Annotated in this window: 114 protein-coding genes, 3 tRNA genes and 1 pseudogene (1 of these 118 cut by a window edge); 57 read left to right on the forward strand and 61 right to left on the reverse strand. The window is 53.4% G+C overall.

The genetic code is table 11. From position 1 onward, the window contains the following. Positions 1 to 2 precede the first annotated feature (2 nt). The 3 genes from BLP79_RS08900 to BLP79_RS08910 all read right to left on the reverse strand — a co-directional run bounded on the left by BLP79_RS08900 (position 3) and on the right by BLP79_RS08910 (position 1,367). Positions 3 to 79: transfer RNA gene (locus tag BLP79_RS08900), tRNA-Asp, on the reverse strand. 554 nt (positions 80 to 633) lie between these two features. Beyond that, positions 634 to 709, reverse strand: a tRNA-Val gene (locus tag BLP79_RS08905). Positions 710 to 791: 82 nt separating this feature from the next. Continuing rightward, positions 792 to 1,367 (reverse strand): histidine phosphatase family protein, encoded by a 576-nt coding sequence (locus BLP79_RS08910; protein WP_090218270.1) that lies wholly within the window; start codon positions 1,365 to 1,367, stop codon positions 792 to 794. A gap of 388 nt (positions 1,368 to 1,755) precedes the next feature. On the opposite strand from BLP79_RS08910, the gene BLP79_RS20260 reads away from it, so the two are divergent. Continuing rightward, a complete protein-coding gene (locus tag BLP79_RS20260) occupies positions 1,756 to 2,037 on the forward strand; it encodes an integrase core domain-containing protein (protein ID WP_408607915.1) in 282 nt (93 codons plus the stop codon). A 155-nt stretch (positions 2,038 to 2,192) separates the two neighbouring features. On the opposite strand, the gene BLP79_RS08920 is transcribed toward BLP79_RS20260, so the two are convergent. Then, entirely contained in the window at positions 2,193 to 3,047 is an 855-nt protein-coding gene (locus BLP79_RS08920; RefSeq protein ID WP_090218272.1) for a MurR/RpiR family transcriptional regulator, read from the reverse strand. Positions 3,048 to 3,159: 112 nt separating this feature from the next. On the opposite strand from BLP79_RS08920, the gene BLP79_RS08925 reads away from it, so the two are divergent. The 7 genes from BLP79_RS08925 to BLP79_RS08955 are packed head-to-tail and all read left to right on the forward strand — an operon-like array spanning position 3,160 to position 10,839. Then, positions 3,160 to 3,933, forward strand: coding sequence for an N-formylglutamate amidohydrolase (locus tag BLP79_RS08925; RefSeq protein WP_090218274.1), 774 nt, complete (start codon positions 3,160 to 3,162; stop codon positions 3,931 to 3,933). Continuing rightward, positions 3,930 to 4,511 carry a TRAP transporter small permease subunit gene (locus BLP79_RS08930; protein WP_090218275.1) on the forward strand — a complete coding sequence of 194 codons (582 nt, stop codon included), beginning with the start codon at positions 3,930 to 3,932 and terminating at the stop codon, positions 4,509 to 4,511. Before BLP79_RS08925 ends, BLP79_RS08930 begins: the two co-directional genes overlap by 4 nt. Beyond that, on the forward strand, positions 4,508 to 5,827 hold the full coding sequence (locus BLP79_RS08935; RefSeq protein WP_090218277.1) for a TRAP transporter large permease: 1,320 nt from the start codon (positions 4,508 to 4,510) through the stop codon (positions 5,825 to 5,827). Before BLP79_RS08930 ends, BLP79_RS08935 begins: the two co-directional genes overlap by 4 nt. A 50-nt stretch (positions 5,828 to 5,877) precedes the next feature. Next, entirely contained in the window at positions 5,878 to 6,912 is a 1,035-nt protein-coding gene (locus BLP79_RS08940) for a TRAP transporter substrate-binding protein (RefSeq protein WP_090218278.1), read from the forward strand. A 59-nt stretch (positions 6,913 to 6,971) separates the two neighbouring features. Then, a complete protein-coding gene (locus tag BLP79_RS08945) occupies positions 6,972 to 8,321 on the forward strand; it encodes a glutamine synthetase family protein (protein ID WP_090218280.1) in 1,350 nt (449 codons plus the stop codon). Further along, the gene (locus BLP79_RS08950) at positions 8,318 to 9,694 is read left to right on the forward strand and encodes an aldehyde dehydrogenase family protein (RefSeq protein WP_090218282.1); all 1,377 of its coding nucleotides are present in this window, start codon (positions 8,318 to 8,320) and stop codon (positions 9,692 to 9,694) included. Before BLP79_RS08945 ends, BLP79_RS08950 begins: the two co-directional genes overlap by 4 nt. Beyond that, a complete protein-coding gene (locus BLP79_RS08955; RefSeq protein ID WP_090218284.1) occupies positions 9,694 to 10,839 on the forward strand; it encodes an iron-containing alcohol dehydrogenase in 1,146 nt (381 codons plus the stop codon). The genes BLP79_RS08950 and BLP79_RS08955 overlap by 1 nt, the downstream gene beginning before the upstream one ends. Before the next feature lie 493 nt (positions 10,840 to 11,332). Here the strand turns inward: BLP79_RS08955 and BLP79_RS08965 are convergent, their stop codons facing one another. Beyond that, positions 11,333 to 11,557: a hypothetical protein gene (locus tag BLP79_RS08965; RefSeq protein ID WP_090218287.1), complete on the reverse strand. Its 225-nt coding sequence runs from the start codon at positions 11,555 to 11,557 to the stop codon at positions 11,333 to 11,335. Positions 11,558 to 11,967: 410 nt separating this feature from the next. Here BLP79_RS08965 and BLP79_RS08970 point away from each other — a divergent pair, with 410 nt between their 5' ends. Beyond that, positions 11,968 to 14,004 carry an ATP-dependent nuclease gene (locus tag BLP79_RS08970; protein ID WP_090218288.1) on the forward strand — a complete coding sequence of 679 codons (2,037 nt, stop codon included), beginning with the start codon at positions 11,968 to 11,970 and terminating at the stop codon, positions 14,002 to 14,004. Further along, positions 13,986 to 16,058 carry a UvrD-helicase domain-containing protein gene (locus BLP79_RS08975; RefSeq protein ID WP_090218290.1) on the forward strand — a complete coding sequence of 691 codons (2,073 nt, stop codon included), beginning with the start codon at positions 13,986 to 13,988 and terminating at the stop codon, positions 16,056 to 16,058. The genes BLP79_RS08970 and BLP79_RS08975 overlap by 19 nt, the downstream gene beginning before the upstream one ends. Positions 16,059 to 16,270: 212 nt before the next feature. Here BLP79_RS08975 and BLP79_RS19675 read toward each other — a convergent pair whose 3' ends face one another. Beyond that, complete coding sequence (locus tag BLP79_RS19675) at positions 16,271 to 16,423, reverse strand: hypothetical protein (RefSeq protein WP_157843938.1); 153 nt, start codon at positions 16,421 to 16,423, stop codon at positions 16,271 to 16,273. A gap of 39 nt (positions 16,424 to 16,462) precedes the next feature. Between BLP79_RS19675 and BLP79_RS20160 the strand changes: the two are divergent. Next, a pseudogene (locus BLP79_RS20160) lies at positions 16,463 to 16,816 on the forward strand (recombinase family protein); the annotation flags it as partial. Between the two features lie 69 nt (positions 16,817 to 16,885). Next, positions 16,886 to 17,887, forward strand: a complete 1,002-nt coding sequence (locus tag BLP79_RS08980; RefSeq protein ID WP_269799301.1) for a recombinase family protein — start codon at positions 16,886 to 16,888, stop codon at positions 17,885 to 17,887. Here BLP79_RS08980 and BLP79_RS08985 read toward each other — a convergent pair. Beyond that, positions 17,875 to 17,950 (reverse strand) — tRNA-Val (locus BLP79_RS08985). The two genes, BLP79_RS08980 and BLP79_RS08985, sit on opposite strands and share 13 nt — an antisense overlap. 146 nt (positions 17,951 to 18,096) lie before the next feature. Continuing rightward, a complete protein-coding gene (locus BLP79_RS08990; RefSeq protein WP_090218742.1) occupies positions 18,097 to 18,552 on the reverse strand; it encodes an Lrp/AsnC family transcriptional regulator in 456 nt (151 codons plus the stop codon). A gap of 127 nt (positions 18,553 to 18,679) precedes the next feature. Here BLP79_RS08990 and BLP79_RS08995 point away from each other — a divergent pair, with 127 nt between their 5' ends. Beyond that, positions 18,680 to 19,729 carry a Glu/Leu/Phe/Val family dehydrogenase gene (locus tag BLP79_RS08995; RefSeq protein ID WP_090218293.1) on the forward strand — a complete coding sequence of 350 codons (1,050 nt, stop codon included), beginning with the start codon at positions 18,680 to 18,682 and terminating at the stop codon, positions 19,727 to 19,729. 150 nt (positions 19,730 to 19,879) lie between these two features. On the opposite strand, the gene lon is transcribed toward BLP79_RS08995, so the two are convergent. The 3 genes from lon to tgt form a co-directional block, all read right to left on the reverse strand. Beyond that, complete coding sequence (gene lon / locus BLP79_RS09000; protein WP_090218294.1) at positions 19,880 to 22,291, reverse strand: endopeptidase La; 2,412 nt, start codon at positions 22,289 to 22,291, stop codon at positions 19,880 to 19,882. Positions 22,292 to 22,514: 223 nt separating this feature from the next. Next, entirely contained in the window at positions 22,515 to 23,639 is a 1,125-nt protein-coding gene (locus BLP79_RS09005; protein WP_157843937.1) for a Hint domain-containing protein, read from the reverse strand. Between the two features lie 123 nt (positions 23,640 to 23,762). Beyond that, positions 23,763 to 24,893 (reverse strand): tRNA guanosine(34) transglycosylase Tgt, encoded by a 1,131-nt coding sequence (gene tgt / locus BLP79_RS09010; protein ID WP_090218744.1) that lies wholly within the window; start codon positions 24,891 to 24,893, stop codon positions 23,763 to 23,765. Between the two features lie 176 nt (positions 24,894 to 25,069). Between tgt and BLP79_RS09015 the strand changes: the two genes are divergently transcribed. The 5 genes from BLP79_RS09015 to tpiA all read left to right on the forward strand — a co-directional run bounded on the left by BLP79_RS09015 (position 25,070) and on the right by tpiA (position 27,932). Continuing rightward, positions 25,070 to 25,957 (forward strand): SPFH domain-containing protein, encoded by an 888-nt coding sequence (locus tag BLP79_RS09015; protein WP_090218298.1) that lies wholly within the window; start codon positions 25,070 to 25,072, stop codon positions 25,955 to 25,957. Beyond that, entirely contained in the window at positions 25,957 to 26,232 is a 276-nt protein-coding gene (locus BLP79_RS09020; RefSeq protein WP_090218299.1) for a hypothetical protein, read from the forward strand. Before BLP79_RS09015 ends, BLP79_RS09020 begins: the two co-directional genes overlap by 1 nt. A 62-nt stretch (positions 26,233 to 26,294) precedes the next feature. After that, positions 26,295 to 26,657, forward strand: a complete 363-nt coding sequence (locus tag BLP79_RS09025; protein ID WP_090218300.1) for an SUF system Fe-S cluster assembly protein — start codon at positions 26,295 to 26,297, stop codon at positions 26,655 to 26,657. Positions 26,658 to 26,729: 72 nt separating this feature from the next. After that, complete coding sequence (locus tag BLP79_RS09030) at positions 26,730 to 27,122, forward strand: HesB/IscA family protein (protein WP_090218301.1); 393 nt, start codon at positions 26,730 to 26,732, stop codon at positions 27,120 to 27,122. 60 nt (positions 27,123 to 27,182) lie between these two features. Further along, on the forward strand, positions 27,183 to 27,932 hold the full coding sequence (tpiA, locus tag BLP79_RS09035) for a triose-phosphate isomerase (RefSeq protein ID WP_090218303.1): 750 nt from the start codon (positions 27,183 to 27,185) through the stop codon (positions 27,930 to 27,932). 56 nt (positions 27,933 to 27,988) lie between these two features. Here tpiA and BLP79_RS09040 read toward each other — a convergent pair whose 3' ends face one another. The 5 genes from BLP79_RS09040 to BLP79_RS09060 all read right to left on the reverse strand — a co-directional run bounded on the left by BLP79_RS09040 (position 27,989) and on the right by BLP79_RS09060 (position 34,306). Further along, a complete protein-coding gene (locus tag BLP79_RS09040; protein WP_090218304.1) occupies positions 27,989 to 29,365 on the reverse strand; it encodes a TRAP transporter large permease in 1,377 nt (458 codons plus the stop codon). Then, positions 29,365 to 30,051, reverse strand: coding sequence for a TRAP transporter small permease (locus BLP79_RS09045; protein WP_090218306.1), 687 nt, complete (start codon positions 30,049 to 30,051; stop codon positions 29,365 to 29,367). The genes BLP79_RS09040 and BLP79_RS09045 overlap by 1 nt, the downstream gene beginning before the upstream one ends. Positions 30,052 to 30,159: 108 nt before the next feature. After that, positions 30,160 to 31,161, reverse strand: a complete 1,002-nt coding sequence (locus BLP79_RS09050; protein ID WP_090218745.1) for a DctP family TRAP transporter solute-binding subunit — start codon at positions 31,159 to 31,161, stop codon at positions 30,160 to 30,162. 227 nt (positions 31,162 to 31,388) lie between these two features. Beyond that, positions 31,389 to 32,615 carry a sigma-54-dependent transcriptional regulator gene (locus BLP79_RS09055; protein ID WP_090218308.1) on the reverse strand — a complete coding sequence of 409 codons (1,227 nt, stop codon included), beginning with the start codon at positions 32,613 to 32,615 and terminating at the stop codon, positions 31,389 to 31,391. A gap of 5 nt (positions 32,616 to 32,620) precedes the next feature. Beyond that, positions 32,621 to 34,306 (reverse strand): sensor histidine kinase, encoded by a 1,686-nt coding sequence (locus BLP79_RS09060; protein ID WP_090218309.1) that lies wholly within the window; start codon positions 34,304 to 34,306, stop codon positions 32,621 to 32,623. 58 nt (positions 34,307 to 34,364) lie between these two features. Here BLP79_RS09060 and BLP79_RS09065 point away from each other — a divergent pair, with 58 nt between their 5' ends. Then, positions 34,365 to 35,546, forward strand: coding sequence for a cytochrome P450 (locus BLP79_RS09065; RefSeq protein ID WP_090218311.1), 1,182 nt, complete (start codon positions 34,365 to 34,367; stop codon positions 35,544 to 35,546). Positions 35,547 to 35,575: 29 nt separating this feature from the next. Here the strand turns inward: BLP79_RS09065 and BLP79_RS09070 are convergent, their stop codons facing one another. Then, positions 35,576 to 36,037, reverse strand: a complete 462-nt coding sequence (locus BLP79_RS09070) for an Lrp/AsnC family transcriptional regulator (RefSeq protein ID WP_090218312.1) — start codon at positions 36,035 to 36,037, stop codon at positions 35,576 to 35,578. A 195-nt stretch (positions 36,038 to 36,232) separates the two neighbouring features. Here BLP79_RS09070 and cobA point away from each other — a divergent pair, with 195 nt between their 5' ends. The 6 genes from cobA (at position 36,233) to BLP79_RS09100 (ending at position 41,124) form a co-directional block, all read left to right on the forward strand. Then, positions 36,233 to 37,000: a uroporphyrinogen-III C-methyltransferase gene (gene cobA / locus BLP79_RS09075; protein ID WP_232716230.1), complete on the forward strand. Its 768-nt coding sequence runs from the start codon at positions 36,233 to 36,235 to the stop codon at positions 36,998 to 37,000. After that, the gene (locus BLP79_RS09080) at positions 37,000 to 37,308 is read left to right on the forward strand and encodes a DUF2849 domain-containing protein (RefSeq protein WP_090218316.1); all 309 of its coding nucleotides are present in this window, start codon (positions 37,000 to 37,002) and stop codon (positions 37,306 to 37,308) included. The genes cobA and BLP79_RS09080 overlap by 1 nt, the downstream gene beginning before the upstream one ends. Beyond that, positions 37,301 to 38,965, forward strand: a complete 1,665-nt coding sequence (locus BLP79_RS09085; protein WP_090218318.1) for a nitrite/sulfite reductase — start codon at positions 37,301 to 37,303, stop codon at positions 38,963 to 38,965. Before BLP79_RS09080 ends, BLP79_RS09085 begins: the two co-directional genes overlap by 8 nt. A 5-nt stretch (positions 38,966 to 38,970) precedes the next feature. After that, on the forward strand, positions 38,971 to 39,729 hold the full coding sequence (locus BLP79_RS09090; protein ID WP_090218320.1) for a phosphoadenylyl-sulfate reductase: 759 nt from the start codon (positions 38,971 to 38,973) through the stop codon (positions 39,727 to 39,729). A gap of 4 nt (positions 39,730 to 39,733) precedes the next feature. Continuing rightward, positions 39,734 to 40,129, forward strand: a complete 396-nt coding sequence (locus BLP79_RS09095) for a DUF934 domain-containing protein (RefSeq protein ID WP_090218321.1) — start codon at positions 39,734 to 39,736, stop codon at positions 40,127 to 40,129. A gap of 146 nt (positions 40,130 to 40,275) precedes the next feature. Then, positions 40,276 to 41,124, forward strand: coding sequence for a ferredoxin--NADP reductase (locus BLP79_RS09100; RefSeq protein ID WP_090218747.1), 849 nt, complete (start codon positions 40,276 to 40,278; stop codon positions 41,122 to 41,124). Positions 41,125 to 41,208: 84 nt separating this feature from the next. Here the strand turns inward: BLP79_RS09100 and BLP79_RS09105 are convergent, their stop codons facing one another. Beyond that, positions 41,209 to 41,841 carry a hypothetical protein gene (locus tag BLP79_RS09105; protein WP_090218323.1) on the reverse strand — a complete coding sequence of 211 codons (633 nt, stop codon included), beginning with the start codon at positions 41,839 to 41,841 and terminating at the stop codon, positions 41,209 to 41,211. Positions 41,842 to 42,174: 333 nt separating this feature from the next. Here BLP79_RS09105 and infC point away from each other — a divergent pair, with 333 nt between their 5' ends. The 18 genes from infC to BLP79_RS09195 all read left to right on the forward strand — a co-directional run bounded on the left by infC (position 42,175) and on the right by BLP79_RS09195 (position 59,808). Continuing rightward, on the forward strand, positions 42,175 to 42,747 hold the full coding sequence (infC, locus tag BLP79_RS09110; protein ID WP_232716178.1) for a translation initiation factor IF-3: 573 nt from the start codon (positions 42,175 to 42,177) through the stop codon (positions 42,745 to 42,747). Positions 42,748 to 42,875: 128 nt separating this feature from the next. Beyond that, positions 42,876 to 43,505: a methyl-accepting chemotaxis protein gene (locus tag BLP79_RS20165; RefSeq protein ID WP_090218325.1), complete on the forward strand. Its 630-nt coding sequence runs from the start codon at positions 42,876 to 42,878 to the stop codon at positions 43,503 to 43,505. Positions 43,506 to 43,662: 157 nt separating this feature from the next. Then, entirely contained in the window at positions 43,663 to 44,694 is a 1,032-nt protein-coding gene (locus BLP79_RS09120; protein ID WP_090218326.1) for a glycosyltransferase family 2 protein, read from the forward strand. After that, the gene (locus tag BLP79_RS09125) at positions 44,691 to 45,317 is read left to right on the forward strand and encodes a sulfotransferase (protein ID WP_090218328.1); all 627 of its coding nucleotides are present in this window, start codon (positions 44,691 to 44,693) and stop codon (positions 45,315 to 45,317) included. The genes BLP79_RS09120 and BLP79_RS09125 overlap by 4 nt, the downstream gene beginning before the upstream one ends. Next, entirely contained in the window at positions 45,317 to 47,611 is a 2,295-nt protein-coding gene (locus BLP79_RS09130) for a glycosyltransferase family 2 protein (protein ID WP_090218330.1), read from the forward strand. The genes BLP79_RS09125 and BLP79_RS09130 overlap by 1 nt, the downstream gene beginning before the upstream one ends. Before the next feature lie 44 nt (positions 47,612 to 47,655). Next, a complete protein-coding gene (locus BLP79_RS09135; RefSeq protein ID WP_090218331.1) occupies positions 47,656 to 48,723 on the forward strand; it encodes a glycosyltransferase family 2 protein in 1,068 nt (355 codons plus the stop codon). A 135-nt stretch (positions 48,724 to 48,858) separates the two neighbouring features. Then, entirely contained in the window at positions 48,859 to 49,839 is a 981-nt protein-coding gene (locus tag BLP79_RS09140) for a phosphoadenosine phosphosulfate reductase (protein ID WP_090218333.1), read from the forward strand. Positions 49,840 to 49,946: 107 nt separating this feature from the next. After that, positions 49,947 to 51,311, forward strand: a complete 1,365-nt coding sequence (radA, locus tag BLP79_RS09145; RefSeq protein ID WP_090218334.1) for a DNA repair protein RadA — start codon at positions 49,947 to 49,949, stop codon at positions 51,309 to 51,311. Positions 51,312 to 51,350: 39 nt separating this feature from the next. After that, complete coding sequence (locus BLP79_RS09150; RefSeq protein WP_090218336.1) at positions 51,351 to 51,905, forward strand: CvpA family protein; 555 nt, start codon at positions 51,351 to 51,353, stop codon at positions 51,903 to 51,905. Positions 51,906 to 52,269: 364 nt separating this feature from the next. Continuing rightward, positions 52,270 to 52,950: a Hint domain-containing protein gene (locus tag BLP79_RS09155; protein ID WP_090218338.1), complete on the forward strand. Its 681-nt coding sequence runs from the start codon at positions 52,270 to 52,272 to the stop codon at positions 52,948 to 52,950. 91 nt (positions 52,951 to 53,041) lie between these two features. Then, positions 53,042 to 53,221 carry a hypothetical protein gene (locus BLP79_RS09160; protein WP_139163188.1) on the forward strand — a complete coding sequence of 60 codons (180 nt, stop codon included), beginning with the start codon at positions 53,042 to 53,044 and terminating at the stop codon, positions 53,219 to 53,221. 169 nt (positions 53,222 to 53,390) lie between these two features. Next, positions 53,391 to 54,905, forward strand: coding sequence for an amidophosphoribosyltransferase (purF, locus tag BLP79_RS09165; protein ID WP_090218342.1), 1,515 nt, complete (start codon positions 53,391 to 53,393; stop codon positions 54,903 to 54,905). 118 nt (positions 54,906 to 55,023) lie between these two features. After that, positions 55,024 to 55,587: a DUF2199 domain-containing protein gene (locus BLP79_RS09170; protein WP_232716176.1), complete on the forward strand. Its 564-nt coding sequence runs from the start codon at positions 55,024 to 55,026 to the stop codon at positions 55,585 to 55,587. An 84-nt stretch (positions 55,588 to 55,671) separates the two neighbouring features. Continuing rightward, on the forward strand, positions 55,672 to 56,319 hold the full coding sequence (locus BLP79_RS09175) for an SDR family NAD(P)-dependent oxidoreductase (protein WP_090218343.1): 648 nt from the start codon (positions 55,672 to 55,674) through the stop codon (positions 56,317 to 56,319). Between the two features lie 166 nt (positions 56,320 to 56,485). Then, on the forward strand, positions 56,486 to 57,268 hold the full coding sequence (gene surE / locus BLP79_RS09180; RefSeq protein WP_090218345.1) for a 5'/3'-nucleotidase SurE: 783 nt from the start codon (positions 56,486 to 56,488) through the stop codon (positions 57,266 to 57,268). Beyond that, complete coding sequence (locus tag BLP79_RS09185; protein WP_090218347.1) at positions 57,265 to 57,912, forward strand: protein-L-isoaspartate(D-aspartate) O-methyltransferase; 648 nt, start codon at positions 57,265 to 57,267, stop codon at positions 57,910 to 57,912. Before surE ends, BLP79_RS09185 begins: the two co-directional genes overlap by 4 nt. Before the next feature lie 103 nt (positions 57,913 to 58,015). Further along, on the forward strand, positions 58,016 to 59,305 hold the full coding sequence (locus BLP79_RS09190; protein ID WP_090218349.1) for a M23 family metallopeptidase: 1,290 nt from the start codon (positions 58,016 to 58,018) through the stop codon (positions 59,303 to 59,305). 32 nt (positions 59,306 to 59,337) lie between these two features. After that, positions 59,338 to 59,808 (forward strand): NUDIX hydrolase, encoded by a 471-nt coding sequence (locus tag BLP79_RS09195; RefSeq protein WP_090218350.1) that lies wholly within the window; start codon positions 59,338 to 59,340, stop codon positions 59,806 to 59,808. Here the strand turns inward: BLP79_RS09195 and BLP79_RS09200 are convergent. From BLP79_RS09200 to BLP79_RS09215, 4 genes are all read right to left on the reverse strand, one after another. Further along, positions 59,790 to 60,629 carry an ATP-binding protein gene (locus tag BLP79_RS09200; protein WP_090218352.1) on the reverse strand — a complete coding sequence of 280 codons (840 nt, stop codon included), beginning with the start codon at positions 60,627 to 60,629 and terminating at the stop codon, positions 59,790 to 59,792. The two genes, BLP79_RS09195 and BLP79_RS09200, sit on opposite strands and share 19 nt — an antisense overlap. A 123-nt stretch (positions 60,630 to 60,752) precedes the next feature. After that, positions 60,753 to 61,610 carry a twin-arginine translocase subunit TatC gene (gene tatC, locus BLP79_RS09205; RefSeq protein WP_090218353.1) on the reverse strand — a complete coding sequence of 286 codons (858 nt, stop codon included), beginning with the start codon at positions 61,608 to 61,610 and terminating at the stop codon, positions 60,753 to 60,755. Beyond that, positions 61,607 to 62,023 carry a Sec-independent protein translocase protein TatB gene (gene tatB, locus BLP79_RS09210; protein ID WP_090218355.1) on the reverse strand — a complete coding sequence of 139 codons (417 nt, stop codon included), beginning with the start codon at positions 62,021 to 62,023 and terminating at the stop codon, positions 61,607 to 61,609. The genes tatC and tatB overlap by 4 nt, the downstream gene beginning before the upstream one ends. A gap of 6 nt (positions 62,024 to 62,029) precedes the next feature. Continuing rightward, a complete protein-coding gene (locus tag BLP79_RS09215; RefSeq protein ID WP_090218751.1) occupies positions 62,030 to 62,245 on the reverse strand; it encodes a twin-arginine translocase TatA/TatE family subunit in 216 nt (71 codons plus the stop codon). A 217-nt stretch (positions 62,246 to 62,462) separates the two neighbouring features. Here BLP79_RS09215 and BLP79_RS09220 point away from each other — a divergent pair, with 217 nt between their 5' ends. Together BLP79_RS09220 and BLP79_RS09225 are read left to right on the forward strand one after the other, a co-directional pair. Next, positions 62,463 to 62,771 (forward strand): hypothetical protein, encoded by a 309-nt coding sequence (locus tag BLP79_RS09220; RefSeq protein WP_090218753.1) that lies wholly within the window; start codon positions 62,463 to 62,465, stop codon positions 62,769 to 62,771. 33 nt (positions 62,772 to 62,804) lie between these two features. Continuing rightward, positions 62,805 to 63,479 (forward strand): helix-turn-helix transcriptional regulator, encoded by a 675-nt coding sequence (locus BLP79_RS09225; RefSeq protein ID WP_090218357.1) that lies wholly within the window; start codon positions 62,805 to 62,807, stop codon positions 63,477 to 63,479. 22 nt (positions 63,480 to 63,501) lie between these two features. On the opposite strand, the gene BLP79_RS09230 is transcribed toward BLP79_RS09225, so the two are convergent. The 3 genes from BLP79_RS09230 to BLP79_RS09240 form a co-directional block, all read right to left on the reverse strand. Continuing rightward, positions 63,502 to 64,599 (reverse strand): ABC transporter ATP-binding protein, encoded by a 1,098-nt coding sequence (locus BLP79_RS09230; RefSeq protein WP_090218358.1) that lies wholly within the window; start codon positions 64,597 to 64,599, stop codon positions 63,502 to 63,504. A gap of 88 nt (positions 64,600 to 64,687) precedes the next feature. Beyond that, on the reverse strand, positions 64,688 to 65,812 hold the full coding sequence (locus tag BLP79_RS09235; RefSeq protein WP_090218360.1) for a hypothetical protein: 1,125 nt from the start codon (positions 65,810 to 65,812) through the stop codon (positions 64,688 to 64,690). 2 nt (positions 65,813 to 65,814) lie between these two features. Next, positions 65,815 to 66,594, reverse strand: coding sequence for an SDR family oxidoreductase (locus BLP79_RS09240; RefSeq protein WP_090218361.1), 780 nt, complete (start codon positions 66,592 to 66,594; stop codon positions 65,815 to 65,817). Positions 66,595 to 66,756: 162 nt separating this feature from the next. Here BLP79_RS09240 and BLP79_RS09245 point away from each other — a divergent pair, with 162 nt between their 5' ends. Further along, positions 66,757 to 67,779: a Hint domain-containing protein gene (locus BLP79_RS09245; RefSeq protein WP_090218363.1), complete on the forward strand. Its 1,023-nt coding sequence runs from the start codon at positions 66,757 to 66,759 to the stop codon at positions 67,777 to 67,779. 12 nt (positions 67,780 to 67,791) lie between these two features. Here the strand turns inward: BLP79_RS09245 and BLP79_RS09250 are convergent, their stop codons facing one another. Beyond that, the gene (locus tag BLP79_RS09250) at positions 67,792 to 68,154 is read right to left on the reverse strand and encodes a SnoaL-like domain-containing protein (protein ID WP_090218365.1); all 363 of its coding nucleotides are present in this window, start codon (positions 68,152 to 68,154) and stop codon (positions 67,792 to 67,794) included. A 139-nt stretch (positions 68,155 to 68,293) separates the two neighbouring features. On the opposite strand from BLP79_RS09250, the gene BLP79_RS09255 reads away from it, so the two are divergent. Next, on the forward strand, positions 68,294 to 69,769 hold the full coding sequence (locus BLP79_RS09255) for a pentapeptide repeat-containing protein (protein WP_090218366.1): 1,476 nt from the start codon (positions 68,294 to 68,296) through the stop codon (positions 69,767 to 69,769). Positions 69,770 to 69,781: 12 nt separating this feature from the next. Here the strand turns inward: BLP79_RS09255 and BLP79_RS09260 are convergent, their stop codons facing one another. Next, entirely contained in the window at positions 69,782 to 70,150 is a 369-nt protein-coding gene (locus BLP79_RS09260) for a BrnA antitoxin family protein (RefSeq protein WP_157843936.1), read from the reverse strand. Between the two features lie 178 nt (positions 70,151 to 70,328). Here BLP79_RS09260 and BLP79_RS09265 point away from each other — a divergent pair, with 178 nt between their 5' ends. From BLP79_RS09265 to BLP79_RS19680, 3 genes are all read left to right on the forward strand, one after another. Beyond that, a complete protein-coding gene (locus BLP79_RS09265; protein WP_090218754.1) occupies positions 70,329 to 71,936 on the forward strand; it encodes a peptide chain release factor 3 in 1,608 nt (535 codons plus the stop codon). Between the two features lie 210 nt (positions 71,937 to 72,146). Then, entirely contained in the window at positions 72,147 to 73,529 is a 1,383-nt protein-coding gene (locus BLP79_RS09270) for a DEAD/DEAH box helicase (protein ID WP_170830476.1), read from the forward strand. A 203-nt stretch (positions 73,530 to 73,732) separates the two neighbouring features. Then, positions 73,733 to 73,897, forward strand: coding sequence for an RSP_7527 family protein (locus BLP79_RS19680; RefSeq protein WP_157843935.1), 165 nt, complete (start codon positions 73,733 to 73,735; stop codon positions 73,895 to 73,897). A gap of 85 nt (positions 73,898 to 73,982) precedes the next feature. Here the strand turns inward: BLP79_RS19680 and BLP79_RS09275 are convergent, their stop codons facing one another. From BLP79_RS09275 to BLP79_RS09415, 30 genes are all read right to left on the reverse strand, one after another. Further along, on the reverse strand, positions 73,983 to 75,650 hold the full coding sequence (locus tag BLP79_RS09275; protein WP_090218370.1) for a ribonuclease J: 1,668 nt from the start codon (positions 75,648 to 75,650) through the stop codon (positions 73,983 to 73,985). Next, entirely contained in the window at positions 75,647 to 76,429 is a 783-nt protein-coding gene (locus BLP79_RS09280) for a type III pantothenate kinase (protein ID WP_090218372.1), read from the reverse strand. The genes BLP79_RS09275 and BLP79_RS09280 overlap by 4 nt, the downstream gene beginning before the upstream one ends. A gap of 12 nt (positions 76,430 to 76,441) precedes the next feature. Beyond that, positions 76,442 to 77,191, reverse strand: coding sequence for a biotin--[acetyl-CoA-carboxylase] ligase (locus tag BLP79_RS09285; RefSeq protein WP_170830477.1), 750 nt, complete (start codon positions 77,189 to 77,191; stop codon positions 76,442 to 76,444). 66 nt (positions 77,192 to 77,257) lie between these two features. Further along, on the reverse strand, positions 77,258 to 78,697 hold the full coding sequence (gene nuoN, locus BLP79_RS09290) for an NADH-quinone oxidoreductase subunit NuoN (protein WP_090218374.1): 1,440 nt from the start codon (positions 78,695 to 78,697) through the stop codon (positions 77,258 to 77,260). A 15-nt stretch (positions 78,698 to 78,712) separates the two neighbouring features. Next, positions 78,713 to 80,263, reverse strand: coding sequence for an NADH-quinone oxidoreductase subunit M (locus BLP79_RS09295; RefSeq protein WP_090218375.1), 1,551 nt, complete (start codon positions 80,261 to 80,263; stop codon positions 78,713 to 78,715). Then, positions 80,263 to 82,419, reverse strand: coding sequence for an NADH-quinone oxidoreductase subunit L (gene nuoL, locus BLP79_RS09300; RefSeq protein WP_090218377.1), 2,157 nt, complete (start codon positions 82,417 to 82,419; stop codon positions 80,263 to 80,265). The genes BLP79_RS09295 and nuoL overlap by 1 nt, the downstream gene beginning before the upstream one ends. A 6-nt stretch (positions 82,420 to 82,425) precedes the next feature. Next, a complete protein-coding gene (gene nuoK / locus BLP79_RS09305) occupies positions 82,426 to 82,731 on the reverse strand; it encodes an NADH-quinone oxidoreductase subunit NuoK (RefSeq protein WP_005624625.1) in 306 nt (101 codons plus the stop codon). 58 nt (positions 82,732 to 82,789) lie between these two features. Then, positions 82,790 to 83,290 carry a hypothetical protein gene (locus tag BLP79_RS09310; protein WP_090218378.1) on the reverse strand — a complete coding sequence of 167 codons (501 nt, stop codon included), beginning with the start codon at positions 83,288 to 83,290 and terminating at the stop codon, positions 82,790 to 82,792. Beyond that, entirely contained in the window at positions 83,287 to 83,889 is a 603-nt protein-coding gene (locus tag BLP79_RS09315) for an NADH-quinone oxidoreductase subunit J (protein WP_090218380.1), read from the reverse strand. The genes BLP79_RS09310 and BLP79_RS09315 overlap by 4 nt, the downstream gene beginning before the upstream one ends. Continuing rightward, complete coding sequence (locus tag BLP79_RS09320) at positions 83,886 to 84,293, reverse strand: carboxymuconolactone decarboxylase family protein (protein ID WP_090218381.1); 408 nt, start codon at positions 84,291 to 84,293, stop codon at positions 83,886 to 83,888. The genes BLP79_RS09315 and BLP79_RS09320 overlap by 4 nt, the downstream gene beginning before the upstream one ends. Continuing rightward, positions 84,290 to 84,784 carry an NADH-quinone oxidoreductase subunit NuoI gene (gene nuoI / locus BLP79_RS09325; RefSeq protein ID WP_090218382.1) on the reverse strand — a complete coding sequence of 165 codons (495 nt, stop codon included), beginning with the start codon at positions 84,782 to 84,784 and terminating at the stop codon, positions 84,290 to 84,292. Before nuoI ends, BLP79_RS09320 begins: the two co-directional genes overlap by 4 nt. 2 nt (positions 84,785 to 84,786) lie before the next feature. Beyond that, the gene (gene nuoH, locus BLP79_RS09330) at positions 84,787 to 85,824 is read right to left on the reverse strand and encodes an NADH-quinone oxidoreductase subunit NuoH (RefSeq protein WP_090218383.1); all 1,038 of its coding nucleotides are present in this window, start codon (positions 85,822 to 85,824) and stop codon (positions 84,787 to 84,789) included. Between the two features lie 6 nt (positions 85,825 to 85,830). After that, on the reverse strand, positions 85,831 to 86,196 hold the full coding sequence (locus BLP79_RS09335; protein ID WP_090218759.1) for a hypothetical protein: 366 nt from the start codon (positions 86,194 to 86,196) through the stop codon (positions 85,831 to 85,833). 29 nt (positions 86,197 to 86,225) lie between these two features. Next, positions 86,226 to 88,247: an NADH-quinone oxidoreductase subunit NuoG gene (gene nuoG, locus BLP79_RS09340; RefSeq protein ID WP_090218385.1), complete on the reverse strand. Its 2,022-nt coding sequence runs from the start codon at positions 88,245 to 88,247 to the stop codon at positions 86,226 to 86,228. 3 nt (positions 88,248 to 88,250) lie between these two features. Beyond that, a complete protein-coding gene (locus BLP79_RS09345; RefSeq protein WP_090218386.1) occupies positions 88,251 to 88,658 on the reverse strand; it encodes a DUF5333 domain-containing protein in 408 nt (135 codons plus the stop codon). A 99-nt stretch (positions 88,659 to 88,757) separates the two neighbouring features. Next, positions 88,758 to 89,108 (reverse strand): hypothetical protein, encoded by a 351-nt coding sequence (locus BLP79_RS09350; RefSeq protein WP_090218387.1) that lies wholly within the window; start codon positions 89,106 to 89,108, stop codon positions 88,758 to 88,760. A gap of 11 nt (positions 89,109 to 89,119) precedes the next feature. Beyond that, a complete protein-coding gene (gene nuoF, locus BLP79_RS09355) occupies positions 89,120 to 90,418 on the reverse strand; it encodes an NADH-quinone oxidoreductase subunit NuoF (RefSeq protein WP_090218389.1) in 1,299 nt (432 codons plus the stop codon). Between the two features lie 6 nt (positions 90,419 to 90,424). After that, entirely contained in the window at positions 90,425 to 90,652 is a 228-nt protein-coding gene (locus tag BLP79_RS09360) for a DUF5337 domain-containing protein (RefSeq protein ID WP_090218390.1), read from the reverse strand. Between the two features lie 45 nt (positions 90,653 to 90,697). Next, complete coding sequence (nuoE, locus tag BLP79_RS09365) at positions 90,698 to 91,810, reverse strand: NADH-quinone oxidoreductase subunit NuoE (protein ID WP_090218392.1); 1,113 nt, start codon at positions 91,808 to 91,810, stop codon at positions 90,698 to 90,700. Then, positions 91,811 to 92,101 carry a hypothetical protein gene (locus BLP79_RS09370; protein WP_090218394.1) on the reverse strand — a complete coding sequence of 97 codons (291 nt, stop codon included), beginning with the start codon at positions 92,099 to 92,101 and terminating at the stop codon, positions 91,811 to 91,813. Further along, positions 92,098 to 93,315 carry an NADH-quinone oxidoreductase subunit D gene (locus BLP79_RS09375; RefSeq protein ID WP_170830484.1) on the reverse strand — a complete coding sequence of 406 codons (1,218 nt, stop codon included), beginning with the start codon at positions 93,313 to 93,315 and terminating at the stop codon, positions 92,098 to 92,100. The genes BLP79_RS09370 and BLP79_RS09375 overlap by 4 nt, the downstream gene beginning before the upstream one ends. Continuing rightward, on the reverse strand, positions 93,315 to 93,488 hold the full coding sequence (locus BLP79_RS19685) for a hypothetical protein (protein WP_157843934.1): 174 nt from the start codon (positions 93,486 to 93,488) through the stop codon (positions 93,315 to 93,317). The genes BLP79_RS09375 and BLP79_RS19685 overlap by 1 nt, the downstream gene beginning before the upstream one ends. After that, positions 93,485 to 94,093 carry an NADH-quinone oxidoreductase subunit C gene (locus tag BLP79_RS09380; RefSeq protein ID WP_090218397.1) on the reverse strand — a complete coding sequence of 203 codons (609 nt, stop codon included), beginning with the start codon at positions 94,091 to 94,093 and terminating at the stop codon, positions 93,485 to 93,487. Before BLP79_RS09380 ends, BLP79_RS19685 begins: the two co-directional genes overlap by 4 nt. Positions 94,094 to 94,117: 24 nt before the next feature. Then, positions 94,118 to 94,651, reverse strand: a complete 534-nt coding sequence (locus BLP79_RS09385) for a NuoB/complex I 20 kDa subunit family protein (protein WP_090218399.1) — start codon at positions 94,649 to 94,651, stop codon at positions 94,118 to 94,120. Continuing rightward, positions 94,642 to 95,007 carry an NADH-quinone oxidoreductase subunit A gene (locus BLP79_RS09390; protein WP_090218400.1) on the reverse strand — a complete coding sequence of 122 codons (366 nt, stop codon included), beginning with the start codon at positions 95,005 to 95,007 and terminating at the stop codon, positions 94,642 to 94,644. The genes BLP79_RS09385 and BLP79_RS09390 overlap by 10 nt, the downstream gene beginning before the upstream one ends. A gap of 237 nt (positions 95,008 to 95,244) precedes the next feature. Further along, on the reverse strand, positions 95,245 to 96,027 hold the full coding sequence (locus tag BLP79_RS09395) for a crotonase/enoyl-CoA hydratase family protein (RefSeq protein ID WP_090218402.1): 783 nt from the start codon (positions 96,025 to 96,027) through the stop codon (positions 95,245 to 95,247). Further along, positions 96,020 to 96,892 (reverse strand): hydroxymethylglutaryl-CoA lyase, encoded by an 873-nt coding sequence (locus tag BLP79_RS09400; RefSeq protein WP_090218404.1) that lies wholly within the window; start codon positions 96,890 to 96,892, stop codon positions 96,020 to 96,022. The genes BLP79_RS09395 and BLP79_RS09400 overlap by 8 nt, the downstream gene beginning before the upstream one ends. A 23-nt stretch (positions 96,893 to 96,915) precedes the next feature. Beyond that, a complete protein-coding gene (locus tag BLP79_RS09405) occupies positions 96,916 to 98,847 on the reverse strand; it encodes an acetyl/propionyl/methylcrotonyl-CoA carboxylase subunit alpha (protein WP_090218405.1) in 1,932 nt (643 codons plus the stop codon). Between the two features lie 70 nt (positions 98,848 to 98,917). Then, positions 98,918 to 100,522, reverse strand: coding sequence for a carboxyl transferase domain-containing protein (locus tag BLP79_RS09410; protein ID WP_090218407.1), 1,605 nt, complete (start codon positions 100,520 to 100,522; stop codon positions 98,918 to 98,920). Between the two features lie 10 nt (positions 100,523 to 100,532). After that, positions 100,533 to 102,086, reverse strand: a complete 1,554-nt coding sequence (locus BLP79_RS09415) for an AMP-binding protein (RefSeq protein ID WP_090218409.1) — start codon at positions 102,084 to 102,086, stop codon at positions 100,533 to 100,535. A 148-nt stretch (positions 102,087 to 102,234) separates the two neighbouring features. Between BLP79_RS09415 and BLP79_RS09420 the strand changes: the two genes are divergently transcribed. Continuing rightward, entirely contained in the window at positions 102,235 to 102,837 is a 603-nt protein-coding gene (locus tag BLP79_RS09420; protein WP_090218410.1) for an OmpW/AlkL family protein, read from the forward strand. A 45-nt stretch (positions 102,838 to 102,882) separates the two neighbouring features. On the opposite strand, the gene BLP79_RS09425 is transcribed toward BLP79_RS09420, so the two are convergent. The 3 genes from BLP79_RS09425 to BLP79_RS09435 form a co-directional block, all read right to left on the reverse strand. Beyond that, on the reverse strand, positions 102,883 to 104,043 hold the full coding sequence (locus BLP79_RS09425; RefSeq protein ID WP_090218412.1) for an isovaleryl-CoA dehydrogenase: 1,161 nt from the start codon (positions 104,041 to 104,043) through the stop codon (positions 102,883 to 102,885). A gap of 162 nt (positions 104,044 to 104,205) precedes the next feature. Next, positions 104,206 to 105,399 (reverse strand): DegT/DnrJ/EryC1/StrS family aminotransferase, encoded by a 1,194-nt coding sequence (locus BLP79_RS09430; RefSeq protein WP_090218413.1) that lies wholly within the window; start codon positions 105,397 to 105,399, stop codon positions 104,206 to 104,208. Between the two features lie 30 nt (positions 105,400 to 105,429). After that, a complete protein-coding gene (locus BLP79_RS09435) occupies positions 105,430 to 106,107 on the reverse strand; it encodes an HAD-IA family hydrolase (protein ID WP_090218761.1) in 678 nt (225 codons plus the stop codon). 132 nt (positions 106,108 to 106,239) lie between these two features. Between BLP79_RS09435 and glmU the strand changes: the two genes are divergently transcribed. From glmU to BLP79_RS09465, 6 genes are all read left to right on the forward strand, one after another. Beyond that, positions 106,240 to 107,595, forward strand: coding sequence for a bifunctional UDP-N-acetylglucosamine diphosphorylase/glucosamine-1-phosphate N-acetyltransferase GlmU (glmU, locus tag BLP79_RS09440; protein WP_090218415.1), 1,356 nt, complete (start codon positions 106,240 to 106,242; stop codon positions 107,593 to 107,595). A gap of 1 nt (position 107,596) precedes the next feature. Then, entirely contained in the window at positions 107,597 to 109,405 is a 1,809-nt protein-coding gene (glmS, locus tag BLP79_RS09445; RefSeq protein WP_090218418.1) for a glutamine--fructose-6-phosphate transaminase (isomerizing), read from the forward strand. A gap of 1 nt (position 109,406) precedes the next feature. Next, positions 109,407 to 110,093 (forward strand): DNA alkylation repair protein, encoded by a 687-nt coding sequence (locus BLP79_RS09450; protein WP_090218420.1) that lies wholly within the window; start codon positions 109,407 to 109,409, stop codon positions 110,091 to 110,093. 109 nt (positions 110,094 to 110,202) lie between these two features. Continuing rightward, a complete protein-coding gene (gene moaA / locus BLP79_RS09455) occupies positions 110,203 to 111,210 on the forward strand; it encodes a GTP 3',8-cyclase MoaA (RefSeq protein WP_090218422.1) in 1,008 nt (335 codons plus the stop codon). A gap of 7 nt (positions 111,211 to 111,217) precedes the next feature. Continuing rightward, positions 111,218 to 112,528: a 3-deoxy-D-manno-octulosonic acid transferase gene (locus BLP79_RS09460; protein ID WP_090218423.1), complete on the forward strand. Its 1,311-nt coding sequence runs from the start codon at positions 111,218 to 111,220 to the stop codon at positions 112,526 to 112,528. Next, the gene (locus BLP79_RS09465; RefSeq protein ID WP_090218425.1) at positions 112,525 to 113,583 is read left to right on the forward strand and encodes a glycosyltransferase family 4 protein; all 1,059 of its coding nucleotides are present in this window, start codon (positions 112,525 to 112,527) and stop codon (positions 113,581 to 113,583) included. Before BLP79_RS09460 ends, BLP79_RS09465 begins: the two co-directional genes overlap by 4 nt. Before the next feature lie 6 nt (positions 113,584 to 113,589). On the opposite strand, the gene BLP79_RS09470 is transcribed toward BLP79_RS09465, so the two are convergent. After that, positions 113,590 to 114,076, reverse strand: the end of a protein-coding gene (locus BLP79_RS09470; protein ID WP_090218427.1) for a M20 aminoacylase family protein. Its footprint extends 677 nt past the window's final position; the window shows 487 of its 1,164 coding nt (coding positions 678–1,164); its start codon lies off the right edge, out of view; it ends in the stop codon at positions 113,590 to 113,592.

A 114,076-nucleotide genomic window follows, 5' to 3' on the forward strand; every position in this document is an offset into this window, starting at 1 on the left:
AGTGGCGCGGTTGACGGGGCTCGAACCCGCGACCCCCGGCGTGACAGGCCGGTACTCTAACCAACTGAGCTACAACCGCTTGCTGCTCATCCAGCGTCTCTGCTGAATGTTGCGCTGTAATATGCGCCACCCCGCGCACCGTCAAGCGGTGTTTTCGCATTTTTGTTTTTTTATTCGCCTTTTTTCTACGATGCAGCTCAACCCATTGAGAACGATATGAAAAGCAAGGAAGGTCTCTGATAATTCTGAGGTGACATATTCCGAAGGAAACCAAAGGGGGAAGCTGGGCACCATCAAACATCACCACAGGTAAAACAGATACAATAGCGAAATGTTCTTTGACCGGGGCCCATCACACTATAACGCGAAGTGCCTTAGCTGTACGGAAACAGACTGCTGAGGCGCAAAAGCAAATTGATGCCCAGTTGGATCGCATTGTTCAAAGTGACAGCCCAACAGTGATCAAGGCGAATGAGAAAAAGATCGTCACTCTTGAGACAAGGAAGATCCTGTTAGAAGAAAATCAAGAAAAACCAGCCCGTTCGACACGTGACTTTGACGTCGCGCTAGAACACACCAATCATCCAATCCATCCAAGGCTTTATCCAGCCCCTTACATATTTTGCGGAATAATGGTGGGTCGTGAGAGGCTCGAACTCCCGACATCTTCGGTGTAAACGAAGCGCTCTACCAACTGAGCTAACGACCCGGTGAGCGCGGATTTAAGGAAAACCCACAATGAGCGCAAGAGGAAAAAGAATGTTTTTTGAAAAAACTCATTCACGGCGATCTCAACGGCGTAGCACTGTTTCCGCGCCCGCTTTCAATACATAAACACAGCCCTGTTCATTTGGTAACCTTGCCATCTCGTCTCGGGGCAGACCGCATAAGATCCCCCGAACCACCTGCCCCAAAAGCCCGTGAGCGATGATGACGCTTGGACGCTCTAATTCAGTTAGAAAATCAAACGTGCGATCATAAAGGCTCTGCCACCCCTCCCCATCTGGAGCGGCACAGAACAGATCCAGATGACGCGGGTTTGCTGCATAGATTTCAGGATAATCTCTCTCAACTTCAGGCAATGTCATACCCTGAAATCGCCCTGCCTGCGCCTCGGCTAAACGTTCATCTGTATGAAAGCTACCCCCATCTAATGCAATCTCTGCAGTCGCCTGCGCGCGCCCAAGCGGTGATGCATAGCAAGCCGGGTCATCTGCAAGGATTGATGAAAGTATGCTTTTTTGGGCCTCGGCATGCAAAAGGCCACGCTCAGTGAGCTGCGATTCCAATTGTCCCTGAATACGTCGCTCCGCATTCCATTCCGTCTCACCATGTCTGAGAAACCAGATTGTTGGAAATGATCTCATATTAAGCCGCCTGAAAATTACATATGCTGACTTCCTAGACCATCTATAGCCCTTAAGCCCAGCAATTGTTGTTTTCTTGAAACTCAATCAAAGAACGAAGCAAATAGCATGCTAGTGTTGGTGTGCTTACCAGCCCGTGAAACAGCGGCTAAATATCATCAACGTTCAAATGACTGCCCACATCTAATATTGCACGATAACGAAAAACTACGCAGTTTTTCAATTCATTACATAGAAATTCACACGCCTTCCGGGGGATTCCACACTGGGTCAGATGAGCAGATTCTAGAATCTTTTGCGGCGGATAAAGTGCTTTCTGCGCTAGAGGAAAGGTTTGAGGTTTTGCGTGTGCAAGCGCAAGCTGAGCTCGACAAACGTGATCTATGTTATGACAGAACCTGTTCGCCCTGCGTGGCGCCCGACTTTCATTGGTTCGGACAACGGCCCGCTTGCCATTTTCGTTCGGACCAATCGTCCAACATGGCTCACTTCGTTGCACAATCTATCAGGGATTAATTCGCCACCGTTGGCGCCAAGAGCACCAATATCGAGCGATGGGTCACCCCAGGAAAACGGATATTGCGAAAGCCTCAACGGTCGGATGCGAGATGAACGGCTTAACGGAGAGATTTTCTACAGCTTGTACGAGGCCCAAATTCTGATCGAATAATGGACAACACCAAGAGGCACCACAGTGCCTTGGGCGATCGCCCACGAGCCCCGGAAATCATCATCCCAATGGATCAAAGAGAGGCCAACGATGCACTAAAATCAAACTGGAGCAATCAGATGTGGCCCCTCAGTTGGTCTCTCTTTGATCCGGGATTAAACGAACTTTCGGAACAATTTGGTACGGTCAAATGCAGCTTCTAGCGCGTCTGTCCGCGCCTCCACGGTGTCCCATAGTTGTTCCTGCGCACGGGCAATTGCACATTCCAGAAGCACCAAGATAGAAGCCATTGAGTCCCATGCAGACGGAGCTGCAATCCGAGAACTGAAAGTGAGTTTTGCGATATTATGAATGGGAGAGCGCCATTGATCGGTAAACAGTATCACCTCTGCGCCCTGCTCATAACACATCTGCCCCATAGCGAGCGTCGTGTTCTCATATCGCCGGACATCCAGAACAATCAGGATGTCGCCTTTTTTTATATCCAACAGATCATGTGGCCAAGACGCGGTCATTGGTAAGAGGCGCACATTCGGGCGGATCATTTGTAGGTGAAGATAGAGGTATTGAGCGAGCGTGCTTGTGATACGGCCTCCAGCGACAAATACCGTGCGATTGGCGTCGCAAACTAGATCGCATAGGCTGTCAAATTCATCAGGATCTATGTCATCCAGCGTACGCTTTTGGTTTTCCAGTACCTGTCGAGAATAGCGATTTAGAATATGCTCTTCGGGCAGATCAGTTTTCCACATATCCCGTTTTGCGATGGGATCGGAGATCATTTCTTTTAGCTCGCCTCTCAGTGCGACTTGAAACTGCGCATACCCCTCTACACCGACTTTTTGCAACATCCGCGTGATCGTGGTTGTCGAGACCGACGCCTTGGCTGCCAGTTCGGTGATACTGCCCAAACCAGCAATGGGATAATCATCCAAAAGAAACCCAATCAATTGACGCTCTGACGGTGTCATTTTGTCTCGTGCGGCCAGAATTTTGTCAGAAATCGTCATAGAAAGCCTCTTTTCTAAGTGTTTGCACAGAAAATCACAAAACAAGGTGGGATGAAAATATTCATTCTGAAAAAATATTGACAGAAAAAATTAATGTGGAAATTATTTAACCATGGAATCGCAAACACCATATAATTCTTACGGACCAGTGGCGCGGATCGTACCCATCCCCGAGGGATCGAAAGTATGCGTCGTGTGCGAGCATGCGTCGAACCGAATTCCTAAAAAACTTGGAAGCCTTGGACTGAGCGACACGGCGCTGCTCACTCACATTGCATGGGACCCAGGTGCGTTACCGGTGGCCGAAGCTCTGACTACGCATCTTGCTGGCGGTGCAATTTTTGGCTGCGTCTCCCGGTTGGTCTATGACTGCAATCGTCCTCCGGAAGCGCCAAGTGCAATGCCTGCTAGAAGCGAACAATATGATATCCCTGGCAACTCGTCGCTTAACTCAAAGGCCCGCAATGAACGCACGGAGGCGGTTTATGTCCCCTTCTCAAAATATATTGCTGCTGAGATTGAAAGAGGCGGGCCGACGTTGTCACTTCTGGTAACAATCCATAGCTTCAACCCTGTGTACCACGGCAAACAACGAACAACCGAAGTGGGGCTCTTACACGGCTCTGATGACCGATTTGCTCGTGCGATGATTGAAAACATGTCGACCGACTTCCCCTTCGCAGCTTCGTTGAATGAACCTTATTCGGCCGCCGATGGGGTCGCTCATACGCTTGAGTTGCACGGGGTTAAGAATGGCCTTCTGAACGTCATGATCGAAATTCGCAACGATCTGATTTCCAACGAGAGACAGCAGGCAGAGATGGCAGCCGCGCTTGCGCCGTGGATACAATCTACTCTGGATCAATTCGAGAGCACGCCTGGATGAGAGCTATGCAGGCATATGTGCGTGCGGTCGACGCGATAAATTACCGGATCGGCCGGTTTATGATGTGGGGGCTGTTTGGGTTGATGGGCATCCTTCTTTGGTCCTCGATCTCGAAAACGTTCTTTCTGCCTTCGCTTTGGACGCTGGAACTGGCGCAATTCGCACTTGTAACATACTACCTTTTGGGCGGACCATATTCGATCCAATTGGGGTCAAACGTCCGCATGGATCTGTTTTATGGTAACTGGTCACATCAACGCAAAGCTTGGTTTGATGCCTGCACGGTTCTGTTCCTGATCTTCTATCTTTCTGTTTTGCTCTATGGCAGCCTGAGCTCCACAGCCTATTCACTTGGGTACTGGGGCTCAGAGCCAATAACTTTCTTCACTGGCCTGATAACAGGTGAAGAAGACATCGGGCGCTTGGAGCGGTCCTCTACCGCTTGGCGCCCCGTGATCTGGCCGGTGAAATCTATCATGGCCCTCGGCTTTTTCTTGATGCTGCTGCAGGCGATATCGGAACTGTTCAAAGACATTGCCCGCATTCGAGGTGAAGAAATCGGGAGCCCGCAGCAGTGAGCCAAGAGTATATCGCAATATTCATGTTCGCCACGATGATGGTGATGCTCTTTACCGGACAACGGGTTTTCGGCGCAATTGGTGCTGTTGCCACAATTGCCGCACTGGCGCTTTGGGGAACGGGCGGGCAAGATATACCGTTTTCTGCGACCATGAAACTGATGAAATGGTATCCGCTTCTGACTCTGCCCATGTTCATTTTCATGGGCTATGTCCTCAGCGAAAGCCGTCTTGCGGACGACTTGTACCGTATGTTCCATGTCTGGTTTGGATCGGTGCAGGGTGGACTTGCCATTGGGACGATTGGCTTGATGGTTCTGGTATCGGCTATGAATGGCCTTTCGGTTGCAGGTATGGCCATTGGGGCGACAATTGCGCTGCCCGAATTGCTTCGACGTGGCTATGATAAACTGATGGTGACTGGCGTAATCCAAGCTGGCTCCAGTCTTGGAATTCTCGTGCCGCCCTCTGTGGTTCTGGTGTTATATGCCATGATTGCCCGTCAGCCAGTCGGCCAACTTTGGCTTGCCGGGATAGTCCCTGGCCTGATGATGGCCGCGATGTTTGTATTTTATATCTGGTTGCGTTGCCGTCTTCAGCCAGAGCTTGGCCCGGCGATGCCAAATGCAGGTAATGTGCCGCGTGCCGAAAAACTGAAACTGCTGGGAGCTGGTGCGCTGCCGCTTGCAATTTTTGCCGCCATGATGGTGCCTTTTGTAAACGGTTGGACCTCTTTGGTTGAAAGCTCCGCTGTCGGCGCTGTAACCGCTCTTGTTGCATCTATTCTTAAGGGACGCATGTCTTGGAAGGTCCTTGAGACCTGCACCAAACAAACTCTAGGAATTTCCTGTATGTTCATGTGGATCATACTGGCAGCCCTCGGGTTTGGGGCGGTTTTTGATGGTCTAGGTGCGGTAAAAGCCATCGACAATCTGTTTACCGAGCAAATGGGCCTGAGCCCCTGGATGATCCTTATCCTGATGCAGCTGAGTTTCATCGTAATGGGGACCTTCTTGGATGACACCGCCATGCTGGTCATTGTGGCCCCACTTTATGTGCCGCTGGTCGGCGTTCTTGGGTTTGACTTGATCTGGTACGGGGTACTTTACACAATCACGACACAAATCGCTTATATGACCCCCCCCTTCGGCTATAATCTGTTCCTTATGCGAGCCATGGCCCCGCCGGAGGTGAGCCTTTACGATATCTATCGCTCCATAATCCCATTCGTCGGTGTGATGGTACTTGCCCTCATCTTAATTATGGCATTCCCGCAGATCGCCCTTTGGTTGCCGGAGTATGTCTACGGAAAATAATCAGAATGTCCGGCTAAAGGACATCCTAACCCTTCAGAGAGGAAAGCCACATGACAACCAGACGTAAGTTTCTAACCACCGCTGCCGTGGGCGCAGCGACCGCGCCGTTGGCGACGCCGGCCCTGGCCCAAGGCACCATTAAGTGGCGCATGCAAACCTATGCGGGACCAGCATTGGCCGCCCATGTTATAGATCCTGCAATCGAGATGTTCAATAAAATCGCAGGCGACCGCATGCAGATAGAACTGTTCTATGCGGACCAGCTTGTCCCAACCGGCGAATTGTTCCGCGCGATGCAAAAAGGCACGATCGATGCGGTTCAATCTGACGATGACTCTATGGCATCCCCAACGGATGTGACCGTTTTCGGCGGCTACTTTCCGTTTGCGTCTCGTTACTCGTTGGATGTGCCAGTCCTGTTCAACCAATATGGTCTGAATGAGATCTGGGACGAACAGTATTCCGCAGTGGGCGTCAAGCATATCAGCGCAGGATCATGGGACCCATGCCACTTTGCGACCAAAGACCCAATTAACTCACTTGCGGATCTCAAGGGTAAACGTGTCTTTACCTTCCCGACTGCGGGCCGCTTCCTTAGCCAGTTTGGTGTCGTGCCGGTCACGCTTCCATGGGAAGACATCGAGGTCGCGGTTCAAACCGGTGAGCTTGATGGCATCGCCTGGTCTGGCATCACCGAAGACTACACAGTTGGCTGGGCAGATGTGACCAACTACTTCCTGACCAACAATATCTCCGGTGCTTGGGCGGGATCATTCTTTGCCAATATGGATCGCTGGAACGAACTTCCAGAAGATCTTCAAACGCTGTTCCGCGTTTGTTGTGATCAGTCGCACTACTATCGTCAGTGGTGGTATTGGGGAGGGGAAGCCAACCTGCGCGTCAACGGTACGAAAATGCAACTCACTTCCATTCCTGATGATGAATGGGCACAGGTCGAAAACGCTGCGGTTGCCTTCTGGGATGAGATTGCCGCGGAAGGCCCAATCCAGGCAAAGGTTATTGATATCTTCCGCAAGTACAACGCTGACATGCAGAAGGCCGGTCGGCCTTATCGTTATGGCTAAATAGCAACGAAAGAGCCGAGCGACCCTTTTCGCTCGGCTCCCAATATAACTGGTGCTCTATGACCTTTGATGATCTGAAAAGCCAAATCGAAACAGGCGAAATTGATACGGTTTTGACCTGTCTTGTGGATATGCAAGGACGCTTGATGGGAAAACGCTTCCATGCAGAAGCCTTCCTTGAAATCGCCGATTCCGAAACCCATTGCTGTAACTATCTGCTTGCAACTGACCTAGAGATGGCAACGCCAGATGGGTATGCTTCGACCAGTTGGCAAGGTGGTTACGGTGATTACGTAATGAAGCCAGATCTTTCAACACTACGTCCTGTACCATGGCTTGAAGGTACGGCTTTGGTCCTATGTGATGTCTTGGATCATCATACCCATGCACCTATCCCATTTTCACCGCGTGAACTGCTCAAGGCGCAAGTCACGCGTGCGAAATCCATGGGTTTTGATCCGATCATGGCAACCGAATTGGAATTCTTCCTGTTCGAAGGCACCCACGACCAGATCGCGCAAAATGGTTTTAGATTACAGCCGATCTCAAACTACAACGAAGACTATCATATTTTTCAGACGACCAAAGAAGAGCCGATCATGCGCCCGATCCGCAACCATTTGCGGGCGATGGGTATTCCAGTAGAGGGTTCCAAAGGCGAGGCCGAGGCTGGTCAGGAAGAGCTGAATATCAAATATGCGGATGCTCTAGCGACCGCAGATCACCATACGCTTTCCAAACATGGGATCAAGGAAATTGCCCATTTGAATGGTGCTGCAGCGACATTCTTACCTAAATGGCATCGAGATCGCGTTGGCAGTGCCGCTCACGTGCATCAGTCGCTCTGGCAGGAAGGTACGAATGCGTTTTTTGATCCGGAGCGGCCTCTGGGGAAATCCGATTTGATGGATCACTACATGGCAGGCCTAATCAAATATGCGCCGGACTATACCTATTTCATGGCACCCTATGTAAACAGCTACAAACGCTTCGCTAAAGGAACCTTTGCACCAACTCAAATCGTCTGGTCCGTAGACAATCGCACTGCTGCATTCCGCCTTTGTGGAGACAACACCAAGGCTGTTCGAGTCGAATGCCGGGTGCCCGGATCAGACATGAACCCCTATCTTGCATGCGCCGCGATGTTGGCCGCCGGGCTAAAGGGCATCGAAGAGAAGCTGTCCCTGCAAGAGCCCTTTACGGGCGACGCTTATGAAACTCAAAATTCCAATGAAATCCCCAATACTCTGCGCGATGCCAAAGATTCTTTGAGTGCCTCTGCTATGCTGCGAGAGGCCTTCGGAGACGAGGCCGTCGCCCATTATACGCGTGCCGCTGAGGTCGAAATCGAGGATTTCAACCGTGTTGTCACTGACTATGAAATTGCAAGAGGCTTTGAAAAGGCGTGACTTTACTAAAATGTATCTCCCCTATCGACGGATCGATTTTTGCTGAACGTCCTACACTAAACATGTCTCAGGCGTTAGAATGCGTTGATGGCGCGCGTAGAGCCCAAATCGATTGGGCGAAACGCCCCTTGCAGGAACGGATTGATCTGGTCATGGCTGGGGTCGCTGCCGTTGGCGCCATCAATGACCAGATTGTGCCCGAACTGGCTTGGATGATGGGGCGTCCCGTGCGCTATGGCGGAGAATTTGGTGGCTTTGCAGAGCGAGCAAGCCATATGGCCAAGATTGCCCACCGCAGCCTTGCGAATATCGAGGTGAGCGACGACGCGAGCTTTAAGCGCTATATCAAACGCGTGCCGCATGGGGTCGTCTTTGTGGTCGCCCCCTGGAACTACCCTTACATGACCGCGATCAACTCGGTTGCACCTGCCCTGATTGCTGGCAATGCTGTTGTATTGAAACACGCTACCCAAACCCTGTTGGTGGGCGAACGCATGGCCGAAGCTTTTGCCACTGCAGGCGTGCCGTCTGATGTGTTCCAAAACGTGTTTTTATCCCATGATACGACGAATGATCTGATTGCGAGCAACGCCTTTGACTTTGTGAACTTCACAGGCTCCGTCGGGGGTGGTGCGGCGATGGAAAAGGCCGCAGCGGGCACATTCACCGGTGTCGGCACTGAACTTGGAGGCAAAGATCCAGGTTATGTGATGGAAGACGCAGATCTGGACGCCGCGGTCGATACGTTGATTGACGGCGCAATGTTTAACGCGGGCCAATGTTGCTGCGGGATCGAGCGGATCTATGTGCATGAAAGCCTGTTTGACAATTTCCTAGCCAAAGCCATTGAGACCGTCAAAGCCTATAAGCTTGGCAATCCTCTAGACCGCGAGACCACAATGGGCCCCATGGCAAATGTCCGTTTCGCCGATGAGGTGCGCGCGCAGATCTCCGAAGCGATTGCAGATGGAGCAACCGCCCATATAGACAGCTTTGCTGAGGACGATGGCGGCGCTTATCTGACGCCGCAGATCCTGACCAATGTGACCCATGATATGCGTGTGATGCGCGACGAAAGCTTTGGTCCGGTTGTAGGCATCATGCCTGTTAGCAGTGACGCAGAAGCCATCGCCCTGATGAACGATAGCGAATTTGGCCTAACTGCGAGCCTCTGGACCAGAGATGTGGAACGGGCAATGGCCGTTGGCGATCAGATCGAAACTGGGACGGTCTTTATGAATCGCGCTGATTATCTGGATCCAAGTCTCTGCTGGACCGGCTGTAAAAACACCGGACGGGGCGGTGGCTTATCCGAGATCGGTTATCACAATCTGACCCGTCCAAAATCTTACCATCTTAAAAAGGTGACCTGATGAGCCCGACCGCAAACTTCTCTTATCCGACCTCCATTCGCTTTGGCGCGGGCCGTATCAATGAGCTGGCCGAAGCCTGTGCTTCCGCAGGAATGAAAAAACCTCTGCTTGTCACTGACAAGGGACTTTCAGACCTGCCAATCACGCAACGGGCTCTTGATGTGCTTGAGGCCGCTGGCATGGGGCGCGGGGTGTTTGCTGATGTGGACCCAAACCCCAACGAAAAGAACCTGGAAGCGGGTGTCAAAGCCTTTAAAGAGGGTGGCCACGATGGCGTAGTGGCCTTTGGCGGTGGCTCAGGTCTCGACTTGGGAAAGATGGTTGCCTTTATGGCCGACCAGACACGTCCAATCTGGGATTTCGAAGACGTCGGCGATTGGTGGACACGGGCGGATGCTGACGCGATCTATCCAAATGTTGCCGTGCCAACCACTGCTGGCACCGGTTCTGAAGTGGGTCGCGCCTCGGTCATCACCAACTCGGAAACCGAAGAGAAAAAGATCATTTTCCATCCCAAGGTTCTGCCTTCGTCAGTGATCTGCGATCCTGAACTAACGGTGGGCATGCCAAGCTCCATTACGGCGGGTACGGGACTTGATGCATTTGCGCATTGTGTCGAGGCGTTTTCCAGCCCGCATTATCACCCGATGTCTCAGGGTATTGCACTGGAAGGTATGCGCTTGGTAATCGAAAATTTGCCAATTGCGTATGACGAGCCTACCAAACTTGAGGCTCGCGCGCATATGATGTCGGCTGCCATGATGGGCGCAACGGCTTTTCAGAAAGGCCTTGGCGCAATCCATGCTCTGAGCCATCCAATTGGGGCGATGTATCATACCCATCACGGTACCACTAACGCTGTATGTATGCCGGCGGTACTCCGTCTCAATGCACCGGCCATTCGTGATCGCTTTGATCTTGCAGCGAGCTACCTTGGTATCGAAGGGGGATTCGACGGATTTTGTACCTTTGTGGACGGGTTCAATTCTCGGCTCAAGGTCCCAAAATCACTTGCAGATATGGGAATTGCTAAACCCGACATAGAACGCCTGATAAAAGGCGCGCTGGCAGACCCAAGCTGTGGTGGGAACCCGATTGAATTGAATGAAACCAATTTGAGAGCGCTTTTGGAGCAGATTTCTTAGCCTGAATAACTAACTAAGTACAAAGGTAGAGCTCAGAAGCGGTTACGCTTTGGGCTCGTTCTCGTCGTTGACAGCGTGCAGTATGAAACGCTGTCTGCGATCTCATCCTTTATGGCTTTGTTGGGCACCGTCTAGACTGTCAGATAACCAGAAGAGGAAAGCATAGCGACCCAACAGGGCATCAATCTATTTCTGAACGGTCATAGCCTCTTGTGTGACTTGCGCAGCACGTATTTCTCAAGCTGTGCAGAACGTGGCTTTTGTCATGGTGAATAAACCCGGGCTTGGTTCCAGTTGACAGAGCAGCTGGCCGACATCGCAAGGGATCTGTCCTCTGATTACCGCGAGATCATCCTTAGCAGCACCCATCTGATCTATCGCCTGTCCTAATTCAACTGTACACGCAAACCCCTGCAAGCCGACCGGAGGCTTACGTATGCAGTTGAGGACCACTTCCATTTTCAACACAGGAGACAGACGGTACAAGGGACATTTATTGACCTATACAACCTCTCCCTCCTCTCAATCGCCCATCAACAGGCAAGGCATCCATCTGCACGTTAAAGCCCTGACCATCCTTATGCGCCCAGGCCACCGCCACTTTGCTCCAATGGGATTTCTGACCATCCCCCATCGGACGCACGGTATAGCCCAGCATATAGGGGGTTTTACCGGTATTTACCTTGCGGGTTTGATCTTTGTTCTGCTCATCATTCATATCTCCTCCAATCAATTGCAGTTAACAAATGAGAACATAGGTAGAACAAATACCCACAAACCTACAAGAAAATAGTCCTATTTACATACGCATGTGTGGAAACGGAGACCGGTCAACAAGCGTATCATTCATCTCTCGCACTCCCGTATGAACAACGAAAGCGAGCTCGTATATCAAAGTCGTCGCTTTGCAGAGAGGGCGGAAACCGGAAGTTCGCTGCTCGCGCGAGCCAATCATGCAATGATGTTGGAAACCGACATTCAGGCAACCTCAAAGCCGAGCATTGCCCTGCTGTCCTGCAAGTCTACTTCGAACTGCAGCTGCACTTTGCACGCCGGAGTATTACGTGATATTTTGATGAGTAATTTTCGACTCTTTGAACGGGTCATACAAATAGGTTTTTTCCCGATATGTATATTGAACAGATCAAAATTGAAAATTTTCGGCTCCTGCAAAACTGCTGCCTAGACATGCGGGAAAAGACAACGCTTCTTGTAGGTAAAAACAATACCGGAAAGACATCCTTCGCCGTTTTGTTGGAGAAGTTTCTAGAGAGACCCGAAAATTTTACATATACGGACTTTCCGATCCCGATAAGGCAGAAAATACTCAGTATTGATGATGAGGCGAATGTCGAGGATCTCACAATCAGGCTAGTGCTGCGCATAGCTTATGATGAAACTGATAACCTTGAGATACTCTCAAAGTTCATGCTGGACCTCGATCCGACCCGGCGACATACAAACATCCTTTTTGAATGTAGCATTGATAAAAGGAGACTGCTTCGAGCGTTACCGGACGATACGAAAGAGAGAAAAAAGTTCATTGAAAATAACCTCAATGGAAAATTTCTGAATTGTGCCGTTTTTGCATTTGATGATTTTGGTCACACGGAGGAAACCCCATACTATCTGGCACACCGAGATCAACTGGAAGAGAAAGAGCGATCCGAAGTTCGAGAGCTTATGAATTTTCAGGTCATTCATGCCCGCAGAAATGTTGCAAGCTCGGAAGACGCCGGAGGTGGCGCGAAACCCCTGTCAGCGATATCGACCAAGTTCTTTCAAAAGCGTAATATTGCGACTGACGCTAGTGAAGATGACGAGACTGTAGGGCCAGACGGTGATAACATCGAGAAGCTCAGATCAATGCTTGCCAGCATCGATGATCAGCTCGGAAAACAGTATGCTCAAGTTTTCGGGGGCTTTTTGAAAAACTCTCGCGATTTTTTGGAGTTAGGCGATTTGAAGGTCGTTTCTAACATACAATCGCAAAGGCTGATCGAAACCTCCTCGCAAGTCATATACGGTGAAACCGATAACTTTCTTCCCGAGAACCATAGCGGACTCGGATACCTCAATATCCTGTACTTACTGTTACAGATCGAGTTGTGCCGTGACGATTTTGTCAGAAAAAATGCACCGTTGAACCTCCTTCTTATCGAGGAACCTGAAGCACACACGCATCCGCAGATGCAGTATGTCTTCGCTGAGAAAATTCATGGACTGATCTCCCAAATTCCAAAATTACAGACTTTGTTGACAACCCATTCCTCCCACATCGTTTCAAAATCCAACTTTGAGGATATCAGGTATCTTTCACGGCTGTCTCCGGTAGAGCCTGTCACGATCAAAAATTTTCATACTGATCTGAGCGCCAAGTACGAAGAGCTTGGAGCGGACGGAAAAGCGCTTTTTCAATTTCTCAAGCAATACCTTACAATCAACTCTGCGGAACTGTTCTTCGCAAGCAAAGCGGTCTTCATTGAGGGAACCACGGAGCGCATCCTGCTTCCTCTGTTTATTGAGATGCATGACAAGGAAAACGTCGATGAAACGACGGAGAGCGGGCTGTCTTCGCAGAACATATCCGTTCTTGAAGTCGGCGCTAATGCGCGTGCGTTTGCTCCGTTCCTTGAATTCATTGGCGTTCGCACATTGGTCATCACCGATATCGACACAACCAAATCGGTTGTCAGTGAGAAGACGGGAAAGACCAGCTATCCCGCCTGTCCTGTTGCGGAGTCGAGCCACACCTCAAATGAAACCCTGAAGCACTTCCTCTCAGCCCCTGATCCTAAGGAAAAGAAAGACTTCTCGGACTGGCATAAGCGGCTGGTAGATGGAGCTGCCTCTTCGGGCGAAGGGCAGATTGAGCTTGCCTACCAGCTAGCGGAGGACGGTTACCACGCAAGAAGTTTTGAAGACGCTTTCATTTCGATCAACTTGGTTAAAGTCAAGGCCCGCAAGGATACGTTGGCGGGATTGAAAAATTTGGACGCGCTCGAAGAATTTAGTGGCAATGACTTTTATTCTCTTTCAGATCGGATACTCGGCAAGAAATCCGATTTTGCGGGATCGGTTTTATACTCTGCACTTGTAGAGGGTGAAAGCTGGCGTGTGCCGAAGTACATTATGGATGGTTTAAAATGGATTCACAAAAATTGAATCCGGTAGATCGGATCGTGGAACTTGTTTCTGGTGGAGAAAACTTCGTTCTTCAAGGCGGGGCCGGAAGCGGAAAGACAGAGAGCCTAAAGAGGGTCGTTCAGAAGGTTCTGAAAACCAATCCAAACCTTCGTATCGCGTGCATCACTCATACGAACAAAGCTGCAGACGAAATTGCTGATCGTGTGTCTGGCGACATCAAGGTTTCAACAATTCACTCGTTCCTGGGCCAGATGATTTCGCCGTTCAAAAAGAACATCCAACAGGTCTTTCCGAAGCTCTTCGAGTTACCAGAGTTTGTTGCCTTTGGAGATGATCACTATGACGGCGACGAGAAGGTGAGGAAGAAGAAGGAGCACGACAGGTTCAAGAAAGCACATGGACAGCTCGAAAACCGTCGCAGGACGGTATTCGGGGAAGATACAGAGAAGGTCACCGGAAAACGTGACTACGACAAAGCGCCTGACACATACAATGCGCAGCTCAATGGATTGATCGGGGAGGTCAACAAGAAAATTTACGATAAGATTGCGGCAAGACAGCCGAACGAGTTCTTCTACAATGATACTAGCTTTGATAATTTCAACGATCCTTCATACGGCCATGATGGCTTGATCGCGTTGGCCTGCAACATTTTTGAAAGCTTCCCGTTGCTGGGCAGAATCGTATCAAATCAGCACGACTGCATCTTTATTGATGAGTATCAGGACACAAATGCAGATGTAGTTCGTGTCCTTCTGCGCTGTTTGCCAGAAAACGCGAAGACTATCATCGGGTTGTTCGGCGACTCCGAACAGGCCATCTATTCGGATGGTATAGGAAGCGCTCAGTCACACATCGATGCCAAAGAGCTCATTCTTGTCGAGAAGGATGACAACTATCGGTGCTCACCCCAGGTCATTGATTTTAGCAATAAGTTCCGGACGGACGGGCTAAAGCAGGATGTAGCGCTGAAATCGCTTGGTGACGGAACTTTTGAACCCCTTGAAAGCCGCGAAGGCAGTGTAAAGTTGGTGTACGACTTGGCTCCTGTGGAGGTTGATACCGGAAACAAGGCGGAAGACCGGAAGACAAATTTGGCACTGTACAGAGGTGCACTTGATGCGTTGGTTGAAAAAACCGCCTCTGATTATCCGGGCTACGTTCAGTTGAAACTGACTAATAAATCCATTGCCAATGATGTCGGATTTGGCATGTTGTACAAGATATTCGACAATCGATATTCAGAGCCACGGGACCGCATGCGTAAAACGCTTGACAGGTTGCAGTTTGGCGAACTGATTGACCTTGTTGCTCTGCACAGGAGTTTGCCAGGTGATAGACGCTCTTATAATCGTTTGATAACGAAACTACGGAAGCGCGGTTTCTCAATTGCATCGGTGGCAGATAAGGCAAAGCTGGATGAGATGCTTCGTTCGTTCGGATCGAAGGATCGCGCTGCCTATGAGGCCATAGAGCATGCCGCCGAATGTGGCTTGATTAGAGTTTCGGACAGCCACAAGGCATTTGTTGATCGACGCAATGAGTTTTTGACAAGGCTTGCAGATGATCCTGTCTTTGCCGAGTTTGAAGAACTGCACCAGAACGGCCACCGAACTAAACTCCAAATGTCAAAAGAGGTGGCTGCCACGACGAGTATGAAGCACGTCAATGCTGAAATGCTGGAGCAGGAATACGACGACAGATTAAATGACCTAAAGCAGAAGAATTTTCTCAAATCCCTGTTTTCCACGGAGCTCGCGCTTAGTGAGATATTGGCGTTTTACGAGTATGAGGACAGCGAAGGCGAGTTTTCTACAATGCACAAAACGAAAGGAACAGGTATTGAGAATGTGCTTCTCGTTATCGACGAGTATGGTTGGACGACCGAATATGATTTCATGAGCTGTTTTTCGAAAGACATCCCTAAGTCAAAGCGAGAAATTGTGTCAAGAAAGCTCCTTTATGTATCAGCTTCGCGGACGAAGAAAAATCTCGTGTGTGCTCGCCTAATGAAAAGTCGGGAAGAGGCGGAACAGATTTCATCATTCTTTCCTGAGACGATCAAGCTATAGTGGTCGACAAGAAATCACCACTACAGTGCTTGGGCGGTATACAGACGGGTTAGGATCATTCGGCAAAAATCACCGTAGTTCGATGTTCGAGGCTATCTCATTTGTGATTGCGGCGAATGGCCTGTCTGGCATCTCGCAGGTGCGAATTCGATGATGTTGGCAAGGTCCGGTTAGGGCCGGAAACGTAGCCTGCGCGATGAATGCCGTTCAACCTATGCGTCGTCGCAGCATTGCCATTGATCGATTGCCCAGGCTTCGACGGTGCGCAAGAATTCTGTCCGTATCTTTGGGTCTCTGATGGCTGTGTAGGCAGAGGTGAGTCGGAATAATTCCGCCTCACTTAGCTGATAAACGGTGTCGATCATTTGGGGTCTCCTTTGTCGTGGTGAACCCGCTGCAGATCCTATGCAGACACCAAAGGTTATGAGATCGCAGCTGTCTTTCCTGACACGATCACCGGCGGCGGGGATTTTATGAAACGCCCTGGCATGGTGGCGTTGCTGTCGTTTCTGGATGCACAGCCCGATGAAAGCTTTGTGGTGATCTTTGATGATCTCAAACGCTTTGCTCGTGACACCCGCTTCCATCTGGATCTGCGTGACGCCTTCCGCAAGCGTGGTGCCATCATCGAATGCTTGAACTTCACATTCGACGAAAGCCCGGAAAGTGAGTTTGTTGAAACGATTATGGCCGCGCAAGGCCAGCTTGAGCGCAAACAAAACGGTCGCCAAGTTGTCCAGAAGATGAAAGCACGGATGCAATCGGGCTATTACACCTTCTCAGCGCCGTTTGGATACCGCTACGACAAAACCCGGGAGCATGGAAAAATGCTTGTGCGCGACGAGCCTAAGGCCAGCATCGTGCAGGAAGCGCTGGAAGGATACGCCAACGGGCGTTTTACCAACCAAGTTGATATCCGCAATTTTCTGAACACCAAGCCGGAATTTCCAAAGGGCAAGAATGGTGTAGTGCGGCAACAGGAGGTCACACGGCTTCTCAATCGAGAGGTCTATTGCGGATTGATCAGCTACGCGCCTTGGGGCATCTCAAAGATCAAAGGGCACCACGAACCAATAGTCTCCGCAGAGACGTTCTGGCGCATCCAGGAACGGAGAAAACACCGCGTCATTGCACCTGCACGAAAAAACATCGGCAATGATTTTGCCTTGCGCGGGGTTGCAGTCTGCAACGACTGTGGCGCGCCCCTTCGCTCTTGCTGGTCAAAGGGCAAGACAAAACGCCATCCCTATTACCTGTGTCAGACCAAGAGTTGCCAAAGCTACGGTAAATCGATCCGCCGCGACAAGCTAGAGGGAGATGTCGGCGAACTTCTCCGCCAGCTCGAACCAAACCCGGGTCTGTTTGCGATGGCAAAAGCCATGTTCCGCACAGCTTGGGACATGCGCGCTGTACAGGTGGCACGGGAGGCCAAGACCGTTCAGAAACAGATTGCTGAAGCGCAAAAGCAAATTGATGCCCTGTTGGATCGCATTGTTGAAAGCGACAGTCCAACGGTGATCAAAGCGTATGAAAAAAAGATCGACACTCTTGAGACAGAGAAGATCCTTTTAGAAGAAAATCAAGCCAACCCAGCTCGTTCGACACGTGACTTTGACGCCGCGCTAGAACTCTCGCTGATGTTTCTGTCAAAGCCTTGGAAACTCTGGGAAAGTGGAAATATCTCGATACGTAGAACAGTGCTGAAACTGGTATTTGCAGACCATCTTTCATACTGCCGCGAAACAGGAGCTAGAACACCCCAATTGTCCATGCCATTCAAGGTCTTAGGTGGCGTTACACATGCTTGGGGGAACAATGGTGGGTCGTGAGAGGCTCGAACTCCCGACATCTTCGGTGTAAACGAAGCGCTCTACCAACTGAGCTAACGACCCGGTAAGCAGCCTGATATAGAGAGCGCTCAGGAGGTGCAAGGCGTTTTTGAAAGAAATGTAAGAAACGCACCTGTTTTTTTCGAACAATACCAAACAATTCACACAAGATCTGTCTGTATCAAGGCAACATACAGATGATTGTCACATCAGATGTCAGGCAAACGATCACGCCGTATCATTGTGCGTAGCGTAAAGCTGGACCGTGTGTTCCTAATCCCCGGAACACGCATCAATTGCTCCTCGAGGAAACTGTCAAAATCCTTGAGATCTTTTGCCACAACCCGCAGCAATACATCGCGTGTTCCCGTCATAAGATAACATTCCATCACCCTCTCAAACGGGCGCAACGCCCGCTCAAACGTCTGCAATGCATCTGCCGACTGGCGTTCTAATTCGACAGCTACAAAAATCGTTACAGGAAGACCAAGGGCTTCTTGGTCCAAACGCGCTGAATACCCTGCGATTATGCCTGCTTTTTCAAGCATAGCCACACGACGTGCACAAGGCGTTGGCGACAGGCCAACACGGCTGGACAACTCTGAAATCGTCAAACGCCCATCCATTTGCAGCTCTTGCAAGATCTTACGATCAACCCCATCAATAGAGATATTCTCCAACTCACCCTCATACTTTGGCGGAAACCTTCAATACATATTTAAATAATACGTTTATTTGGCGAAAACCGCCAACAGAAACGCGTTACTGTCCCACACGTATTTGGAGGAAACGATGGCAATCACCATTATCGATTCAGACAGTCACGAGGAAATTTACCGTGTCGAAGATCCAAGTGTTGGATTATTGGGCTTCATTGCCATTCATTCAACCACTCTAGGCCCTGCGGCTGGAGGGCTTCGAATGAAACCCTATTGCTCGTCTGATGAGGCCTTAAAAGATGTCAAACGGTTGAGCGAAGGCATGACCTATAAAAATGCGGCTGCCGGACTTTCTCTGGGAGGAGGCAAAGCTGTAATCATGGGCGACCCAGCCAAAGATAAATCTCCAAATCTTTTGCGTTCTTTTGCACGTGCACTCAACACGCTGAATGGTCGTTACATAACCGCCGAAGATATGGGGATGAGCCCAGACGATATGGCCGTGATCGCAGAGGAAACACCCAATGTGGCAGGCCTCGCAAGCGGAACATACGCCAGCGGAGATCCCTCTCCAATCACGGCACAAGGAATCTTTAACGCCCTCAAGATCGCTCACGCACATAAATATGGAACAAATATACTGTCGAAACGCCGCGTCGCGGTGCAAGGCCTTGGCCACGTTGGTTGGTATCTCTGTGAATTGCTCACCGATGCCGGAGCCGAGCTTATCGTTTGCGATATCAACGACGCACAAGTCGAACAAGCCATAGAACGCTTTGGCTGCTCTGCGGTCCCGACATCAGAGATCTACAGTGTCGATGCGGATATCTTTTCTCCCTGCGCCATAGGTGGAGTTTTAAACTCCGAAACGATTCCACAGTTGAAAGTTGCTTTGGTTGTAGGCGGCGCAAACAATCAACTTGCCACGCCTGAAGATGGCAGAGCGTTGCATGAACGCGGAATATTATATGCCCCGGATTTCGTTGCAAATGGCGGCGGCATTATCAATGTTGCAACCGAGATCCAGAGAATCTCGGACCGGAGTACCTTTGTATCTCAAAAGCTAAACGCACTCGAACAAACACTCATGCAGATCCTGCGTCAGGCAACTGCTGAAAACGTAAGCCCCGACGCTATTGCCATCGCGACTGTGAGCGAAAAAATGGTAAAATTGGCCGCTTGAACTTTTACCGAAACTGAATAAAAGACCCCCTCTGCGCAAAGACGCAGCTCCCAAAGGGGACACAAAGAAAGCGCCGTAGAGCGTCAGAACGGAAGACACTAAAAAGGCGGCTCAGATTTGAGCCGCCTTCTTTTTTCAGATCAACACAAATTAATGCGTAGGGGCTACTCTCGCAGCATCAGCTTTTTCCAGTGCCGCCTGTGCACGTGCAGCTTCTTCAGCCTCTTCATCCCATTCAATTGCATCAGGCTGTCGCACCAGTGCGTTTTCCAGCACTTCCGAGACATGGCTGACAGTGATGATTTCAAGACCTTCTTTTACATTATCAGGGATCTCTGGCAGGTCTTTCGCATTTTCTTCGGGGATCAGAACCGTTTTGATACCACCCCGCAGCGCCGCCAGCAGCTTTTCTTTCAAACCACCAATCGCCAATGCGTTACCACGCAAGGTCACCTCGCCCGTCATGGCGATATCTTTGCGTACAGGGATACCTGTCAGCACCGACACAATGGACGTTACCATGGCAAGCCCTGCTGAGGGACCATCTTTTGGTGTTGCCCCTTCTGGAACGTGTACGTGAATATCCCAGTGATCAAACCGTGGTGGTTTGATCCCCAACTGAGGAGACACAGAGCGCACATAAGAGGAAGCCGCCTCGATGCTTTCTTTCATCACATCGCCAAGCTTGCCCGTGGTCTTCATCCGCCCCTTGCCAGGCAAACGCAACGCTTCGATCGAGAGCAGCTCTCCCCCAACAGAGGTATATGCAAGCCCCGTGACAACCCCAACCTGGTCCTCTTGTTCAGCCAATCCATAACGGTATTTGGCAACACCCAGAAAATCATCGAGGTTATCAGCTGTAACCGTAACAGACTCCGCTTCTTTCTTAACAATCCTGGTCAAAGATTTACGAGCAACCTTAGCGATTTCACGCTGCAGGTTCCGAACGCCAGCTTCACGCGTGTACGTACGAATAATCGCAGTCAGCGCATCATCGGTCAGTTCAAACTCTTTCGCTTTCAGACCATGGTTCTTTACCTGTTTTTCAATCAGGTGCTGCTTGGAAATTTCGCGCTTTTCATCCTCGGTGTAGCCAGACAATGGAATGATTTCCATCCGGTCGAGCAAAGGTCCCGGCATATTGTAGCTGTTTGATGTGGTCAGGAACATCACATTTGAGAGGTCATATTCAACCTCCAAATAGTGATCAACAAAGGTGCTGTTCTGCTCTGGATCAAGCACCTCAAGCATAGCAGAAGCCGGATCACCACGGAAATCCTGACCCATCTTGTCAATCTCATCCAGTAAGATCAACGGATTGGTTGTTTTGGCCTTTTTCAACGCCTGGATAATCTTACCGGGCATTGATCCAATATAAGTGCGACGGTGACCACGAATTTCAGACTCGTCGCGGACGCCACCAAGACTGATCCGAATAAATTCGCGACCTGTCGCTTTGGCAACTGATTTTCCAAGCGACGTTTTACCAACACCTGGAGGGCCAACAAGGCACAAGATAGGCCCTTTTAGCTTGGCCGAACGCTGCTGAACTGCGAGATATTCAACGATGCGCTCTTTGACTTTCTCCAAACCATAATGGTCTTTGTCCAAAATCTCTTGCGCGCGGCCCAAGTCTTTTTTGACGCGGGATTTTGTTCCCCACGGCAGCGCGAGAATCCAATCCATATAGTTGCGCACCACTGTCGCCTCAGCTGACATAGGCGACATGTTTTTGAGCTTTTTCAGCTCAGCATCGACCTTTTCACGCGCTTCTTTGGACAGTTTAACTTCGGCAATTTTCGCTTCCAGCTCAGCCAGCTCGCTGCTGCCTTCTTCGCCATCACCCAGCTCCTTCTGAATGGCTTTCATTTGCTCATTCAGATAATATTCGCGCTGGGTTTTCTCCATCTGAGATTTGACGCGGGTCTTAATCTTTTTCTCAACTTTGAGGACCGACATTTCGCCCTGCATCAGCCCATAGACTTTTTCAAGACGCTCGCTGGTCGACAGCGTTTCCAAAAGCTCCTGCTTGCGATCCACCTCAATACCTAAGTGGCCGGAAACCAGATCTGCCAGTTTCGCAGGTTCGGTTGTTTCACCAACTGCGGCCAGCGCTTCCTCGGGAATGTTTTTACGCACCTTAGCATAACGTTCAAACTCATCACCGACAGTGCGCAACAGCGCCTCAGTCGTGGTGACATCGCCCGGAATTTCCGTCAGATATTCGCAGGTCGCTTCAAAGAAACTACCGTTTTCAAGGTACTCCGTGATTTTGACACGCGCCTGCCCTTCGACCAGCACCTTTACCGTACCATCTGGTAATTTCAGAAGCTGTAAAACATTGGCCAGCACACCAACGTTATAAATGCCATCTGCTTCGGGATCATCCTCAGCAGGATCAATCTGGCTTGAAAGAAGGATTTGCTTGTCATCCGCCATCACTTCTTCCAAAGCGCGTACCGATTTCTCCCGACCAACAAAAAGTGGCACAATCATATGGGGGAAAACCACAATATCGCGCAAAGGCAATACGGGATACGACGCGTTCAATGGGTCTTGCATGCTCATTTCCTGTTTTTTGGCAAGAAGGGTCTGGCCCCGCTCTGCGGCAACGCTTGTCCTTCTCCAACATAGATCTTAACATTTGGGTCTTACCGGCTGCTTTTCAACCATACACCCTGTGTTGCCGCCAATGTGCACGCAGCCGCCGCGGACCACAAGATATCAAACCATGAAAATTACTACCGCCTGACCTAAAACCAGCCACGGGTGACTTTCCGCTCATTTAGGCGTCACAAAGGGTTTTGTGATTGTACGCGTGACGCTCGATCAGGCGCTTGCGTTGATGAGGCTTATCTACAAAGGGACGCACCGTCTGGGGGAGGTTTCCGTCGTGATCCAACAATTGAGGCAATAGTGTTTTCACCTCTTGCTGCGCCTCTGGGCTAAGCGATCCCACCCCTTGCGGACCCAGATAAAGAGTTTCACAAATAGCGCCTTCAGCGCTTACCAATTGATGATCTTCGCATAAAACATGAAAGTAATGGATGCCCAGCTTTGGGCGGTAACGCCTAATCCCCGGCAACCCAACAGCCTGAACACACGGAAGAAGCACTTCGTCTACGCCAAACATCCGCTGGGCAATCCGGGATTTCACCAGAATTCGATGTTGCGGGGATAAAAACAAATCTCTGCTTGGTTGGCCCTCCCCCAGCGCGCCCGGAGCGATATGAACCGGGTGCAGGTCTCGGTCCTGTTGAAGCTGTTGGCCCGTCAACCGACGGCTGCCAATCCAGACGATAGGTTGCAACCCATTGTCGACGGTCACAATCAAATCCCCGGCCCGAAGATCTGCCACGCGGACCCACCCTCGCTTTGTTTCCAATCGCGTTTGGGCCGCAAAACATGGAACAAAATCTTGATCGTCACTGGCATCAATCCACTGCTGTGAGCCGAAGGCCGAAATACTATTTATCGTGATCGAATTAATTGGAAAGTTATCTAAATCGTTGGCACCCAACCCCACATCATCATCGATCATAACGAGGAAAGTATCGCCGGTTTCAGTCTGCACGACACCTCCAAGCCCGACATAATCTGGGACTCCATGCTCGGATCCAAACTCAATCCGGGCATCCACATTAAACAGTGAATCATAGTATGTCGTGATCGGACCACTACCCAGATCATATGTAATGGCTTCAGGATTGGCTTGTTCGTTACTATTGGTCAAACCGTCTGCATTTGCATCATCAGCCGTCACATCCACAATATGAGACGCCGCTGGATCGCTGCTGTCGTAATACTGACCAAGCAGAGCCGCTTGATTTTCAGCACTTGCGTTACCATCCGCAGGATCCAGCTCGGGCAGATTCCCGAGATAGATCATGCTCATTGTGAAACTGGGCATTACTTGTATCCTACTAAGTGCGCACATGAGCCAAGCACACCTAGAAAGTTAGCGACTTTTGATAAACAAACTCCAAACGCGAAACCAATGCAGTTGATCCAACTGGTTGCGCGCAGCTGCAACCTACAACGGCTCTATATCTCCCTGCGCCCGCATTTCGTGGAAGTTTGCTTGCCAAGCTTCAAACGTACCAGCTGCAATCGCATCCCGCATTTCCTGCATAATATCTTGAAAATAATGCAAATTATGCCAGGTTAGCAGCATGCCCGATATCATTTCATTTGAGCGGAAAACATGGTGTAAATAGGCCCGTGAATAATTAGAGCACGCCGGACATGTACACCCTTCATCCAAGGGGCGTGGGTCTTCTGCATGGCGCGCGTTTTTAATATTCACAACGCCCCGGCGCGTAAACGCCTGCCCAGTACGCCCTGATCGTGAGGGCAAAACGCAATCCATCATATCGATACCGCGAGCGACCGCACCAACAATGTCGTCTGGTTTCCCAACCCCCATCAGATAGCGTGGCTTGTCTTTTGGAAGGAACCCCGGCGCATAGTCCAGACAGCCAAACATCGCCTCCTGCCCTTCACCAACGGCAAGCCCACCAACCGCATAACCGTCAAAACCGATATCCGTCAGTGCTTGGGCGGATTCTTCGCGCAGGTCCTGCTCCAACCCGCCTTGCATAATACCAAACAAAGCATGGCCGGGACGATCACCAAATGCTTCGCGCGACCTATCGGCCCAGCGCATCGACAAACGCATGCTCTCAGCAATGCGATCACGATCCGCAGGCAGTGCAGGGCATTCATCAAAGCACATGACAATATCAGACCCAAGCAGGCGCTGAATTTCCATCGAACGTTCAGGCGTCAGCTCGTGTTTGGATCCGTCGATGTGACTTTTAAAAGTCACACCCTTTTCCGTCAGCTTGCGCAGACCTGCAAGTGACATCACCTGAAACCCGCCTGAATCCGTCAGGATCGGCCGTTCCCAATTCATGAATTTATGCAACCCACCCAGACGGTCAATCCGCTCAGCCGTCGGGCGCAGCATCAGGTGATACGTATTGCCAAGCAAAATATCTGCGCCGGTCGCGCGCACGCTTTCGGGCATCATCGCCTTAACCGTCGCAGCTGTTCCAACAGGCATAAACGCTGGTGTGCGAATTTCGCCGCGCGGCGTAGAGATCACACCCGTCCGAGCGGCACCATCTGTAGCTTTCAGGTCAAATTCGAATTTCTGTGTCATCACGTGCATCCCGGCTGATCCGAAGCGTTTCCTTACGCCGATACGCCGCGCTTGCCAAGCAGCCTTAGTGTTCTTGGCACGCATTGAAGCGAATGCAACTTTTGCCTATATCTGCGGCACAGCTCATAACGCTCAGAATTTTCCAATGGGGTTTCCCCATTATTCAAGGCAGGACCATGGAACAACTTATTCTTGAACTTCTTTCTCAAAACATTGTCTTTATCGCGGGTGCGATCTTTGTTGCGCTCCTCATCTTTCGTGGCGTTCGCATTGTCCCCCAATCTGAAAAATTTGTAGTCGAACGCTTTGGGCGTCTACGTTCGGTGCTTGGCCCCGGCATCAATTTTATCATCCCGTTTCTGGATAAAGTAGCACATAAGGTTACAATTCTGGAACGTCAGCTGCCGAATGCAAGCCAAGACGCGATCACCAAAGACAACGTTCTGGTTCAGATCGACACCTCTGTCTTTTATCGCATTCTGGAACCTGAAAAAACCGTCTACCGTATCCGTGACGTTGATGGTGCAATCGCAACAACCGTTGCAGGTATTGTCCGCGCAGAAATCGGTAAGATGGACCTGGACGATGTTCAATCAAATCGGGCACAGCTGATCGGTCAGATCCAGAGCAGCGTCGAAGATGCGGTGAATGACTGGGGCATTGAAGTCACCCGCGCCGAAATCCTTGATGTCAATCTGGATCAGGCAACGCGTGATGCGATGCTGCAGCAGCTCAACGCTGAACGCGCCCGCCGCGCCCAAGTGACTGAAGCCGAGGGCCAGAAACGCTCTGTTGAACTTGCAGCAGATGCCGAACTTTACGCAGCGGAACAAACCGCAAAAGCGCGCCGTATTGGAGCCGACGCCGAAGCCTATGCAACTGAAGTTGTCGCTAAAGCCATCCGTGACAACGGCATTGAGGCTGCGCAATATCAGGTCGCCCTAAAACAGGTGGAAGCCTTGAACAAACTAGGCGATGGCGAAGGCAAGCAAACCATCGTATTGCCTGCACAAGCAATCGAAGCCTTTGGGGACGCCTTCAAAATGCTGAAAGGTCTGCGATAATGGATTACATTTACCTCTGGTGGAGTTGGGGCGCTTTTGCCCTACTCCTTCTAATCATTGAAATTCTCGCACCCGGCTTTGTCTTTCTGGGCTTTGGGATCAGCGCAGCTGTGATTAGCTTAGGTTTCTTGATTGCTCCCGGTTTCGCCCCCTCAATCTCGTTGCTTTTGCTTGGCTTTTCGCTGCTTGCACTGATCACCTGGCTTATTTTGCGCCGTGTCTTTGCGCTTCCTTCAGGTCAGGTCAAAACGTTCGATCACGATATCAACGACTGATCGACTGGACGAACCCCTCGCACTTCCCTATATAAACGGTCGGATTAAATTTTGAGGCCCCGATGACAAACCCCTCTGAACCACTCGAAGGTACGCCACTGATCGCGCCCTCTTCTGTGTCTCACGACCTCTACGAACCGGTGGTCGAGGCCTGCAGATCAGTGTTTGACCCGGAAATCCCTGTCAACATCTACGATCTTGGCCTGATCTACACAATTGATGTTAATGACGAAAATGATGTCAAAATCATCATGACGCTCACCGCGCCGGGCTGCCCTGTCGCCGGTGAAATGCCCGGCTGGATCATGGATGCGATCTCACCCGTGCCCGGTGTCAAAAGCGTAGACGTGGAACTCACATGGGAGCCCCCCTGGGGGATGGACATGATGTCAGATGAAGCACGCTTGGAACTGGGCTTTATGTAAACGCCCTGCCCTCTTGTGACGTAGGGTCTAAGACCCTACATTTGTTATGAAAGAGGCAAATTGGAGATACCAATGTTTGGCATTCCCGGCAAACAGGCCGTAACAATGACCCCAGCTGCAATTGCGCAGATCTCCAAACTTATGGAACGCGATGGGCGTGCTGGCCTTCGCATTGGCGTAAAAAAAGGCGGCTGTGCGGGCATGGAATACACCATGGACTATGTCGATGCCGCCGATCCAAATGATGAAGTGGTCAAGCAGGATGGCGCCTGCGTTATGATTGCCCCCATGGCGCAGATGTTCCTTTTTGGCACTGAAATTGACTATCAGGTCTCTCTGTTGGAATCTGGTTTCAAGTTCAACAACCCAAATGTGGCTGAGGCCTGCGGCTGTGGGGAATCTATCAGCTTTAAAACCGCTGACCTTGCAGCAGGTAAAGAATTTACGTTACCGCAAACAGAATAATTGTCACACGATCTGCCCAGTGATATGCCAGCCTCAACGTAGCTTTGGAGGAATGGTGCAATGGCCCGTAAACTGGCAGCAGGCAATTGGAAAATGAATGGCGGTAGTGCGGCCCTTGCTGAGCTGACAGCATTGGCGGATGCAACCAAAGACGCTGAAATTGGTATCCTGGTCTGCCCACCTGCAACTCTTTTGTCCCGCGCCGCGGAGGCGGTTTCCGGTAGCGCTGTTGCGATCGGTGCACAAGATTGCCATGCAGCCGCTTCGGGCGCACATACCGGCGATATCAGCACAGACATGCTAAAAGATGCAGGCGCATCAGCTGTAATCCTTGGTCATTCCGAACGCCGTACCAACCACGGCGAAACAGACGCAGATGTTTTGGCCAAAACAGAAACTGCTATAGCAGCAGGGCTGACCGCAATTGTCTGTATCGGCGAAACACTAGATGAGCGCGAGGCGGGCACCACTCTTGATGTGGTCGGGCGTCAGCTCGCTGCCTCTCTCCCCGATAATACAACAGGACAGACCTGTGTTGTTGCCTATGAACCCGTTTGGGCCATTGGCACCGGCAAAGTTCCAACGCTGGAGCAAATTGCCGAAGTGCATGATTACCTACGCAGCGAACTGACTGCACGTTTCGGCACAGCCACCGCAGCAGACATCGCCCTGCTCTATGGCGGTTCAGTAAAGGCCAGCAACGCAACAGAGATCTTTGCGGTTTCAAATGTGGACGGTGCATTGGTGGGGGGAGCCAGCCTCAAAGCAGCTGACTTTGCACCGATCGTCGCCGCCCTTGGCGCTGCGTAAGCAACACTGCTTCTCTGTTAAAGCAAGACAAAAAAGGCGCCCAAAGGCGCCTTTTTCTAATTTGTAATGATCTCTGGCCCCATAAAGTGATTAGGTAAAGCCGTCGACAGCCAGGGCACGTAGGTAATCAAAATCAAAAAGACAAACAGCACCGCAAGGAAAGGCAAAGCCGCGCGGACAACCGACATCATCGGCATACCAGCTACACCTGACGTTACGAACAAGTTCAATCCGACCGGCGGTGTGATCATCCCAATCTCCATGTTCACAACCATGATGATACCAAGGTGGATAGGATCAATTCCCAGCTCAATCGCAATCGGGAATACCAGTGGCGCAACGATCACCAGCAGTCCCGAAGGCTCCATGAACTGCCCGCCGATCAACAAAATGACATTTACGACGATCAGGAACATCACAGGGCCAAAACCGGCAGACAACATTGCGTTTGCAATCGTTTGCGGCACTTGCTCGTCGGTCAGAACATGCTTCAAGATCAAGGCATTGGCGATTACAAACAACAATGTAACCGTCAGCTTACCCGCATCAAACAACGTCCGTTTGGTATCGGGGTGAAAAAAGGCCGTCACAAGCGCCCAAGGCGCTTTGAACAGAGGCGTTTTGGGTGCGTCTTCCCCATTCGAAAGCGGGCCCATATCTTTGTAGACAAACGACGCGATTACAAAGGCGTAGATCGCAGCAACAGCGGCGGCCTCGGTCGGGGTAAAGATACCCCCGTAGATCCCACCCAGAATAATCACGATCAGAAACAATCCCCAGCCCGCATCCCGTGCAGAGGCAAAGATCTCTCCCCAGCCGTTCCATTCACCTTTGGGTAGGTTCTTGATTTTGGCCATGATGTAGATTGTCACCATCAACATGATGCCCGCTAAAAGACCGGGGATCACGCCTGCTAGGAACATACGCCCCACTGATACCTCAACCGCTGCGGCATACACCACCATCACAATGGAAGGTGGGATCAAAATACCCAAGGTGCCCGCATTGCAGATGACACCAGCGGCGAATTCCTTGGAATAGCCAACCTGACGCATGCCCGCGATGACAATGCTACCGATTGCAACCACAGTGGCGGGCGAAGACCCAGACAAAGCCGCAAACAACATACAGGCAAACACACCCGCAATCGCCAATCCGCCCGGCAGATGGCCGACACAGGCAATTGAAAATCGGATGATCCGTCGTGCCACGCCACCTGTTGTCATGAAAGAAGAGGCGAGGATAAAGAACGGGATCGCCAAAAGCGTGAAATGTCCTTCAAACGCTTCAAACAATGTGCCTGCAACACTGGCCAGCGAACTGTCTGAGTAAAACAGTAAAAACAGGGTAGAGCTTAACCCCAGAGAAACCGCGATTGGCACGCCGACCAGCAATAGGCCAATAACCATTGCAAAAAGAAAGACAACTTCCATTACCCCTGCCCCCCGTCTTTCGCGGCATCTGCACGCATGGCTTCCAATTCATCTTCCACTTCATGACTTGCGACAAGTCGATCACTTTCACCGCGCGCAATCTGCAAAGCCGCCTGCACAAAGCGCATCACCATCAGCAGCATCGACACTGGGATCACTAAATAGGGCACCACTTTGGGCAGCTTCTCATAGGCATCGCCGTAGTTGATCAAATCTTCAAGAAAGCGCAGCGCGCCCACCATCGGGACATCCTGCACCTCATAGAAACTCTGCGAGCGTGCCTTCAAATCAAAACCTGTGGGAAACCAGCGGCCAGAGGTTGGCGGAAGATCCGCAAATACCGCCCAATAGTCATAAGCGCCTTTGAGCAACAAAAGCGCAAAAACAATACAGCACCCAGCGGAGAACAAGCCGACCATACGTCGCCGCGCAGGAGACAGCATGTTGATAATGGCATCAACACCAAGATGCGCATGGGTTTTAATCGCATAAGACGCCCCCAACAGAACCAACCAAGCAAACAGAAAAACCGTCAGTTCAAGCGCCCAGAGGATATTGGAGTTAAATACAAAGCGAGCAATCACATTGGCAAATGTGATTAATGTCATCAGCCCAAGAAACAACGCGATCAGCGTTTCCTCTAACTGATGAACAAACAGGGCCAAGCCGCGGCGTTGCGCAGACATTTTAGTCTCCCGGAATGTGAGTGGAAAAATACTGCGCGCCTTCTCTCTGAAGCATCACGCAATGAAGGGCGCGAGAGGAGCCAACAGCCCCTCTCAACGTAGATAGTCTTAAAAGCCAGCGTTGATCGCTTGGGCGGCATCAATCATGTCTTGGCCAACATCACCTGCGAATTGATCCCAAACAGGTTTCATCGCTTCCACCCAGGCTTGACGTTGCTCGGCGTTCAACTGACGCACTTCACCGCCTGCATCAACAATCGATTGCTTGGCCTCAGCGTTCACTTTTGAACTTTCCGCGTTCCGGGTTGCTGTAACCTCGTTCAAAATGGTCAGGAATTGATCGCGCACTGGGGCATCTAAGCTGTCCAGCCAGTCGATATTGGTAACGACCAGGTAATCCAGCACACCGTGATTGGTCTCGGTCACACCGTCCTGAACCTCAAAGAACTTCTTGCCAAAGATATTGGACCAGGTGTTTTCCTGCCCATCCACAACCCCTTGCTGCAAGGCGCCATAAACCTCTGAAAAGGCCATTTTCTGCGGGGATCCACCAATCGCTTCCATCTGTGCGACCAGCACGTCTGAGGATTGCACACGGAATTTCAGCCCGTCTGCATCACTTGGCGCAACCAAAGGCTTGTTCGCTGACATCTGCTTCATGCCATTGTGCCAGAACGCCAAGCCCTGCAAGCCACGACGTTGCATGCTGTCCATCATTGCCTGCCCATCTGCAGAAGACTGGAATGCATCGACAGCTTCAATATTTTTGAACATGAACGGCAGGTCAAACAGGCGGAACTGCTTGGTGAATTTTTCAAACTTTGATAATGACGGCGCAGCCAGCTGCACATCACCCTGCAGCATCGCTTCCAGCACTTTGTTGTCGTTATAGAGCGTCGAGTTTGGGAATACCTCCAAACACATGGTGCCGTTCATCTCATCATTGATGCGCTGCTCCAACAAAGACGCCGCAATCCCTTTGGGATGTTTGTCAGTATTGGTCACATGGCTGAACTTCACGACGATCTCGCCGGGGTCACATGCGGCCATCGCCGTACCTGCAGCAACAGAAAGCGCAAGTGCCGCAACAGTTGTCTTAAAAAACTTCATCTTATCTCCTCCCAGGAATTCGAATGAACCGGTCTGCGCCGGATCAACTTCTGGAAGGGTCACGGATCTTAGCTTCTGACTCAAGGAATGTTTCATCAAACGTAATAAAAACATATAAATCATATACTTGAACAAAAAAATACCCTTACAACGCACAGATCTCAAACGCATATGTGCGAAAAACCGCACATCTTTATTGAGGCTTTGTGCGAATTTTCGCACAAATGTTAGCGACGATAATCCTCAGGACGAATCCCATATCTGGCAAGCTTATCGTAAAAGGTCTTGCGCGGGACTTGCAGCGCCTGCGCTGCGGCAGCCGCACGTCCATTCTGCCGCCCTAAAGCGGCAATCAATATCGATCTTTCAACCTGCGCTAACTGCTCTGCAAGGCCTAGACCATCCGCATGGGTTACCTCTTCTGGCATGCCCAGAACAAAACGCATCGCGGCTGACATCAAAGAGCGTGTATTGCCCGGCCAGTCCTGCGTCATCAGCATCGTCAGATAAGCATTGTCAATTTCCGGCACGGCCAGCCCCGCCTGTTCGGCAGAAACGACAACATAATGACGAAAGAGCGGCGGAATATCAGATGGGCGCTCAGACAAGGCTGGAATACGGACCCGCATACCTTCAAGGCGATAATATAAATCAGCGCTAAAAGATCCGTTTTCAACACGCGGTGGAAGATCTGCGGTGCTGCCTGCAATCAATCTTGGACTGGTCGGATCATCAAGCAGGTACACCAAAGAGGTCTGTGCCTCTATCGGCAAACTTTGAATGTCATCTAAAAACAAAGTCCCCCCCGCAGCCTCATGCATCAAAAGATCAAGCCCTGTCGTTTTAACGCCAGCTGCCGCACGTTTGATAAAAGCCCCCTGCGCCTGAGGGGACATCAAATGGATCACTTCAGCCACCTTGGACACACCGCTTCCTGTCGGCCCGGTGATCAACACTTCTGTCGGCGTCGGTGCCACCCGGCGCACCTGTCGGCGCAATTCCTCAGCCAAGGGAGATACCCCCAGTAAAAGCCGAGCGGCGGGGTCTCCACTTTCCAGTTGACGTTTAAGTTGCCTGTTTTCCAAAACCAAAGCCCGCGTCTGCAACGCGCGCTGCAACACAGCCAAAAGATCCGCAGTCGCACAGGGTTTTTCCAGAAAATCCACGGCCCCCTCAGACATCGCCCGAACCGCCATTGGGATGTCGCCTTCTCCGGTCAAAAGAACCACTGGCAACGCAGGATCTATCTCACGCGCGTATTCAAGAAGGTGAAACCCGTCTCGCCCAGGCATCCTAATATCAGAAACAATCACCCCCTCAAATTCCGGTGTGATATGATCTTTGGCCACAACAAAAGACGCGCATGCAATCGGCGATAGATCGTTTAGTTCTAACGTCTGCGTCAATGCATCCCGCACAGCTGCGTCATCGTCTACCAATAGAACCTTTTGCATCCCAGTCACCTTTGTTCTTCAGGCCAGTATTCCAACTCTACCGTAAACACAGCGCCACGCTCAGCATTTTGGCCGCGAATGTTTCCTCCAAAACTTTGCACCAGCCCATAAGAAATGGACAGCCCCAGCCCCAGCCCTTCATCACTGCCAACTGACTTTGTGGAATAAAATGGATCAAACACTTTTTCCGGCTCTCTCAACCCAGGGCCGATATCCCGCACCTGAACCAATGGCCGATGTCCCGTTGTCACAGACAGGGTGATCTGGCGTTCTTCCTGATCGACCATGGCATCCGCAGCATTGTTGATCAGGTTCACAAACACCTGCCCCAGACGCACATCGCCTGCGCGCACATAGATCGCTTTAGAGAGCGTCGGGGGATGCCATTCCAGTTTGACGTTTAAACTGGCCAATCGGTTTTCGGTCAGCTCTATTGCTGTTTCCAACGTCTTGACCAAATCAACCCGCCCCATAGGCTCGTTTTCGTTCCGTGCAAAGGCTCTTAGGTTTTTGATGATCCGCGCCATACGAACTGCAAGATCGGAAATACGGCCCAGATTTTGCTCCGCTCGCTCTGCATTGCCACGCTCCAGATAGGCTGCACCATTTTCTGCAAATTGCTGAATGGCCATCAACGGCTGGTTCAATTCGTGGCTGATCCCGGCAGACATCTGTCCAAGCGCAGATAATTTACCCGCCTGAACCAGATCTGCCTGCGCCTGAATAAGCGCCTGTGTGCGCTCAGCGACACGCCGCTCAAGGTCCAGATTTGCCACCGCCAATGCGCGCCTGCGCTCAGTCGCCAGAAACAGCATCGCCCCAAACGCAAGGCACATGGCCGCCAAAGCTGCAGCCTGTAATGCCGCAAGCCTGCGCGCAGGGGCCACATCCACAAGTATTTCACCCGTCAGGTTCAAAACCGGCAAACGCACCTCCTGATGGAGCGCCATTGTTGGCAAATAAGGGCCAAGCCGAGTCTGCCAGATTTCATGCGGCCCAAAATGGCGCTTGTCGACATCAACCGCCTGCCCGTTTAGATTTCGCAACTTAGGCGCTGCGCCCGCGCGTTGCCAAAACAGCAATTCACGACGATTGGATATATAGATCTGATTGTCCGAGTTCGTGAAAAACACAGCAGGCAAAGACCCCCGCCACGTTTGTTCAATGTCTTCAACATCAACAACGACAACCAGCGCGCCTCTCACCTTGCTATCTGCAAATACAGGAGCCGCAAAGAAATAAGCCCGCCTACCGTCCCGCCTTAGCACAGCATGTCCGTTGCCCAGCGCGCCCTGCAACGCACGGCGAAAATAAGGCTCTTCCTCAACGTGATCATGCGTAACACCCCGCGCAAAGGCTTGTACCTGCCCATGTTCATCCGCATACATCAGATCCAACGCTCCGGTCTTATCGCCAACAGATTGCAACAAACGTTGTACCCCTGCGGTGGCTGCCTCAGTGTCAAATCCTCGTATCAGCGGATGATCCGCCATTAAAACCGCAAGCTCCTGATAGACCTGAAACTGACTGCTTACCCGATCCGAAGCCAGTTCAAGATCCGCAGCGCTGCGCAACGCCAAAGCATCAAGCGCCTGACGATACCCGTAGGACCAGACCAAAGAACTGACCACAGCAACCGCGCAGAGGTAGCCAACGACAATGGACCAACGATATGTGCGGGCTTTGATCATCTATCGCGCTTTACATCCCTCTCTTTGCATTTGCGAACCGTCATGCCAGTAAGACTGCATGCAAACTCTTATTCAATCGCCCACAGATCCCGCCTTTGTTCAAGACCCATACCCGTTTTACGTCAAAGCACGTCAACAGGGGCCGCTCCAGTATTGGCAAGATTACGGCATGATTGCAGCTTTTTCTCATGATGCTGTTCATGCATTGCTACGGGATCGCCGGTTTGGTCGTGAAATACCACAAGAATTGCGAAAGCCCAGCGCTGCGCACCTGGCCCCTTTTCTAGCCGTTGAAGCACATTCGATGCTGGAGGCTGAACCGCCACGCCATACACGACTGCGAAAACTGGTCATGCGCGCTTTTACATCGCGTGAAATAAAATCCCTTGAAACTGGCCTGCAACAGCTTTGTCACCAACTTATTGATCAATTCCCGGACCGGCCTTTTGATCTGCTCGACGCCTATTGCACACAGGTTCCAGTCATTGCTATCTGCAGATTGCTTGGCGTGCCGGAACAGCACGCGCCAGACCTTTTGAATTGGTCTCACAAAATGGTGGCGATGTATCAGGCCTCCAAAACGGTGGAAACCGAACATGCTGCAGCACAAGCCTCAACTGAATTCACCGAATTCCTGAAGCGCTACATCGATCAACGTCGATCCGATCCAAAAGACGACCTGATAACACGCCTGATCTCGGCAGAAGAAGAAGGCGATAGCCTCACCACGGATGAACTGATCGGTACCTGTATTTTATTGCTCAATGCAGGACATGAGGCCACGGTGCACGCTCTTGGCAATGGGATAAAAACCCTCCTGCAGCATGGTTGGGACAGCCGCTGGTTTGACCCGGATCATATTGACAAACTGGTCGAAGAGATCCTGCGATTTGATCCGCCTTTGCACATGTTCACCCGCTATGCCTATGAAGAGGTCGATCTATTTGGCCACAGATTCCAGCGCGGCGACCAAGTCGCGCTTATGCTGGGGTCAGCCAATCGTGATCCTGACGCTCTGGATGATCCAGAAGATTTTGACCCAACGCGACGCCCGCGCATCAATACGTCCTTTGGAGCAGGGCTGCATTTCTGCGTCGGCGCACCACTGGCCCGCTTAGAGATGCAAATCGCCCTTCCCATTCTATTTGAACGCTGCCCCGATCTACAGCTAAGCGCACCACCAAAGTTCAGTAACACCTACCATTTTCATGGGCTCGCAGAATTGTTGGTGACAGTATAATACGAAGGCAACATCACGATGCTGTCGCTTTACAAGGGCAGCATCGTGGTTGATTTCAACTCTTCCATCGACAACAGCGCCGTCACATTGTGCACACGGACCTCGCTGATAAGCGCCTGATAAAATTTATCATAGGCGCGGGCATTTTGAACGCGGACCTTCAAGATATAATCGATATCTCCCGCCAAGCGATGGGCCTCTTGCACTTCTGGGCGCTCCCGCAGAGCTTGCAGAAATTTCGCCTGCCAATGCGCTTCGTGCTCTGAGGTGCGGATCAAAACAAAGAAACACGCCTCATACCCCAACGCTTCCGCATCCAGCAAAAAGGTTTGCTGACCGATAATACCAGCGTCCTTCAGTTTACGGATCCGATTCCACACTGGGGTCTTAGAACTCCCCACTTGGCGCGCAATTTCGTCTAAGGATTGCCCCCCATCGCGCTGCAGTTCTGCCAAAATCTTCCGATCTGTCGCATCAATCCGCACTGACATTCCTATTTCTCCTTGCAGTTAGAACATCGCCACTGAAACAAAACCACTGCAGGAACAATGATCCTTATTTGCTGCAGCCTATAGCGAATATGCGGGAATATTTCCTATATCTAAGGGCAAGTCAAACGCAACGAAGGCAACGCTATGTCACCTGAGACCGAGACACATTCCAAGACATCCGCACGCACGCCTGCGATGCAATGCTGTCTGATCGCTGGTCAGGTTGCTTTTGTCGGCTCTGGCCCTGGCGACCCTGATCTTCTGACAGTAAAAGCACTCAAGGCGATCATTGGTGCAGATGTTATTCTGTTTGATCGTCTGGTCAGCCAAGAAATTCTAGATCTTGCTGGCCCAGAGACCCGTATGGAAAATGTCGGCAAAGAAGGCTTTGGCCCTCAGGTCAGCCAAGATGAGATCTGCGCTCGTCTGGTTGAACACGCCCAAGCCGGTCTGAAAGTGGTCCGCCTGAAATCCGGTGATCCCACCATTTTTGGTCGCCTGGACGAAGAGCTGACCGCCTGTGATGAAGCCGGTATCAACTATCAGATCCTGCCCGGAATTACGGCAGCCTCTGCAGCGGTCGCAGGCATTGGCCAAAGCCTGACCCAACGTGGACGCAACACATCTGTTCGGTTTGTGACCGGACATGACATGAAAGGCTTTGCGGATCATGACTGGGCGGCTCTGGCCCGCAAAGGTGAAGTCGCCGCGATCTATATGGGCAAGAAATCCGCACGCTTCGTACAAGGTCGCCTGATCATGCATGGTGCAGATCGTGCAACCCCGATCACCATTGTCGAAAACGCCTCACGCGCCGATCAGCGCGTGCTTGAAACGACGCTGAACCGTCTGCCGCAAGACCTTGCCGACGCTGCTTTTGACGGTCCAGCCCTCACCCTCTTTGGTCTTGCACCTCGTGACGGCGCAGCCATTCTGAACGATTTGAAAATGGAGCTTGCATAATGCCACGCCCTTTCACGCCCAAAGTCATCACAGCCAACGATCTACTGGAAGGTGATGTGATTTACTTCACAACTGCAAACACTTGGACGCGCCACCTAAGCGAAGCTGAGCTGATCACCGATGAAGCAGAATCTCAGCTGCGCCTGCTGGAAGCTGAAAAGCAAAACCTGACCATCGTTGGTGCTTATCTTGCGGATGCAAAAGCCGGTGAAAACGGCCCAGAGCCAACGCATTTCCGCGAAGATTTCCGCCGTAAAGGCCCGTCCAACTATCGCCACGGCAAACAGGAGGCCGCAGCCCATGTATAAGTACAACGACTTTGACGCCGCCTTTTTGGCAGAGCGCAACGCACAGTTTCGTGCTCAGGTCGAGCGTCGCATCGATGGGTCTTTGACCGAGGATGAATTCAAACCTCTGCGTTTGATGAATGGCCTTTACCTACAGCTGCACGCCTACATGCTGCGCGTGGCGGTCCCGTATGGTACAATGAACCCAACGCAAATGCGTCAGTTTGCCCATGTGGCAGACAAATGGGACAAGGGTTATGGCCACCTGACCACCCGTCAGAACATCCAGTTCAACTGGCCAAAACTGCGCGATGTGCCAGATATGCTGGATTCACTGGGTGAGGTTGGCATTCACGCCATCCAGACCTCAGGCAATACAATCCGCAACACCACCGCGGATCACTTTGCCGGTGCAGCTGCCGATGAAATCGAAGATCCCCGCCCCTATGCGGAACTGATCCGTCAGTGGTCTACAGATCACCCCGAATTCCAGTTCCTGGGCCGGAAATTCAAAATCGCAATCACCGGCAGCGAAACAGACCGCGCCGTAACCAAGGCCCATGACGTAGGTCTGCGCATGGTGCGTCGCGACGGTGAAGCGGGCTTTGAAGTCATGGTTGGTGGCGGCCTGGGCCGCACGCCGATGATCGGCAAAGTGCTGCGGGATTTCCTACCGCGCGAAGATCTGCTGCCTTACCTTGAAGCTGTCCTCAGCGTGTACAACGTTCTGGGCCGCCGCGATAACAAGTACAAAGCGCGCATCAAGATCACCGTGCATGAGAACGGCATCGATACCTATCGTGAGATGACCGAAAAAGCCTTTGCTTTGCGCAAAGCGGAATTTGATGGCACAGATCAAAAGCTGCTGGCTGAGATCAAAGAGCATTTCGCCGCTCCCACATTCCGCCATGGTGCAACGGATCGCTTTGACAGCACGTATGGTTCTGATCCGGTCTTCCGCGCCTGGGTAGATACCAACCTGTCAGCCCACCATCAGGACGACCATGCGGTTGTAACGATTTCAGTGAAAAACCACGGTCAAACGCCCGGTGATATCACATCCGAGCAGATGCGTGTGGTTGCAGATCTGGCCGAAGAATTTGGCTACAACGAACTGCGCCTGTCACATGAGCAAAACGTGATCTTGCCGCATATTCACAAAAATGACCTGCCCGCGATCCACGCGCGTCTGCGTGCAGCGGATCTCGCAACAGCGAACGTTGGTCTAATTTCGGATATCATCGCCTGCCCCGGCATGGATTACTGTGCGCTGGCAACTGCGCGTTCGATCCCTGTAGCCCAGGAAATCGCAACACGGTTTGACGATCTGAAACTGGAACATGAAGTGGGCGATCTGAAAATCAAAATCTCAGGCTGCATCAACGCCTGTGGTCACCACCACGTGGGCCATATCGGCATTCTCGGACTTGATCGGGCGGGTGTTGAAAACTACCAGATCACGCTGGGTGGTGACGGCAGTGAAAATGCCGCCATCGGAACCCGCACCGGCCCTGGTTTCTCTTATGATGAGATCGTTCCAGCTGTGGAACGCATCATCAAAGCCTATCTGGAAGTCCGCGACAGCGCTGAAGAACGCTTCATCGACACCTATGGTCGTGTCGGCATGGAGCCCTTCAAAGCAGCGCTGTATCCGGACGCTGCAAAAAAGGTGGCATAAGTCCCATGTTTGGCACCACAGACACGCCTCTTCACAGCTTGCAGGCCAGCGCGGACAACGCGCTGGCGGATAAGGTCGCTGCGCTGAACACGCGGTATCAATACCATTCCGCGACGGCTGTCATGGAAGGCGCATTGATGCAAGACGGCGCAACCGCGCTGGTCTCCAGCTTTGGTGCGGAATCTGTGGTGTTGTTGCATATGGCAGCCGTCATTGATCCTGCGACAGCTGTGATCTTTGTCGACACTGAACTCTTGTTCGCTGAAACTTTGGTTTATCAAAGCGAAATCTGCGAACGTCTGGGCCTGCGCAACGTGCAGATCAGACGTGCCGAAGATATCGCACAGAAAGACCCCTATGGCGCGCTGCGGTTTACGGATAAAGATGCTTGTTGCGCTCTGCGCAAAACCCGCCCTCTGCAGGCAGCATTGAAAGGGTTTGACAGCTGGATCACTGGTCGCAAACGCTTTCAATCTGGCAGCCGCGCCGCCCTTGATTTCTTTGAAGTCGAAGAGGGCACCGGGCGGATCAAGGTCAACCCATTGGCGCACTGGACACCAGATGATGTCAAAGACTACATGGACGAAAACCGGTTGCCACGCCACCCTTTGGTGGCAAAGGGCTACCCCTCGATTGGCTGTGCGCCCTGCACTTCGCCAGTCAAAGAAGGTGAAGATCCCCGCGCTGGACGTTGGCGGGGCGAGAACAAAGAAGAATGCGGCATCCACGTGAAGGATGGCAAATTCATACGCACAGGAGCGTAATGAGATGACTGTAATCGTAACAGATACCGGCTTTGCTCAAGATGACTGGACCGGCGGTTTTGACAACGCAGACGTTCTGGAACTGGCGTCTGATGCCGACCTTTCAACACTGGAGCTGAACTTGGCAGCACTGAAACTGGTGCGGATCAACTTTCCCAGCTTTGCAGATGGGCGCGGCTTTACACTGGCGCGCCAGTTGCGTTTAAATGGCTACACTGGCCGTTTGCGCGCACAGGGTCACGTTCTGGCAGATCAATACGCCATGGCCCGCCGCTCTGGCTTTGATGAAGTCGAAATCGACGCGGCACTGGCAGAACGCCAGCCCGAAGACCAATGGCTTGCTCGCGCAAACTGGCAAGCTCATAGCTATCACGCCCGCGTGCGCGGTTCTGCCGCCTAAGCCAGCTAAGCCACTCCACCGGCGTAGTCAGCCTGCATTGCAAAGGCTGCATAACAGGTCCGCTCTTGCGGGCCTTTCCCTGCGCCCCCTCAAAGAGTAATCATCGGCTTAGGGTCTCCTTCCCCCTCGCCGTCCTAAGATACGAGATAACGCCCGTGACTGAAGCAGCAGTACAAACACAACCCAAAGTGCCCGCCTTGCCTGACGCGCAAACCGTAACCGAAGTGAAACATTGGACCGACCGCCTGTTCTCGTTCAAGGTGACACGTCCGGCCTCGCTGCGGTTCCGCTCTGGTGAATTTGTGATGATCGGCCTGATGGGCGATGTGAACGAAAAAACAGGCAAGCAAAAACCATTGCTGCGCGCCTATTCTATCGCGTCCCCGTCATGGGACGAAGAGATGGAGTTTTACTCGATCAAAGTACAGGATGGCCCGCTGACGTCAAAACTGCAGCATATCAAAGCAGGGGATGAAATCATCCTACGCCCCAAACCTGTGGGCACGCTGGTACATGATGCGCTGATCCCTGGAAAACGCATCTGGTTCTTTGCCACTGGCACCGGCTTTGCGCCGTTTGCATCTCTGCTGCGTGAGCCTGAAACTTATGAAAAGTTTGACGAAATCATCATCACCCACACCTGCCGCGAAGTGGGTGAGCTGACTTACGGCGCCGAGCTGATCGAAAGCCTCAAACACGATGAGCTGCTGAACGAGGTCATCGGTGAAGGCTTCTGGAAGAAGATCAAATACTACCCCACCACCACCCGTGAAGAGAGCCCCAAGATGGGCCGCATCACCGATCTGATGAAATCAGGTGAAGCCTTTGCGGATCTGGGTGTTGCACCGTTGAACCCGGAAAGCGATCGCGCGATGATCTGCGGCAATCTGGCGTTCAATCTTGAACTGAAAGAAATGTTCGAAGAATACGGGCTGGAAGAAGGCGCCAACTCCAAGCCTGCGCATTTCGTTGTGGAAAAAGCTTTCTTGGATTGATCCAGGCTTATCCTAAAAATATCAAAGCCGATCCCAATTGGGATCGGCTTTTTCATGTTCAATGCGTTCTTTTTTGCAAGCCTCTTAAAGGCCAAGTGCGGCTTTCACCTGATCCAGTGCGATCTGCACCAATTCAGGATTGTCACGTGCTTGTGTGACGGCCGTATTCAAAGCAGTCTTTTGCAAGGCACCAAGATCAGAGGCATTGATCATTTCAAGGATCTTATCTGCATCAAACCCTTCTGGTGTCAGGACATTTGCAACAGTTTCTGCCACGGATCCAACGCCCAGCGCTTCAGTTGCCTCTTCGATGGTCTCCTGCGCCGTTTCAGTCACAGCCTCTGCCGCTTGTTCAACAGTGTCCTGCAGCGTTTCGGTGACAGCTTCCTGTGTCTCCTCGACAATCTCAGACACCGTTTCAGATCCTTCGCTTAGCGCTTCTAAGCCGTTCTCAACCTGTTCTGTGATCTCTTCAACGGCTCCGTCGACAACGCCCTCTGCCGCCTCTTCAATGGTCTCAACAACTGTAGGCTCTTCAGCTGTCTCCACGCTCTCTTCCACTGGTTCAGCAACGACCTCTTCCGGTGTAGCCGTGACAGGTGGCGTTACCTCTTCCGACACAGCCACCGGTGGGATCACCTGAGCAGGTTTAATTTGAAAATAAACGACAGCGCCGACCACAATGACGGCAAGACCGACAATTACAGTTGGTTTCATGGGTATCTATTCCTCTCAAGCCAGATCAAACGCCGCAAGGAACATCCAAGACGATCGCTTAACCTGCTGTTTACACATGCCCTTGGCTTTTCCCTCTCCTCAAGGGGAAATCTTCGGCTTCAGAACCCCGGCATCCTCTCGCCCGTTTCGGGCTATGAACTTTGCAAATCTTCGCCCAGATCATCCGCCTCTCGCATTGCGGCAATTAAGCCGCCTTTTCCAAAGAGCGAGCAGCAGGAGAGCAAACACAGCTTGAAAAGGTCGTAAAGCCCAGTCATACGGTCAAACGACTTGAATCAGCGGCCTTCACCCTTTAGCGTGCAGGCACTTTTTTTGAACGACAGAAGGATAGACGTCATAGCACGCCGCCCCCACAACGCACCGCCACAACGTGACACCGGTCCACGCATCAATGAAAAGATCCGTGGCTCAGAAATCCGCCTGATTGGCGCCGAAGGTGAAAACGTTGGTGTTGTGCACCCTGCCAAAGCCATGCAGATGGCAACAGACGCTGGTCTTGATCTGGTTGAAATCTCACCAAATGCAAACCCGCCAGTCTGTAAAATCATGGACTATGGCAAGTTTAAATACGAACAGCAAAAACGCGAAAGCGAAGCGCGTAAAAAGCAAAAGACGATCGAAGTCAAAGAGGTTAAGTTCCGCCCCAACACGGACACCCACGACTATGGCGTCAAAATGCGCAATGTGGTTAAGTTTCTGGAAAATGGCGACAAGGTGAAAGTGACCTTGCGCTTCCGTGGTCGTGAAATGGCACACCAAAATCTGGGCCGCGAGCTGCTTGAACGCGTCGCAGAAGACATCAAAGAATTGGGCAAAATCGAAAACATGCCCAAGATGGAAGGCCGCCAGATGGTCATGATGATCGGTCCCTTGCCGACAAAATAAAAACCACAATCTGTGATTTTTTCAAAAACCTCTCCTTTGTGGGAGGTTTTTGCGTATTTGCTCTCTTCCGTTACCAAGCCGGTAACCAATTTTCTTTATATGAGAATGTGAACGATTACCGGTGTCCTATGAAAACCCTAACAGAACTTCAAAACACAGCTTTCCTGGCAATTGGCCCTAGCCGTATTGCCGCGCTTTCTCTGCTGTCTCTGATGGGAGGGCAGAACAACGTCGCGCAAGCGAAGAATGTTTTTGATCTATCTGTCTCTCGGCTCGAAAAAGCGGAAAAAATGCTTCGGGATCAACTTCCTGAATTTCTCACTCAATTGGAACACAAATTTCCAGACGCGCTCGAACAAAAGCGCATGGATGCATTGGAAACCTTGCAGCCGCTGATGCATCTCACGCATAAACATCAAGACATCAACACCCTTCCTCAGGTCACGGAAGAATTCCGGCAACATTGCCTGTTTGTCATGGAACCCAGTGTTTCCGCCTTTCTGCTGGAGATGACGACACATTTGCTTGAAACGCAGGCAGACCACGACAAAAACCGCGAAAAGGAGATGATGCAGGCGATCTCAAATGCAGAAAACGTCGGACGCAACATCCAACTGATCGCATTCAATGCCTCAATCGAAGCCGCACGAATAGGTGACATGGGGAAAGGCTTCGCCGTGATCGCAACAGAAATTCGTGAGCTGTCTGGCAAAACACAAAACCTACTGGACAATATAGCAGGGTTTTTACGAAGCTAAGGACGAGATCAAAGGTCAATTTCATGCAAATTAAGGGAAAATTTGCCATGAATTGACCCCATTTGACTGCTAATTTAAGCACTCGTGTAAACCGCTGAACACATATCGTGAAGGGGCCGCGTTTCCCTTCACTAAGCGCTAGGTCAGGAGATCACAGTTGCAAATCACAGCCGTGACCTGCATCAAAAACGAAGGCCCGTTTCTGCTGGAATGGATCGCGTTCAACCGTGTAATCGGTGTCAGTGATTTTCTTATATATTCGAATGACTGTGATGACGGCAGCGATCATCTGCTGGATGCGCTTGCCAGCCGTGGCATTGTACATCACCTGCCTAATCCAGCCACAGGGCGAAAATACCAGATGGAAGCGCTCAAAGACGCGCCCAATCACGCTATTGTAAATCAGGCAGACTGGATCTGGATTGCAGATGTGGATGAGTTTTTGAACATCCACATCGGACAAAACCGGATACCCGATCTGATAAACGCCTGCGGCACGCCCAACGCCATTTCTATCCCGTTCCAATTTTTTGCAAATGACGGCGTTGAAAAGTTCCAAGATGACCCGGTGATCGCCCAGTTCACGCGCAGTCATGACCCGGATATCTGGAATGGTGATCCAGCTATCGAAGTCAAAACCCTCGTCAGGGCTGATTTTCCGCTACAATATTACGGCGCTCATCGGCCTTTTCTACGCAGGGGAACAAACACTACAGACAAGCCAAGCTGGACAGATGCTGCAGGGCGTGAGGTACCACATCGTTTTCTCGTTGCTGTGGATCCAGCACATAAACGTAAATTCCCAGCCAAAGGCGCACGCACCTTTGCAACGCTCAATCACTACGCTTTACGTTCGCTTGAAAGCTATCTGGTCAAAAACGATCGGGGAGACGTAAATCGCGAGCATCGGGCTTTTGACGACAGCTATTGGACAACCCGCAACGATGCGGCTTGGACAGATCCTTCAATTCACCGCTACCTTCCTGCGTTAAAGAAAGAAATGTCAGCTTTATTGGCAGACCCAAAGACCCAAAGCCTCCACCAGGCCTGCGTCGACGCTCATCGCGCTAAAATCACAGCATTGCTGCAAAAGCCAGACTTTGTTGCCATGCGCGAACAACTAAAAACAGCTCCGTCGCTACCTCCTGCTGAAATCAGCTTCATAAAGAAATGGGGCCTCACGACATGACCCTCAAAGTTGTAAATCTCGGGCTTCCAAAATCAGGAACATCAACATTGGCACGCGCCCTCCGCGAAGCAGGCTACCGGGTGGCAGATCATCGGCTGCGCGAACGTGAACGCGATGAACCTGGCAAAAGACGTGTATTTGTGGCAGAGCTTCTTTATCGTGGATATTACAAATCCGGCGATCCAATGCACTACATGCAGCGCTACGAAGCCATTTCAGAAATGAATTTTATGCATGGCAAAAAATCCATCTGGGCACAGTGCGACTTTATGCTGTTGCGCCGCCTGAAACAGTTTTACCCCAATATTAAATTCATCGCCACCCGGCGAGAACCCGAAAGCCATTCGCGTTCTATCATGAACTGGAACAATCTTGGTACCAAACGCCTTGGCCAATATCCGGTACCCGGTCTACCGCCTGGATTTGGGTCGACCACAGATCAACAAATTCGTTGGATCAGCGCCCATCACGAAACGCTCAATCACTGGTTTCGGGATGATTCCGATTTTCTCGAAGTTGATGTTGCAGATCCCGATGCACAGTCAAAAATCGGCAAATTCCTTGGTCGAGACTTACCCTGGTGGGGGCGTGAGAACGCCAACCCAAATCCTTCGGAAAATTGATGAAAGTTAATCTGCACATCGGGTTGGAACGCTCTGCAACAACCGTGGTTCAACGCCAACTGGCGCACAACCGCGCGCGCTTATCTGACTCTGGCATTCTCTATCCGGAAAGCCCCGGCGCGCTAAACCATATTCGCCTTTTCATGGCCGTCTCAGACCCAGATGCTGTGTGCAACCTGCGCGCAAATCGCGGCTTTGCCTCTCCTGCGCGTCAAAGACAGCTGAGAGAGGCCTTGCAAGACAAGCTTGCGCAAGAGCTTTCATCGACAAAACCAGATGTTTTACTGCTCAGCGCACTCCAGCTTGGCACCTGTTTGCACCGGGAAAGCGAACTGGTGCGGCTCAAAGATTTGCTGTCTCCGTTTGCAAGCGGATTTAAGATCATCGCCCATGTAAGCGACCCCGCCCATATGCTGCGAAACCACTACGCAGAACAAGTACTTGAAGGGCGCGCTGCATCCTTGGCGCGGGACCTTGATCTTGTTGGTGAAAAAGACTGGCGGGCTGCCTGCCTTGCAACATGGCACCAGATGACACCTGCACTTGGACAATACTCAGAGGTGCAAGGTGCCCCCTTTTGGCTCGACTTCTCGGCGCTTGCCGCACAATGGCAAAGCGTATTTGGGCAAGACGCAGTAGAATTCCACCGCGGCCTTGGCGCACGCACGCTCAACGCGGAGGTTCGCCAAAACCTCTGTCGCCCCCTCATTAGCAATCTGGATCTCATCGATACTGATCCGGCACTGCCGGATCTCCCATCCGCCGCATGGCTCTCCCGCGCGCGGCAAATCAACACACAGCTGTTGCAGATCACAGCCCAGCGTAAAGAGGCGTTTCCCCGCAAAGACTGGCGCGCGCTTCTTAGCAAGGTGTCCGTAGCAGGCGATGCAATGGACATGCATGGCCTAACTGTCATTTCAAAGGCGTTTCACAGCGCCAATCTGGCCTTTGCGCAAGCGCATAAAACCCTACCTGTTGAAACCTTCGATTATACAGAATCACCCCGCCCCTGGCAGGAAGCCGATCCAACCCAAGGGTTTAGGCCAACCCCGTATGTCATGGCTTTCCTCGACGGGATCAGCCCCCCAAAGTCCCTAAAACAGATCGAGATTTCAGAACAGGCCCGCGTGCTGATGTCGCCTTTGGCGCAGAAAAATCATGCGCATTTGCAGGGAACGCCGCTCAAACCACACAACAAGCTGGGCACCGTCGACGAAACCAAAGCCGCGCCACAATATACTGTGATGCCCACGCGCAAGCTGCCTTCTGAACAATCTGGCCGGGTTATCGTCGGATGCATGAAAAACGAGGCGCCCTATATCCTTGAATGGATTGCCCATCACCGCAGCATTGGCGTCGATAATTTCCTGATCTACACCAATGATTGTACCGATGGCACAGACCAACTTTTAGATCAATTGCAACACCTTGGCATTGTTCAACATCGGCGCAATGACAATTGGAAAGGCAACTCTCCTCAGCAATACGCGCTCAACCAGTCCTTAAAAGAGCCGCTGATCAAAAACGCGGAATGGATCATTCATATTGATGTGGATGAATTCATAAACGTGCGCTGCGGCAACGGCACGCTTGATGACTTCTTTGACCAGACACCAGATGCGACCCATGTCGCCATGACCTGGCGATTGTTCGGTCACAACAATGTAAAATCGCTGAACAATGAATTTGTCACACAGCAGTTTGACCACTGTGCCCCCAAATTCTGCCCCAAGCCTCACACAGTCTGGGGCTTTAAAACGATGACAAAAAACATTGGGGCTTATGAAAAAATCAGCTGCCATCGCCCCAACAAACTGATCGAAGAAAAACGCAATCAGATCAAATGGGTCAATGGTTCAGGGCGTGACATGACCCGCGAGGTGATCAACAAAGGCTGGAGAAATTCACGCAAATCTATCGGTTACGACCTTTTGCAGCTGAACCATTACGCGTTGCGTTCGGCAGAAAGCTTCCTGATCAAACGCCAGCGTGGCCGGGCCTTGCATGTGGATCGCTCTATCGGGCTAAACTACTGGATCCGCATGGATTGGAACGACCACCAAGATATCACCATCCAACGCAACCAAGCGCGCCTCGCTGCTGAATTTGGCGCACTAATCGCTGATCCAACTGTCCAGGATCTACATCAGGCAGGGTGCCAGTGGCATGCAAAAAAAGCAGCCGAGCTGCAGAATACCCCAGAATTTTCCGAACTGTATAAACAGATCCAAAAGATCAAACTGACAAGCCTTGAACGGGCCTCATACGCCTTAGCGTTGGACATGGAGAGCTGATCCGCTAAAAAAAGAGCGATGGTATCAAGTTCAAAGAGCACCGAGTGACCCGATTTCTTGCAATACTGACCGTGCGCAACGAAGGCGCATTTTTATTGGAATGGCTGGCCCATCATCGGGCCGTTGGCTTTACTGATTTTCTTGTTTTTTCCAATGATTGCGAAGATGGCACTGATAATATTCTCGACCGGCTGGATGATCTTGGCCACCTCACCCATCTGCGCAACGATGGGCCTCATGAAAAGGGGCGCATTCAGTTTGATGCATTAAAGCAGGCCGACCGGCACAAACTGGTCAAGCAGGCAGACTGGATCTTGGCACTTGATATTGATGAATTTGTGAACATTCATGTGGGGGATGGTCAACTGGCGGATCTGTTGCAGGCCCTGCCCGACGCAGATGCAATCACCCTGACGTGGCGTTTGTTTGGCAATGCGGATCAGGTCCGCTACCAGCCAACACCCGTGACGGATCTCTTTACCCGTTGCGCCCCGGAAATTATTCACTGGCCATGGCGCGCAACCATGTTCAAAACGCTTTATCGCAACAGCGGCGTGTATCGCAAAACCGGGGTGCATCGTCCGCGCAGCGTCAAAGACCCCAGCCTGCTCGACGGCTACCGCTGGTTTGATTGCGAAGGGCGCGAACTGGGAGAGGCCTTTAAAACCAAACGGGTCTTTTCCAACTACGGTCAGCCCAACTACCGTTTTGCACAACTCAATCACTACCCCCTTGGCGCGATGGAAAGCTATGTCCTGAAAGCCGATCGCGGTCGCGCTGTTCATACCCAAGACCAGCTTAGCCTCGATTATTGGGTGGAACGCAACTACAATATGGATCAAGATCTTTCGATCCACCGCTATCAAGCCGCGCGTGATGCAGTGATGCAGCTACTGGCCGAAGACGCGAAATTACAACGCCTGCATGACAAAGCGGTCAATTGGCGACACCGGCAATTTCGCTCCTTGATGATGAAAGAACCCGCACGCGCGCTGTTTTCAAGACTGATGATGACCCCACCATCCCGTGCTATAACCGCCGTAACAGCCCAAACGCTAAGCGGGTTTGCGACCATGGAACGCCACGACGCAGGCATAAAAGACACGCTCTGACAACAGTTTACCCCACCCCATCGGGAAAGCGCCCGCAAAGCGGCCTGAGTTTTTCCCAATTTGGCCGCATTCGACGCTTATCCGTTACCCAAGACCATCGTGCGTAGAATTCGCAGGAAACTGAGGACTAAGGACATGCAGAACGGCATCGATTCTCTGGACCAAGATCTGTCCGGCCTGAAACCAAAAGCTTGGCGCGCCAAATTGGCTGAGCTGACCGAAGCACATGGCCTATATCAGGATCTTGGCGCACGGCATTTTGCAACCTTCGTGGATCACGGCAACACCCTGTTGGTGACTTTTGAAACAGTGCAAGGCATTCAAAACCTCTCTGAACAGGCGCTGCCGTTGGGGTTTGATCTGGTGCGCAACCAAGGCTGGTCTCATCTGTGTCTGGTCTCAAATGGCGATACATGGTTTCGCGATGAAAACGTCTATACATTCTTTGATCAGCTCGACGATGATGGCTTTTTTGAAGAGTTTGACAATGTCCTCTTTTACGGCGCAGGTCCGTGCGGCTATGCGGCCTCTGCCTTTTCCGTCTCAGCACCCGGTGCAACTGTTCTGGCCATTCAGCCACAGGCCACACTTGATCCGCGTATAACCGAATGGGACGACCGCTTCACCGAGATGCGCCGAACCTCATTTACTGATCGCTATGGCTATGCCCCTGAAATGCTGGATGGCGCAGCAAAAGCCTTTGTCATCTACGACCCTTATGAACCCCTGGACGCGATGCATGCCGCGCTTTTTGCACGGCCCAATGTCACGCGTCTCCGCATGCCCTTTATGGGCACTGCCATTCAGACCCGCCTGATTGAGATGGAAATACTCTACGCACTCATGGCAGATCTGGGGGCTAACACCCTGAGCGAAAGCGCATTTTACAGACACACGCGTGCGCGTCGCAATAATGGTGGCTATCTCAAACGGCTGATGGCACAGCTTGATCATCAAGACCGTCCCTATATGGTTGCCCTCCTGTGCCGCAATGTCACCTCTCGCCTGCGGGCCCCCCGTTTTCGTCGTCGCCTGCAAGGGTTGCAGAAGCGGTCTCAAGCCGGGGAATTCCCCTGGCCCCCAGAGGCGAAAAAGGCAGACGATAGCGCTCAATAAGCGCAGATGGCACCCCCCATCTCAAAAGATTCGCTTGAAGGAAAGCAACGCGAACCCGATAGGGTTCACCCCTTGAACAAAAGGGAAACATCTGCCACACCTCAGGCATGGCAAAAACATCCTTTTCTTGCTCCGCATGTGGAGCCTCGTTTTCCAAATGGTCCGGCCGGTGCGAAGGCTGCGGTGAATGGAACACCATTACCGAAGACAAAGGCCTCTCTGCTGGCGGGCCCGCAAAAAAATCACTGGGCGCAATGCGCGGCAAACGGCTGGAACTCAGCGATTTGGCAACCCAGGAAGCCCCGCCCCCGCGCACGCTTTCCGGTGTCGGAGAGCTGGACCGCGTCCTTGGCGGGGGGCTGGTTGCCGCTTCAGCCATTCTGGTGGGCGGCGATCCCGGTATCGGCAAATCCACCCTTTTGTTACAGGCTGCTGCGCGCTTTGCCCGAAACGGGCTAAAAACCATCTATATCTCGGGCGAAGAGGCTTCAGCGCAGGTGCGTATGCGCGCACAACGGCTGGGCCTGTCCTCTTCCCCGGTGCTGCTGGGCGCAGAAACCAATCTGCGCGATATCCTCACCACGCTTGAAGCCGAAAAGCCCGAACTTGCCATTATCGATTCGATCCAGACCATGTGGTCTGACACCGTAGACAGCGCGCCCGGCTCAGTCAGTCAGGTGCGCGCGGCGGCCCATGAACTCACCACATTTGCCAAAACCAACGGGATTTCCATCGTTATGGTTGGCCATGTCACCAAAGAAGGCCAAATTGCTGGTCCGCGTGTTGTGGAACACATGGTCGACACGGTGCTTTATTTCGAGGGTGAGCGCGGCCATCAGTTCCGAGTTCTGCGCGCGGTGAAAAACCGCTTCGGCCCAGCCGATGAAATTGGTGTTTTTGAAATGACCGGTCGCGGCCTGGCTGAGGTGACAAACCCTTCTGCCCTGTTCCTGTCAGATCGCGGCGACCCAACGCCGGGATCTGTTGTCTTTGCGGGGATCGAAGGCACCCGGCCAGTTTTGGTTGAGATGCAGGCACTCGTTGCCCCCTCCCCTCATTCCCAGCCACGCCGTGCCGTAGTGGGGTGGGACAGCTCGCGCCTTGCAATGATCCTGGCCGTTCTCGAAGCCCGTTGCGGCGTGCCGTTTGCCGGGCTTGATGTCTATCTGAATGTCGCAGGCGGTATGAAAATTTCAGAGCCAGCCGCAGACCTTGCAGTTGCAGCCGCCCTGCTCAGCGCACGCGAAGATACCGCATTACCTAAAGATACCGTAATTTTTGGCGAAATTTCTCTCTCAGGAGCCCTTAGACCGGCGCCACAGGCAGAAAACCGGTTGAAAGAAGCGCAAAAACTTGGTTTCTCCGCAGCTATTGCTCCAAGTGGCGGCAAATCCGTAACAATACCGGGCCTCTCTTTAAAGAAAGCCAGTGATTTGGTCGGATTTGTTGGCGAATACTTCGCAGCAGGATAAGGTCGCAACAAATTTTGTGCAGGATACAGGCGAAGGTCTATGGAAGATTTCACCATTGTTGACGGGGTCGTCGCCCTCGTGATTGTTGTTTCAGCGTTGCTAGCCTATTCGCGTGGTTTTGTGCGAGAAGCCATGGCGATTGCAGGTTGGTTTGCCGCCGCCATCTTGGCTTTTATGTTCGCGCCCCAAGCCGAACCATTGATGGCAGAAATTCCCATCGTCGGGGAATTCCTTGCGGACAGCTGCGAATTGGCGATCATCGCCGCATTCTTTGGCGTGCTTGCATTGGCTCTTGTGGTTGTGTCTTTCTTCACGCCGCTATTTTCAAGCCTGGTGCAACGCTCGATTTTAGGCGGGCTTGATCAGGGCGTCGGATTTTTCTTTGGCGTCTTGCGCGGCATCCTTTTGGTCGCCATCGCCTTCTTCCTTTATAATGTGGTCATGACAGGACAAAGCTTTGAGATTGTCGATGACAGCCGCTCTGCCGCTGTGTTTGACCGCATGATTGGCAAAATCGAAGAGCGTAACCCAGAACAGGCTCTGGGCTGGGTCACTCAGAAATACGAAGAATTGATGGCGCACTGCGAACTCTAACGCCACTCTCTTTGACATAATCATGAAAGGCGCCCTTTGTGGCGCCTTTTTTATTTCGGCCTCGCTCTTCGCCGCACTCTGCCCTCATCAGCTGTCACTACACGAATCTGTTACGAATCGTGTTCGCAATTTTGTTCCGATCCACGAAAACACAAGGGAAATCAAGTAACCTTTGTTAATTTTTCCTAAATTTCCGGCCGAATTGGTTAACAATCATGGGGAAAACACCTCGTTTTTCCCTAAAATTGCATAAATTCCAAATTGGCCGCAGGTCTGCCCCATTTTCGGCCCAATTCGAGCCGCACATAGGATCAACAACACGAGAGCACAGGCTCACAGGCACATTCTCAGAAGGGACGGCATCATGCTTCTGGATCACACCACAGCGTTTTCAGACTATCAGCCCGCTGATTTCATGGCAGATTTTCCATTTTCACAAACCGCAGATCTGGTGAAATCCCGTGTCCGTCCAAAAACTGGCGGCTTCCTTCCCGCAACTTTGGTTGAAACAGACGCAGGCTTTGTTCAGGCCCGCAGCCTGAAAGCAGGCGACAAGGTTTACACCTTTGACGGAGGCACCCAAGAGGTGCGCCGCGTTAAGCATTCCGTACCACGTCTGACCGCAATGATGCATGTGCCCGCCGGTGCCCTGGGCAATGATCGTGATCTGAACATGCCTGCTGATCAACTTGTTGCTCTGGATCTCGACGCCGCTGAAATGCTCTTTGATATGCCTGTTGTTGTTGCCAAACTCGTCTCTCTGGCGGGCTACAAAGGCATCACCCCAGCCATGCCCCAGCGTTTGGCACGTGTACATCTGGAATTTGAAGAAGAAGAGCTGATCTGGTCCGAATGTGGCATGCTACTGCATTCCGGTAGCACAACCGAAGAAACCGCATTCTATCAGCTTTCCCTCACCGAAACGCGCAGCCTTGTGACAAAAGAAACAGGTCAAATCCTGCCCCGCAGTGATGCAGACGTTCTGCCTTCTGCCCTCAACGACATTTTTCGGGACACCCCCACAGTCCCACCGCTGGCAGCTTAACCCCACCCCACTTCCCTGCCAGTTCCTCCCCACCTACAGGCCCGCACTCGTGCGGGTCTTTTTTTATGGGCAAAGATCTCTGCAGAACAAAATGCGAATTCGTGATCCTTTGATGACAGCAGGCGATATTCCCATTATGTGGGGGCCAACCACTGTGCAAATGGATTCGGAGCCCGCTGAAATCGCGATGCCGATCATGAAACACCATACCTATGCCGCTCCCTATGCGCGGCCCTGCAGCTCATATGATCAAACCGAGCGCATAACCTGAATACAGGGAATGCACTGGTCGGGTCTCGGTTCTGCAGAGCGGATAGATCCCATCCATTGCTTTTCCACAGACACGCGCATCCTCTGATCTTTTGGGGATGACACAACAACAAAGACGACCTGCGCTGCCTGCTGAAAAGGGCACGCCTCACTGGAATTGGAGCCACTTTATGTGCGGGATTTTGGGTATCGCAAACAAAAGCAGCGATGTGTTTGCGGAAATCTATGATGGGCTATTGATGCTCCAGCATCGCGGTCAGGACGCCTCTGGCATCGTGACCCACACCGGCGAATTCTTTCGCGAACGCAAGGCCAACGGTCAGGTCAAAGACGTCTTTAATGCCAGCGACGCCGAAACCCTGACCGGGAAAATCGGCATGGGCCATGTACGCTACCCCACTGCGGGCTCTTTAAGCGCCTCCGAAGCACAGCCGTTTTTCGTGAATGCACCCTATGGCATCTATCTGGTGCACAACGGCAATATCACCAACACGGCTGAACAACGCGAAAAGGTCACTGCGAAATATAGCCGTCATCTGCGCACCACCTCAGACTCCGAAATTCTGCTGAACGTTCTGGCCGACAAAGTCGCCGACGCGATGAAAGTGAACGGCAATGCTGATCCCATCCGCAACATCTTTGCCGGTGTAAAGATGACGATGGAACGTGTTCAGGGCGCCTATTCCGTGATCTGCATGATCGCAGGCGTCGGTCTTCTGGCCTTTCGTGATCCCAATGGCATTCGCCCGCTTTCAGTCGCCCAGCGTGAAGGCCAGGACGGGCTGGATTACGCCTTCGCTTCAGAAGATGTCGCCTTTGATATCAATGGCTTCTCCAAAATTCGCGATGTCAAACCCGGCGAAGCCATGCTGGTAGATCTGGACGGTAACCTACACGAAATTCAGGCCGTCGAAGGCAAGCTAACGCCCTGCATCTTTGAATATGTCTACCTTGCCCGCCCCGATTCCATGCTGGATGGCATTTCTGTCTATAAAACCCAGCTGCGTATGGGGCAGACCCTGGCAAAGCAAATCCAAGACTCTGGTCTGGAAATTGATAGCATCATCCCAGTGCCGGATTCAGCGCGTCCCGTGGCCTTGGAAGTGGCAAACGCAACCGGCATTCGCTACCGCGAAGCCTTGGTGAAAAACCGCTACGTGGGCCGCACCTTTATTATGCCCGGTCAGCAAGAACGCCAGAAATCCGTGCGCCGAAAACTGAACGCCATCCCGCTGGAAATGAAAGGCCTGAATGTACTGTTGATCGATGATTCCATCGTGCGCGGCAATACAATCACCAAAATCGTCCAGATGTGCCGCGATGCGGGTGCTAAAAAGGTCTATATCGCCTCTGCGTCTCCACCTGTGAAATACCCAAATGTCTATGGCATCGACATGCCAACCCGTCATGAGCTGATCGCCCATGGCCGCGAGATCGAAGAAATCCGCGAGGAAATCGGCGCAGACGCTCTGATCTATCAAAAACTGGAAGATTTGGTCTGGGCTGCACACGAAGGCAACAAAGAGATCGAAACCTTTGATTGCTCTTGCTTTGATGGCAACTACATCACCGGCAATATCACCGAAGATTATCTAAATGGTCTGGAAAACAGCACCCGGGTGAGCAAGAAAATTGAAGACATGCCAGCGCAAGGGGCCTCTTGGAACAGCGCGGCAGCTGGCTAAAATCTGATTTGCGGTTTGATCTTGCGGGATCAGACGCGTAAGAGAGCCACGATTAACTCTACGCAAAGGCGCTGATCTCGGATCTGCGCCTTTGGTGTCTCGACCAAAGGACCCCAGTTTGGACCCACATCTTTTGCGTATCCTGAACGCATCGCGCAAATGCCGATGCTGTGGGGCCACCTTTGCCGAACTCCTCAGCCTGTCCTGTGATCGCCCAGACATCTGCTCGGAAGATCTGATCGTGCAAGACAACTCCGCTATTGTAGCTGAAAACGGCGATATCCTCACCGAGGATTTTTGCCGCCTAGGAGAGCTGTATTTTATACGCGCAATCCTGACGTTCCCCGTCGCCAACAGCGCCGGCGCGGAATTTGTGTTGGGCACCTGGGCCAATCTGCCGGTTGAAGATTTTCACACCTATCTGGCGATATTTGATGGCCAGGAAGAGGAATTGCCACCCAAACGCCCAGTCTGGCTGGCAAATGTCATTCCTCTGCATGAAGGCAAACCAGCCGCCTGCACTCTGGTGATGCGATCAGAGGGACAGTATCCCGAATTGGACATCGCCGAACCGGGACATCCGCTGAATGAGCTGCAAAACCGGGGGCTCACCTTTGAAGAGCTCTTGGGCATGCTCCACAGCTATGGCCACGATATTCCCTCTCTGGTCTATGATTCCTAAAGAATTTGTCCCTGAAAACCCGTTGTACAGAGACGCGGCAACCTGCCTCTTGACCCCACCGCGGCAAGCGATCACAAGGCAGATATGACACAGAAACTCGCTTTGATCACTGGCGCCTCGCGCGGCCTGGGCGCGGCCCTGGCAGAGGCCCTCGCCCCGACCCATCATATTGTCGCAGTTGCCCGCACCACCGGTGCGCTGGAAGAACTCGACGATCGTATCAAGGCCGCCGGTGGCACAGCAACCCTTGCCCCGATGGACGTCACAACCCCCGAAGCAATGGCCACCCTGTGTCGCGGCATCCATGATCGCTGGGGCACTCTTGATCTGTGGCTGCACACCGCGATTCACGCCGCCCCGCTTGCCCCAGCAAACTTTGTGTCTGCAAAAGACTGGGAAAAATCTGTTGCTGTGAACGCAACAGCAACGTCTTTGCTGATCAACTATGTGTCGCCCCTGCTCGGCCAGACCGGGCAAGCCGTGTTTTTTGATGATCCACATGGCGGTGAAAAATTCTTTGGCGCTTATGGCGCCACCAAAGCCGCTCAAATGGCGCTTGTGCGCAGCTGGCAGGCGGAAACGACAAGCACGGGGCCCACGGTGCAAATTCTTGATCCACAGCCCATGCCCACTGCTCTGCGCGCACGGTTTTACCCCGGCGAAGATCGCGATCCCCTGCATTCCACAACCAGCGAAGCTGCACGCCTTCTGCCTGCTATCCTCCAGCGCTGATCCACGCCAATCACGGCCTGTGTGCCATAGCCGCTACAGGCTGTGGCTATCCTGCAAGTCCTCTGTGCAGATTTCTGCCATATTTGTGAATCTCTTGCCCGGTCTCAGGACTGATCTTATTCAGAGTCTCGAAATCTAGCGCTGATGATGCAAAGAGGAAAAGATTATGCGGATCCTAATCACCAATGATGACGGTATCACCGCACCCGGCCTGAAAACGCTGGAAGGCATCGCCCACACTCTTGCCGGACCAGAAGGAGAGGTCTGGACGGTTGCCCCGGCCTTTGAACAATCGGGTGTTGGCCATTGCATCAGCTACACACGCCCTTTTATGCTCAACGAACATGGGCCTCAGCGCTTTTCAGTCGATGGCTCTCCTGCAGATTGCGTTTTGACAGCCTTACATGTGGTCATGGCAGACACCCCACCGGATCTGGTGCTCTCTGGCGTCAATCGGGGCAATAACTCCGCTGAAAACACGCTTTACTCCGGCACCATTGGCGCCGCGATGGAGGCCGCCTTGCAAGGGGTGCCAGCGATGGCACTGTCGCAGTATTTCGGTCCTCGCAACAAAGATCTGAGCGACCCATTTGAAGCCGCAGCACAACATGGCGCCGAAGCGGTTCGCAAAACTCTTGCAGCGTCCCCAGTCGTCTCATCCCCCTATAAACTGTTTTACAATATCAACTTCCCCCCTGTCCCCGCCGCTGAGGTAAAAGGCCTGCGCGCGGTAACACAGGGACGCCGTTCAGGGGTGAATTTCAGCGCAGACCAGCAGGAAGCGCCCAACCGGCGGCGCTACGTCTGGATCCAAGGCGGCAATCAACAGGTTGAAACCGAAGCCGGTTCCGATGCGGCCGCGAACCTCCAAGACTTTGTCTCAGTAACCCCGATGCGCGCAGATCTCACCGCCTATGATGCACTTGCGGCGCTTAAGGCAATCGAATGAACGGACCCAATCCCGAAACTCAAATGCAATTCCTGTTTGCCCTGCGGTCAAAAGGGGTAACGGACGAATCTGTTTTGTTGGCGATGGAAAACATCGACCGGGGTCTTTTTGTACGCGGTCTGTTTTCTGAGCGCGCCTATGAAGATGTGCCGCTGCCGATTTCCTGCGGCCAGACCATTTCACAACCCTCCATCGTTGGCGTGATGACACAGGCCTTGCAGATCTCACCCCGTGATACGGTGCTGGAGGTGGGCACAGGCTCAGGGTATCAGGCTGCAATCCTCGCGCGCCTTGCCCGGCGCGTCTACACCATCGACCGGCACGCCCGTCTGGTCAGCGAAGCCCGCGAGGTTTTTAATCAGCTTCAACTCAGCAATCTGACCTCGCTGGTGGGGGATGGCAGCTTTGGCCTGCCCGAACAGGGGCCCTTTGATCGCATTGTCGTGACCGCCGCCGCCGAGGATCCCCCCGGCCCCCTGCTGACGCAGCTCAAGGTTGGTGGTATCATGGTGGTGCCCGTTGGCCAGTCAGATCACGTACAGACCTTGATTCGTGTGCATAAAACCGCCAATGGCTTCGAATATGACGAGTTAAGCCCGGTTCGCTTCGTGCCCCTCCTTGAGGGTCTGGGCAAAGACACCTAAGAAAAGAGGCAAATCTTCGCCGATCTGATTGGCGTTGAAAATTGCATGTGAATTTTGCGGAACCCCCGGTCCAAAAAGGGGGCGCTGATTTGAGGAGAGCGGAATGCAAGTGACCGTCCCGGCCTGTGCCGCGCGCCTGCGCGCCATCACCCTACGTAACACTGGAAAAGGCAGCGCTGCTTTGGTGCTCTGTGGGTTTCTAGCTGCCTGTGAAGAATTTCCCAAGGACTATGATTTACGTGGAACGATTGGCGCATTTAACACCAGCGAAGCTGTGCGCACAGCGACCAAAGACCGCCCCGAAGGCGATGATCGCGGGTTGATCACCTATCCGTCCTATCAGGTCGCTGTTGCACGTCGCGGCGACCGGGTCGCAGATGTGGCGACGCGGATTGGCCTCCCGATTGCGGAACTGGCTGAATACAATGGCATCGAGCCAAGCGACGAGCTGCGCAAAGGTGAAATCCTTGCCCTGCCGCGCCGCGCACCGGATGTGCTTCCAACACCTGAAATCACCCCCAACACCGGCACAGCGGCCCCCGGTGGGGTCGATATTGCCTCGCTCGCAGGGCAAGCCATCGAAGAGGCGCCGCTGAGCAAACCCAATCCCGGCTCGGTCACCCCGTCTACAATTCGCCCAAAACCCAAACCTACGCCACGCCCCAGCCCGGTTCGCGTCCAGAATGGGCCAGAACCCGTGCGCCATCAGGTCAAACGGGGTGAAACCGCCTTTACGATTTCACGCCTGTATCAGGTCCCGGTCAAAGCGCTGGCCGAATGGAACGGGCTTGGCAGTGATTTTGCCATTCGTGAAGGGCAATATCTGCTCATTCCAATCAAAGACCAAAAACCACCTCAGCGCGAAGCTGCCGCAGCCACAGTTTCCGCAGCCGCGCCTGCCGTCACAGCACCCGGCGTAGGATCTTCAACACCTGTCCCGCCCAGCGCCAGCAAACCACGCCCGCAGGAAAACATCGCCCCGGCCGCCGTGGTACCCACACCGCAACAAGTGGTAAAGGTTCCAGAGCCAACCCGCAAATCTGAAGCCGCCATGGTCTTCCCGGTGCAGGGAAAAATCATCCGCGCTTACTCCAAAGGGAAAAACGACGGCATTGATATTTCTGGTGGCGCTGGTTCCGAGGTCCGTGCTGCGGCCGCAGGCAGCGTGGCGGCCATCACCGAAGATTCAAACGGTATCCCGATCATCGTTGTCCGCCATGACGCAAAACTTCTGTCGGTCTATGCCAACGTCGATAACATCAAGATCAACAAAGGCGACAAAGTCAGCCGGGGCCAAGCCATCGCCACCCTGCGCGATGAACCAAATCCCTTTGTTCACTTTGAAATTCGCAACGGGTTCGAAAGCGTCGACCCGCTCCCCTATCTCAACTAAGGCGCTTTGCGCTGAGATCAGAGAGCGGTGATATGCCACAACACAGTCAAATCTGGCGTCCAGCCCCGCAGATCCGTGTAAAAGCACTGGGTCTGCACTGGCGCCGCGGGCAATTGCTTGCCGCTGAGGTCCCAAACGATTCCGGACAGATCAAGGGCGTTAGACCTCTGGGCGGAACCATCGAATTTGGCGAAACCTGGCAACAGACGCTGATGCGGGAATTTCAGGAAGAACTGGCCCAGGAGATCCAGATCATCAGCCCGCCTTTTGTGTTAGAGAATATTTTCGAACACGAAGGCGCAACGGGGCATGAGATTGTATTTTGCGCTGAGATCAGCTTTGCCAAAGGCGTGTTTGAAACCCAAGACACACTGACCTTTGCAGAAGACAATGGAATGCTCTGCACCGCGCGCTGGTTTGATCTGACCGCCCTGGATCAACCGGGCGGTCCTGCGCTGTTTCCAACTGGATTGAAAGAGCGGCTTTACACCCGCACGCCGTGACGCCCGGCAAGATCCGTGAAAAACTGCCAGGCCACACGACCCGAACGCGCCCCACGCGTGGCTTGCCATTCAATCGCTTCACTGCGCAGCGTCTCAGGCTCCATTTCGATACCAAAGACATCGCAATAGCCTTGGATCATAGTCAGGAAATCTTCCTGATCACAGGCGTGAAAGCCCAACCAAAGGCCAAACCGATCCGAGAGCGAGACTTTCTCTTCGATGGCTTCTGACGGGTTGATCGCAGTGCCGCGTTCGTTTTCGATCATATCTCGTGGCATCAAATGACGACGGTTTGACGTCGCATAAAGGATCACATTGGCAGGCCGCCCCTCGATACCGCCATCCAGGACTGCTTTCAGGCTTTTGTAATGCTGATCATCGTGACTAAACGACAGATCATCGCAGAACAGAATAAATTGATACGGCGCTTCACGCAGCAGGGCCAGCAATCTTGGGATCGACGGCAAATCATCCCGTTGCAGCTCAACCAGCTTCAGCTCGGGGTGCTTACTGGCAACACGGCCATGAACGGCCTTGACCAGACTGGATTTCCCCATACCGCGCGCGCCCCACAACAACGCATTATTGGCGCTGAAACCCTGGGCAAACTGACGCGTATTTTCCATCAGCGTATCACGCGCCCGGTCAATTCCCACCAACAAAGCCAGTTCAATACGGGCGATCTCAGTCACTGGCTCCAAGCGGTCGGGGCTGACATGCCAGACAAACGCCGAAGCCTCAGCAAAATCAGGCGCCTCTTGCGGCGGAGGAGACAAACGTTCCAAGGCCTCTGCAATGCGCTCCAAAGCGTCCTGTTCCATATGTGGCTCCTCATGTGTTGCTCATGCCTAAAAACCACGTTCTCTCATGGCCAACAAGAGATGATATCGCAAAAAGGCACCGGAGTGCCCGGTGCCTTACTACGTTTTTAGTTAAGAGATGGATCAGTGATCTGCGCCGTCGTCCTCGTCCTCAAAGTAGCCTTCTTCGCGCAGCTTTTCATCGCGTTTGCGCTCAACCCGGGCGACCAACAAAATCGAAATCTCATAAAGGCCATAAACCACTACAAACAAAATCACCTGTGTGATCACATCCGGTGGTGTCACCAATGCCGCCAGAACAAGAATGGCCACAACCGCATATTTGCGAACAGATCCCAGACCTTCAGAACTCACCAGACCCGCCTTACCCATCAGCGTCAGCAATACAGGCAGTTGGAAACACAGCCCAAACGCCACGATGAATTTGATCGTCAGGTTCAGATATTCCTGCGCCGACCCTTGGAACACCACGCTAAGACCCGGCTGATTCTGTGCAGGCCCCGAGGCCACAGCTTCACCCGTCGTCCCAAACTGCTGGAAGCCCAAGAAAAAATCATAGGCCAAAGGTGTTACAACGTAGAACGCAAAGGACGCGCCCAGCAGAAACATGAAAGGGGATGCGACCAAAAACGGCAGAAACGCACCTTTTTCATTCTGGTAAAGACCCGGAGCAACAAAGCGCCACATCTGCAAGCCGATATATGGAAACGCCAGGACAAAACCGCCCAGAAGCGAAATCTTAATAGCGACAAAAAAGCCTTCCTGCGGTGAAATAAAGATCAACGCACAATCCTGGCCACCTTCTTCCAGCACCTGACACAAAGGATGGGTGAGAAAGTTGAACAAAGGCGTGGCAACCGTAAAACAGATCACCATGCCCACCAAAAAGGCCACAACCGAGTGGATCAACCGGCTGCGCAATTCGGCCAAATGCTCAATCAGCGGCGCTGTTGAGTCATCAATTTCGTCAGTTTGGCTCATGTATCTGCCTTCTTCTCCGGTGCCGCTGCACCAGCGTCTGCCTCTTTGCGCGCTGTGGCAGCCTCAGCCGTTGCTTGCTGAATTTTGCGCGCATCTTCCGCGCGCTCATCGCTCAAATCTGCAGAAAACTCTTTGGGATCAAAGGTGGAAGCAATATCTTTTGCCGCCTCCTTCACCCCATCCATCGCACTGCCCACCGGGTTGGTTGCGGTTTTCAACCCTTTCGCCATGTCGTTCACGCCACTCTCATCCGCAGCCTGATGCATGGCGCGGCTGAACTCATTGGCCATGCCACGCGCCTTGCCAACAAAACGGCCAACATTGCGAAACAGAACGGGCAGATCTTTGGGGCCAACCACAATCAGTGCCACAACCCCAATCACCAAAAGCTCGGTCCAGCCCAGATCAAACATGTGATCTTACGCCTTGTCTTTTTCGGTGTCCGGCGTCACATCAACCACCTCTTCCGCTTTGTCGTCTTCCAGCTCTTTTGTGCCGTCGTTCACACCCTTCTTAAAGGCAGTGATACCTTTGCCCACTTCGCCCATCAGCGAAGAAATCTTGCCGCGGCCAAACAGAACCAGAACCACAACAGCAATAAGAAGAAGACCGGGAAGACCGATATTGTTAAGCATGAAAGCCTCCATTCAAAAAGCCCGGCGCTTTGACCAGACATATATCCATTTGCGCTCAGCCTAGCGTCCACCGGTAAAACCAACCAGAAGCGAACGGGTTTTTCCCTACCCTATGACGACGATTTTCGAAAATTTCCCCCCCGTCAAATCACAACTGACAGGTTTGTGTCAGTTGCAGGTCGCTATTCAGGGCAGGCACACAAAACTGGAGATGCATATGACACATCACGTTGCTGAAATCGTCACATTCAAATTGGCCAAAGGCGTCACAGATGCCGATTTCGTGGCGCTCAGCCAACAAACTGAATCCTTTGTACGCAAGCAATCAGGCTTTATCGCGCGCTGGCTCACAAAGGGAGAAGACGGATCCTGGACCGACTATGTCATCTGGGCAGATATGGCAGCCGCAAAATCCGTTGCCGCGCTATTCCCCGCGCAACCTTTCTTTGGCGCTTTGATGGAAGCTCTGGATCCTGAAACCACCAAGATGCGCCACGAAGAGGTTCTCTGGCGTATGAATGCTTGACGATCCCACCTCTGACGGGCCAAGGCTGGTTTCATGCGCCGCTCTGACCGTCTTTTTGAAATCATCCAAATCCTGCGCGACGGGCAATTGCACCGCGCGCAGGACATTGCCGCACAGCTTGAGGTGTCCACACGCACAATCTACCGCGACATGGACACCTTGGTCGCCTCTGGCATTCCAGTCGAAGGCGAACGTGGCGTCGGCTATATGGTGCGTGAACAAATCACGCTGCCACCGCTCAATCTGACCCCGGCTGAACTAGAGGCGCTGAACCTGGGCATGGCTATTGTCGCCGAAGCCGCAGATCCGGATCTGAAATCAGCCGCCCTCTCCTTGGCTGATAAGGTGGACGCAGTCCTGCCGACCCAAACCCGCACCGAAGCCGACGCCTGGAAATTTGCAGTCTATCCCTTTGCCGATGCCGCCCGCGGATTTTCCCATATGGCGACCCTGCGCGCGGCGATCAAAGCCCGGCAAAAGCTTGATCTCACTTACCGCCGCATCGACGGTGTGCTCAGCCAACGCAAAATCCGCCCCCTGCATATGGAATATTGGGGCCGTGTCTGGACGCTGACCGCATGGTGTGAACACCGCGAGGCCTTCCGCGTGTTCCGCGTTGATCTGATCGAAGAGGCCCGCGCCCTGCCCGAACTGTTTGTCGATGAACCCGGAAAACGCATCAGCGACTATAAACCTTACGACTCCTAGGCGCAGGTTTCACGCCGTCAGATTATACCGGAAACACAAAACAGCGGTTGCGTGGCACCGTCAGCCACATCACCCGACCCGCTTCGGGCAAAAACACATTTGGCACAGTTGCTTTCAACACTGCGCCATCAAAATCCATGCGAAATTCCACAAGGCTTTCATTGCCTAAGAACCGCGCGCGCACCACGGTCGCCCGCGCAGGTACCCCATCGGTTGCAGTGGGCAGCGGACCACTGCCGTTGCGATCAAAGTCAATCCGCACATGCTGGGGGCGGAACACGATCTCGACATCCGTACCATCCGCATGGCCCGGTGCCAGAAACTCTCCAAAGGGCGTCTGCACCAACGCACCGTCCACACGCGCTTGTATCACGTTGACATCACTGAAAAAGGCAACAGCCGCCTTATCCACCGGTCGGGTGTAAACATTATAAGGCGCGCCTTGTTGCACGATCTTGCCGCCCCGCATCAAAGCGACCTCATCCGCCATGCGCATCGCCTCTTCCGGTTCATGCGTCACCAGCAAAACGGCTGTGTCTTCTTCTTTCAACAGGCTCAGCGTTTCATCCCGAATGCCATCACGCAATCGATTGTCGAGACCGGAAAACGGCTCATCCATCAACATGATACGAGGGCGCGGCGCAAGGGCGCGCGCAAGCGCGACGCGCTGCTGTTCGCCCCCGGACAACTGATGCGGATATTCATCAATGTAGCGGTCCAGCGACACTTTGCGCAGCAACTCTTCCACACGTGCCCGCTTTTCTTCGCGCGGACCTTTCAGGCCAAAAGCCACATTGTCAGCAACACTTAGATGCGGAAACAGGGCAAAATCCTGAAACATCAGACCAATCTCGCGCCGCTCTGGGGGCACCCGATAGACCGTATCGCAGATCAATTTGCCATCGACGTAAATCTCCCCCTCGTCCTGCATCTCTACACCGGCAATCATCCGCAAGGTGGTGGATTTGCCGCAGCCAGAGGGACCAAGCAGGCAGGTCACCTGCCCCGCACGGATCTGCAGGGACACATCATCCACAACCGCACGGCCATCAAAGAACCGGCGAATATTGCGGATCTCCAACCGGGGGGGTTCGCTGTTTAATGCGGGGGAAGAGGTCATGCGCTGCTGTGCCTTTACAGATGCCAAACGGAGGCGGGCCGGACTGCTGATAGCAACCCAACCACGCCCACGCAAGACGCCAGCCGCGTCAGGACGCCTCGGTCAAGTCAAAGTGAGCCTCAGCTCGCACCACACCATTGACCATCAGCTCAATATGATGCGCTCCGGGCACAAGGGTAAAAGTGCTGGCCCCGCTTTTGAACTTATGGCTTTTCTTGACCGTCAAAGCGCCCTTGCTGATCTTGGCCTGCTTCAGCTTAAACACCTTAACCGAGGTCTTTCCTGAGGGGCGTTGAAAATGCAGACGATAGTCCACCAACACAGGTAACGCCTGATCAGCTTCAAGCTCACAGTGGAAATTCAGCGCCTCTCCAATCGCAACGGACGTGGTTTCAAGATGCAATTTGGCCACCACCGGCACCTCAGGATCATACCCCAACATCTGCAAGGCGGCACCATGGCCCTCTTTAACCAGCCCGCGCAACGCATGGGCTGTCATCCAGTCCAGCTCTTTGGGCGTCTGCACGCCCAAATCCCGCCATTTGCGCAAGCGCTCCAACACCAGATCAGGCTTTTTCTTGCTGATATCATTCAGGTGATTGGCAACCGATCGTGTCACATAACGGGTTTTGTCGCGATGCAGCTGATCCAGTAACGGCAACGGATCTGCAAGTGCAAGGCCAACAGCCTCTCCCCAAGGGAGACGCGGGCGCGTGCCTTCGCTGGCCAAGCGGCGCACATGATAATTTGGATCTTCGCTCCACTGGACAAGCCGCGCCATGGTTTCTTCAGGCCAACGGTTCAAAAATGGACGGATGGCCCATTCCATCGAAAATCGCTGGGTAATGGCATGCAGCAGATCCAGCCCCAGCGCCGCGTGCTCCTCCAGTCCCTTGGCGACAACAAATTCCCCCAAGGGTGCAAAGATAAAATCCCCGAAATCATCATCGCTCAACCCAGGATCAAGCGGCGGTGGCAGCGCTTTAAGCAACGTTTCCTGTACATCCGGCAGCGCCCCCGGCAGATGCCGACAAAGACACTCACAAATCCAAGCAATCCGCTCTTTTAGCTCCAGATCCAGAAGCCGCTCCATCACATCAGATGTGAACTGATCTACATCAAAATCCGTGGAAGCCGCGCCAAACAGATCCGCCAGATATTGAACCTTTTCAGCGTTATAAAGCTGGTCTTTCAGCGAAAATCCAGAAGCCATGATTAAAGCGTCGCGTTGGTTGCGCCACCATCCAAAAGGATGTTCTGGCCAATCATATACCCTGCATGCTGCGAACACAGGAAGGCACAGGTCGCGCCAAACTCTGTCGGCGTGCCATAGCGCGCGGCAGGAATGGTAGCAGCTCGGGTCGCGCTGGCTTCCTCAATCGACATGTCATGCTGTTGTGCCATCGCAGTATCAAGCGCCACCGCACGGTCTGTTGCATGAATGCCCGGCAAAAGGTTGTTAATAACAACGCCTTTTCCCGCAACCTGACGCGCCGTGCCCGCCACATAACCGGTCAATCCCGCCCGCGCAGAATTGGACAGACCCAACACCGCAATCGGTGCTTTGACCGATTGCGAGGTGATATTCACCACGCGCCCCCAGCCTTTGTCGATCATCCCCGGCAACAGCGCTTTCATCAGTGCGATTGGGGTCAGCATATTGGCGTCCAGCGCTTTGATAAAATCGTCGCGCTCCCAGTCGCTCCACATCCCCGGAGGGGGGCCACCCGCATTTGTCACCAGAATATCCAACGCTCCAGCCGCCTTTAACACCCTGATGCGCCCCTCCTCTGAGGTGATATCCGCCGCAACCGTCGTCACAGCCACGCCATAGGTGGTACGAATTCTCTCAGCCGCGGCCTCCAGCGCCTCAGCTCCGCGCGCGTTCATGACCAGATCAACACCCGCCTCAGCCAACGCTTCAGCACAGCCAAGGCCCAATCCCTTGCTGCTGGCACAAACCAGTGCGCGCTTTCCTTCAATTCCTAAATCCATAATCGCCCCTCTCACACAGCAAGAACAAAAGATGCACATTCAATGTGATTTGACCAGCCCAGACAGTAAAAAAGACGCCTTTTGGCCTGTATCCCGCCATATTTTATTAATAATTTCTTCGAAAGAATAGAACAGACAACATAGGTTGGAAAACCAGACCACATGCGGTGCCCTACAGTGAACAGTGATCACGCGTCTTATCAATCTCTTCTGGCCTACCCCGCAGAAGACCTCTGCGTAGAATATGGCGCAAACATGGGCGAAGGTCTGGGCATCCTTGACGACTTGGTGCTGGATGACGCCTATGTCCTGCGCGACACCGCCAGCCCAAAACGTCTGTCGCTGCAGGTTCACCCAAACGGCTGTTTTCATGTTCACCAAGACAGCGAACTCGGCACGCCGGGATCTGCAATCCATCTGGATTGCACCCTCACGCTACAGGCAGACACCAGTGCTGAAATCGACGGTTTCGTCATGGTTCAAGTCAGTCCACAGGGGCTGATCTCTGGTCTCTTTTTCCTACCACAGGCCCCGCTTCGCGCAGATACGACCTACAGTTTAATCCGGGCAAATCGATCACAAGCCCGTCAGCAACTGGCGCAAATGGCCTCAGTCTCATTCACACGCGACACCCACATCACGCGCGCAACTGGCGCACAGGTCAAAATACAAGATCTGAAAGTCGGCGACCGTGTCCTGACGCGGGATGACGGCGCACAGGAAATCCGCTGGATTGGCCACACCACAGCACGGGCAACCGGGACAATGGCCCCTATTCTTATCCGTGCGGGCGCGTTAAACAATTTCAACGATCTTATTGTCAGCCCAGATCACCGGCTTATGGTGTATCAGCGCAATGATGCCCTCGGCACCGGATGTTCAGAGCTGCTGATCCGCGCAAAAGACCTGGTCAACGGCGACAGCGTCGTGGTGCAGCAGGGCGGGTTTGTCGATTATTTCCAAATCCTGTTTGACCGCCATCATATTATCTACGCCGAAGGGATCGCCGCAGAATCTCTGCTGATCGACGCCAGCACGCAGGCGGTGTTGCCGCAAAACATTGCACCCCACCTGTCTTCCAGCCTAAAACACACCCACCGCGAGGAACACGGGCTAGACGTGGCGCGCTCCTTGCTGGAGCGCCCCAATGCGGTTGATATGCTACGGCGCGCCTCGATCGGCTAGCCGGTGCGCCCCTTAGTAAAAGAACTCTTCCCGCACGATTTTGCCATTTGCGACATGGTAAATCGCCACTTCACGCATATCAAAATCCTGCCCCGTGGATTTTTCTTTGCCCTTCACAGCAAAGATTACGCCAAACCGGTCATCGCCGTGCAAAAATGGCCCTTCCAGCGAATGCTCTGACACCTCAAACGCGCTTTCCCACCACTCATGCTTGCCACGAATGGCATCAATCCCGGTGACCTCGCGCCCCATGCCTTGGGTATCTGCCGCCTCAACCGAAACGGCGTCGGCCGCATAAAGCACTGACAGATTTTCCTTTTCCTGCCCTTCCCGGCAGCCCGCAACCAATTTATCTGCAATCTCTTTCAAAGTCATAACGTCCCTCCAATTTTGTTCTCTAAATGTTCTAACATATTTTAAATGATTCGAGGAGGCTTTTCACAAACCTCCTCGCAGATCTTGACCTTTGCGCGTGCAAACACCCCTATAGGGCGAAACGGCAGGCAGGGCACAGATGGCAAATCCACAGCATATTGAATGGTTGAAAGAGGGCAAAGACGCCTGGAACGCCCGCCGCGAACGCGACGACTTTGTGCCGGATTTTTCTGACATCAGCTTGTGTCATAACTACAGCTATCCTTCACACGCCCGCTATCTCACTAATAAGGTTTATTGTATTGATGCCTTGATTGATTATGACCTTAGCTACTCAAACTTCGAAAACAGCACTGTTTATCTAGATCTCTCCAATGCGGACCTTAAATACGCCAATCTTTCCGGTGCGAATTTTACATCGTCTCTTCTTAGAGGCATCAAAGGTAATGGTGCAAACTGCTACAATGTAAATTTCAACCACTCCATCCTTGAAGGAGCGGATTTGAGAGGTGCAGTGCTAACCGCCGCAACTTTCCGGCTTTCGAATCTTTATAAATTGGATATCCGGGATACTGATCTTTCAAAGAGTAAATACCTCCGCAAAGATACCTATCATCGAATGATCGGCAACGCAGGCACCAAACTCCCCTCTCGCCTGCCCTTCCCTGAAGAATGGAAAGAAGACACAGCAGTGCCAGACGCCGAAGCGGCACTTGAAACCGCGCCGGTCCAATCGGCCTCTTATGATTTCACCGTCGAAGACACAGGCGTCACCGCGCATCTGCCCGCAGAGCACAGCGCCGAAAAATCCAGCTACGGCCTTTCTGGCCAGCAACGCGCCGCGGCGCTGATCGTCAACGCCCGCAGCATCGCACAAAGCGTCAGCAACAAACTGGGGGAAGAGACCCGCGCGGATCTGCTAGCCTATGCCACCCATCTGGAACAGGAAGACCCCGCCAACCCGCACCGTTTGTCTTTTATTGCCAAGGGGATTGCTGCGGATCTCTCAGATCCCTTTGTTACCGCCGGATACAGCGAGCGGCTGAAAATCCAGCTGCGCGATTTTCTGGACCAGCACGATGCCTTCTTAAACGAAACCCTACCCGCAGCCGCGAAAGCGATTGATTATAAAGATAATTTAGAGCTCTCGCGTGCCCCAACCGAAGCTGACACCGCAGAATTGTTGGAGGAGTTTGCAAATGCTTTGAAAGAACCCGGTGCAAGCACTGACAGCACCGAAGCGCTTATTCAGAGTTTACGGGAAAATGACAAAGAGATTACGGAGCTCAAACAACTCGCCTATTCAGAAGCCGGGCAAAAGAAAGTCGCACAACGGATCAAACGCGAAACAGTCGAACGTGCGACGCTTGTTGCAAGACTTTATTGGCGGGCGCGGCAAGCTTTAGACAAATTAAAGAATACATCTAAAAAAGACATAATCTCAAAAACCCGATTGCATGCAGGCGATGTCGCGATTGTCACCTCAATCACTGGAGCTTCTGTTCCAACAATGGTGCACAAGTTGGCTGACATCGCGCAAGCGATTGTTCATGCTCTCACCCCGTTGATGTTGAAACTGCAGGCCTTAATCCCAGTGCTCCCTCCGGTGGGATAACACCATCACGTGTTACGCTTCAGGGCCCGAATCCATACCGTGCTCTTTCAACATGCGATACTCGGCGTTTAGGGCGATGCGGGTGATGGGGTTGTCGCGGTGGTGGGCGTGAATATGGCCGGACAAAAGCGCCATCCAATAGATGCGCAGCACCGCATTGATGCGGCGGCTGTAGTTGGGACCAAGTTTGCGAAACCAGCGCACCATATCCGCGTCCAGCCGGATGGTGACGCGGGTCTTTTCCCGGTCCAGCCGCTGCCAGTTGTCCATGCCCTCCCAATCCTCGGGCAGGCTTTTGTCCAGCCAGTCATTGCTCATACTTTGCTGCAGCGCATCCAGCTCTAGCATCATTTCTTTGGTGTAATAGGTTTTGCCGCGCATCAAAGTTGTCCTCACGTAATGGATCGAGGTTTCATTCTCGCAAATGATCCCTACCGCCGCCCAACCACGGCGCACGCAATGGGTGCAACACTGCTGCATCAGGGGTGCACGCAGGGTGCACAGATGGCACCCCCTGTTTTTCTTGCCTCTGGCGCTGGTTTCGGGCTATGGCGAGCGCATGTTGGACACGCACACAAACCGCCCCGAATTGCCGCCTGAAATTGCCCGCCGCCGGACCTTTGCGATCATCTCGCACCCGGATGCTGGCAAGACCACATTGACAGAGAAATTCCTGCTCTATGGTGGTGCGATTCAGATGGCGGGACAGGTGCGGGCCAAAGGCGAAGCGCGGCGCACGCGCTCTGACTTTATGCAGATGGAAAAAGACCGGGGTATTTCGGTTTCAGCATCCGCGATGTCCTTTGATTTCAAAAACTTCCGCTTCAACCTTGTGGACACCCCCGGCCACTCGGACTTTTCCGAAGACACCTATCGCACGCTCACGGCGGTGGATGCGGCGGTGATGGTGATTGACGGGGCAAAGGGCGTGGAAAGCCAGACGCAAAAGCTGTTTGAAGTCTGTCGCCTGCGCGATCTGCCAATCCTGACCTTCTGTAACAAGATGGACAGAGAAAGCCGGGACACCTTTGAAATTATTGATGAAATTCAGGAAAACTTGGCAATTGACGTCACACCGGCGTCTTGGCCTATTGGCGTGGGCCGTGATTTCATCGGGTGTTATGACATGCTGCGCGACCGTCTGGAACTGATGGATCGTGCGGATCGGAATAAAGTCGCGGAAACCATCGAAATCAAAGGCTTGGACGATCCACAACTGGCCGAACACGTGCCCGAACATCTGCTGGAAAAGCTCTTGGAAGAGGTCGAAATGGCCAAAGAGCTGCTGCCAACACTTGATCCGCAAGCGGTTCTGGAAGGCCACATGACGCCGATCTGGTTTGGCTCTGCGATCAACTCTTTTGGTGTCAAGGAACTGATGGACGGGATCAGCTCATACGGGCCGGAACCCCAGCCCCAAACGGCCTCACCGCGCCAGATCGCACCGGATGAGAAAAAGGTTTCTGGTTTTGTTTTCAAGGTCCAAGCCAACATGGATCCAAAACACCGCGACCGGGTTGCCTTTGTGCGTATGGCCTCTGGTCACTTTAAACGCGGCATGAAACTGACCCATGTGCGCACGAAAAAACCCATGGCGGTGTCCAATCCCGTGCTGTTTCTGGCCTCAGACCGCGAGTTGGCCGAAGAAGCCTGGGCGGGCGATATCATCGGTATTCCAAACCATGGCCAGCTGCGCATTGGCGACACGCTGACCGAAGGCGAGGCCCTGCGCGTCAATGGCATTCCGTCGTTTGCGCCAGAGCTTTTGCAAGGCGTGCGCGCAGGTGATCCGATGAAGGCAAAACACCTTGAAAAAGCACTGATGCAATTTGCCGAAGAAGGCGCTGCCAAAGTGTTCAAACCCTCTATCGGATCGGGTTTTATTGTTGGCGTCGTTGGCGCGCTGCAGTTTGAAGTGCTCGCCAGCCGGATTGAGATGGAATACGGCTTGCCTGTACGCTTTGAAGCGTCGCAGTTCACATCCGCCCGCTGGGTTCAGGGCGAACAGGCTGCGTTGGATAAGTTTATCAACACCAACAAACAGCATATCGGCTATGATCACGATGGAGATGTGGTTTATCTCACCCGTTTGCAATGGGATATCGACAGGGTTGAACGCGACTATCCAGATCTGAAGTTGACCGCGACCAAAGAAATGATGATCTAGACATCTGGTGAAAGCGCGTTCTACGCGCTCCCATCTCATCTGATTGTTGCGCGAAGGACAACGTATCTATCGATCCAATCGCAGAGATTTGACGGTGGCGTCCATTTTTGCTATCTCCGCCCACAATTGAGCATGGGTTGCTGCTCGCACCCTGACTTCGCTCACAGACACACGCGCGGGCCAAGAGCTGTCCGCATCTTACGGACACATATGACCAAATTTACAGACCTCAATCTGAACCCCAAAGTGCTCAAAGCGATTGAAGAGGCTGGCTATGAATCGCCAACCCCTATTCAGGCAGGCGCAATCCCTGCGGCTTTGGAAGGCAAAGATGTTTTAGGTATCGCCCAGACCGGCACCGGTAAAACGGCCTCTTTCACGCTTCCCATGATCACACTCCTGGCCCGCGGGCGTGCCCGTGCACGTATGCCGCGCAGTCTGGTGTTGTGCCCAACACGGGAATTGGCGGCGCAGGTTGCAGAAAACTTTGACACCTACACCAAACACCTGAAACTGACCAAAGCGCTGTTGATCGGCGGTGTCTCGTTCAAAGAACAAGACGCGTTGATTGACAAAGGTGTTGATGTTCTGATTGCTACCCCCGGTCGATTGCTTGACCATTTCGAACGTGGGAAGCTGTTGCTAACCGGCGTGCAGATCATGGTGGTCGACGAAGCAGACCGGATGCTGGATATGGGTTTCATCCCTGATATCGAGCGCATCTTCTCTTTGACGCCCTTTACCCGCCAGACACTGTTTTTCTCAGCCACCATGGCGCCTGAGATCGAGCGTATTACAAACACCTTCCTGTCAGCGCCTGAGCGGGTGGAAATTGCGCGTCAGGCAACCACGTCAGAAAACATTGAACAGGCCGTTGTAAAATTCAAAGCCAGCCGTAAAGATCGCGAAGGCAGCGAAAAACGCAAAGTCCTGCGCGCTTTGATCGAAGCTGAGGGCGAGGCGCTTACCAATGGGATCATTTTCTGCAACCGCAAAATGGATGTGGATATTGTTGCCAAGTCTTTGAAAAAATACGGCCATGATGCTGCGCCGATCCACGGAGATCTGGACCAGTCACAACGCATGAAAACGCTGGACGAATTCCGCGATGGAAATCTACGCCTGCTGGTGGCTTCAGATGTGGCGGCACGCGGTTTGGACGTGCCAAGCGTCAGCCATGTATTTAACTTTGACGTGCCCGGTCACGCCGAAGACTATGTGCACCGGATTGGTCGCACGGGGCGCGCGGGGCGTCAGGGCAAGGCGTTCACCATCTGTGCGCCACGCGATGAAAAAGCGCTTGCTGCGGTTGAAGAGCTGGTGAAAAAAGAAATCACCCGTCTGGAAAATCCTGTGAAGCCCGTAAAGCGTCCGAAAAAGAGCGCCGAGGCCAACACAGATGAGGGCGAGATCAAAACCGCGCGGATAAGCCACAAGTCTCAGAAACACGAGACACAGCCGCGCAATGATGACAAGAAGCCAAGCTCCAGATCTCGGAATCGACGGGATCGCGATGATCGGGTGGTGATCGGCATGGGCGATCATTTACCAAATTTCATCGCATTGAGCTTTGAGGAACGCCGCGCGAGCTAAAGCGCAAAAAAGAACCGAAAAAACCAAGAGCCGCTCACTTATTGAGCGGCTTTTGTATTTTACGGCAAAATTGATACGATTCATCTCAGTTAGCTTTGCACCTGCAGCATAGCGGGGCTACCAAATCTCGGTCATCACAAAGCGCAAAACTTCCGCTAAATATTACCCACAGATGGAAACGGTAAAACAAGGAAGTTAGACCGATGCAAAAATTTGACGTCAACGCCCTAGACCTGAACGCAATCGAAAAAGAAGCGCGTACCCTGCGTGCACAAGCAACTGTGTATGGTATCAAAACAGTCTTTTCGGCGATCGTAAGCCTGCCATCCAAGCTCACCGCAGTTTTCGCGGGTCCACGCCACGCTTGAGCTTTTCTGCCAAGCTGAAGAAATGCGCCCCACCTGTGAAACAGGCGGGGCGTTTTCTTTTTTTGGGGGTTGTAAAACGTAATTGTCAGCGCATACGGCTGACAATTACGGAAACCTCAGGCTTTTTGCCGATTTCATCGCGTGTGGTCTGACGTGTGATACGGCGCAGATTGTCTTCAAGCTTGTCATCATCTCGCAGTGTCTTTGCGCCCGCGCGCATCAAAAACTGGTTGAGATCCTCTTCGAGGATGTCAACCAAGGCTGCATTAGATTTGCCAAGCTCGGGCAGGCCGCGCACATCACACCAGGGTTCCCCTAAAGGTTCATCGTCTTCGTCAAGAATTACGGTCACAACGATATGACCATTCAAGGCCATCCGAATACGATCGCGGATGATCCCGTCCAACGCCCCAATCCGAACACTACCATCCAGATATTGGCGTCCTGTTTCCACGTAATCTGCGACCTTTGGAGCATCTCCGGTCAGATCCATCAGCATGCCGTTCACCACCACTGCACTGGCCATCCCTTTGGCTGTGGCCAGTTTTGCGTGCTGACGTAGGTGGCGATGCTCTCCGTGCATCGGGATCATCATCTTAGGCTTGATGATATCATGCAGACGCTCCAGATCAGGGCCGTTGGCGTGGCCTGATACGTGGTAAAGTCCACCACGATCATCCACCACATCAACGCCTTTTTCTGAGAGCTGGTTCATAATGTAGATCACGCCGCGCTCGTTGCCCGGAATGGTTTTTGATGAAAACAGGAAGGTATCACCGTCTTTCAGCTCTAGCCCGCGATATTTTCCACGCGCCAGCTGTGCGGTGGCTGCCCGGCGTTCGCCCTGACTGCCCGTGGTGATCAGCATCAAGTTGTCACGCGGGATATCGCCCGCTTCCTCGGCGCTATAGGTGCGGGGGAAATCGGTCAGAACGCCAGTTTCCTTTGCCGCTTCGATCATACGGTTCATCGCACGGCCCAACAGCACCACAGAACGTCCAGCCCGTTCCCCCGCGTCAGCCAGTGTTTTCACTCGTGCCACATTTGACGCAAAGGTGGTTGCTGCAACCAATCCCGAACAGCCAGCCACCAGTTTGGTGATCTCATCCGGCAATTCAGATTCAGAACGACCGGGATTGGGCGAAAACACATTGGTCGAGTCACAGACAAGCGCCTGAACCCCATCTTTGGCGATCTCTGCCCACATGTCAGGATCAAAAGGTTCGCCAACCAGCGGGTTGGGATCCAATTTGAAATCACCAGTGTGCACAACGCGCCCAGCAGCGGTATCAATGACCAAAGCACCGCTTTCGGGGATAGAATGCGACATCGGCGCGACGCCAATGGTAAACGGGCCAAGCTTGGTTACTTCGGGCCAGGCTGAAACCGTGGTCACAGCGTCAACCGGATGGCCCCGCTCTTCCATTTTGCGACGACACAAGTTTGCGGTAAAGGCACGCGCATAGATAGGCGCTTCAAGTTCGCCATAAAGGTGCGAGACCGCGCCAATATGATCCTCGTGGGCGTGGGTGATAAACACGCCTTCGATCTGGTCTTTACGCTCTCTTAGCCATGTGATGTCGGGCATGATCAGATCAACGCCCGGTGTGGTGTCCATATCCGGGAAGGTCACACCAAGATCGACAACGATCAGACGTTCCTTCCCCGGTTTACCATAGCCATATACATAGGCATTCATGCCTATTTCCCCTGCCCCACCCAGAGGCAGGTAAATCAATCGTTCTGTGCTCATTCCTGCGCAGTTTCTTTCTTGTTGTAGTCGTGAATGATCTGCAGCCCATGCATTGTGAGCTCTTCCTCAAATGCGTCAAACAGATCTGCTGATTGCTGGAACAAAGGCGCCAGCCCGCCTGTAGAGATAACTTTCATCGGCACGCCGCGTTCGGCTTTGATGCGTGCACAGACCTCGCGAACAAGGCCAACATACCCCCAGAAGACACCTGACTGCATACAATCAACAGTATTTGTGCCCACCACCGACGAGGGTCTCGATATATCAACATGTGGCAACGCCGCAGCCGCCTGGTGCAACGCTTCAAGACTAAGGTTCACGCCGGGAGAAATCACGCCGCCTACATAGGCTCCATCAGAGCCTACCACATCAAAAGTTGTTGCGGTGCCAAAATCGACAATGATCAAATCACCACCGTGTTTATCGTGTCCAGCAACCGTATTCACCAGCCGGTCTGGTCCGACAATGGTGCCTTCATCCACCCGCACATCAATGGGCAGGGCGCAATCGGGTTTTCCCACCACAATCGGGCGTGTATTGAAATAGCGATCTGCCAGAACGCGCAGATTGAACACCACACGTGGCACGGTCGAGGAGATGATCATATCGGTGATCTCAGCCACGATCTTTTGCTGTTTGATCAAGGTATCGAGCCAGACAAAATACTGGTCCGCGGTTCGTCGCCAATCCGTCGCGGTGCGCCACATCCCTAAAAAGGATGTGCCATCCCACAAGGAAAACACCGTGTTCGTATTGCCGCAATCGACCGCGAGAAGCATTCTGGTATCCGATCAGAAGAAAATATCCGCTGCCGCAACTGTTATGCGGCCTTTAGCGGTGTTTAGAACCAGATTGCCCTCCTCGTCCACCGTTTCAAAGGTGCCTTCATGAGATTCCACCCCGGTTTTTGCGGTGATCACCTCCCCCAGACGGGCGGCGCGCTGTAACCAAGCCGTTCGTATAGGGGCAAACCCATAGGTAGTGAATTGCAATTCATAGCGTGCATAAGCCTCGGCCAATGCTTCGAGAAATATTTCCGGGGTGACCTGGACCCCGGTTTCACCATGCAATGACACAGGCCAGACCGCATTGGGTTCCAGCCATTCCTTCATTGGGGTTTCAACAAGATTCACGCCGATCCCGACAAACAGATGCGAAAGATCCCCAGCACGGCCATTACTTTCGAGTAGAATACCCGCGAGCTTGCCACCATTGAGCAGCACATCATTGGGCCATTTCAGAGCCAACCCGTCGCTGCGTCCAGTCACCGCCTCAACCGCATCATAAAGGGCCAGCGCGGCAACAAAGCTGCGCAGCGCGGCACGGGCCGGTGGATCATCTGGACGCATAACAAGGGTCGCTGCAAAATTCCCTTTGGGGTCTTTCCAGTCCCGCCCGCGTCGCCCGCGACCTTTTGTCTGCTTCAGAGCAAGGATCCATTCAGGCCCAGCAAGCCCAGTTGCAATGCGTGCGGCTTCATCCAGCGTGCTGTCGACTTCTTCCAGGATCCGTTTTCCGTACCCGTCAGGCCAGCTCATCATCTGCACTCCTTACGCAAAAGGCCCGGTCCATTGACCGGGCCCCTGTTAGATTGTCTGTCTTCAGGATCACTTGACAAGTGTTGCTGCCGCTGAGGCCGCCGCGCTGTCGATGCCAAATTGATACACCAAGCCAACCAGCATCAGTGCTGCGGAAACGGTCAGTGCAACAGACAGGATCGGAGAACCGTTGGTTTCCACTTCGCCATTTTCTTCCCCAAAATACATGAAGAACACGATGCGAAGATAGTAAAAGGCGCCGATAACCGATGCGATCGCAGAGGCGATCACCAGCGTTGTCAGCTCTGCTTCGATCCCGGCTTGCCAGACGCCGAACTTTGCAAAGAAGCCCAGCATCGGTGGTACACCCGCAAGCGAGAACAACAGGATCAGCACTGCAAGTGCCTTGCCCGGTGCCCGGCTTGCAAACTGGTTCAGCGCGCTGATATCCGTGACGGGTTTGCCATCTTTTTCCAGCATCAGGATAAAGGCAAATGTCCCTACATTCATCGTTACATAGATCACCATATAGGTGAGCATCGCAGCGATGCCTTGTTCTGTACCGGCGGCGAGACCGATCAGCGCATAGCCCATGTGTGCGATGGATGAATAAGCCATCAGACGCTTGATATCACGTTGCCCAATCGCAGCAATGGCACCAAGGAACATCGAGAGCACAGACAGAACCGCAATAACCTGCTGCCAGTCTGCAATTGCACCGCCAAAGGCGTCAAACAATACACGTGCAAACAGGCCCATTGCCGCAACCTTTGGCGCGGTCGCAAAGAAGGCGGTCACAGGTGTTGGTGCGCCTTCATACACATCTGGCGTCCACATGTGGAACGGCGCTGCAGATACTTTGAACGCAAGACCTGAGATCAGGAAGACCAGACCAAAGAGCAGACCGATGGTTACGTGGCCATGTTCCGCAACGGTGATGATGCCTGCAAATTTGGTTGTACCTGCAAAGCCATAGACCAAGGATGCACCATAGAGCAGCAGACCAGAAGACAAGGCACCAAGCACAAAGTACTTTAGCCCGGCTTCGGTCGATTTTGCACTGTCACGGCGTAGGGCTGCCACAACATAAAGCGCAAGCGATTGCAGCTCGAGCCCCATATAAAGCGCCATCAGATCGCCAGCAGAGACCATCATCATCATACCAACCGCGCTCAACGCAATCAGTATGGGATATTCAAAGCGCAGCATATCGCGACGCGCCATGTATTCCTGACCAATCATCAGGACAATAGCTGCGGCAACTAGAATGGCGGCTTTAGCAAAGCGCGCAAAGCCATCATCTACAAACATACCATTAAAGGCGATGTTGGTGCCTGCTGGTTGGCTGGCAATATAGATTGCCAGCGCAATCATCAAGCCAGCGGTTGCCCAGACCAGGGTCGGGGCGAGCTTATCTTTGGTTGTATAGACCGCGCCCAAAAGCGCGCCCATAGCAAAGAGCGCCAGAATAATCTCTGGCAGGATCACGGAGAGATCAGCTTGGATCATCTTGTCCTTGCCCCCTTAGTGCGAAGCAATCTGGGTGACCGCGGAGGTGTCCGCAGCAGCCAGAGATTGGTTGACGTTTTCAATAAGCGCCGCAGTAGACGGGCTGATGATATCGGTGACAACCGCCGGGTAGACACCCAGCAGAATGGTCATGATCACGAGTGGTGCAAAGATGAAGCGCTCGCGCGTGTCCATATCTTGTATGGTTTTCAGGCTTTCCTTGATCAGATCGCCAAAAACAACCCGGCGATACAGCCACAGCGCATAGCCTGCCGAGAAGATCACACCGGTGGTCGCAATCATCGCAACCCAAGTGTTTTTCTGGAAGGTGCCCATCAATGTCAGGAATTCGCCGATGAAACCTGATGTGCCCGGCAGACCTACGTTGCCCATTGTAAAGAACATAAAGACCAACGCGTATGCAGGCATGCGGATCACCAGACCACCGTAGGCGTCGATGTCACGGGTGTGCATGCGGTCATAGATCACGCCGACACACATAAAGAGCGCCGCTGAAATAAAGCCGTGGCTCAGCATCTGGAAGATCGCGCCATCGATACCTTGCTGATTGGCGGCAAAGATCCCCATGGTCACAAAACCCATGTGTGCAACAGATGAATAAGCGATCAGCTTTTTCATATCGTCCTGCACCATCGCCACAAGCGACGTATAGACGATCGCAATGGCTGACATCCAAAGGACGGTGTTCGCCATCACGTCCGCACCAACCGGGAACATCGGCAGCGAGAACCGCAGGAAGCCGTAGCCGCCCATTTTCAGCAAAACTGCCGCCAGAACGATGGAACCCGCCGTTGGCGCCTGCACGTGTGCATCTGGCAGCCAAGTGTGCACAGGCCACATTGGCATTTTTACCGCAAAAGAGGCAAAGAACGCCAGGAACAGCAGTGTCTGCATCCCACCAACGATATGAATGCCCAAGACATCAAAAGACCCGGATGCGAATGTGTGGCTGAGAAGAGTTTCGATATCTGTGGTGCCCGCATCCGCATACATTGCAACCATCGCAACAAGCATCAGCACAGAGCCGAAGAAGGTGTAGAGGAAGAATTTAAACGATGCGTAGATACGGTTTGCACCGCCCCAGATGCCAATGATCAGGAACATCGGGATCAGGCCTGCCTCAAAGAAGAGGTAGAACAGCACCAAGTCCAGCGCCATGAACACGCCCAGCATCAAGGTTTCCAGCAAAAGGAATGCGATCATGTATTCCTTGACGCGGGTTTTGACGTTCCAGCTGGCCAGAATGGTCAGCGGCATCACAAAGGTGGTCAGCATGACAAACAGCACCGAGATGCCATCGACACCCATCTTATACTGCAGACCCATCAGCCATTCGTGGTTTTCCACGAACTGAAAGCCCGTGTTTGCCGGATCAAACTGGCTATAGACACCAAGGCTCACGAAAAAGGTGATGCCGGTGGCAAACAACGCAAGATATTTTGCGTTGTTCTGCGTCGCCTCATCATCGCCGCGCATGAGCAGGGCCATAATGGCCGCTGCAACTGCAGGGATGAAGGTGACAATGGAAAGAAGGTGGTTTTCCATTAATGCGATCCTCCGCCGATCGACATCCAGGTGACCAGAGCAGCGATGCCCATCACCATCCAGAAGGCATAAGTAAAGATGAAGCCCGATTGCGCACGTCCGGCGAGACGGGTGAAGAAGGGGATAACGCCCATAGCAAGACCATTAAGGAAGCCATCAATGGTTCCACCATCACCGCGTTTCCACAGGAACCGACCAAGCGCCAGCGCAGGTTTGATAAAGATCGCGTTGTACAGCTCGTCAAAGTACCACTTGTTGAGCAGGAACTGGTAGAGCGGTTCAAACGTGGTTGCAGCGCGCTTGGGCAGGCTTGGATTCCAGATGTAGAACCACAGTGCCATAAGAAGACCGCCCGCCATCGCAATAAAGGGTGAGACTTTTACCCATTTTGGGACTGCGTGTGCATCATCCAACAGGGTGTTATCTGGTGCGATATAAAGCGCGCCCTCGCCCGGTTTGCCTGCAAAGGCATAGTGGTGATCACCATGTCCATCATGCGCCTTGTCACCTTGACCATGATCATCATGCGCGCCGTGGTCATCATGTGTGTCTTTTGCATGATCATCGTGGCCCTGATCGTCGTGATGTGCATCACCATGCGCACCTGCTTCAGCGTAAGGAATGCCATAGAACTTGGCGACCTTATCTGTGTGACCAAAGAAGCTGCCATACCAGACCATACCAGCCAGAACAGCACCGACGGCCAGCACACCAAGCGGCACCAACATAACCGTTGGGCTTTCGTGCGCATGTTCGTGGGTGTGCTTGTTGCCGCGTTCCTCACCAAAGAAAGTCAGGAAGATCAGGCGCCAACTGTAGAAGGATGTCATCGCAGCAGCAACCACAAGCGCCCAGAAACCATACATAGAACCGCCTGCATAGGCGCTTTCAATAATGGCGTCTTTGGACAGGAAGCCAGCAAAGCCGATGGTTGTCAGCGGAACGCCAACACCGGTGATCGCCAAGGTGCCAATCATCATCGCCCAGTAGGTGTAAGGGATCTTTTTGCGCAAGTTACCGTAATTACGCATGTCCTGTTCGTGGTGCATCGCATGGATGACAGAACCCGCGCCCAAGAACAACATCGCCTTGAAGAACGCGTGGGTGAACAGGTGGAACATCGCGGCGGAATACATGCCAACGCCTGCGGCCACAAACATGTAGCCCAGCTGTGAACAGGTGGAATAGGCAATCACACGTTTGATGTCGTTTTGCACCAGACCGACGGTTGCCGCAAAGAATGCAGTGGTTGCGCCTAGGACTGTGATGAATGCAGTTGCTTGTGGTGCAACTTCCATCAGGGGCGACATGCGGCAGACAAGGAAAACACCCGCTGTTACCATGGTCGCCGCGTGGATCAGCGCGGATACAGGCGTTGGGCCTTCCATCGCATCAGGCAGCCATGTGTGCAGGATCAACTGCGCTGATTTGCCCATCGCACCAACAAACAGCAGGAAGGCCAGAAGATTGGCGGCGTTCCACTCAGTCCACAAGAAGGTCAGTTGCGTTTCGGCAAGGGTTGGGGTTGCTGCAAAGACATCCGCGAAATTGATACTTTCAGTCAGGTAAAACAGGCCAAAGATACCAAGGGCAAAGCCAAAATCCCCAACACGGTTGACGATGAAAGCTTTCATCGCCGCAGCACCTGCAGACGGTTTGCGATAGTAGAAACCGATCAGCAGATAAGAGGCGACGCCCACACCTTCCCAGCCAAAGAACATCTGCACAAGGTTGTCAGACGTCACCAGCATAAGCATGGCAAAGGTAAAGAAGGACAGATAGGCAAAGAAGCGCGGTTTGTAGCTTTCGCCCTCTTTCCATGCCGGATCATCCGCCATGTAGCCAAAGGAGTACAGATGGACCAGCGCTGACACTGTATTGATCACAATCAGCATGATCGCGGTTAGACGATCGACGCGGAACTGCCACGCGGTGTCCAAAGTGCCGGACTGGATCCAGCGCAGGATTTCAACGGTGTAATAGCCGTTTTCATGCAGGCTTGGGTCAAAGGTCAAAAACACGACCCAAGACAAAAACGCGGTCAGGAACAGCAGAGCAGTTGCAAAAACAGTTGCTGCTTTTTCGCCGATAAACTTGTGACCAAAGCCGCAGACCAGCGCCCCAACCAGTGGGGTAAAGAGAAGGATGGTTTCCATAGCGCCTTAGCCCTTCATCACGTTAATGTCTTCGACCGCAATCGTACCGCGGTTGCGGAAGAAGCAGACCAAGATTGCCAAGCCAATCGCCGCTTCAGCAGCTGCGACGGTCAGAACAAACAGGGTAAAGACCTGCCCGACCAAATCCCCAAGGAAGCTGGAGAAGGCCACAAGATTGATGTTCACCGCGAGAAGCATCAGTTCAATGCTCATCAACAGGATGATCACATTCTTGCGGTTCAGGAAGAGCCCGAAGATGCCGATGACGAACAGCGTCGCCGCGACGGTAAGATAATGTTCAAGTCCGATCATGTTTCAGGTCCTTTTTGGGCAGGCTGCCACATGTGATTTTCACGAATTCCAAGCATCATTAACATTCCACTCGTGCTGAAACCGTTTCTGAAGTTGGCACAAGGCCATGTTTTTCTGTGATTTCCCACAAAGTTTTCCGATGGCTTCCCATCTCCGCTTCGTTGCAAATGCATCGAAAAGGATTCTTCCCACCAATACCCCGCCGAGCAATCGCCACGTCCATACCTTCCAATGCAAATTTGTCTCTTACATCTTCGAGCGATATGGCTTCATCCGAACATTGCATCTTAGTTACTTTTTCTTTGAGTAACCTAAGATTGGAAACGTCGCGGTATTCCGAAATCACAACAGCCTTACGGCTTTCACAGGAGAGCAATATGAATTGCTCGTGATCGGTGTGATACATCACCAGATCCTTAGAAAATTCATCGACATGCTCCATCGACAGAGGCGAACCAGCCTTGTCACCACAAATATGAGGTGCAAACTGATGCGCGACCACGTGAACAGGAAGCGCTCCCACAGCAACAACAACTCCTAAGGCAACTGCTGGTTTCACAGACCCTGTCCCGGTTTGATGTCTTTCAATTCCATCGCCTTGGCCGGGTCACGCATCATCTGAGCAACCACATCCTGACGCTTAACATCAGTGCGGTGGCGCAGGGTCAGCACAATTGCGCCGATCATAGCAACCAACAGGACAAGCCCTGCCAGTTGGAACAGAAGGAAATATTGATCATAAATGATAAGGCCCAAGGCCTCGGTGTTGTGACGGTCGTCTGAAACTGGCTGGGCCAGAAGGTCTGCGGCGCCATGCGCCGTTTCCCAGACCCCAAATGCCATCACAAATTGCATAAGAATGACGAGCCCGATCAGGAGGGCAAGCGGCATGTATTTTGCCATTTCAGCTTTCAGCTCAGCAAAATCGACATCCAGCATCATAACAACGAAGAGGAACAATACTGCGACGGCCCCCACGTAGACAATGACCAGCAGCATGGCGACGAATTCCGCCCCCAACAGTACAAACAACCCAGCCGAGGATAAAAAGGCCAGGATCAACCACAAGACCGAGTGCACCGGCTGACGGCTGATCACTGTGAACAGCCCGCCGGTGATGGCGCTTATGGCGAAGAGGTAAAAGGCAAATACGCTCATGTCTCATCGTCCTTGTTGTCACCCATGACATCCTGCGCCAACTCCAGCGCGCGGGTCATGGCCGGAATGCCGGCAAACACCGACATCTGACCGATCGCTTCAACGATCTCTTGTTTCTTTGCACCCGCCTCAAGGGCGTGGCGTACGGTCTGGCGCACGGCCGTATCGGCCTGTGCCCCTTGGCAAGTGAGACCCGCCAGCGTGAGCAGCAGGCGGGTCTTGGCATCCAATCCGTCTTTGTTGACGGCGTTGCCAAACATCAGTTCCATCACCTCTTTGGGCATGGTCGGCCAAAGCGCCTCAAACCCTTTTGGAGAGAAATTCTCCAGGCCTGGGTTCAGCGCTTTGGCCATCTCCTGGGCTTGGGCCATCATGGCCTCAAAAGGGTTTTGCGCATCAGTCATCGGTAAGGCGCGTCCAGTTCCAGATTGCGAGCAATCTCTGCTTCCCAACGCTCACCGTTCGAAAGGAGTTTGTCTTTGTCGTAAAACAGCTCCTCGCGGGTTTCGGTGGCAAATTCGAAATTCGGACCTTCGACGATGGCATCCACAGGGCAAGCTTCCTGACAGAAACCACAGTAAATGCACTTGGTCATGTCGATGTCATAGCGCGTGGTACGACGCGAGCCATCTTCGCGAGGTTCCGCATCGATGGTGATCGCCTGCGCCGGGCAAACCGCTTCGCACAATTTACAGGCGATGCACCGCTCTTCCCCATTGGGGTATCGGCGCAGCGCGTGTTCACCCCGGAACCGAGGCGACAGCGGGCCTTTTTCATGCGGGTAATTCAACGTCGCTTTAGGCGCAAAAAAGTATTTCAAACCCAGTTTGAAACCAGCCCAAATATCCTGCAGGAGAAAATATTTGGCGGCGCGGGTATAATCGATCTGCGTCATGATCAGCCCCCTGTTGTCCAGCGTGCAAAGGCACCCCAGAACCAGTCAAATTTTGCAGCAAAGGCGACGAACACAACCCAAGCCAGTGAGAATGGAAGGAAAACTTTCCAGCCCAGGCGCATCAATTGGTCATAGCGGTAACGCGGTGTAATCGCCTTTACCATCGCGAAGATGAAGAAGAAGAAAGCCATCTTGGCGATCATCCACAATACGCCATCCGGCAAGAATGGGATGGGTGAGAGCCAACCGCCAAAGAACAGCAAGGATGTCAGCGCGCACATCAGGAAGATCGCGATATATTCACCAGCCATGAACAATAGGAACGGCGTCGCTGAATATTCCACCTGATACCCTGCCACCAGTTCGGATTCCGCTTCGGGAAGGTCAAATGGTGGGCGGTTGGTTTCCGCAAGACAGGAGATGAAGAACAGGAACACCATCGGGAAGTGCGGCAGCCAGTACCAGTTGAACAGGCCAAGGTTGCCATCTTGTGCACGCACGATATCGCCAAAGTTCATCGACCCGGTTGAGATAATCACACCAACGATGATCAGGCCAATCGAGACTTCATAAGAAATCATCTGCGCCGCAGACCGAAGCGAGCCCAGGAACGGGTATTTCGAGTTGGAAGCCCACCCCCCCATGATCACGCCGTAAACCTCCAACGAGGAGACTGCGAAAACATAGAGAATTGCAACGTTGATGTCAGAGAGAACCCAGCCATCATTCAGCGGGATCACAGCCCAGGCGATCATCGCCAGAACGAAAGACGTCAAAGGGGCAAGGATAAACACAGCACGGTCTGCACCGGCTGGAATGACCACCTCTTTGACGACATATTTCAGGGCGTCAGCAACAGTTTGCAGCAGGCCATAAACGCCCACCACATTGGGGCCACGGCGCATCTGGACAGCCGCCCAGATTTTGCGGTCGCCATAAACCAGAAAGAGCAGCGAAACCATGACAAAGGCAACAACTGCAAGCACTTGCGCCAGTATCAAGACAGCGATGCCGCCTGGGGTGTTAAAGAATTCAGCCATAGGTCCTCACACCGTGGGTATTCCGTTAGCCTTGCAGTTTGCAACTACGACTTCGGCGTCGATAGTGCGCAATCCGCGCGGCAGAGAGGGCGAGATGGTGTAGACAGCATCTGCACGCCAAACACCACCCTCTTGTTTCAAATTTGTGCGCAAGTGACGGGCAAATCCAAAGTCTCGGATCACCGCGTATTGCGCGGCTGCGCATTCGGCATAATTGTCAACATCAGCAGGCGTTCGCGCGCCTGTCATGCTTACATTGAATTGCACCAGATCCCCCTGCAAAAGACGTGTTTCAACACCGCGATAATTCGGCTTGAACACCTCAGACGCGCCATCTGCTTCGGCGCAGGCTGATAGCGATAAGATCGCCATCAGGCCAAAGGATATGTGTGCAGCTCGGATCACTCTGCAGCGATCTGCTGTTCAGACTGCGCTTTCGCCTGAGCAGACAATTCCGCCATCAGCTGCGACGCACGTGCGATCGGGTTCGTCAGGTAGAAATCGCGCACGGTTGGCTGGAAGTCTGCAGTGCCAAGCACACCCTGTTCCAGCGCATCGCCTGAATTTTCAACGACCTCATCGATTTTGGCCAGATGCGGTACAGCTTTAATCAGCTCGGCCCGTAGCTGCGCCAGAGAGTCGTAGCCAAGCTTTGCTGCTACCTCAGCGCTCAGCGCCCGCAGGATGGCCCAGTTTTCTTTGGCCTCACCCGGAGCAAATCCAGCCCGCATCGCAAGCTGAGGCCGCCCTTCGGTGTTGACAAAAAGACCATTTTCTTCGGTATAAGCCGCGGCCGGAAGGATGACATCGGCGCGATGCGCGCCACGATCCCCATGGCTGCCCTGATAGATCACAAAGGCGCCTTCGCCGATCTCGATCTCATCGGCGCCAAGGTTATAGATCACATCTGACGTATCAACCGCTGCCATGCCACCTTCGTTGGTTGCATCAACATCCAGCGCACCAACGCGTGACGCGGCTGAGTGCAGGATCAGCAAACCACTGTCGGTATTTGCAGCAATCGCTTGCGCCGCAGCCAGAACGGCCGCGCCGTCTGCCTCACGCAGAGCGCCCTGCCCGACAATCACCAGTGACGGCTTGGCTTTGATCTCATCCGAGCCGCCCATATCAACGACTTTTTGCAACGCTGCACGATCGGTGCCAACATGGGTCACGTCATAAGTCAGATCTGCTTCGGGGCCAACCAGCGCGATATCTGCACCATTTACCCACGCTTTACGCAGGCGGGCGTTCAGAACTGGCGATTCAACACGTGGATTTGTGCCAATCAGCAAAATACGTTTTGCATCATCGATGTCTTCGATCGCAGCAGTGCCCACATAAGCCGCACGATTGCCTGCTGGCAGTTTCGCCCCATCTGTGCGGCATTCAACAACACCGCCTTTGGATTCAATCAACTGTTTCAGCGCAAATGTGGCCTCAACCGGGGCAAGATCACCAATGACACCTGACAGTTTTTCGGCACCATTGATGGCATTTGCCGCTGCGGTCAAAGCTTCGGGCCAAGTGGCAGGCTTTAGCTTCCCATCGACGCGCACATAAGGCTTGTCCAGACGCTGACGGCGCAGACCGTCCCAGACAAAACGGGTTTTGTCGGAAATCCACTCTTCGTTCACACCGTCATGGTTGCGCGGTAGGATGCGCATCACTTCGCGACCTTTGGTATCCACGCGAATGTTTGCGCCAAGGGAATCCATTACATCAATGGTTTCGGTCTTGGTCAGCTCCCAAGGGCGCGCGTTAAACGCATAAGGTTTCGATGTTAGCGCACCAACAGGGCATAGATCAATGATGTTGCCCTGCAGGTTCGAATTCAGCGTCTGGTTCAGATAGCTGGTGATTTCAGCATCTTCACCACGACCGGTTTGCCCCATCTGTGTGATGCCAGCGACCTCTGAAGTGAAGCGCACACAACGGGTGCAGCTGATGCAGCGTGTCATCGCGGTTGAAACCAATGGACCAAGGTTCAGATCATCCACCGCCCGCTTGGATTCGCGGAACCGGCTGAAATCAACCCCGTAGGCCATCGCCTGATCCTGCAGATCACATTCGCCGCCCTGATCGCAAATCGGGCAATCCAGCGGGTGATTGATCAGCATGAATTCCATCACACCTTCACGAGCTTTTTTGACCATCGGTGAATTGGTTTTCACCTGCGGTGCCTGCCCTTCGGGGCCGGGGCGCAAATCGCGCACCTGCATCGCACAGGACGCTGCCGGTTTGGGTGGGCCGCCGACGACCTCGACAAGGCACATGCGGCAGTTGCCCGCAATCGACAGGCGCTCGTGGTAGCAGAAACGTGGGATTTCCACACCGGCCTCTTCACAGGCCTGGATCAGGGTCATTGCCCCATCCACCTCAATCTCGGTTCCGTCAATGTTGATCTTGCGGAGGTCAGACATGGTCTATTTCGCCCTCAGTAACACGCCGATCGCGCTGTTTTTCTTAATCTCTGCACGACCATACGCACAGAAAGTTTCTGGTTTTTCATATGAGACGCCGTTTTGCGCCAAAAGCGTTTCGCCCTTCGCCCGCATCCGGGCTTTTTCAGCGTCAGAATCCACATAGGCGCGGATTTCCTTATCGCTGTAGCCAAGCGCATTTGCTTCACCCTTAAGGCGGCGCAGTTCCCCAATTCCTTTGAACAGGCGTGGCGCAATCGTATCGCAGTGATCCGCGACCTCTTTTGCCATAGCGATTGCAAATAAAGGGTTTTCGATTTTGGGAACATCGCGCAGCGATGGTTTGGCTTGCGCCAGAGCTGGCATGGCCAATGTAGCAACAAGAGTGCCCGCGCAGAGGTTACGTAACATTCAAAACTCCTTTTAATCTGGAGCTTTGACACAGATGCGGCACACCTGTGTTATGCAATAACGCATCCTCAAGCGAGGTGAGATATGGCCAGATTTTGCTCAAGAGTCACATGTCCCCTGAAACAAAGCACTGCTGCCAGAGAGGCGCAAAGCCGCCTCTTCCTCTTGTGGGTCATCCTGCCAATTGATGTCAGAATTCCCATAGTTTTCGATACAATAGCGCGTGCCTTCGTGAATGGCTGCCAAACGTGCGCCTTTGAGCGAGCGATTGGCATCTCTTACGGTCACTTCAAACAGCGCGCGATTGCGTTTCTTGTCCAAAGCTTTGGTTTTGACAGCAAAAGGCACACCGTCATAACGCGTGCGCTTTCCTTCATTGAGCTTATCACAGGCTGCAACCAAAGTTACTGCCAGTGTTGCAATCAAAGCTGTCGTGCGTGCCAAAGCCATTGAACCTTGCCTTATTCTGCTGCCATCGCGCCCATACGGCCCGATTTCTGCGCCTTAATGCGATCTTCGATCTCTTCGCGGAAGTTGCGGATCAAACCTTGAATTGGCCAAGCTGCCGCATCACCAAGCGCACAGATTGTGTGGCCTTCGACCTGTTTGGTCACATCCCACAACATATCGATCTCTTCCGGCTCTGCCTCGCCCTTCACCAGACGATCCATCACGCGCATCATCCAGCCCGTGCCTTCGCGGCATGGGGTACACTGACCGCAGCTTTCGTGTTTGTAGAACTTGGACAGACGCCAGATCGCTTTGATGATGTCAGTCTGTTTGTCCATGACAATAACAGCCGCGGTGCCAAGGCCAGACCCTAGATCGTTGCGCAGATAGTCAAAATCCATGATCGCGTCGCGCATGTTTTCACCGCGCACACAGGGCACCGATGAACCACCGGGAATAACCGCAAGCAGATTGTCCCAGCCGCCGCGAATACCGCCGCAATGCTTTTCGATCAGCTCTTCGAAAGAGATCGACATCGCCTCTTCTACCACACAGGGGTTATTCACGTGGCCAGAGATCGCAAACAGTTTGGTGCCTGCGTTATTGGGGCGACCGAAGCCTGCAAACCAATCTGCGCCGCGGCGCAGGATGGTGGGGACAACGGCGATGGATTCCACATTGTTCACAGTGGTTGGGCACCCATAAAGGCCCGCGCCTGCCGGGAATGGCGGCTTCATGCGCGGCATGCCCTTTTTGCCTTCAAGACTTTCGATCAAGGCGGTTTCTTCGCCACAGATATAGGCGCCTGCGCCATGGTGTAGGAAGACATCAAAGTCCCAACCGGAACCAGCAGCATTTTTGCCCAGAAGGCCACTGTCATAGGCTTCGTCGATTGCAGCCTGCAGCGCTTCGCGTTCGCGAATATACTCACCGCGCAGGTAGATGTAGCAGGTGTGCGCATTCATCGCAAAAGAGGCAATCAGCGCACCTTCGATCAGCGTGTGCGGATCATGACGCATGATTTCGCGGTCTTTGCAGGTACCCGGCTCGGATTCATCCGCGTTAATCACCAGATAGGCTGGGCGACCGTCGCTTTCCTTGGGCATGAATGACCACTTCAACCCGGTGGGGAAACCCGCGCCACCGCGCCCACGCAGACCAGAGTCTTTCATGGTTTGAATGATCCAGTCGCGCCCCTTTTGCACCAGACCGGCTGTGCCGTCCCAATGCCCGCGCGCCTGCGCGCCTTTCAACGTGCGATCATGCATCCCGTAGAGGTTGGTAAAGATCCGATCCTGGTCCTTCAACATGCCTGCCTACCTTTGGTTGTCCTGACGCATGCGCCAGAGTTGAAAAATGTTGACCAGCGCATAGATCATTCCGGCCAAAGCCGCGAAATCAAACAGCAAAGCGTAGCGCCCCGGCAGCCCCACCATGGGGCCAACAAATAGCGTAAGAACAAGCCAAACCGAAATGGTGACAGCAATCACAACCGCGATATGCTGCCCCTTTTTTGCGATAGCCTGATCTCGTTCTGAGCTCATCTGGTCCTATCAATCCTTGTCGCCCCGTTTTGGGGCGAAACAGGTTTATTCGTCGTAAATACCGTCATCTTTTGCGCGTTTAGCGAACTCGGTTTCTTCACCGGCGGCCAATTTCTTGGCCTGTTCAATCCAACCATCACGCTCAATACGGCCTTTGAATTTCAAACGGCTGTCCACCCAAGCCACTTCTGCTTCAGTCCATGCAGCGACCTGATCAAAATGGAAGAAGCCCAATTCATTCAGGGTCTCTTCCAACTTGGGGCCGACACCTTTCAACAGCTTCAGATCATCAGGCTTACCATCACGAGCGGCTTTCAGAACCTCTGGCTCTTTTTCCGCCACATCCGCAGCCGCTGCTTTTTTCGCCTCTTCGGCTTGTTTCACAGCAGGTTTAGGCGCCTCGGGTGCTTTTGGCGTCGGGGCCGCTGCAGCACGGCCCGCCACAACACCATCCTTAACCCATGGGGTCAGGATTGGTACTTCATCGCCCTGAATACGCTTCACACCATCCTTGATATCTGTCGCAAGTGCCGCTGAAGCATTGTATTGGGGTTTGCCTGCCTCGTATTCTGTCAAAGACGTCAGGCCAGACTTCGGCTCGGCCGCATAGCGCCCGTTTTGCGGACCTGGCACCACCTCCTTGCCAGCAGCAAGGTCATCAAGCATTTTAGAAAAGCCCTCAGCGGTGAGGTCTTCGTAATAATCCTTGCCGATCTGCGCCATGGGTGCGTTGGTGCAGGCGCCCAGACATTCCACCTCTTCCCAAGTGAACTTGCCATCGGTTGACAGGGTGAAAGGCTTATCTGCGATTTTCTCACGGCAGATTGCGATCAGATCTTCTGCACCGCAAATCATGCAGGACGTGGTACCGCAGATCTGAACATGCGCAACTGAACCCGTGGGTTGCAGCTGGAACATGAAATAGAACGAGGCAACTTCAAGCACGCGGATATAGGCCATGCCCAGCATGTCCGCGATGTATTCAATCGCAGGCTTAGACACCCAGCCCTCTTGTTCCTGTGCACGCCACAACAGTGGGATCACAGCCGAGGCCTGACGGCCTTCGGGGTATTTGGTGATTTGTGCTTCAGCCCATTTCTGATTGAGGTCAGTAAAGGCAAAACTATCGGGTTGTTCGGAATGCAGACGGCGTAGCATTTAGTTCAACAGCTCCTGGATCGGCATACAGACAACACGGTTTTCAGCAGTATCAAGTTCACCGCGCACTGCGAAAGCCGCGAAATCCGCGTCTGTGACATCAAATTGACAAATATGCGTTCCGCGATATTCACCTTCGATGATCACCACATTTGGGCGAACACCGAAATAACCAACAGAGTCACTTACCAACTCATCAATATTAGGCACATCGCTAGATGTTGCTTCATGTGCCGTTGCTGCAGAAAAATGCAGCATCGCGGCAGTAGTGGCGAGGATCATCAATCTCATCGATCGATCTCCCCAAACACAACGTCCATGGTACCAATGATTGCAGCAACATCCGCAAGCTGGTGACCTTTGGCCACGTAATCCATTGCCTGCAGGTGCAAAAAGCCCGGTGCACGCAGTTTTGCGCGATAAGGTTTGTTGGACCCATCAGCAACCAGATAGACACCAAATTCACCTTTAGGCGCTTCTACCGCAGCGTAAACCTCACCCGCAGGCACATGGAAGCCTTCGGTGTAGAGTTTGAAGTGGTGGATCAAGCTTTCCATGGAGCGTTTCATATCGCCACGCTTTGGCGGGGTCAGTTTGCCGCGCGCCAGAATATCGCCTTGCCCTTCGGGGGCACGCAGCTTTTCAATGGCTTGCAACATGATGGACAGGGATTGGCGCATCTCTTCCATGCGGCAGAGATAGCGATCATAACAATCGCCATTCTTACCCACGGGCACCTGGAAGTCGAATTCATCATAGCATTCATAAGGCTGCGCACGGCGCAGATCCCATGCAAGGCCAGAGCCACGCACCATCACGCCAGAGAAACCGTATTTTAGGATATCGTCCTCGGTGACGACGCCAATATCACAGTTACGCTGTTTAAAGATGCGGTTTTCGGTCAAAAGCCCATCGATATCATCCAGAACATTGGGGAATTCACCGGCCCAAGTTTCGATATCGTTCAGCAGCTCATCTGGCAAATCCTGATGCACACCACCGGGACGGAAGTACGCCGCGTGAAGACGGGCACCACAGGCACGCTCATAAAAGATCATGAGCTTTTCACGCTCTTCAAAACCCCACAGCGGCGGAGTCAGCGCGCCAACGTCCATAGCCTGCGTGGTGACGTTCAGAAGGTGGTTCAGGATACGGCCGATTTCTGAATACAGAACGCGGATCAGCTGGGCACGGCGCGGCACTTCAACGCCGGTCAGCTTTTCAATCGCCAGACACCATGCGTGTTCCTGATTCATCGGTGCCACGTAATCGAGGCGGTCGAAATAAGGCAGGTTCTGCAGATAGGTGCGGCTTTCCATCAGCTTTTCGGTGCCACGGTGCAACAGGCCGATATGGGGATCGCAGCGTTCTACGATTTCGCCATCCAGTTCCAATACCAGACGCAGCACCCCGTGCGCCGCAGGGTGCTGCGGGCCGAAGTTGATGTTAAAGTTACGGATTTTCTGTTCGCCGGTTTGGGCGTCGTCAAACTTGGAGCCGTCCATCATACGAGAGCCTCCTGATCATATTTAAACATGATTTTCGCGACCAAACGGCTGCGATTCATAATCAAATATGAAGGGTAAGTTTTTTTTAAAAAGGGAACTGCAACAGCAGTCATAGCCGCCACACCGGTCAACAGAGAGCCAATTTCTGAAAAAGCAGAATACCACATCATTTCGCCTCCTCCTGCTTCTCATCACCCGGAAGGATGTATTCCGCCCCTTCCCATGGGCTCATGAAATCAAACTGGCGGTACTCCTGCACCAGCTTCACGGGTTCATAGACCACGCGCTTCTGGGCTTCGTCATAGCGCACTTCGGTGTAGCCGGTGGTTGGAAAATCCTTGCGCAGCGGATAACCACGGAAGCCATAGTCCGTCAGCAGACGACGCAGATCCGGGTGGCCAGTGAACAGGATGCCGAACATGTCGAACACTTCGCGTTCAAACCAGTTGGCCGAAGGGTGTACATCAACCAAAGATGGGATCATCTCATCTTCGCGCAGGGCTGCACGCAGGCGAATACGCTGGTTTTGATACATCGACAGGAAGTGGTAAACCACATCAAACCGCTTTGCGCGTTCTGGGTAGTCCACAGCGGTGATATCAACCAAGGATGAGAATTTGCACGCAGCATCGGTGGTCAGAAATTCGACCAAGTCAACGATGTTTGACGGCTTCACGTCAATGTTCAACTCACCAAAGGTGATATCCCAGGCGATCACACAGTCTGGGCGTTTTGCCTCAATCAGAGCGCCGAGTTCTTTCAGGGCTTCAGTCATCTAAATCTCTCCAACCAAAGCCAATCAGCGCACCAAGGTGCCGGTACGGCGGATCTTACGTTGCAACTGCATCAAACCGTAAAGCAAAGCTTCAGCGGTGGGAGGGCAGCCGGGTACGTAGATGTCCACAGGCACAACCCGATCACAGCCACGGACCACTGAATAAGAATAGTGATAATACCCACCACCATTCGCACAAGACCCCATCGAGATCACATAGCGTGGTTCTGGCATCTGGTCATAAACCTTGCGCAGCGCTGGGGCCATTTTATTGGTCAACGTACCCGCAACAATCATCACATCAGACTGACGTGGGGACGCACGCGGCGCGATACCAAAGCGCTCCGCATCGTAGCGCGGCATAGAGGTGTGCATCATTTCAACCGCGCAGCAGGCCAAACCAAAGGTCATCCAGTGCAGCGAACCGGTACGTGCCCAGTTGATGATATCTTCCGCAGAGGTCAGCAGAAATCCTTTGTCCTGCAGTTCTGCATTAATGGCCTGAGTCACAACTTCTTTGTCGACACCGGCGGTGTTGGCTGTGGTCATCACTCCCATTCCAACGCCCCTTTCTTCCACTCATAGGCAAAGCCTGCGGTCAGGACGCCCAAGAAGACCATCATTGACCAGAAACCAGCATCGCTCATGTCCTTAAAGCCGACGGCCCAAGGGAACAAAAAGGCGATTTCCAGATCAAAAATAATGAACAGGATCGAGACCAGATAAAATCGAACATCAAATTTCATACGCGCATCATCAAAGGCGTTGAAACCGCATTCATAGGCACTGACCTTTTCCGGATCCGGATTGCGCACGGCCAGAACAACCGCTGACAAAATAAGGACAATCCCCAAACCGACCGCAATGGCCAGAAACACCAAGATCGGGAGGTATTCCCGCAACATCTCTTCCACGAGTGGCTCCTTTCCGAGCGCGCAAACTTTCGCGCGCCGTCAATTGGCGTGTTGACTTGAGCCGTGTCTACCCCCACCTTTTAGGGCCGTCAACCAAGGCCGTGCCATTGGCACCACCTTCCTTGCAAGACGCGGCTTAGCTACATCACCATTAGAGTCATGTTGGTTTTCAAGAGCATAACAAATTCCCCCATATTTCGCGAAAAACCCTATATAAAGCTGGGATTTATTGAAAATTTATCGCTTCCAGGCCGGTGCGCGCTTTTCAAAAAAAGCAGTGATGCCTTCTTGGGCTTCGTTGCCTTCCCAGCAGGCAACCAATGCCGAAATTGTGTGATCGATAACGGTTTCGTCAATTTTGGGTCCCAAATCGCGAGTCAGCTTCTTAGCGGCAGCCACCGCAGACGGTGCACAAGCAAGATATGGCGTCACTTCAGATTCGATTTCAGCGTCAAACGACTCAGCTGGGACGGCGCGGGCAAGCAGCCCCAGCTGCACTGCTTCAACGGCTGAGAATATGCGCCCAGACATGAACACACGACGCGCCTTTGCCTCCCCCATCCGCGCCAAAACGTATGGGCCGATTGTTGCGGGGATCAATCCCAGCCGGGTTTCCGTAAGCCCCATTTTCAGATGATCCAGTCCAATCGCCACATCACACACCGAGGCAAGGCCAACGCCGCCGCCAAAAGCATTTCCCTGCAAGGCCCCGATCAGAGGTTTGGGAAGGGTATTAAGGTGATATAGCGTCATGGCAAGAATGCGCGCTTCCGCAGCGCGGGTTTCAGAATCGGCCTGCATCTGCGCCTGCATCCAGGCAAGGTCCCCGCCCGCACAAAAGGTTGCACCCTGCCCGCGCAACACAATAACGCGCACCGTTGGATCCACTGCCAGCGCCTGCGCTGCATCGGTCAATTCAAGCAGCATTTGCCGCGACAAAGCATTGTGTTTTTCAGGACGTGCCAAAGACAGCGTGACGACGCCGCGCGCATCCTGCGTCAGCGCGATCGTTTTATACATGATCGTCACGAGCTCCAGATCGGAGGCTTTTGGCTAAGGCTGCCGCCTGCGTCAGGAGGTCAGCGTCTAAACCTGTTTCAAAGCCAAGCCGTTTAAGATGGGCATCCACCCTCTCGGTTGCGATATTTCCAGTCGCCCCCGGCGCATAGGGGCATCCCCCCAGCCCGCCAATGGAGGCATCAAACACCCGAACGCCCAAAGACAACGCGGCATCAATATTGTTCAATGCCCGGCCCGCCGTGTCATGAAAGTGTCCGGCCAGCCGTGTCACAGGCACATGGTCTTGCACCGCAAGCAGCATCCGACTCACACTGTCGGGCGTCGCTTTGCCAAGCGTATCCCCCAGAGAAATCTCATAGCAGCCCATGGCAAAGAGCTGATCCGCAACACGCGCCACCTGTTCAGGAGGCATTGCTCCGTCAAACGGGCAATCTGTGACGCAAGACACATAGCCCCGCACAGGTAGATCAATCCCGCGGGCCTGCTCAAGAATGGGCCGAAACCTTACGAGCGTCTCTTCGATGCTTGTATTTACATTGGCGCGCGAAAACCCTTCAGAGGCCGAGGCAAAAACAGCAATTTCATCAACCTGCGCCGCGCAAGCTCCTGTGTATCCTTGCATATTGGGGACAAGTGCCGCAAAGCGCACCCCATCCGGGCGCGCAATCCCCGCCAGCACCTCTGCCCCGTCGGCCATCTGCGGCACCCATTTAGGCGATACAAAGCTTGCAACTTCAATACGCGCAAAGCCAGCTTTGCTTAAACTGTCCACAAGCGCAATCTTGTCCCGGCTCGAAATTGGCTCTGGTTCGTTCTGCAACCCGTCTCTGGGGCCAACTTCAAAAATTTCCACGTGACCTTGCATTATATCCCCTCCCAAATGAATGTTCAGTCGTCCTCCAGACGAACAAGTGCCGCGCCCGCTTCGACCTGCTCCCCTTCACTCACCAGCACCTCGGCCACGGTTCCATCCCGCGCCGAAAGCAGTGCATGTTCCATCTTCATGGCTTCCAGAACCGCAAGCCGGTCTCCCTCAGCAACGGTATCGCCAACCTCCACGAACAGGCCCCGTACCAGTCCTGGCATGGGCGCCTGGATCACCGCAGTGTCAGCCGCGTTTTCAACATCACGCGCCAAAGGATCGGGTAAGTCAAACACATAGCCATACTCTGCAAACACAGTAATCTTATCGTCAGCTTTATGCGTCACCGGCAGCGCCTGCCCTGCGCATTCCCAACGCTGATTTTTAAAATGAACTGACAGCTCTTGGGCCTCAACCTGCCAAAGCTGTTCTGTCTGGGACAAAACCCGTACCTCAGCCAAAAATGGCTGCCCCTGCCAGACCAGAGTGACACTTTGGCGCAAAGGCCCCCACAAATTAAACCCTGCGTCTTGTGACAGCTCAAAAAGATCTAAAGCAGTCATTGCGGCTGCAACCTTATGCACTGCCGTCGGCCTGTGTGTTATCACCAGACTGTTCAAATCCCGTGCAATCAGATCGGTGTCCACCTCTCCAGCTGCAAACCCAGAATGCCGCGCCAGCGCCCCAAGAAAAGACAGGTTGGTTGTCGTTCCTGCAACCTCAACCCTTTGCAGGGCTTGGGACAGCTTTTGCAACGCCGCCTGCCGGGTTTCGCCATGCACAATAAGCTTCGCGATCATCGGATCATACCAAGGGCTGATCTCATCCCCGGTGCGAACGCCACTATCTGCACGGCACCCATCCGGAAAGCGCAGATGCGACAGTTGCCCCGTCGCGGGTAGAAATCCTTTGGGCACATCTTCGGCATAAAGGCGCGCCTCAAAGGCATGGCCAGACATCAGCAGATCGTCCTGTGACTGCGGCAAAGGCTCCCCTGCGGCCACGCGCAATTGCCACTCGACCAGATCAATGCCCGTGATCAGCTCTGTTACGGGATGTTCAACCTGCAGCCGGGTGTTCATCTCCATAAACCAAAATCGATCCTGTGACAGGCCTTCAGACCCATCAACAATGAATTCCACAGTGCCCGCACCGCTATAGTTGATCGCCTCAGCCGCGCACACGGCGGCTGTTCCCATGGCCGCGCGCATCTCCTCGCTCATGCCCGGGGCAGGGGCCTCTTCGATCACTTTCTGATGGCGTCGCTGCAACGAACAGTCGCGTTCAAATAGATGCACAGCGCGCGTTCCGTCACCAAACACCTGAACCTCAATATGGCGCGGGTGTTGAACGAATTTCTCAATCAACACCACATCATTGCCAAAGGCGGTTTTTGCTTCGTTTTGGGCACTCGACAATGCTGCCGCAAAATCCTGTGGCCGCTCAACCCGGCGCATACCTTTTCCGCCACCCCCTGCGACAGCTTTGATCAGCACAGGATACCCAATCGCATCCGCCTGCTGTGCCAAATGGGCCGGTTCCTGAAGCGCGCCCTGATACCCCGGCACCACAGGCACGCCAGCCTCCTGCATCAGGGCTTTGGCCGCATCCTTTAACCCCATCTTGCGAATGGCATCCGCCGATGGACCAATAAAGGCCAACCCAGCCGCAACAACCGCTTCCACAAACTCAGGATTTTCTGACAAAAACCCATAACCCGGGTGGATGGCCTGAGCACCGGTTGCCCGCGCGGCCCCAATGATACGGTCGCCCCGCAGATAGCTGTCAGCCGGAGCCGCGCCCCCGATGTGACAGGCTTCATCAGCCAGTGCCACATGTTTCGCGCCTGCATCCACATCAGAATAAACAGCAACGGTTGACACGCCCAAACGGCGCGCCGTTTCGATGATCCGACAGGCAATTTCACCTCGGTTGGCGATGAGAATTTTTTCAAACATATCGTCTGACCTTCAGAATACTGGAACACCTTATACAGCAGCACGCAGACCCGGCGCACCACGCGCAGGATTACATCCGGAAAACACCAAACTGCGTCTCTGCAATGGGTGCGTTTAACGCGGCAGACAACGACAGCGCCAGGACATCCCGGCTTTTACGAGGATCAATGATCCCATCATCCCAAAGCCGGGCAGAGGCATAAAGCGGATGGGACTGTTCCTCAAACATATCGATCGTGGGTTGTTTGAAAGCCGCTTCGTCCTCTGGGCTCCACGTCCCGCCCCCGCGCTCGATACTGTCACGTTTTACCGTGGCCAGAACACCGGCCGCCTGCGCCCCGCCCATCACCGAAATACGTGAATTGGGCCATGTCCACAGGAACCGCGGACTATAAGCGCGCCCCGCCATACCATAGTTCCCCGCACCAAAAGAGCCCCCCACCAGCATGGTGATTTTGGGAACATTGGTGGTCGCCACCGCCGTCACCAATTTGGCTCCATGGCGTGCGATCCCTTCGCTTTCATATTTTCGCCCAACCATAAAGCCCGTGATATTCTGCAAAAACACAAGTGGGATTTTCCGCTGACTGCACAGTTCAACAAAATGAGCCCCCTTCTGTGCCGCCTCAGAAAACAGAACACCATTGTTGGCTATAATTCCGATGGGGCAGCCTTTGAGATGGGCAAATCCTGTGACAAGCGTCTCCCCAAAGCGCGGCTTAAACTCATCGAACCGCGACCCGTCCACAAGGCGCATAATCACTTCGCGAATGTCATAAGGCGTGCGAAGATCTGCTGGCACAACCCCCAACAGTTCGGCGGGATCATAAGCTGGCTCTTCCGGTGTTTCCCAGCGCACAGTCGCGGGCTTTTGGCGGTTCAGATGGGATACGGCACGCCGGGCCAGCGCCAAAGCATGCCCATCGTCTTCCGCCAGATAATCCGCAACACCTGACAGACGGGTGTGAACATCTCCACCGCCCAGATCTTCGGCGCTCACAACCTCTCCGGTTGCGGCCTTCACCAGCGGTGGCCCTGCAAGGAAAATGGTGCCTTGCTGTTTTACAATAATCGTCACATCAGACATGGCCGGAACATAGGCGCCCCCCGCCGTACAAGATCCCATCACCACAGCGATTTGCGCTATGCCCTTTGCCGACATACGCGCCTGATTGTAAAAGATCCGGCCAAAATGATCTTTGTCGGGAAAGACCTCGTCCTGATTGGGCAGGTTTGCCCCGCCTGAATCCACCAGATAAATACAGGGCAAATGATTTTCTTCTGCAATCTCCTGTGCGCGCAAATGCTTTTTGACGGTCATCGGGTAATATGTCCCGCCTTTTACCGTCGCATCATTGCAGACCACCATGACCTCTTGGCCTGATACCCGCCCAATCCCGGCAATAACGCCCGCACAGGGCGCAGCATTGTCATAAAGACCCTGTGCCGCTGTCGCCCCCACCTCAAGAAAAGGCGATCCCGGATCAAGCAGATTAGCAACACGCTCGCGCGGCAACATTTTTCCCCGCGCTTCATGGCGCGCTCGTGCCCGTTCTCCGCCCCCCACACGCGCAACATTGGCAGCTTCAGCGACAATCGCCAAAGCCTCAAGGTGGGCCGCTTGGTTGTCTTGAAATGCCTGTGAGGACGGCAGGGCCTTGGACATTAACTTCATGCGTTTTCCCTCAGCTTTTCTCACCGCGCGACTCGCTCGCAGCGCGGGCTTTTAAATCTTTGCGGATCACCTTTCCGGTGACGGTCATGGGCAAACTGTCGACGAACTCAACTTCGCGCGGATAGGAATAAGAGGCCAGACGCTCTTTGACCCAGATCTGCAATTCTTCCTGCACAGGCGCAAAACCCGGCTTGCACACGACGAACGCCTTGACGATCTCTGTTCGCAAAGGGTCCGGTTTCCCAACCACACCAACCGTCGCGACAGCCGGATGTGTCATAAGGCAGTCTTCAATCTCAGCTGGGCCAATCCGGTATCCCGCTGATGTGATGACATCATCCTCGCGCCCGACGAAACGCAAAAATTCCCCCTCCCAACAACCGCGATCCCCGGTGATCATCCAGTCACCATCAAACTTTGCAGCGGTTTCATCGGGTCTGTTCCAATAGCTCAGCATCATTGCGGCCGATCCGCGCCGCACTGCGACATCTCCCTCTCCATCACAGGGCCGCCCGTCCCGGTCCAATACTGCCAGATCATATCCCGGCGTCGCCTTACCGATACAGCCCGGACGGGAGGTAAAAGCAGCATTGCAGGAGGTGGCCACCATATTACATTCGGTTTGGCCATAGAATTCGTTGATTGTGACGCCAAACGCCTGCCTGCCCCAAGCGAGCATTTCTGCGCCCAGGGGCTCTCCCCCAGACGCAACCGAGCGCAAGGCCCGAAGCCCCTGCCCTGTCTCAGCGTCAGCGGCTTTTAACATGCGCAGGGCTGTCGGCGGGAAAAACACGTTTCGGATGCCTGTTTTTGCCACCAGTGTAACACAGGCATCTGGGGTGAATTTATCAAACCGGCTGGCCACCACCGGAACGCCAAGCGCCAGTCCCGGCATGACCACATCAAAAAGCCCACCAATCCAGGCCCAGTCCGCAGGAGTCCATATACAGTCATCCGCCTGCCCCAGATGATCGTGGCTCAAGAACACACCCGGCAGATGGCCCGTCAGACACCGATGCCCATGCAGGGCACCTTTTGGTGCTCCTGTTGTGCCAGAGGTGTAAATCAAAACCGCTGGGGTCTCAGGTGTGGTCTCCACAAAAGGAAGCCGCGGGCCTTTGTCCTGCAAGGCAGAGGTCAAAACCGGCTCCGCCAGATCTCCAATCAAAACAGCCCCGTCAGGGTCAGTCAAAACCAATTCCAGGCCCGCATCCTGAATGCGCGATGTCAAGGCAGTCTGCTTGAACAGTTTGAACAAGGGGACACTGATTGCGCCAATCTTCCAGATCGCCAGATGAGCCGCGGCACAGTCTACGGATTGCCCCAACAACACCCCAACACGCTCCCCCCGACGGACGCGCTGCATCAGATAGCGGGCAAGCGTATCCACACGGTCATGAAGGTCTGAAAATCGCCAAAGAACCGGTTCTTTGGCCCCTGTCGCATCAATCAGCGCCACCTTCTGCGCCGGATGGTCCAACGCCTGCGCAGCCATATTAAGCTGCGCGGGGAGATCCCATGAACCCTCAGGCAAAAGTCCCGGAATGTTTGATACATCAGTCATGCATATATGCTCCAAGTGCATACCCGATATGCAGCGTTTTTCTTTTATTTTCAGATACTAAATCCGGATTTTCTTGATCCAAATCAGATCGCCGACTCACAGCATCAGATAGCAAGGTTTCACAGAAACACGACAAAGGAATCAGAAAATGAAACCCCTCGCATCCGCTCTGCTTTTGACAACTGCGCTGGCTGTTGTGGCCGGACCCGCGGTCGGACAGTCCCAGGGGGATTGGACCGTGGGGCTGGGTTTTGCAAATATCAACCCCAAGTCCAGCAATGGTCCGATCGCTGGCGTTGGTGCAACCATCGACGACAGCACCCGGCCGATCTTTACTGTCGAGTATTTTATTCGCGACAACTGGGGTGTCGAATTGCTTGCTTCTACCCCGTTTGCCCATAACGTCACACTGGCCGGGGTCGGTGACGCCAACGCACGCCAATTGCCGCCCACACTGTCGTTGAATTACCATTTCCCGACAGAGGGTAAAATCAAACCCTTTATTGGCGCAGGCCTCAACTACACCACATTCTTTGAGGAGAGCACCGCCTTGGGAAAGTTGAAGCTTGACGACAGTATCGGCCTGGCGCTTCAGATTGGCGCAGATTACCAGATCAGCTCCGCAGATGCGCTGCGTTTTAATGTGCGCTGGATCGATATCGATGCCGACGCCACATTGGATGGCGCCGATATCGGCACTGCCGAGATTGATCCGGTCATTGTCGGCCTGTCTTATGTCCATCGGTTCTGATCCCTTCCCCCCTCACGCTCCATACAGCAGAGCGTGAGGGCCTCGTTACATCTTGCCCATCAACTCACGACCAATCAGCATACGGCGAATTTCACTGGTCCCCGCCCCGATCTCCATTAGTTTTGCATCCCGGAATAAGCGTGCAACGGGATGGTCATTCAGATATCCAGCCCCGCCTAGCGCCTGCACCGCTTGATGCGCCTGCACCATCGCCTGTTCAGAAGAATAAAGACAACACGCCGCCGCGTCCTGGCGCGTCACCGTACCGCGATCACACGCCCGCGCGACCTCATAGACATAGGCGCGTGCAGAATTCATCGCCGTATACATATTGGCGATCTTGGCTTGCATCAGTTGAAACTCCCCAATGGGCTGCCCAAACTGTTTGCGCTCTTTCAGGTAGGGCATCATTTCGTCCATGCAGGCCGCCATGATACCGGTCCCGATGCCGGCCAGAACCACGCGTTCATAATCAAGACCCGACATCAACACACGCACACCGCGCCCATCTTCGCCAAGGATATTTTCAAGCGGCACCTGAACATTTTCAAAAATCAACTCTGCCGTGTTTGATCCTCGCATGCCCAATTTATCAAAATGCACCGACGTCGAGAAACCCGGCATGTCCCCTTCGATAATGAAGGCTGTGATCCCCCGACTGCCCGCATCAGGATCTGTTTTGGCATAAACCACCAATGTCTCAGCGTCCGGACCGTTGGTGATCCAATATTTATTGCCATTCAGAAGATAGTGATCCGCTCGCTTCTCCGCTCGCAGGGTCATCGACACAACATCTGATCCCGCTCCGGCCTCAGACATTGCTAGTGCCCCCACCTTTGCCCCTGAAATGAGATCCGGCAAGTATTTCCGCCGTTGCGCATCTGATCCGTTCAGTTTGATTTGATTGACACAAAGATTGCTGTGCGCCCCATAAGATAAGGACACTGAAGCGCTGGCACGGGCGATCTCTTCAACGGCGATCACATGCGCCAGATACGACATGCCCGCGCCGCCATACTCTTCAGGGACAGTAATGCCCAATAGGCCCAACTCTCCCATGTCGCGCCACACATCAGAGGGAAAGATATTCTGTGCATCGATTTCACCCGCGATAGGTTTAATCCGCTCCTGCGCCCAACGGTGCACCATATCGCGCAACGCGTTCACGTCCTCTCCCAGATCAAAGACCATACTGTCGTTGAACATCCCGACCTCCTCCGTCGCGCAGTTCATTATTTGAACACATGTTCAGATAAACAGAGACCCAAGCACAGGTCAATACAGACCTTCCGTCACTTTTGCTGAAATACAAAACGCCGGGCGCATCATGCACCCGGCGTTTCAACTGATCTGGTCGTGGCGCAGCTTTTACTCTGCTTGAAATACGGCCCCGACTTCGGCGCGGATAATCCGGGCGATCTGCGCGCAGTCTTCAACGCTAAAGGTCAAAGGCACACGAATGTCGATAACGCCCGCCAGCACGCGATCACTTTGGGGCAGGCTGGGCACATCTGCATACCGCCAGCTGTCATAGCGCGAGGTAAAGGCCTGCGGTTCAGCTCCTCCGAACCATTTCAGTTCAACCCCGCGTGCTGCACAACGTTGCAACACCTGTTGCACGCCATCCGGGGCCCAATCCAGAAGCAGGAACTGAAACGAAGATCCCACGTATACTTCTGCATCCGGGCGCTCTACCACAGCAAGCCCCGGCAGATCCCGCAATCCCGCCTCAAGCGCACGATAGCGCGCGTTCCAACGTTCAACCTGTCGATCCAGATCTTTCAACTGAGGGCGCAGAATAGCAGCGCGCAGATTGTCCATCCGGCCCGAGATATTGGGGGTCACATATTTCACCTGCTCAAACACCTCAGGGGCTGGAGCCGCAAGATGGCGTTCATACAGCATGTAAGATCCCGACAGCATCGTCGCACGAGCCGCAATTTCAGGATCGTCAGTGACGAACAATCCGCCCTCACCCGAATTCACATGTTTATAGGTCTGGCAGCTATAACAGCCGACTGCGCCATGGCGACCAGACAAGACCCCGTTCCAACTGGCTCCCATCGTGTGGGCGCAATCCTCGATCACGGTAACGCCCGCCGCATCGCAGATCTGCATCAAGCGATCCATATCGCACAGATGCCCGCGCATATGTGACAGCAGCAGCACCTTAGCCTGATCCACCTTCGTGGTAAGATCATCCAAATCAATGGTCAGAGCTTCATTCACATCCACATAGATGGGACGCCCACCAACTGCGGCGATAGAGCCCGGCACCGGTGCCAGCGTAAATGCGTTGGTCAAAACCGCATCTCCGGCCTGCACCCCTACCGCGCGCAATGCAGTTGCCAGCGCATAGCCCCCCGAGGCTACCGCAAGACAGTATTTCGCCCCCATCTGCGCGGCAAATTCCTGCTCCAATAGCGCGGTTTCGCTCAGCTCTCCTTCGGCGGTGTTGTAGCGGTGCAAACGCCCATGGCGCATCACCTCAACTGCGGCTGCGATTGCATCTTCGGGAATGGGTTCTTGCTGGGTAAAATTACCCGTAAATATCTCTGCCATACTGTTTTGTGCGCCCAGCCCGCGCCAGCGTCAAGAGCCGAGATACGCGGCCAGCACCTGATCCACCAAATCCGGCAGATCAGAAAACTGCGAAAGCAAGCCTTCGGGCTTTAACGCTGCCATATCTTCCCCGGATGGACCAAAGGTCACAAGAATCGACGGCAGGCCCGCATTCGCTGATGTGTTGCGATCCGTATCACTGTCGCCAATCAAAACGGTTTGCGCAGGATCACCTCCGGCACGTCGCGCCGCCTCAACCAACGGGGCGGGATCGGGTTTGCGCACCGGTAGTGTATCCGCCCCAACCAGTGATCCAAACGCGCCACGCACGCCTAGAGACAGCAAAAGCTGCTCCGCCAGTGCTTCAGGCTTATTCGTGCAAATTCCAACAGCCATGCCGCGCTGTTTCAATTCCGACACTGCCTCCATCGCACCAGGGTAAAGCACGGTGTACCGATCAATATCAGACCGATAGGCTTCCAGTAGGACTGGGTAATATTGATTCACCAATGCCTCGGAATACTGACCAACCCGTTTGAGGCCAGTTGTCAGCATCATACGCCCGCCGCGCAGGGCAACGCCCGCATCCTGCGCCTGCGTCAGAACATCGCCATGCCCCATCTCGCGAAAGCAGGCATTGGCCGCCGCCAGTAAATCGCCCGAGGTATCCGCAAGGGTTCCATCCAGATCAAAGATAACAGTTCGCATGATTTTCCCTTCTTCGGCACAAAACCGCCACAGGTTATTGCAAGTCGCAACCTTGTTTGATGGCACGATCCCTTGCGTACAGCCCCATAGCGGATAAAACGGGTCAACCTAAAACACAAAGAGAAAAACCGCATGAGCACCGCCCTTATCATCCTTGCCGCAGGCAAAGGCACCCGGATGAACTCGGATCTGCCCAAAGTCCTGCACCCGATTGCACAGGCCAGCATGTTGGAACATGCGATGGCGGCAGGGCGTGCGCTCAACCCGGAACACACAATTATTGTCGCGGGCCATGGTGCCGACGCGGTGCGCGCCGAAGTCGAAAAGATCGACGAAACCGCGCAAGTCGTGATGCAGGAAGAGCAGCTTGGCACCGCACATGCAGTGGATCAGGCGCGCGAAGCCCTGTCTTCGTTCAAGGGCGACGCTGTCATTCTTTATGGCGACACCCCGTTTTTACAAGCTGAAACGCTAGAGCACATGGTGGACGCTCGCGCCAAGGCGGATCTGGTGGTTTTAGGGTTTGAAGCCGCGGATCCCGGCCGATATGGCCGGTTGATCATGGACGGCGACAGTCTTGAAAAGATTGTTGAATACAAAGACGCCTCAGAAGACCAACGTGCAATCCGCTTTTGCAATTCAGGCCTGATGGCTTGCGACGCTGCGGTGATGTTTGATTTGCTGAGCAAGGTCGAAAACAAAAACGCCTCTGGCGAATATTACCTCACGGATCTGGTAGAACTTGCCCGTGCGCAAGGCCTATCGGTGACCGCTGTGTCCTGTGACGAGACTGAAACACTGGGGGTAAACTCCCGCGCGGATCTCGCAGCGGCTGAGGCCGTGTTTCAGGCCCGCGCCCGCGCAGACCTTCTGGAAATGGGCGTCACGATGATGGCACCGGAAACCGTGTTCCTTGCCTTTGACACCGTGATTGGCCGCGACACTGTGATTGAACCCAATGTGGTTTTTGGACCAGATGTTACGGTAGAAAGCGGCGCGTTGATCCGGGCGTTTTCCCATCTGGAAGGCTGCCATGTCAGCCGCGGCGCCAAGGTCGGCCCCTATGCGCGACTGCGCCCCGGAGCAGAGTTGGCTGAAAACACTCATATAGGTAATTTTGTTGAAATCAAAAACGCTGAAATCGCAGCCGGTGCCAAGGTCAATCACCTGTCTTACATCGGCGATGCAAGCGTCGGTGAAGCCACCAATATTGGTGCAGGCACAATCACCTGTAACTACGATGGCTTTATGAAGCATCGCACCGAAATTGGCCCGCGCGCCTTTATCGGATCAAACACATTGCTCGTGGCACCCGTCACCGTGGGTCGTGATGCGATGACAGCCTCTGGCACCGTGGTCACCAAAAATGTCGAGGCGGAGGCCCTGGCCTTGTCCCGCGTGCCACAAACAAACAAACCAGGTCGCGCGGCGAAACTGATGGACATGCTGCGCGCAAAGAAAGCCCGTCTCACCAAAGGAGCCAAATAAAATGTGCGGAATTGTTGGAGTACTGGGACATCATGAAGCCGCTCCTACCTTGGTGGAAGGGCTGAAACGGCTGGAATATCGCGGCTATGACAGTGCAGGGATTGCAACCGTCAACAACGGCACCCTCGCGCGCCGCCGCGCGCTTGGCAAGCTTGCCAATCTCAGCGACCTGCTGGTGCATGAGCCCCTGACCGGAAAATCTGGCATCGGCCACACCAGATGGGCCACCCATGGCGCACCCTCCGTGAACAATGCGCACCCTCACAAAGCAGGCTGCGTGGCTGTGGTTCACAATGGGATCATCGAAAACTTCAAAGAGTTGCGCGCGACTCTGGCAGCTGAAGGGTTTGAGTGCACGACAGACACAGACACCGAAACCGTTGCCCTGCTGACCGAGCGCCACATGCAAAACGGCCTTTCGCCACAAGACGCCGCCTATAAAACCATCAGCGCCCTTGAGGGCGCATTTGCGCTTGCCTTCCTGTTTGATGGCTATGATGATCTGATGATTGCCGCTCGCAAAGGCTCTCCTTTGGCCATCGGTCATGGAGAGGGGGAAATGTATGTGGGCTCTGATGCGATGGCCCTTGCGCCTTTTACCGATCAGATCACCTATCTGGAAGAAGGCGACTTTGCGGTTTTGAGCCGTTCTTCCCTTGACGTACGCAATCTGCACGGTGAGGCGGTGAGCCGCGAAATGCGCAAAATCAAACTGGATATTGCGCGTATCGATAAGGACGGCCACAAACATTTCATGGCCAAAGAAATCGCCGAACAACCCACCGCGATCAATCGCGCCTTGGCTGCGTATCTGGATCAAAACAATCAGATCACCCTGCCCGAGGAGCTGGATTTTACCAAAGTGGAACGCCTCACTCTGGTTGCCTGCGGCACAGGCTATTACGCGTGTCTTGCCGCCAAATACTGGTTCGAACAGATCGCCCGCATGCCGGTTGAGGTCGATGTCGCCTCTGAATTCCGCTACCGCGAACCGCCAATCAGCGCAGGCACATTGGCCGTGTTTGTCAGCCAATCCGGCGAAACCGCCGACACGCTTGCGGCCCTGCGGTATTGCGCGGGCAAAGCGCAGCAAATTGCCGGACTTGTCAATGTGCCCGAAAGCTCCATCGCGCGCGAAAGCGACGTGGTTTTACCCATCCACGCAGGCCCTGAAATCAGCGTCGCCTCAACCAAAGCGTTCACCTGTCAGCTTGTGATCCTTTTGCTGATGGCCCTGAAAGCCGCAGCGCAACGCGGCCAACCCTTGCCTGCTGATCTGCCTGAAGATCTTCGCAGCCTGCCGGGGCTTTTGCATCAGGTGATTGCTGGCGAAGAGCAAGTCACTGCTGTTTCCAGAGAGCTTGCAAAAGCACAGGATATTATCTTTTTGGGACGCGGGCACCTGTACCCTCTCGCCCTTGAGGGTGCGCTTAAACTGAAAGAGCTGAGCTACATCCACGCCGAGGGCTACGCCAGCGGAGAATTAAAACACGGCCCCATTGCCTTGATCGATGAAACCGTACCCGTTGTCGTCATTGCACCAAGCGATGCGCTGTTTGATAAAACCGTATCCAACATGCAGGAAGTGATGGCACGCGGCGGCAAAGTCATTTTGGTCACCGATGCCAAAGGCGCCGAGCTTGCCAGTGAAGGTGTCGCTGAAACCCTTGTGCTGCCACATGTCAATTCCGTTCTGACGCCAATCCTATACGCCGTGCCCGCCCAGCAAATCGCTTATTTCACCGCAATTGCCAAAGGCACAGACGTCGACCAGCCACGCAACCTGGCCAAATCTGTGACGGTTGAATAATATGACTCTTGATGAGGCTCTGGCGCAACTGACTGTGCACAGCGATCCTGCAACCATCGAGCAAAAGACAGCGTACCACAAACAGGAGCGCCCCGTTCTGGGCGTTCCTAATCCTGTCCTAAATGACCTCACAAAAGACTGGCGGCAGACGCTCACGCTTGAACAACGGATCTCGCTCGCCGCCGATTTATGGCAAAGCGATATATTCGAAGCACGGATCTGTGCCGCCAAAGTGCTGACACAGGCCCGTATCAAAGAAGATGCCGGGGTCTGGGAATTGCTCTGCAGCTGGGTTCAGGATTTCGACAGCTGGGCAATTGCGGATCATGCCTGCACCGCGCTACAAAAGCGCCTGATTGCTGCACCAGATCGTTTAGACACGATCGACGGCTGGACCACCTCGGATCACATGTGGCGGCGGCGTGCGGCTTTGGTGGCGACCCTGCCTTGGGCGAAAATGGCAAACCCAAAGGCCGATGACATCCACCAAAGAGAGCGCATCTTGGATTGGGCCGCAACCTACACCACAGATCGCAACCGGTTTATTCAAAAGGCCGTTGGATGGTGGCTACGCGATCTGAGCAAACATGATGCACCGCGCGTTACCGCCTTTCTGGAACAGCACGGCAGCACCATGAAGGCATTTGCCCGCAAAGAAGCGCAGAGATACCTTCACAAGCAGGGCTGATCCTGTCGTCTAAAACGTCATGGGCACCAGCTTTCCCCCATAGGTAGAAATCAATCCTTTCGCCGGTGCCCTCTTGTTCCCAGAGCCGTCAGACTTTACCTATTGGCCTATGACAGCGCCTTTGATCGATCCTTTCGCCCGTGCCATCACCTATCTCCGTGTCTCTGTCACGGATCGCTGCGACTTTCGCTGTGTCTACTGCATGTCTGAAAACATGACATTTCTTCCCAAGAAAGAACTGCTCACGTTGGAAGAGCTGGACCATATGTGCTCTACCTTTGTGGGCATGGGAGTCGAAAAACTGCGGATCACCGGGGGTGAACCTTTGGTGCGGCGTGGGATTATGACCTTTTTCCACGCAATGGGCCGCCATCTGGAAAGTGGCGCGTTAAAGGAACTGACGCTAACCACCAATGGCTCTCAGCTTGAGAAATACGCGCAGGATCTGTTTGACGCAGGCGTGCGGCGCGTAAATATTTCGTTGGACACGTTGGACGAGACTAAATTTGCCGAGGTCACGCGCTGGGGCCGTTTACCACAGGTCTTGCGGGGCATAGATGCCGCGCAAAAGGCAGGCCTTCGGGTGAAAATCAACGCAGTTGCGCTTAAAGCGTTCAATGAACCGGAACTTGGGCAGATCACCCGCTGGTGCGCCGAACGCGACATGGATCTGACATGGATTGAAGTCATGCCCATGGGGGATCTTGGCAATGAAGATCGGCTGGATCAATATTGGTCACTCAAAGACGTGCGCAGCGCTTACGAGCAGGAATACACGGTTACAGATCTGGCCGAACGCACAGGTGGTCCTGCGCGTTATATCCGCCTAGAAGAAACCGGGCAGAAAATCGGGTTTATCACTCCCTTGTCACATAATTTCTGCGAAAGCTGCAATCGCGTGCGTCTCACCTGCACCGGCGAACTTTACATGTGCCTTGGTCAGGAAGACATGGCGGACCTGCGCGCGCCCTTACGGTCCGCACCCGGTGATGCAGCCGCCCTGCAAGACGCCATCCGCGCTGCGATCACAAAGAAACCCAAGGGCCATGATTTTGACTATTCCCGCCAGCGCGTCGACGGGCAAATGTCACGCCATATGAGCCACACAGGCGGCTGATCCCCTCATGACGCGCCCTCAACGCCGTGCAGCAACGCCGCTGTTTCATTTGTATCGTGCAGCAACCACGGTGCTTGTCCCACTGGCCTATCGAAAGATTCGCCAAAAGCTTGCAGCGCAAGGGATCAGCGACGCGCGCCAGCGCGAACGTCTGGGCTATCCGACACAATTGCGTCCACAGGGGCAGCTCATTTGGCTCCATGGTGCCTCGGTTGGTGAAAGCCTCGCCGCGCTGACCTTGATTGAACATCTCAGCACGCTGCGCCCTGATGCTCATTTTCTGCTCACCTCCGGCACCGCGACCTCTGCAGAAATGGCGCAAAAACGACTGCCTTCAAATGCGATCCATCAATTTGCACCACTTGATGGGAGCCAACCCGTCAACCGGTTCCTGACCCATTGGCAACCAGATGCAGCGATTTTTGTCGAAAGTGAACTTTGGCCAGTCACGCTCCATGACACCGCAAAACGAAACATTCCAATTGCACTGGTGAACGCACGGCTGTCCCGGAAATCATTTGCAAACTGGCGCAAGCGTCCTGACACAGCTGCCTTTGTTATGGATCAGTTTTCATTAGTTCTGGCACAAAACGACGCGGTCGCAACACAGCTGACACAGCTTGGCGCACGCGATGTCCACCCTGCAGGCAATCTCAAAGCAGGCGCGGCCCCCCTGCCCGTAGATCACACCACGCTGAACGATCTGCGCGATCGATTGCAGGGACGGCCTGTCTGGATTGCCAGCTCCACCCATCCAGGGGAAGAAGACACTGTTCTGGCGGCCCATAGGGCACTGCTTGGACAGTTTCCCGACCTCTTGCTGCTCTTGGCGCCGCGCCACCCTGAACGTGGCAGCGACCTGATGGCCCAGATCCAAGCCGCAGATCTGACCGTTGTACAACGCAGCGCGGGCAAGATGCCAACACCGGCAACACAAGTCTATCTTGCCGATACACTTGGCGAGGTTGGCACCTGGTATGCGCTCTCTCCGATTGTCTTTCTGGGCGGCTCTCTGCTGCCCATCGGCGGGCACAACCCCTTTGAAGTTGCCCGTGCCGGAGCTGCAATCCTGACCGGACCTGGCTATAGCAATTTCATGGAAACATTCCCGGCCCTGATCGACGCAGGAGGCGCGGTGGAGGTGGCAACAGCCTCGCAGCTCTCGGCAGCTGTTACAGAATGGTTGCACAACGCGGATACCCAAACACGCGCCCAGACCGCTGCACAGCACTATCTGGCGCAGCAAACAGATCAACTGGACCAAACACTGTCTGCGATTGTTCAGATGTTAGATCATGCAAAGCGAGCCACAGGATGACACAGGTTGACCCAAACAAGGTTGAAGTCATAGCGCCGAATTTTAAGCGGCGCTTATCTGGTGTCACTTCAACCATTGTGCGCCTCGTGCCGGTACAGGCCGACCAAATCACCATCGCCACAGCAGGCAATGGATTACCAGACGACATGCCACATCTATCATGGTGGCAATTGCTGACGCTCAATCGCAAGGGACCCAAAGGCAACCGCGTCTGGCATGCCCGGCGCAATATAGAAATGCTCGGCGGCATCGTCCTGAAATCCGTACTGGGTAAAAATCTAAAACTGCTGTTTACATCCGCATCCCAGCGCAACCATTCCGGCTATACCAAATGGCTGATGTCCAAAATGGATAGGGTGATTGCGACCTCAGCAAAAGGGGCGGCCTATCTGGCTGAACCTGTGCAGGTCGTGCATCACGGCATCAACATCCAAGATTTCACGCCAGTTGAAGACAAGACAGCGCTGCGACGTGATCTTGGTTTGCCCGAAAACGCGGTGCTGATTGGCTGCTTTGGCCGTATCCGTGCGCAAAAGGGCACAGATGTCTTTGTTGATACCATGATCAAAGTGCTGCAACAGTCCCCCAACGCAGTTGCGCTTGTGATGGGGCGTGCGACAGAAAAACACGAAGGATTTGCGCAAGATCTGCGCGCCAAAGTGTCCAAGGCAGGTCTGTCAGAACGGATCCTATTTCCCGATGAAGTGCCCGTCTGGGAAGTTGCCCGCTGGTATCAGGCGCTTGATCTTTACGTCGCTCCTCAACGGTGGGAGGGCTTTGGCCTGACCCCGCTGGAGGCCATGGCCTGCGGGGTTCCCGTCGTTGCAACGCGGGTGGGTGCATTTGAAGAATTGATCGCAGATCAACAGTGCGGTTTACTGATTGACCCCGGCAACAGTGGCGCCATGCACGATGCGGTGCGCCACGTTCTGGACACGCCCGACTGCCTTGAACACTGGTCTCAAAATGCCCGTGCACATGTGGTCGAACACTTTGCACTGGAACAAGAGGCCGACACATTGGTCGCCCTCTACCGGGATCTTTTAGCGTCGTAACCGGGCCTAGCTGGCAGGCATTCTCTGTTCAACGATTTCAGCCCACCAGCTGCACCCTGCAGGAATGGCTTCGTCGTTGAAATTATATTCAGGATGATGCACCGCTGCGGTATCGCCATTGCCTACCAGAATATAGGCACCCGGGCGTTCTTCCAGCATGTAAGCGAAATCCTCTCCGCCCATCACCAAAGGCGCTTCCTCGCAGCTCCCGGCAATGCCTGCTGCAACCTGTGCTGCAAATGCGGTCTGCGCTTCACTGTTCACCATCACGGGGTAGCCTCGATGGTAAGACACATCTGCCGTGCCGCCAAAAGTCGCGGCAACGCCCGCGCAGATCTCTTTGATCCGTGTTTCCGCAATATCGCGGATCTCTGCATCCAGTGTCCGCACGGTGCCTTTGATGTGAACCTTTTGCGGGATCACATTATAGGCGTTTGAGGAGGTTTCAAACGACGTCACCGAGACAACAAGCTGATGTACAGGATCAGCTGTG

Origin of the sequence: Epibacterium ulvae (genome assembly GCF_900102795.1) — a bacterium.
Lineage (GTDB): Bacteria > Pseudomonadota > Alphaproteobacteria > Rhodobacterales > Rhodobacteraceae > Epibacterium > Epibacterium ulvae.

Excerpts from the sequence above, each read along its gene's own strand:
- BLP79_RS08910 (WP_090218270.1), bottom strand. The coding sequence starts at position 1,367 with ATGAGATCATTTCCAACAATCTGGTTTCTCAGACATGGTGAGACGGAA.
- BLP79_RS20260 (WP_408607915.1), top strand. The coding sequence starts at position 1,756 with ATGACAGAACCTGTTCGCCCTGCGTGGCGCCCGACTTTCATTGGTTCG.
- BLP79_RS08920 (WP_090218272.1), bottom strand. The coding sequence starts at position 3,047 with ATGACGATTTCTGACAAAATTCTGGCCGCACGAGACAAAATGACACCG.
- BLP79_RS08925 (WP_090218274.1), top strand. The coding sequence starts at position 3,160 with ATGGAATCGCAAACACCATATAATTCTTACGGACCAGTGGCGCGGATC.
- BLP79_RS08930 (WP_090218275.1), top strand. The coding sequence starts at position 3,930 with ATGAGAGCTATGCAGGCATATGTGCGTGCGGTCGACGCGATAAATTAC.
- BLP79_RS08940 (WP_090218278.1), top strand. The coding sequence starts at position 5,878 with ATGACAACCAGACGTAAGTTTCTAACCACCGCTGCCGTGGGCGCAGCG.
- BLP79_RS08945 (WP_090218280.1), top strand. The coding sequence starts at position 6,972 with ATGACCTTTGATGATCTGAAAAGCCAAATCGAAACAGGCGAAATTGAT.
- BLP79_RS08955 (WP_090218284.1), top strand. The coding sequence starts at position 9,694 with ATGAGCCCGACCGCAAACTTCTCTTATCCGACCTCCATTCGCTTTGGC.
- BLP79_RS08965 (WP_090218287.1), bottom strand. The coding sequence starts at position 11,557 with ATGAATGATGAGCAGAACAAAGATCAAACCCGCAAGGTAAATACCGGT.
- BLP79_RS08970 (WP_090218288.1), top strand. The coding sequence starts at position 11,968 with ATGTATATTGAACAGATCAAAATTGAAAATTTTCGGCTCCTGCAAAAC.
- BLP79_RS08975 (WP_090218290.1), top strand. The coding sequence starts at position 13,986 with ATGGATTCACAAAAATTGAATCCGGTAGATCGGATCGTGGAACTTGTT.
- BLP79_RS19675 (WP_157843938.1), bottom strand. The coding sequence starts at position 16,423 with ATGATCGACACCGTTTATCAGCTAAGTGAGGCGGAATTATTCCGACTC.
- BLP79_RS08980 (WP_269799301.1), top strand. The coding sequence starts at position 16,886 with ATGCTTGTGCGCGACGAGCCTAAGGCCAGCATCGTGCAGGAAGCGCTG.
- BLP79_RS08995 (WP_090218293.1), top strand. The coding sequence starts at position 18,680 with ATGGCAATCACCATTATCGATTCAGACAGTCACGAGGAAATTTACCGT.
- lon (WP_090218294.1), bottom strand. The coding sequence starts at position 22,291 with ATGCAAGACCCATTGAACGCGTCGTATCCCGTATTGCCTTTGCGCGAT.
- BLP79_RS09005 (WP_157843937.1), bottom strand. The coding sequence starts at position 23,639 with ATGCCCAGTTTCACAATGAGCATGATCTATCTCGGGAATCTGCCCGAG.
- tgt (WP_090218744.1), bottom strand. The coding sequence starts at position 24,893 with ATGACACAGAAATTCGAATTTGACCTGAAAGCTACAGATGGTGCCGCT.
- BLP79_RS09015 (WP_090218298.1), top strand. The coding sequence starts at position 25,070 with ATGGAACAACTTATTCTTGAACTTCTTTCTCAAAACATTGTCTTTATC.
- BLP79_RS09020 (WP_090218299.1), top strand. The coding sequence starts at position 25,957 with ATGGATTACATTTACCTCTGGTGGAGTTGGGGCGCTTTTGCCCTACTC.
- BLP79_RS09025 (WP_090218300.1), top strand. The coding sequence starts at position 26,295 with ATGACAAACCCCTCTGAACCACTCGAAGGTACGCCACTGATCGCGCCC.
- BLP79_RS09030 (WP_090218301.1), top strand. The coding sequence starts at position 26,730 with ATGTTTGGCATTCCCGGCAAACAGGCCGTAACAATGACCCCAGCTGCA.
- tpiA (WP_090218303.1), top strand. The coding sequence starts at position 27,183 with ATGGCCCGTAAACTGGCAGCAGGCAATTGGAAAATGAATGGCGGTAGT.
- BLP79_RS09040 (WP_090218304.1), bottom strand. The coding sequence starts at position 29,365 with ATGGAAGTTGTCTTTCTTTTTGCAATGGTTATTGGCCTATTGCTGGTC.
- BLP79_RS09045 (WP_090218306.1), bottom strand. The coding sequence starts at position 30,051 with ATGTCTGCGCAACGCCGCGGCTTGGCCCTGTTTGTTCATCAGTTAGAG.
- BLP79_RS09050 (WP_090218745.1), bottom strand. The coding sequence starts at position 31,161 with ATGAAGTTTTTTAAGACAACTGTTGCGGCACTTGCGCTTTCTGTTGCT.
- BLP79_RS09055 (WP_090218308.1), bottom strand. The coding sequence starts at position 32,615 with ATGCAAAAGGTTCTATTGGTAGACGATGACGCAGCTGTGCGGGATGCA.
- BLP79_RS09060 (WP_090218309.1), bottom strand. The coding sequence starts at position 34,306 with ATGATCAAAGCCCGCACATATCGTTGGTCCATTGTCGTTGGCTACCTC.
- BLP79_RS09065 (WP_090218311.1), top strand. The coding sequence starts at position 34,365 with ATGCAAACTCTTATTCAATCGCCCACAGATCCCGCCTTTGTTCAAGAC.
- BLP79_RS09070 (WP_090218312.1), bottom strand. The coding sequence starts at position 36,037 with ATGTCAGTGCGGATTGATGCGACAGATCGGAAGATTTTGGCAGAACTG.
- cobA (WP_232716230.1), top strand. The coding sequence starts at position 36,233 with ATGCAATGCTGTCTGATCGCTGGTCAGGTTGCTTTTGTCGGCTCTGGC.
- BLP79_RS09080 (WP_090218316.1), top strand. The coding sequence starts at position 37,000 with ATGCCACGCCCTTTCACGCCCAAAGTCATCACAGCCAACGATCTACTG.
- BLP79_RS09085 (WP_090218318.1), top strand. The coding sequence starts at position 37,301 with ATGTATAAGTACAACGACTTTGACGCCGCCTTTTTGGCAGAGCGCAAC.
- BLP79_RS09090 (WP_090218320.1), top strand. The coding sequence starts at position 38,971 with ATGTTTGGCACCACAGACACGCCTCTTCACAGCTTGCAGGCCAGCGCG.
- BLP79_RS09095 (WP_090218321.1), top strand. The coding sequence starts at position 39,734 with ATGACTGTAATCGTAACAGATACCGGCTTTGCTCAAGATGACTGGACC.
- BLP79_RS09105 (WP_090218323.1), bottom strand. The coding sequence starts at position 41,841 with ATGAAACCAACTGTAATTGTCGGTCTTGCCGTCATTGTGGTCGGCGCT.
- BLP79_RS20165 (WP_090218325.1), top strand. The coding sequence starts at position 42,876 with ATGAAAACCCTAACAGAACTTCAAAACACAGCTTTCCTGGCAATTGGC.
- BLP79_RS09125 (WP_090218328.1), top strand. The coding sequence starts at position 44,691 with ATGACCCTCAAAGTTGTAAATCTCGGGCTTCCAAAATCAGGAACATCA.
- BLP79_RS09130 (WP_090218330.1), top strand. The coding sequence starts at position 45,317 with ATGAAAGTTAATCTGCACATCGGGTTGGAACGCTCTGCAACAACCGTG.
- BLP79_RS09140 (WP_090218333.1), top strand. The coding sequence starts at position 48,859 with ATGCAGAACGGCATCGATTCTCTGGACCAAGATCTGTCCGGCCTGAAA.
- radA (WP_090218334.1), top strand. The coding sequence starts at position 49,947 with ATGGCAAAAACATCCTTTTCTTGCTCCGCATGTGGAGCCTCGTTTTCC.
- BLP79_RS09150 (WP_090218336.1), top strand. The coding sequence starts at position 51,351 with ATGGAAGATTTCACCATTGTTGACGGGGTCGTCGCCCTCGTGATTGTT.
- BLP79_RS09155 (WP_090218338.1), top strand. The coding sequence starts at position 52,270 with ATGCTTCTGGATCACACCACAGCGTTTTCAGACTATCAGCCCGCTGAT.
- BLP79_RS09160 (WP_139163188.1), top strand. The coding sequence starts at position 53,042 with ATGCGAATTCGTGATCCTTTGATGACAGCAGGCGATATTCCCATTATG.
- purF (WP_090218342.1), top strand. The coding sequence starts at position 53,391 with ATGTGCGGGATTTTGGGTATCGCAAACAAAAGCAGCGATGTGTTTGCG.
- BLP79_RS09175 (WP_090218343.1), top strand. The coding sequence starts at position 55,672 with ATGACACAGAAACTCGCTTTGATCACTGGCGCCTCGCGCGGCCTGGGC.
- surE (WP_090218345.1), top strand. The coding sequence starts at position 56,486 with ATGCGGATCCTAATCACCAATGATGACGGTATCACCGCACCCGGCCTG.
- BLP79_RS09185 (WP_090218347.1), top strand. The coding sequence starts at position 57,265 with ATGAACGGACCCAATCCCGAAACTCAAATGCAATTCCTGTTTGCCCTG.
- BLP79_RS09190 (WP_090218349.1), top strand. The coding sequence starts at position 58,016 with ATGCAAGTGACCGTCCCGGCCTGTGCCGCGCGCCTGCGCGCCATCACC.
- BLP79_RS09195 (WP_090218350.1), top strand. The coding sequence starts at position 59,338 with ATGCCACAACACAGTCAAATCTGGCGTCCAGCCCCGCAGATCCGTGTA.
- BLP79_RS09200 (WP_090218352.1), bottom strand. The coding sequence starts at position 60,629 with ATGGAACAGGACGCTTTGGAGCGCATTGCAGAGGCCTTGGAACGTTTG.
- tatC (WP_090218353.1), bottom strand. The coding sequence starts at position 61,610 with ATGAGCCAAACTGACGAAATTGATGACTCAACAGCGCCGCTGATTGAG.
- tatB (WP_090218355.1), bottom strand. The coding sequence starts at position 62,023 with ATGTTTGATCTGGGCTGGACCGAGCTTTTGGTGATTGGGGTTGTGGCA.
- BLP79_RS09215 (WP_090218751.1), bottom strand. The coding sequence starts at position 62,245 with ATGCTTAACAATATCGGTCTTCCCGGTCTTCTTCTTATTGCTGTTGTG.
- BLP79_RS09220 (WP_090218753.1), top strand. The coding sequence starts at position 62,463 with ATGACACATCACGTTGCTGAAATCGTCACATTCAAATTGGCCAAAGGC.
- BLP79_RS09225 (WP_090218357.1), top strand. The coding sequence starts at position 62,805 with ATGCGCCGCTCTGACCGTCTTTTTGAAATCATCCAAATCCTGCGCGAC.
- BLP79_RS09230 (WP_090218358.1), bottom strand. The coding sequence starts at position 64,599 with ATGACCTCTTCCCCCGCATTAAACAGCGAACCCCCCCGGTTGGAGATC.
- BLP79_RS09235 (WP_090218360.1), bottom strand. The coding sequence starts at position 65,812 with ATGGCTTCTGGATTTTCGCTGAAAGACCAGCTTTATAACGCTGAAAAG.
- BLP79_RS09240 (WP_090218361.1), bottom strand. The coding sequence starts at position 66,594 with ATGGATTTAGGAATTGAAGGAAAGCGCGCACTGGTTTGTGCCAGCAGC.
- BLP79_RS09245 (WP_090218363.1), top strand. The coding sequence starts at position 66,757 with ATGCGGTGCCCTACAGTGAACAGTGATCACGCGTCTTATCAATCTCTT.
- BLP79_RS09250 (WP_090218365.1), bottom strand. The coding sequence starts at position 68,154 with ATGACTTTGAAAGAGATTGCAGATAAATTGGTTGCGGGCTGCCGGGAA.
- BLP79_RS09255 (WP_090218366.1), top strand. The coding sequence starts at position 68,294 with ATGGCAAATCCACAGCATATTGAATGGTTGAAAGAGGGCAAAGACGCC.
- BLP79_RS09260 (WP_157843936.1), bottom strand. The coding sequence starts at position 70,150 with ATGCGCGGCAAAACCTATTACACCAAAGAAATGATGCTAGAGCTGGAT.
- BLP79_RS09265 (WP_090218754.1), top strand. The coding sequence starts at position 70,329 with ATGTTGGACACGCACACAAACCGCCCCGAATTGCCGCCTGAAATTGCC.
- BLP79_RS09270 (WP_170830476.1), top strand. The coding sequence starts at position 72,147 with ATGACCAAATTTACAGACCTCAATCTGAACCCCAAAGTGCTCAAAGCG.
- BLP79_RS19680 (WP_157843935.1), top strand. The coding sequence starts at position 73,733 with ATGCAAAAATTTGACGTCAACGCCCTAGACCTGAACGCAATCGAAAAA.
- BLP79_RS09275 (WP_090218370.1), bottom strand. The coding sequence starts at position 75,650 with ATGAGCACAGAACGATTGATTTACCTGCCTCTGGGTGGGGCAGGGGAA.
- BLP79_RS09280 (WP_090218372.1), bottom strand. The coding sequence starts at position 76,429 with ATGCTTCTCGCGGTCGATTGCGGCAATACGAACACGGTGTTTTCCTTG.
- BLP79_RS09285 (WP_170830477.1), bottom strand. The coding sequence starts at position 77,191 with ATGATGAGCTGGCCTGACGGGTACGGAAAACGGATCCTGGAAGAAGTC.
- nuoN (WP_090218374.1), bottom strand. The coding sequence starts at position 78,697 with ATGATCCAAGCTGATCTCTCCGTGATCCTGCCAGAGATTATTCTGGCG.
- BLP79_RS09295 (WP_090218375.1), bottom strand. The coding sequence starts at position 80,263 with ATGGAAAACCACCTTCTTTCCATTGTCACCTTCATCCCTGCAGTTGCA.
- nuoL (WP_090218377.1), bottom strand. The coding sequence starts at position 82,419 with ATGGAAACCATCCTTCTCTTTACCCCACTGGTTGGGGCGCTGGTCTGC.
- nuoK (WP_005624625.1), bottom strand. The coding sequence starts at position 82,731 with ATGATCGGACTTGAACATTATCTTACCGTCGCGGCGACGCTGTTCGTC.
- BLP79_RS09315 (WP_090218380.1), bottom strand. The coding sequence starts at position 83,889 with ATGAGCGTATTTGCCTTTTACCTCTTCGCCATAAGCGCCATCACCGGC.
- BLP79_RS09320 (WP_090218381.1), bottom strand. The coding sequence starts at position 84,293 with ATGACTGATGCGCAAAACCCTTTTGAGGCCATGATGGCCCAAGCCCAG.
- nuoI (WP_090218382.1), bottom strand. The coding sequence starts at position 84,784 with ATGACGCAGATCGATTATACCCGCGCCGCCAAATATTTTCTCCTGCAG.
- nuoH (WP_090218383.1), bottom strand. The coding sequence starts at position 85,824 with ATGGCTGAATTCTTTAACACCCCAGGCGGCATCGCTGTCTTGATACTG.
- BLP79_RS09335 (WP_090218759.1), bottom strand. The coding sequence starts at position 86,196 with ATGGCGATCTTATCGCTATCAGCCTGCGCCGAAGCAGATGGCGCGTCT.
- nuoG (WP_090218385.1), bottom strand. The coding sequence starts at position 88,247 with ATGTCTGACCTCCGCAAGATCAACATTGACGGAACCGAGATTGAGGTG.
- BLP79_RS09345 (WP_090218386.1), bottom strand. The coding sequence starts at position 88,658 with ATGTTACGTAACCTCTGCGCGGGCACTCTTGTTGCTACATTGGCCATG.
- BLP79_RS09350 (WP_090218387.1), bottom strand. The coding sequence starts at position 89,108 with ATGGCTTTGGCACGCACGACAGCTTTGATTGCAACACTGGCAGTAACT.
- nuoF (WP_090218389.1), bottom strand. The coding sequence starts at position 90,418 with ATGTTGAAGGACCAGGATCGGATCTTTACCAACCTCTACGGGATGCAT.
- BLP79_RS09360 (WP_090218390.1), bottom strand. The coding sequence starts at position 90,652 with ATGAGCTCAGAACGAGATCAGGCTATCGCAAAAAAGGGGCAGCATATC.
- nuoE (WP_090218392.1), bottom strand. The coding sequence starts at position 91,810 with ATGCTACGCCGTCTGCATTCCGAACAACCCGATAGTTTTGCCTTTACT.
- BLP79_RS09370 (WP_090218394.1), bottom strand. The coding sequence starts at position 92,101 with ATGAGATTGATGATCCTCGCCACTACTGCCGCGATGCTGCATTTTTCT.
- BLP79_RS09375 (WP_170830484.1), bottom strand. The coding sequence starts at position 93,315 with ATGGACGGCTCCAAGTTTGACGACGCCCAAACCGGCGAACAGAAAATC.
- BLP79_RS19685 (WP_157843934.1), bottom strand. The coding sequence starts at position 93,488 with ATGATGTGGTATTCTGCTTTTTCAGAAATTGGCTCTCTGTTGACCGGT.
- BLP79_RS09380 (WP_090218397.1), bottom strand. The coding sequence starts at position 94,093 with ATGACTGAAGCCCTGAAAGAACTCGGCGCTCTGATTGAGGCAAAACGC.
- BLP79_RS09385 (WP_090218399.1), bottom strand. The coding sequence starts at position 94,651 with ATGGGAGTGATGACCACAGCCAACACCGCCGGTGTCGACAAAGAAGTT.
- BLP79_RS09395 (WP_090218402.1), bottom strand. The coding sequence starts at position 96,027 with ATGTATAAAACGATCGCGCTGACGCAGGATGCGCGCGGCGTCGTCACG.
- BLP79_RS09400 (WP_090218404.1), bottom strand. The coding sequence starts at position 96,892 with ATGCAAGGTCACGTGGAAATTTTTGAAGTTGGCCCCAGAGACGGGTTG.
- BLP79_RS09405 (WP_090218405.1), bottom strand. The coding sequence starts at position 98,847 with ATGTTTGAAAAAATTCTCATCGCCAACCGAGGTGAAATTGCCTGTCGG.
- BLP79_RS09410 (WP_090218407.1), bottom strand. The coding sequence starts at position 100,522 with ATGAAGTTAATGTCCAAGGCCCTGCCGTCCTCACAGGCATTTCAAGAC.
- BLP79_RS09415 (WP_090218409.1), bottom strand. The coding sequence starts at position 102,086 with ATGACTGATGTATCAAACATTCCGGGACTTTTGCCTGAGGGTTCATGG.
- BLP79_RS09420 (WP_090218410.1), top strand. The coding sequence starts at position 102,235 with ATGAAACCCCTCGCATCCGCTCTGCTTTTGACAACTGCGCTGGCTGTT.
- BLP79_RS09425 (WP_090218412.1), bottom strand. The coding sequence starts at position 104,043 with ATGTTCAACGACAGTATGGTCTTTGATCTGGGAGAGGACGTGAACGCG.
- BLP79_RS09430 (WP_090218413.1), bottom strand. The coding sequence starts at position 105,399 with ATGGCAGAGATATTTACGGGTAATTTTACCCAGCAAGAACCCATTCCC.
- BLP79_RS09435 (WP_090218761.1), bottom strand. The coding sequence starts at position 106,107 with ATGCGAACTGTTATCTTTGATCTGGATGGAACCCTTGCGGATACCTCG.
- glmU (WP_090218415.1), top strand. The coding sequence starts at position 106,240 with ATGAGCACCGCCCTTATCATCCTTGCCGCAGGCAAAGGCACCCGGATG.
- glmS (WP_090218418.1), top strand. The coding sequence starts at position 107,597 with ATGTGCGGAATTGTTGGAGTACTGGGACATCATGAAGCCGCTCCTACC.
- BLP79_RS09450 (WP_090218420.1), top strand. The coding sequence starts at position 109,407 with ATGACTCTTGATGAGGCTCTGGCGCAACTGACTGTGCACAGCGATCCT.
- moaA (WP_090218422.1), top strand. The coding sequence starts at position 110,203 with ATGACAGCGCCTTTGATCGATCCTTTCGCCCGTGCCATCACCTATCTC.
- BLP79_RS09460 (WP_090218423.1), top strand. The coding sequence starts at position 111,218 with ATGACGCGCCCTCAACGCCGTGCAGCAACGCCGCTGTTTCATTTGTAT.
- BLP79_RS09465 (WP_090218425.1), top strand. The coding sequence starts at position 112,525 with ATGACACAGGTTGACCCAAACAAGGTTGAAGTCATAGCGCCGAATTTT.